Genomic DNA, 115,343 nt, shown 5'->3' with positions numbered 1-115,343 from the left:
TTTTTTAGAGTATAGCATAATTTTATTTGTTTATCCATTGGACAAACAAAGATTTCTTTGGTAGTCTTTGGTTAAACATGGATGAAAAATAGAATATTAAGTCCCTTTCTAGGAGGAGGTTGTACAGTAAAGAAAGCGGTTTCGTAGATTCAATTCTCGTTTCGATCCATTTTTAATCTAAACGTAACGATCAGGAGGTTTTTTTAATGACTTATTTTAATAATATAGACAAAATCAAGTATGAAGGTCCTCAATCGACGAATCCATTTGCATTCAAATTCTATAATCCTGACGAAAAAGTAGGCGGACGTACGATGGAAGAATATCTCCGGTTTGGGGTAGCTTACTGGCACACATTCACAGAAGATTTATCTGACCCTTTCGGTACAGGTACCGCTCTTCGATCATGGGATAAATATGATGGCATGGATTTAGCGAAAGCTAGAGTGGAAGCGGCTTTTGAATTTTTTGAAAAACTGAATGTTCCTTATTTCTGTTTCCATGATGTGGACATCGCCCCGGAGGGAAGCAATTTAAGAGAGTCGAACCAAAACTTGGATACAATTGTAGCAATGATCAAAGAGTATATGAAAGACAGTAAGACGAAATTGCTTTGGAATACGGTAAATAACTTCACTCATCCTCGATTCGTCCATGGGGCCGCATCATCGAACAATGCAGATGTCTTCGCCTATGCGGCGGCTAAAGTGAAGAAAGGTTTAGAAGTTGGGAAAGAGTTAGGTTCCGAAAACTATGTGTTCTGGGGAGGCCGTGAAGGTTACGAAACTCTGTTGAATACAGATATGAAGCTGGAACTTGATAACCTGGGACGCTTCTTCCGTATGGGAGTTGATTATGCGAAGGAAATTGGTTATGATGGTCAATTTCTCATTGAACCGAAGCCGAAAGAGCCAACCACACATCAATATGATTTTGACGTAGCCTCAGGATATGCCTTCTTACAAAAGTACGATCTGGCTGATCGTTTCAAATTCAATATAGAAGCAAACCATGCGACACTAGCTGGTCATACATTTGAACATGAACTTCGTTACGCTCGAGTCAATAATATGTTAGGGTCGGTTGATGCTAACCAGGGTCACCCACTATTAGGTTGGGATACAGATGAATTTCCTTCCGATCTCTATTCTACAACTCTAGCTATGTATGAGATTATTAAAAATGGCGGACTAGGTTCCGGTGGATTGAATTTCGATGCCAAAGTGCGCCGTGGATCCTTTGCGCCGGAAGATTTATTCCATGCCCACATTGCTGGAATGGATAGTTTTGCTGTTGGCTTAAAGGTCGCTCAGAAGTTGCTGGATGATGGTATCCTTGATGACTTTATAGCTGAAAGATACAGCAGTTTCCGTGAAGGAATTGGAAAGGAAATCGTGGAAGGAAAAGCAGATTTCCATAAGCTGGAGGAACATGCGTTAGGATTGGATAGGATCGAGAATCAATCAGGAGGTTTAGAAAAAATTAAAGCTAAGATTAATCAATACCTGCTGACGTTGTATGCAGAGGAGAAGTAATTTATGAACTATGTAATCGGGATTGATTTAGGGACAAGTGCAGTAAAACTGTTACTTGTTGACCAAAATGGTGAGATTGCATCAGAAGTGTCGAAGTCCTATCCTCTTATTCAAGAAAAAAATGGATATAGTGAACAGGACCCGGATGTATGGGTAGAAGAGACACTTGCTGGATTGAAAGAGCTTGTCCAGCAAGCACCTTGTTCCTCTTCTGAGATTGAAGCCATTAGTTTTTCAGGGCAGATGCATGGGCTTGTTCTGTTGGATAAGGAGGGCAAACCATTAAGGAATGCCATTCTTTGGAATGACACACGCACAACGAAACAGTGCCGGGATATTATTCAACAAGTAGGAGAAAAGCGTCTGCTTGAGATTACGAAAAATCCTGCTTTGGAGGGGTTCACACTTCCGAAGGTTTTATGGGTGAAAGAAAACGAACCAGAACTTTATAAAGAAGCCTCTGTGTTCGTCTTGCCGAAGGACTATTTACGGTATCGACTGACGGATGAATTAGCCATGGATTATTCGGACGCCGCTGGTACCCTTTTGCTTGATTTATCGGGTAATAAATGGAGTCAGGAAGTTTGTGATGCGGTGGGGATCGATGTTGGCATCTGTCCTCCTTTAGTCGACTCCAGTGAGCAGACAGGCTTTTTAGGAAATAAGGCGGCAGATCAAACGGGGCTTCGTACACAAACGAAAGTTTTTGCTGGTGGTGCCGATAATGCCTGTGGTGCAATTGGTTCGGGGATTTTGACGGATGGAAAGACGCTGTGCAGTATTGGAACTTCGGGTGTCCTTCTTTCCTATGAGGCCAGCAGAGATAAGGATTTTGAGGGCAAAGTCCATTATTTCAACCATGGGGCACCTGAGGCCTATTATACGATGGGCGTTACACTTGCGGCTGGAGACAGCCTGCGTTGGTTTAAAGATGTCTATGCACCACAAGAGAGCTTTGCCGATTTTGCCCAAGGAGTGGAAGAAGTTCCTGTCGGGTCCAGAGGATTATTGTTCACTCCCTATATTTCAGGAGAAAGAACGCCCCACGCCGATGCCAATATACGTGGGAGTTTTATCGGAATGAATCACTCTCATACAAGGAAAGATTTCGTCCATGCTATCATGGAAGGGATCACTTTTTCGTTAAATGAATCGCTAGAAATTTTTCGAGAGAATGGCAAAACGATTGATACGATTGTTTCGACAGGCGGAGGAACGAAGAATGAATATTGGCTGCAAATGCAGGCGGATATCTTTAATGCAGAAGTCGTCAAACTTTCGAGTGAACAAGGCCCAGGAGTAGGAGCCGCTATGCTTGCTGCATACGGCTGTGGCTGGTTTGATACCTTAGAAGATTGTGCGGATGCTTTTTTGACGGTTGAAAAGACTTTCTCGCCAGACGGGGAAAAAGTCGAGCAATATCAAGCGTTATTCAAAATTTATCAGGATGTATATGGACAAACAAAAACGTTGAATGAACGTCTTCAATCCTTCAGGTAACTCAATAAAAAGAACGCCTCATTATTTGGATGAAGGCGTTCTTTTTATTAGGCAGCTGATCCACTTTGAAAAGTGAAGACGGTTTGCTGTGAATAGATCGTATCCGCTGCTAATGTGATGGAAGGAAGCCCTTGATGATGAAGAGAGGCTGGCGATCCTTGCGTTTCAAAACAAACGCCTAAATATTTATCAGATGGTCGGTTTTCTCCTGGAATGTTTTTGTCTCCCATAGCTGTGTGTGAAACTCCTTCGAACCACAGTGAATATGACTTTCGCCATCATTTGCATCGAGCGTGTACGTCTTTCTTTTGATAGCAAAGGTAGACCCAGGCAATGCGGCCAGCTACTCTTCCGATCAGGGCACCGAAAAAATTCATGTCCGTTCGGTCATCCTCGTCTTTCTGATAATGAAGGACGACATTCTCGATGTTCCCTTTGTTATCAGGAACGTTAATCTCCTTGATGATTCCTCCGTCATTCAAAACTTTTACCGACATTTCTTTATCGTCCAAAAGGGTGTATTGCGTCCACCCATTTGTTCCCTTTTCCTCTCTGATCTTCATATCCATCTTCCCTTTACTGGTTTCTTTCATTGGATCATTTGGTAATGGCGATGGCGATTTCTTGTTTTGAAAATTGGATATGAGCTATTCATCTTTAATCATTTCTTCATTATTTTTTATCATCTTCGTTACCACTTCAGTTGGGTCCCACGTTTTTTCCCCTTTTAATAAGTCGAGATGTTCTTTGTGTGTCGCAAGTGTTCGGTTGATAGCCCCAGGGTCTTTAAAATGGACCATTTTTGGACGAATCAATTCATAAATAGTTCGCCCGATTTCGATGGTAAAGGGGTTCTTGGTTTCTTCCAAAATCGCATAGTGGAATTCTAAATCAATGTCGACGAGTTCCTCTGGAGTAAGTTCGGGTTTCATCCGTTCTACCTGGGAGAGGTATACAGATTCGATGGGATCTAAATTCTTTTCTTCTTTGGAAATAATCATATTCATGAGCAGCATTTCAAAGTGCTGGCGGAATTCGATCAGTTGTTCCACATTGTGACTGTGCATAATCAAACTGAAAATGAGTGGATTCATTGTTAACTTAGATGAATGATTTGTGATGAACATTCCTTCCCCACGTTTGATTTGGATAACACCAATGGATTCGAGGATTTTAATGGCCTCACGAACGGGGGTTCGGCTTACCCCAAGCTGCTCGATCAATTCCATTTCTGTTGGTAATTTATCTCCTGGTTTTAATTTCCCTTCTATCAAATGATCTTTGATAATAGATACAATCCCCATGGTTTTCGTTTGATTGGAGTGGATTCTGTTAAATGAGATATTCAATGTGATCATCCTTGCCTGAATAAATATTTTATAAATCAGAATTTTCTTTAAAATATATTTACTTTTTTGAAAAATTCAGATAATATACTATACATAATACATCATATGTATGATGTACGCATCGATTTTTTCTTCTACTTTGTGATGATCCAGCCTTATTACTCCTGCCTAGTTTGGTTCCTTCTTTTTTTACGGAATATCTGATTACATAACGTTTGGAGGAGGGTTCAATGAAAACCTATCATCTAGCCGTATTGCCTGGTGATGGCATCGGCCCGGAAGTGGTAAACGAAGGGATGAAAGTTGTACAAGCGCTTTCAGAAGCTGACTCTTCCTTTCAATTTGAGAGCACAACCTTAGAATGGAACTCCGAGTATTACTTAAAGCATAACCGTATGATGCCGGAAAATGGTTTATCTATTTTAGAGAACTATGATGCGATTTACTTTGGAGCCGTTGGGGATCCACGTGTACCTGAACATATTCCCATATGGGAGTTGATCATGCCGATAAGAAAGAACTTCCATCAATATGTGAACTTACGTCCAATCAAGCAATTGCCCGGGGTGAAAAGTCCGATTCATGCTAAAGGGCTGATTGATTTTTATGTGTATCGTGAAAATGCGGAAGGAGAATATTCGAACAGTGGCGGCCGTTTATATCAAGGAACCTCTGATGAACTAGCTATCCAGAATACAGTTATTACGAAAAAGGGTGTAGAGCGACTGGCCAGATATGCCTTTGAATATGCAGAGAAGACTGGTGTCAAAAAAGTAGTGAATGCGACGAAATCCAACGCCATCATTCATTCAATGAACTTGTGGGATGAATCCGTGAAAAGTGTAGCCGCTTCCTTTCCTGAAATCGAAGTGGAAGATACCTACATTGATGCCCTTGCTGCGCACTTGGTTCAGCGTCCGGAAACGTTTGATGTCATTGTTGCCTCCAATTTATTTGGAGATATCCTGAGTGATCTTGGAGCGGCCCTAGTTGGGGGGCTTGGTCTTTCACCGTCAGCTAACCTTAATCCTGAACGGAATTATCCTTCGATGTTTGAACCGATTCATGGGTCGGCCCCTGATATTAGTGGGAAGCAGACAGCTAATCCTATCGCTCAAATATGGTCTGCTGCTCTAATGCTTGAGCATTTGGGTCGAGAAGATTTAGCTTCTATAGTTATGAAGGCCATAGAAAATGTAGTGAATGAAAAGACGGCTTTAACCCCTGATTTAGGAGGCACAGCTCGCACGTTTGAGACAGGAGATGCAATCGTGCAACACATTCATAAGCAAACGTAGGAGGGAATGTATGAACTTTAAGAATAAAACGGTTGTTGTTACGGGTGCTAATGGAGGAATGGGCAAAGTCATTACGGAGCGTTTCCTAAAGGAAGGAGCTAAAGTAGCGGCGCTTGATCTGCATGTGGATGAACTTGAGGTGGGGAAAGAAGACTATCTATCTCAATTGTTAGCTATTCCTGCAAATTTGACAGATGAAAAGCAAGTGACCAATGCGATACAGCAGGCAGCCGATTTTCTAGGAGGCAGAATTTCAATTTTAGTCAATACATTGGGAATAGCTCAATCCGCTACCCCAATTGAAGAAGTTACCTTAGATGAGTGGGACAAGTTGATGGCTGTCAATATGACATCGCTTTTTCTGGTTAATAAAGAAGTGGTGAAAGTGATGAAAACGAAAGGATCAGGTGCGATTACAAATATCGCTTCGATTGCAGCTGAGCGCCCACGCCCTGGTCTGAATGCTTATGTAACTTCGAAAGGTGGTGCGATTTCTTTTACAAAGGCATTAGCCATTGAATTAGCGGAGTTCAACATCCGTGTAAATGCCATTAATCCAGGGCCCTCAGATACGAATATGCTTGGGAAATTCAGTCCTCTAGGAGGAGATGTCAATAAAGTAAAGGAGGAAACGTTTAAGCAGAGTGTCCCTCTCGGTCAGTTGGTCATGCCGGAAGATATTGCAGAAGCGGTCCTTTATTTGAGTTCTGATCAAGCGAAAATGGTGACTGGAAGCGTATTGAATGTGGATGGAGGCCGTGGACTTTAATGAAAGCAGGTGAAGGTATGAAGCGGATGTATATCGGTGGCGAGTGGAGAGAAAGTGAAACGAATGAGGGGCTTCCAATCAGGAACCCTGCGAATCAAGAAGTAATTGCTGAAGTACCACGTGGAAGGAAAGAAGATGTGGAACAGGCAGTTGGAATGGCACGGGATACCTTTGAGTCAGAAGAATGGCAGGCATTCCCTCCTGATGAGAGGGGGAGGGTCCTGAATGAAGTGGCTTCAAAGATAAGAAGGGATGCTGAAGAAATAGCAAAACTCGAAACAATGGATACAGGAAAGCCGATTTCTCAAGGAAGAAACGATGCCGAAGCAGCAGCAAGATATTTTGAATACTACGCAGGAATGGCTGACAAAATTTTGGGTGAAACGATTCCTATCCAAGCGAATATTTTGGATTATACTGTCAGAGAACCTGTAGGTGTAACCGCTCATATTATCCCATGGAATTATCCCATTCAAATTACCTCAAGAAGTACTGCGGCGGCTATTGCGACAGGGAATACGGTGGTAGTGAAACCTGCGGAAGATACCCCCTTAACGGGTCTGAAATTAGCTGAACTCATGGAAGAAACATCACTTCCTAAAGGCGTATTCAACGTTGTGACAGGTTATGGAAGAGAAGCAGGTGATGCGTTGGTTCACCATCCAGATGTGAATCACATCACATTCACTGGGTCCGTTCAGACTGGTATGGCGGTAATGGAAGCTGCTTCAAAGAATGTTATTCCCATCACATTGGAGCTTGGGGGTAAGTCTCCAAACATTGTATTCAAGGACAGCATCTTGGATCATGCTGCCGATTGGGTGGTTAAATCTGTGATTCAAAATGCGGGACAAACGTGTTCGGCAGGTTCCAGGCTGCTTGTAGAAGAGGATGTAAAAGAAATATTTATAGATAAAGTGAAGAGTCGCATGCTTTCATTGAAGATCGGTCATGGATTAGAGGACCCAGATCTTGGACCTGTCTTATCGCGTAAGCAGTTTGAAAGGATTGAGACATTTTTGAATGTAGCCCGGAAAGAACAGGCCATCTTTTTAACGGGTGGAGAACGCGCTCTAGTGGAGGGCTGTGAAGCAGGTTATTTCCTCCAACCCACGATGATTGATCAGCTTGATCCACACAGCCAGGTAGCTCAAGAAGAAATTTTCGGACCAGTTCTTAGTGTATTTTCCTTCCAGAATGAAGAGGAAGCGATTAAGTTAGCCAATGATACGCCTTATGGATTAGTCACAGGAGTCTGGACAGAGAATGTTGGACGCGCTCATCGTGTAGCGAAAAAAATCAGGTCTGGCCAAGTATTTATTAACAATTATGGAGCTGGGGGCGGCATTCAAATGCCTTTTGGCGGCTACAAAAAAAGTGGTTTTGGAAGGGAAAAAGGTCTTGAAGCGCTAAGAAATTACACCACATTGAAGAATGTTGCCTTAAAAATGTGAGCTCTGTTTTTTCATTTACCCAGAGATGAGAGAGTCTTGATTTCAAATCGTCCAAAACTCTGAATTGCTCAGAGCTTATTAAAAAGGAGATGGGGAGTTGAAAAAAGAACAAAAGAGTAAACAGGATGATCGGTTTAAAATTGCCAACCGGGAAGCATTAATAGGCCTAGCTCTCGCTATTTTTAACTTTGTTTGGTGGTTTGCTTTCGCTTACGGACTTGGTGGTCAATCCCCTGAAACTTATACGTATGTCTTTGGTTTGCCAGCATGGTTCTTTTACAGCAGTGTCATAGGATTTATCGTGATGGCTTTACTTGTCATCATTGTGGTGAAAGTATGGTTTGTGGAAGTTCCGCTTGATGATGAGGAGGGAGAGAAGTCATGAATACCGCTGTTGTTATATCCTTACTCATTTTCCTTGTCATCATCTTCGTCATTGGCTTTTGGTCGAGCCGATCATTGAAAAATACAGCAGAAGAGTCCTTTCTCCAAGAATATTTCCTTGGAGGGCGTCAGCTGGGGGGATTTATTCTCGCGATGACGATGATTGCTACTTATGGAAGTGCAAGTAGTTTTATCGGTGGACCAGGAGTGGCTTATACAGAAGGATTCGGTTGGGTGCTTCTTTCGATGTCCCAAGTGGCCACGGGATATTTTGTACTGATGATTCTTGGTAAGAAGTTTGCGATAATGGCACGAAGATATAAGGCTGTTACACTTATTGATTATTTGAAAGGTCGTTACCAAAGCAAATGGGTAGTGCTGACTGCTGCTTTCAGCATTATTATTTTCCTTTTTGCTGCGATGGCAGCTCAATGGGTGGGCGGAGCAAGATTGATCGAATCACTGACAGGACTTAATTATACGACTGCCCTATTTATCTTTGCTGTGTCTGTCCTCGTCTATGTCATTATTGGTGGATTCAGAGCTGTTGCGCTGACCGATACGGTACAAGGTGTGGTTATGTTTGGCGGGACGCTTATTTTGTTAATTGCTACGATTGCTGCCGGTGGGGGAATCGGAAACATCATGGCGGATCTAACAGCCGAGAACCCTAATTTAGTCACTCCATATGGTGCGGAAGGAAGTTTGAGCCCTACTTATGTATCTTCATTCTGGATTCTAGTCGGTGTGGCCGTCGTTGGTCTGCCTCAAGTAACTGTCCGGGCTATGTCCTATAAAAGCTCACGTTCTATGCACAGGGCTCTCATTATCGGGACGGTTGTTGTCGGATTTATTATGTTGAATATGCACTTGATTGGTGTATTCGCACGGCCGATTCTTCCAGGAATTGAGGTCGGAGATAAAGTTATGCCGCTAATTGCTCAAGAAGTACTGCCTCCATGGCTGGCAGGGATTGTACTGGCTGCCCCGATGGCTGCGATTATGTCCACGGTTGACTCCTTGCTTTTGATTGTAAGTTCCGCTGTCGTTAAAGATGTCTATTTAAATTATATCAAACCGGATGCATCCAATACCAGGGTGAAGCAGATGAGCTTCGGTGTAACCGCGATTCTGGGAATTCTTGTTTTCTTAATGGCGTTGAGTCCCCCTGATTTATTGATCTGGCTCAACTTGTTTGCATTTGGAGGGCTTGAAGCGACATTTATATGGCCCGTCGTTCTTGGATTGTATTGGGAGGCAGGTAACAAATATGGAGCGTTATCCTCAATGGTCGTAGGGATTGCTTCTTACATCATTGTGGATCAATTTTTCCCCAACTTATTCGGCCTGCATAACGTTGTTCTTCCTATCCTTCTATCGCTTATCGCTTTTGTAATCGTAAGTCTCTTAACGAAATCTTTCGTCATTCAAAGTTCTATGAACCAAGAGAAAATAGAAAGGAGCGTTTAACCAAATGCACACAAGAATAGAAACAAGGTCTACCCGAGATCGAGAAAGAGTTATAGCACTGACTCAATCGTTAGTACGCATCCCAAGTGTTTACCGTCCAGGTGAAGAAGGCGGGAATGAAAAAAAATGTGCAGCCTTTGTGGCTGAACATTTAAGTAAGCTTGGTATTGAGGTCCATATTGAAGAGGTGGAAGCTGGCCGCCCTAATGTCATTGGAGTTATTGATTCTGGAAAACCAGGGAAGACCCTTATATTTGAAGGTCATACGGATGTAGTGACAGAAGGAGATTCTCATTCGTGGAAGTATGACCCTTTTGGGGCAGAAATCGTTGATGGGCTGATGTATGGCCGGGGAACCAATGATACCAAAGGCAATTTAGCCTGTATGATTACGGCGGTCCAATCTCTTTTAGAGGATAAAGAAGAATGGAGTGGGAAAATTATCCTCTGCATTCCATGTGATGAAGAAGGCATGATGATCGGTATCAAACATTTTATTAAACAAGGGTGGGCGGATCAAGCCGATGGAGCCATCATCTGCGAACCCGAAGAAAACCAGGTATGTATAGCCCAACGCGGAGCCATGCGTCTCGTTTTGAAGACTTACGGGAAGATGGCTCACGGGGCTATTTCATGGAGTGGAATCAACCCGAATCTCAGGATGGCTAAAGTTATTGTCGAATTGGAGAAGCTAGAGAAACGGGAACAAGAACGGTTAGGAAAACATCCGACTCTCGGTTGGCCGAGCATCACTCCTACTATATTACAGGCACCTGCGAAAGGGGATGCACAAATCAATGTGATTCCTGAGCAATGTATGACAACACTTGATATTCGTACAGTTCCAGGTCAGGATCATGATAGATTACAAGAAGAGATCCATCATATTTTTGCCCGACTTGCCCAAGATGATCCGGAATTTAAGGCTGACTTTGATGTAATCGAAGATCGCCCATGGACATCAACGGATAAAGAGGAACCCGTTGTGGAAGCTGTGGCAGAAGCGGTTCAAAGTGTTTTAGTTAAAGATCCGATATACAACGGCGTGCCAGGGGCTACGGATGGAACTTTTCTTCATGTAGCCGGTGTGCCGATCGTAACCATTGGTGCGGGAGACCGAGAAGTTCCTCACCAGATTGATGAGTATGTGGATATAGAGGAACTAGCAGAAACAACGGAGATTTATAGACAGGCAGCTTTGAACTTCTTAAATTAAGCCAAGTAAAGGACCATGCTCCCCTCTGGTAAGCTTAAGGTGAGGATATCCAATAAGAAAGTCGGATGCTCCCTTAAAAGGACATCCGACTTTTTGGATCCACCTTGGATGATAGAAAAATGAGGCTGATCATCTTGGTGCTTTCCGTTACTTCGCTTTCGAAGCGATATATTTTTTCACGACTTCATAAACATATTCCTGATTTGTCTCAGCCGTATCAGGGTTATATTCTCCATCATTCGTTTTGTTGTTAGATAAAATGCGGATCCCTAGATAAGGAACCTCATAGGCTTTCGCGATTTGTGCCCCCGCAGCTCCTTCCATCTCTTCCACAGATGTTCCGAAGTTCTCATGGAACCATTGGATGCGGTCAACTTCGTTATTCCATACATCGGCGGAACCAATCGTACCTTCCACAACTTTTCCTTTCTCATGGGTATTCTTAACGGACTTCGCTGCAGCCAGCAACTCTTTATCCCCTTCAAAATAACGGATATTCTCAGCGTCCAGGTCCTCGCCAGCACTTCCTTCGGATGCCATCAAGTCCATCGGAATCCATTCTTTTGGAGCGATCCCTTCGCCATCTTCTAGGCTCCCTGTTTTCAGTGATCCGATGTTGACGGTTCTTTTTCCAAGAACGATATCAAAAACATGTAAATCAGGGTCGTGCCCACCAGAGGTTCCTTGATTAATAATAGCAAGAGGATCGAATTTTTCAATGGCAAGGGCTGTTGCCGCTGCTGTGTTTTCCATACCTTTGCCTGTTTTCATTACGATGACCGGATAATCGTTCACCGTTCCTTTATAAAAGACGAAATTCCCGGATTTCTCTTCTTCCACATTCTCTAGTTTTTCTGCAAAGTTTTGAGCTTCAATTGGCATGGGTCCTTGAACGAGGATGGGTTGTGCATCCTTTTCGTCTGCAGTGAGGGCCCCACTTTTCGTAGAGGTTTGACACCCGGCAAGCAGGAACAAGAAAAGAATAGATAAGAGTGCAAGTGCAAGTGTAAGGGTGCGTGCTGTAAAGATGTCTTTCATGCGTGACTCTCCTTCGTGTTTGTTTGGCCATCGCATCCCTTCTCATCATTCAGAAATAAAAGAGGTCTGGAAAGTAGAGTTTCTACCTTCCAGACCTAAAGTTAAAGCATGGTTTGCATAAATGGGTATGCTTAAGAATACTGCAGCTGCGTACAGCGATATGCTTTAACTCGTAGTCTAGTTCTTTCAATGGGAACCAGGTAGAAACGCTCAGACCTTATTACTGAGAATATACGAGTAGGATGTAATTGGATGACATGATTACTATAGCAGAGGATAGTGGACAATGACAACCTTTTTTTCGAACATTTATCTTATTTTTTGTGTTATTGTTCGTTTTTAGTGTTTATTTTCACTGATGTTAGGGTTTTTTTGAATGAATATTAAAGAATTTTCTTTATTTCTGTTCACATAGCTTAAAATTCTATAAAATGATAAAATGAGACAAAATTCTGACTATAGATATCTATCAAATTAAGTCATGTGTTACGATAGAGGAAGATAACGTTTTCATAGGTGGAGATGAAAGTGAAGGTTTCGCTGCGCACGAAAATCATGGGACTGATTCTTTCTTTATTAATCATAGTCATCGGGCTGTTGGCCGGGGTTTTTGCCTATATGGAGAAAAGGGATGTAGAAGACCAGGTAGGGCAGCTGGCGCTCCAGGTCGCGAGTACGGTCTCTTTTATGCCGACAATAAAAGAAGCTTTTGACAGAGAGAATCCCTCTGAAATCATTCAACCGATTGCATTAAGTGTACAACGGGAATCAGGGGCGGAGTTCATTGTGGTCGGGAATAAACATAGTATTCGTTATGCCCACCCTGATGAGTGGAAAATAGGCAGGCGAATGGTCGGGGGAGATAATGAGCGTGCCTTGAATAATGGGGAATATTACATATCAAAAGCCGAAGGAACTCTTGGTCCTTCGTTAAGAGGAAAAGCCCCGATCATCGGTGAGGATGGAGAAATAATTGGTATCGTTTCCGTCGGATTCCTTTTGGAGGATGTCCGAACGATCGTATGGAATAAGCTTGAGAATGTTTTTGGTGTGGCTGTCCTCGTGTTAGTCGTAGGCGCAATCGGAAGCCTTTTATTGGCCCGAAGTATTCGTAAAGATACGCTTGGTCTTGAGCCACACGAAATCACATCTTTTTATCAGACACGAGAGGCGATTCTTTCTTCCATTAAGGAAGGGATCATCTCCATAGATGCACAGGGGAAGGTGACGATGATCAATCAGTCGGCGATAGACCTTCTGAATTTATCGGGTGGAGCTGTCGGGCGTCTTATTACAGAGGTGTTTCCGAATACGGAAATGTTGAAGGTGCTGAAGACAGGTGTGCCGACAAGAGATGATGAGATGATCTTACGCGATAAAGTGGTCATTGTTAATCGTACGCCTATCACCCATGACGGGAAGGTAGCTGGGGTTGTATCCAGTTTCCGTGATAAGACGGAAGTAAGGGATATGGTCCAGGCCTTGTCTGAAGTGAAACGACACTCGGAAGGACTGCGCTCCCAGACGCATGAACATGCAAATAAAATGTACGTCCTGCTCGGACTCCTCCAGCTGGGAAAGCAAGAGGAAGCAGTGGCGATGATTGAGGAAGAATATCATATGTCACAGAAATATCAGACGGTCATTTTTGATCAAATCCAGGATGAAACTGTCCAGGCTATCCTTACTGGAAAAATGAGCCGGGCTTCGGAAAAGAAAATTAACTTTTCGATACATGAAGAATCCGAATTGGAGCGTATGCCGGATCACATCAACCGTGCTGACATTGTGACGATGTTAGGAAATATCATAGACAATGCTTTTGAAGCTGTTTCTCAGCAGAATGTGAAAAAGGTTGATTTCTTTGTTACAGATATGGGAGAGGATATCGTTTTTGAAGTGACAGATAATGGCCCTGGAATCCCGGATGATGTTTACCAAAGGCTGTTTATGAGAGGCTTCTCAACGAAAAAGGGTGAGTTGAGGGGCTACGGGTTAGCAAACGTTAGAGAAGTTATTGAACGTCGATCCGGTATGATGGAAGTGACCAATGGAGAGAAAGGCGGTGCCGTCTTCTCTATCTTTTTACCAAAAAACACAAGGGGGGGAAGCCGATGAAGGTGATGATCAGCGAGGATGATTTCAGAGTAGCCGAGCTGCACGCACAGTTTTTGCGAATGATGGAAGGTGTGGACATGGTCGGAAAAGCATTAAATGCAGAAGAGACAATGAGGCTTCTGGAAGAAACGCAGCCCGACCTGCTCCTTCTGGATGTGTATATGCCAGATCAGCTAGGTGTCAATCTTCTCCATCAAGTTCGTGAAAAAGTTCCCCATGTGGACGTCATTATGATTACGGCAGCCAAAGAAAAAGAAGTCGTCGAAAAGGCAATGAAATATGGGGTCCTTGACTATATTATTAAGCCAATTACGTTGGATCGATTTCAGGAGACGATCCAAAGGTATATGGAGAGAAAAGAGAAGATGGCCAACATCGAGACCTTTGACCAAGCGGCTATTGATCAATTGATCAAACCGTCGGTAAAATCTGGATCGACTCCGGTGGCTGTTCCAAAAGGGATTGATCCGCTCACACTTGAAAAGGTCGAAGCGATGTTGGATGAAGCCAAAGATGATGGATTGACTGCCGACCAAGCGAGTACACAGATGGGGGCATCGAAAACAACCGCCCGCCGCTATTTGGAATATTTGATCAGTATTCAAAAAGGTAAGGCAGAAATGAACTACGGAAAAGTCGGCCGTCCACAGCGGAAATACTACAAAAAATCATAGAAGAGCAAGGAGAAAACTCGTCGTGCGGACGAGTTTTTTTGGTTAAAGGGGGAGTTGTTCCTTTCTTGGGAATTATCGAAATTCCTCTGTACTAGGTATGACAGATTTTGGTGTACCTGGTCATACATATTTTCCCATATAACATGACATAGAAATGCGAGATTGGCTGTGAATTTTATTTGGTTAATTGTTTTTATGTATTTAATACAGAATATTTTGAAAACGGTTACAAAGGTTTGTTTATCTTATAAACTATCCAATAACAACAATTAGTTGAAGAGAGAGGGGATTTATTATATGAAGCGTTTATTGATGTTTGGTAGTTTATTTTTTGTTTTAATTTTAGCTGCTTGTGGCGGTGACTCTTCGGAAACAAGTGGAGACAGTGGAGAGGGGGGCGACGGTGAATGGACACCGGATCAAAATATTGAAATTGTCGCTCCTGCAGGTGCTGGCGGTGGCTGGGATACGACAGCACGCTCTGTCGGTAAAGTGCTTGAAGAAGAAGGTATCACAGAACAGAATGTTGGGGTTGTGAATAAAGAAGGTGGCGGGGGAGCCGTCGGCTGGTCTTACATAAACAGCACAAATGATCCTCACAACATCTTTGTATCTTCACCTCCATTGATTTTCGTTCCATTGAACGGTCAGTCTGATTTGTCTCATGATGATTTTACACCTCTTGCCAACATGATTGCAGATTATGCAGCGTTTGCCGTAGCAGATGACGCGAAATGGGAGAATTTGAACGAGCTGTTTGAAGACATGAAAGAGGACCCATCCAGCGTGACGGTTGTCGGAACGTCTTCCCCTGGGTCGATGGACCATATGCAATTTGTCAAAATAGCTAAGGAGGCAGGCGTCGACATCCAGAAAATTAAGTATGTTTCTGCCCAAGATGGTGGCGGTATGACACAAATCCTGAACGGAAGTGCGGATGTTTTCTCAACAGGTGTAGCGGAAACGGTTGAACAGGTCAAAGCAGGGAAAATCCGTGTTCTTGGAATTACAGCGGAAGAACGCCTTGAAGGAGAGGTACTGGAAGATTTCCCAACTGCAACAGAGCAGGGAATTGACGCAACATTTGTAAACTGGAGAGGGTTCTTTGGTCCAGGAGATATGACAGAGGGACAAGTCGCTTATTACGAAGAAAAATTGAAAGAAGTAAGTGAATCTGAAGCTTTTGCTGATATCCGTAATAACTATGGATGGGACGAGTCCTACATGGACAGTGAAGAATATAGCAAGTTCCTTGATGAACAAAGAGAAGAACTAGGAAGCTTGATGGAAGAACTCGGGTTGAATCAATAATTAAGTGAAAAGGGTCTGCCAACAGGCCCTTTCCTTATTAATAGAAGGTGATTTTTTGTTGAAAACATTGAACCAGAAGTTAAGCGTCTTCTTAATTTTATTGTCTGCTGGTTATCTTTATTTAAGTTACAACTTAAAGGAATACCCTTATGTTCCCGTGGATTCTGACTTTCTTCCTAAGGTGTTAGGTTATGTATTAATCGTTCTTGCGGTCTTTTTGTTTTTTGATAAATCCTCGGAGACGGAAGAAGAGAAAGAAAAACGGCAAGTCCCAAAGAAGGAGATCTTTGTCTTGCTAGCCGTTGGCGGGATGATTTTCCTTTATATTTTCCTATTGGAAATCATTGGTTTCGTGTTGAGCTCAAGTTTATTTATCTTTGCGTGTTCCTGGTTCTTAGGATACCGCAAGCTTAAAACAACTCTTCTCGTTGCCATTCTTTTTCCATTGATTATGTACCTATCATTCAACTACTTATTACAAATCCGTTTACCGCAAGGATTACTACCATTTTAAAGGGAGGTGAGTCATTATGGGTGCTATGGAAGGTTTAATGCAGGGAATCCAGGTTGCTTTCAGCTGGCAGGGAATCTTATTCGTTTTAATCGGAGTCGTGGCCGGTACGCTAATCGGAATGATGCCGGGACTCGGGCCTATCAGTGCAATTGCGATCATGATTCCGATTACGTATGGAATGGATCCATCAACCGCGTTAGTGATGATGGCAGGAGTCTACTACGGAGCTGTTTTTGGAGGTTCTACGTCATCGATTTTACTAAATGCCCCGGGGATTTCCGGGACGGTAGCGACATCATTTGATGGCTATCCGATGGCCCAACGGGGGGAAGCAGGAAAAGCGCTGGCCATCGCTGCAATATCCTCCTTCGTAGGGGGAACGGTTTCGGTGGTCCTTTTAATGCTTTTCGCACCGGCATTATCGGCAGTCGCTGTTTCTTTTGGACCGCCGCAATATTTCGCATTAATGTTCTTAGGATTGACCGCTATTGCGAGCTTGTCTGATGGCTCGACAATTAAAGCACTTATTACAGCAACGCTCGGATTCATGGTAGCAACCATTGGAATTGATGGACAGACTGGAACGACCCGGTTTACATTTGGGAATCCGAACCTGCTTGAAGGAATCGACTTTCTCGTCATTGCACTCGGCCTCTTTGCACTTGCCGAAATCTGTTTTCTTGTTATTAAGAGAAAAGATACTTCTTTGCAAAACCAAGGGGATATCGGCAGTCTCAAACTTAGCAAAAAAGATTTCAAAGAAATGCGAGGTCCAATGGGAAGGCAGTCTTTCCTTGGTTTTATTCTTGGTGTCTTGCCAGGTGCCGGTGCGACAATTGCATCCTTCATTGGCTATATAACCGAAAAGAAAATCTCTAAAAATCCTAAAGAATTTGGCAAAGGGTCTGTCAAAGGATTGTCCGCTCCAGAAACAGCCAATAATGCTGCTACAAGCGGAGCCTTCGTACCATTGCTGAGTCTTGGTATACCAGGTTCAGGAACAACAGCTGTCATGCTGGGTGCTTTTCTTGTTTTAGGTATCCAGCCTGGGCCGCTTCTTATGGCAGATCGTCCTGAAGTATTCTGGGGCATTATAGCAAGTATGTACATCGGGAACATTTTCTTGTTGGTTTTAAACTTGCCTTTAATCCCTTATATAGCAAAAATTTTAAAAATCGCACGACCGATGCTGATTTCACTGGTGGCTATCTTCAGTTTGATCGGTGTTTATGCAATCAGTTTCAGTACGTTTGATTTGTACTTACTTCTGATTTTCGGGGTTCTGGGTTACTTAATGAGGCTATTCAGCTTTCCTGCTGCACCATTTATCTTAGCTTTCATTCTTGGTGGGATGATGGAACAGTCGCTAAGACAGTCATTAACATCGGCAGGAGGAGATATGATGATACTTATTTCTGATCCTGTATCCATTGGACTCTATATTGTCAGCATTTTATCATTCATTGTTCCGATCATCCGGAACCGTAAGGAAAAACAATCCGATCAGGAAGAAAAGTCGGACGCCTCTTAAAAAAGAGGGTCCGGCTTATTTTGTTGAACGAATGATAATTGTGCAAAAGGAAGAAACCCCCCTTACCCCCCTTAATCCTTCACTCATTCATGAAAAATTTTTTCTTTTTGTTGCAATTGGAAGGGAAAACGCTCACACTAAGAGTATAGTCGACATACAAAGCGTCACGTCTCCCACAATGCTGAAATTAGACCTGACGCCTGCTGTTTGCCTCCTGTAGTCTCTTTAAAAACCATTGAATTTTCAGTAAAATAATTTTCATAGTACCATACACATTTTCGACACATTTGATAAATTGTAACAATGAGGCTAACAATAAATAGGACCTGGTTGGATATAAGCCTGTTTACTTACATATTTATTGTTCATGTTTTATACTGAAAAAAGCGTAAATGTACAGGAGGTTGACATAATCATGGATCAGCACAACACGAAACGTCATGGAATCGATACCGTAGAAATGATGGACGATATGACGTTTGTTTTATTCGGAGCCAGTGGGGACTTAGCGAAACGTAAAATTTACCCGGCTCTCTATAACCTATATATTGAAGGGAAAATGCCACATGCCCTTTCGGTCGTAGGGCTTGGACGCAGACCTTATACAAAAGAAGACTTCCATGCCATCATTCGGGAGTCACTCGAAACGTTTTCCAGAAGAGACGTAAAGGAAGAGAATCTCGATGAATTTTTAGAGGCCTTCCGCTACTTCATTTTTGATGCAATGAAGACGGAATCTTATCAGGATTTGAAAGCATTCATCGAAGAGCGGGAAAGTGAACGCTCCGTTCCTGAAAATCGTTTGTTCTATTTATCTGTCGCACCGAAGCTTGTCGAGCCGATTACTGAATCACTGCACGAAAGCGGCATAACCAATACGGCGGGGTGGAAGCGGCTGATTGTTGAGAAGCCATTTGGCAGTGACTTGCATTCCGCTCGTCACCTGAATGATGAATTAACAAAAGTTTTCCAGGAGGAAGAAATCTTCCGAATTGACCATTACCTTGGAAAACCGATGGTCCAGAACCTTGAATCATTGATTCGTCCGAACCCGATTTTGAGTTCGCTGTGGAATCATGAACAGATTGCAAACGTGCAGATAACGGCAAGTGAAACCGTCGGTGTAGGAACGAGAGCGGGGTATTACGATAAAGCCGGAGCGATTCGCGATATGGTCCAAAATCATCTGTTACAATTAGTGATGATGACGGCGCTTCACCACCCTGAGAAACTGACGCCAAAACAGATTGAAGAGAAGAAGAAAGCGATCATGGAATCTCTACGCCCGATTGATGAAAATGAGATGCCTCAACATGTCGTCCGCGGACAGTACGAAGCAGGCGAAATGAACGCAGAACCGATTCCAGGCTATTTAGAGGAAGACGGAGTAGCTGAAAATTCCAATAATGATACGTACTTTGCGGCTCGATTATATATCGATAACAACTATTGGAAAGGGATTCCATTCTATATTCGGACAGGAAAGCGTTTGGAGAAGAAGTCAACACGAATCATCATTGAATTTAAGAACGAAGTCGAAGAAGATGAAGATGCTCAAGGTGCAGTATCCAACCTTCTGATGATTGAGATTAACCCGAACGAAAGCGTCGGATTAAGAATCAACTTGAAAGATGATGGTAACGAGAAATTCGAACCTGCCTACATCAACTTCTCGAAAAATCTCGACGCACAGCCAGAAGCTTATGAGAATCTCTTAAATGATGCAATGCTTGGAAACTCTACGTATTTCGCTCACTGGAGTGAAGTGGAGCTCTCCTGGAAATGGGTACAGCCAATTCTTGAAGCATTCGAAAATGATACCCTTCCCCTTCATGGTTACAAAGCAGGTACTGATGGACCGGAAGCGGCTGAGAAGCTGTTAAACGAAGATGGCTTTACATGGTGGTAAATAATTTTTATAGATAGAATGGAAAGGATTGATCGGAACATGGACAAGCAGAATATTGGAGTTATCGGTTTAGGGGTTATGGGTGCAAACTTAGCCCTTAACATCCATGATAATGGCTACACCGTGTCTGTCTACGATTACTGGACAGACCGTGTAGACGAATTGGTTGGGAACAATGAAAACACAGGTAACATCTCAGGTGCTTATAGTGCAGAGGAGTTTGTATCCTCTCTTGAAAAGCCACGCAAAATCTTGATGATGGTGAAAGCTGGAGAAACAACGGATAAAGTCATCGAAAGTCTTGTGCCACATTTGGAAGAAGGCGACATGTTGATTGATGGTGGAAACACGTATTATGAAGATACCGAACGTCGTGGCAAGTACTTAGAAGAAAAAGGCATACACTTCATTGGAACAGGATTCTCTGGCGGGGAAGAAGGGGCTCGAAAAGGACCTTCCATAATGCCAGGCGGCCCGAGTGAAGCATATGCGGAAGTAAAACCGATTTTTGATGCGATTGCAGCTAATGTAGAAGGCACTGCATGTGCAGCGTATATGGGTCGAGGTGGAGCGGGCCACTATGTAAAAATGGTCCACAACGGTATTGAGTATGGGGACATGCAGCTGATTTGTGAAGCGTACTTCATCATGAAGAACATTCTTGGCCTTTCTGCTCAAGAACTTCACGAAGTGTTCAAAGAGTGGAACGAAGGCGAACTTGACAGCTATTTGATTGAAATTACAGCAGATATCTTCACAAAAGTGGATGAAGAAACAGGCAAACCGCTTGTCGAAGTTATTCTTGATACGGCAGGTCAAAAAGGAACAGGGAAATGGACAAGTAAGAGTGCCCTTGACCTTGGCGTCCCACTTCCAATTATCACAGAATCTGTATTCTCACGTTTTATCTCTGCGATGAAAGAAGAGCGCCAGAAAGCAAGCCAATACCTGACAGGTCCTGAAATCACGTTTAACGGCAGTAAAGAAGAAGTGATCGAATCCCTTCGTAAAGCGTTGTACATGAGTAAAATCTGTTCCTACGCTCAAGGCTTTGCTCAAATGCGTGCCCAATCGGAAGAAAAAGGCTGGGATCTTCAATATGGGGATATCGCCATGAACTTCCGTGGTGGCTGCATCATCCGTGCTCAGTTCCTGCAGAAGATTAAAGATGCCTATGACAAAGACGAGAGCTTGACGAACCTGCTTCTGGATCCATACTTCCAGGATATCGCAACATCCTATCAAAAAGAGCTGCGCGAAACGCTTGCTCTTGCCATCCAACATGGTGTTCCAGTACCAGCGTTTTCAAGCGCACTCGCTTATTATGACAGCTATCGTACGGCCAAGCTTCCAGCTAACCTGCTGCAAGCCCAGCGCGACTATTTTGGTGCCCACACCTATCAGCGTATTGATAAAGAAGGTACTTTCCACACGGACTGGATCAATGGCTAATAACAACAAAGCGCAACCCTCTTCAAGGGTGCGCTTTTTGTTTTTCCATAAAAAAAGAGCACGATTTAAAAAAGGACGTGGAAGCTTTATGATTGATCCGCTCCCACCTCATTCAAGTGAAGTCCCTTCTGTCCCGTATCCTGGTGGAGAAAAGAGAATAGGGTGGTTTATTGTCCTTTTAACGATGATTCAGAGTAATCAAGAAATTATATAAATAGATTATACTATTGGCTGTAAAATTTTGTTGAAATTAATCATTCGTAATAGAATTTTATCCTTATATAATTGTAAGTAGAGGATGTTGACTATATAATAGAGATAGATTTTCTTAAAAGATGGAGTGAAACGGAAGATGAGTCGTTCTCAAAAGCATAAGAAAAAGAAGGGAAGATGGTGGAAAGTCTCGCTTGTTTTATTGATCTTATTATTGGTTCCGGCAGGAGTTTACGCGTACTCTCTTTATAGTGGGGCAAAGAGTACTGTAGACTCGAAGATGCATAAACAAGTAGCCTCGATCGATCATAAAGTGACGGAGAAAAAGAGGAAAGAACGGGAGCCTCTTAATATTTTATTAATGGGTGTCGACGAGAGGGCAGGGGATTCAGGACGATCCGATGCATTAATGGTTTTGTCTCTTGATCCCAACAATAACCGCAGCCAAATGATTAGTATCCCTCGTGACACACGTACTGAAATGGTGGGAGATTCTGCGCACGCAGGAACTCTTGATAAAATCAATCATGCTTACGCCTTTGGTGGAGCTGATATGGCCATTCTGACAGTCGAGAACTTTCTTGATATAGACCTTGATTACTATGTACAGGTAAACATGGAAGGTCTGGAAGAAATGGTTGATGCCGTTGGAGGCATAACAATCCAGAATGAAATTGAATGGTATGGAAAAGACAATTTCCATTATAAAAAAGGTGAACTGACCATGAATGGTAAAGAAGCCCTTGGTTATGTTCGTATGCGTTATGATGATCCAAAAGGAGATATGGGGCGTAATGAACGTCAACGCAAAGTCATCCAGGGGATCGTAGATAAAGGGATGAACGTCGGATCGATTAACAAAATCGATGATGTCATGGATGTCCTTGGCAAGAATGTTTCCACTAATATGAACTTCAGCACAATGCAGGATTTGATGAAGAACTATAGTGATGCAAGAGAAAATCTATCTACTTACCAGATGACAGGTACAGGAACTAAGATTGGTGGAATCTACTACTTGGAAGTTCCTGATCAGGAAGTGCAAGAGGTACGTGAGATGATACTAGATTATAATTCCTAAGCCGCTCTTTTTGGAGTGGCTTTTTCTATTGATATCGTATTATGAATGGGCTTTTAAATCTTGTCTTCTTCTGTAAGCGAATGATTTAGCCTGTGGGGATAGTGGCTATAGAGCTCTAACTCGAGGGAGGCTTTCACTCTTCTGTCAGAAAGGCGCCCTTCATTCGTTACTAGCATGTTGACTGCTTCAGGTTATGGATAATCCCTGATTTTGTAGGGAAATAGCGAAATGATTATTACCTGGGAAATACATGTCTGTTTTTGTGAAATATTCTTGATCGAGTAACGTTTGCTTCTATAATGGCCATCCTGTCACCAAGAAGGGTGATAGGAAGAAAATAGGATGTGCGCTTTTTTCAAGGACTCACTTGGGTGCTCATTTTTCCTTTGCCAGTTTGGGTATAACTTCGTTTATTGATATTTTGGGTTATGTAATCATACTAAGGTAAGGGAAAGAGACGACCTTTCGAGAGGTCGTCCCTTTTTAGTCAAACTAGAATGAACCAGAGAATCGATGTTACAACAATAGCAGTTAATCCCTGCAGGAGTGTACCCATCGTTTGGGCTTTGTAGGCTTGTGTAATGGACATCCCGCTGAATTCTTTTACTACCCAAAAGTAACTATCGTTTACATGAGAAACAACCATAGCGCCTGCTCCGACCGCCATAACAACAAGGGAGAGCGGGACTGCTCCTTCGATTCCAATCTGAGGCAGCAATGGTGCAATTAAGGTAGATGTAATGACGATGGCTGCTGTCGATGAGCCTTGAGCACTCTTAAGAGCGGCTGCGATGATAAATGGTATGAATATAAATACGGCTCCAATAGCGACTTCATTCCCAGCTATTCCTTTAATTAAATCCGCAATACTTGTAGAGCTGATGACAGAACCGAATGCGCCACCCGCTCCAGTAATAAGAAGGATGGGAGCGGACTCCTTAATGCCTATTCCTACCCATTTGGTTAACGTTTCTTCATCATATTTTGGAAGAAGGGTGAATGCAATCAGGACACCAACAAGCAATGCTACAACGGGAGAACCTAAGAAGAGGAAAAAAGAAAAAATCGCCCCTTCCCAACCTGCAAATGTAATGATTGAACTAAAAGCGATCAATAGAATAGGCACTAAAATCGGGGCAAAGGATTTAGTAGCGGACGGCATATCACCAAAGCTGCTGACGACTTCATCATAATCATACAAGTGATCATCTTCTTTATTACTTATATGAATATTTTGACCTGCTTTGATTGCCCATATGTAACCCATCAGGATGGCTGGAACAGCAACAATGATCCCGAATAAAATAACGGTTCCTAAATAATTTTGTGCTCCTATGTTACCTGCAGCTGCAATAGGTCCTGGGGTCGGCGGGACTAAGGTGTGCGTAGCAAATAAACCCGTGGAAAGAGCAATAGCCATCGAGGCGACCGTTACTTTCGTTTTATTTGCAAGCGCTTTCTTTAAAGAGGATAAAATAACATAACCTGAATCACAGAATACAGGTATACTGACGATACTACCGATGGCACTCATCGCGAGCTGGGGACGTTTTTCACCAACGATTCGTAAGACGACTTCTGCCATACGTAAGGCTGCTCCAGAATTTTCCAAAATAACACCAATAATGGTACCAAAGACGATTACGAGTCCGATTCCCCCCATTAATCCTCCGAAACCGCCGTTGACAGCTTCGACTACTTCATTAAGGGGCATGCCGGATAAAATTCCTATGGCAAAAGCGGAGATTAATAAAGACAAGAAAGGGTGCAGGTTGAATTTAGCTGTTGCAAAAATGACAAATAAAACGCCTAAAACGATGATAAGAACAAGTCCGAAACCTTCCATGATTCCACTCCTTTTATATGGATAATAATCTTGCAATCTGTACAGTGGTTTGAAATAGGTAATCTTCCGCGTTTTTTAAGCTATCTTCCAATAGTGTCGGTGCAGGGGTGATTGAGAAACAACTTGTAAAAACAGTGTTTAACTGTGTGTATTCCTCTCCTAATCCACCGGAGATTAGAATGACAGGCTTTTTGTATTTGTTTGCAAGATCGGCTACATAACCGGGCGCTTTTCCAAACAATGTCTGTGCATCACTTTGCCCTTCTCCAGTTATGACGTAATCAGCTTGTTGGATGTCTTCGTCCAGGTGAATAGCTTCTGCAACGAGTTTCGCTCCCGATTGGAGTGTGGCACCAATGGATAAAAAGGCAAAACCCAGTCCTCCAGCAGCTCCTGCTCCAGGGACCTCCATAATACTTTTCCCACATGCAATTTCAACCAATTTTCCGTAGTTTTCTAGCGCATGGTCATATGTAACCACCTGTGCTTCCGTAGCCCCTTTCTGGGGACCATATACATAACTCGCCCCATTCTTTCCGGTGAGCGGGTTATCGACATCTGAAGCCACTCGTATGGTGACTTCTTCGAGACGATGATCGAGTGTAGAAAAGTCAATGGCTTTAATACTGTGTACATCTCGCCCGTAGATATCGGCTTCCTTCCCGTCCTGACTATAAGCTTTCATCCCAAGCGCTTGGAGCATCCCAAGCCCGCCATCATTCGTCGAACTTCCACCAATGGCCACAAGTATATCGGTACAGCCATGATCGAGTGCATGCTTAATGGCCTCACCTATCCCATAACTTGTCGTATTGTCTGGGTTACGTTTCTCCTCAGCGACCAGTGGTAACCCGGCAATCACAGCTCCTTCGATCACAGCACGGTTACGATCTAATATTAAGTACCAGCTGTCTCTACTTTCTCCCATCGGACCGGTACAGGAAAAGTGAACTTTCTCATGAGATACCGCTTTTGAAAAAGCTCCTAATGTGCCTTCACCGCCGTCTGCCATCGGTTTTAATATGGTTTCCACTTGAGGGTTGACGGATTGAAAGGCTTTGTCCATGGTTTCAGCCACTTCCATGGAAGATAAGCTCCCTTTATACGAATCAGGTGCAAAAACGACCTTCATGTTGATCCCTCCCTACTTTCTGCTTACTTTTATTCAATCGTAAATGGCAAAAGAAAACAATTGATAAAATCAACAAAGAATCTGAAAAATGTAAGCGTAAACTTGTGCAAATGCACAAATTACAGGTTGATTAAAATGCTTTGGAGTAAAACAGCATCCTTAAATTTTCGCGCATCTAATCCAACTTTTTTATAGATTTGATCCAGGCGATAGTTGAGTGTATTTCGGTGGATGTGCAGGTGCTCAGCTGTTCGGTTTATTTTTAAGTCATGGTTAAAATATGCTTGTAATGTTCGTAAATAAGCCCTCTCTAACCGATTCAAACGATTAGTGTATGGGTCTGTCACATCGTGATATGTTTCGTCTGCAATGTTTGCAAGAAGGCGTTCCATTTTTAGGGAAGCACTGTAAGCAACGGTCCCTTTTTTCCCTGCTATGTCTATTGATTGTTTGGCCTGTTCAAAAGAGGTCCGGATCCCTTTAGCATTATACCCAGGTTCGCCGATAGCTGCAGGTGCCTCTACCTTCAAATTGGGATGGCTTTTGCCGAAGGGAAGGGGCATAACCACCAAATTTTCTTGGTAAGGGAGGATAAATAGTGGGTCCAGTTCTTTTGGTCCAGTTTGCAGTCGAAGGTTTTCCGTTAGGTCATAAGGGGCGTCCGTTTGAAAAACCATCACTTGCCATGTTTTCTTTACGTCTGTCCGTAAAGCATAGAGAGCTTCTTTTTCTAACTTATCTGTATCTTCAAAGCTCATCAGGCGGTGGAACCAGTGGTTCCATTGTCTTTCCTGATAAAAGCTCTGCTTTTGGATATAGAGCTGGTCTAATGCAATTTCTACGGAACCTTGTGTCATGCCTGCTGCTTGAAAGACCTCATTAGGGTCACCTGTTAAGCCCACTACCCCTGCAAGTTCACCTCGATGGAAAATAGGTAAATTCATACCGGGCTTTGTATTGGGAAAATGGCGGCAATCTTCTGGTCTGATTTTTTGTGCCTCTAATGTGTGAATAACTGATTGGGCACCCCCATGAATTTGGTTGACCCGAGAACGATCGGTGCTGGCGACGATTTTGCCGGTTGGATCCATAAGGTTAATGGATACATCGATGTATCTGGATAGGCGATGAATAATTTCTTGCCCTAACTGAGCAGTAAGCTCCATATAAGACCCTCCTTTTTTCTATTATTCTAACATCCCCTTCCCCTAGGAATTACAATTGATGCCATTTGATGTCGTCTCGAGAACAGGGAGCGTGGAAGCCGTGTAAATAGCTGCATCGACAGCGTTTCCTCCTTGTTGCATAATCGTTAATCCCGCTTGCGGAACCATAAGCTGGGAAGCCGCAGCCAATTTAGCGCTATTTTGTGGCAAACGATTTTTCTAATCATTGGAAGTTTTATATTTTTGGAGAAAGTGAAACTTCATCCTGCCTTTGTTATATTAGCCGCATTAGTACGTGGAGCAATCTTCCTATGATCAATCTTTTAGAAGTGTTAAAAGTCTAACGCTTCCTTTTTAAGCATCATTACCAATTTCTGTATGACCTGGTACGTAAGTAATTGTAAATAAACTTAACTGATCGTTAATAAATTGGGAATGGTAGGTGGTTCTTTACCGGGGATGCTTGGTCATATACATAGGGTATTGCTTTTATTTGCGTGGAGGTGTGAAGTGTGAAAAAGGTGAAAAGGTTTTGTACACATTGCGGAAAGCCTCGAGATGATGAACTGCAGTTTTGTACTTATTGTGGAAAGGCTTATGCAGAAAACCAACCACTTAATCGTCCACCAAGAAAGAAAAAGGCGATGGGGATCGGGGTGATCGTTTTCCTTGTGATCGTGGCCCATATATCGATTCAAAAGAGTATCGATCCGGCTGATAAATTCGAAGCGATGACGGATGCGATCCATAAAGAAGATGTTTATGCCTTCTTTGATCACGTGAATCTTGAGGATGGTGTTCTAATAAATGAAGAGGACTACTTCCAGTTTATTCAGGAAGGGGATTGGGATTTTATTTCAGCACAATTAGAAGAAGTTACATCCTCAGAAAAAGCTGGCGACGATATTCTTATCAAAGGACGGGACAATCGAAAAGTATTCCAAGTGGAGGAAAAAGCGTGGCTGTTCGGCTTATATAAAACGTACAAGGTCGAGGGCATCATTCAGGAAATTATCGCTTCGACGACACGTGTCCCCATGACAGTAACAATAAATGGCGACCCTTTGATTGAAATGAAGGAAGCAGATAAGGAAATGGAAATCGCTCAAGCTTACCCGGGCGTTTATAGGATTGAGGGGTATGGAGAAGAGAATGAGTTCGGAGACATTCGGCATGAGGAAGAGGTTAATGTTTTTCCTATGATGGGTCATTCCAGGAAAATATATGTGAATTTTCCTCTGGAAACTTATAATTTGAATAGTAATAATATGGATACAGCCCTTTTTTATAATGAAAACAGTAGAAATAAAAAGTGGAGTGACTTTGAGAAGATAGGATCCTTTCCAGAGGCTGAGGATGCTTTCTTGGATGCGGAATGGAGGGATGAAAACGGAAAGATCTTGAGGACGGAAGAAGTGAGTCTGGAACCCGCCCTTCCCGGGCCGTTATCTTTCATGTTTGAATTAGAGACTTCTTTGGCAGAAGAGGCACCTGTAGAGGACGCTATAGATGAACAAATGATGAATATCTATGAAATTCCAAAGGAAGAACTACTTCCACAGATCGAAGAGTTTGTGCTTAAATTCAGGGATGACTATGAACAAGCTTTAAATGAGGATGATTTTTCGATAGCTGCTCGTTATTTAGAGCAGGGAAGTGATGCAGCTATTGATCTGGAAAAATATATTGGAGATGTGGCTGGGAATGGTTTTATTTTTGATTTCCATGAGAACTTTGTAGAGGGTGCTGAAAAAATCAGTCAGGAATTTTTTGAAGTACAGACAAAAGAAAAGTTTACTTTTACAGATGCTGATGGTGTTCAAACCCATTATGAACGCTATAAAGTATATACGGTTTATTTTAGTTCCCATGGATTTAAGATCGTGGATATAAAAATCAATGACACCAAAAGGGAGAAAGTATAACCGTGTAGGGGAGGAATGAAGGATGTTGGTTTGCTCAGCATGTGGATCAAAGATGCATGGAGAAGCCTTATTTTGTGGAGTGTGCGGGGCTGAACTGGATGATCAGAACAACAAGGATATAGCTTATAAGGAGAATATATTGCCCCAACAACAGCAAAGAGCTCTACGGTCTCCAATGGCTGCTTCTCCTTCCATTCAACCGAGGAAGTATGCAGCTAAAGTAGCTCATACCGGAAAGCAGTTTTATTCTTTCGCTTTTGAAATCCTCAAGAACCCTTATCATGTGTCACGAAATATAGATGAGAAACAGAAAACGAATGGGATCTTTTCGCATCTCTTACTTGCTTTTCTTTTATCATTCTATTTCTATTCCGCTTCCAAAAGTATAAGTTATGGAATAGTCGAAACGCCGTTGTTTCAGCTTTTTATTTATTTGCTTACTTTTCTCGCTGTATCAGCAGCATTTAATTTCATCATCGCCCGTCTTATGAGGGTGAATATCAGTTATATGTCCGTTGTGGCTAAATTTGGAGCGTTGAATATCCTTCCAATAACAGGTTTGATTTTAGCTGATCTCTGTATCCTTTTATCGATGAACATCTTCAGTACCTTTTTCTCTTTTCTGTCTTTATGTTTGTTGGTGATTTCTAGTATGGCTTTGTTGTTTTTGATTAATGAAGAGCGTGAGGAAAGAGGGGGGCTTGACCTTTATTACGGAGTGTTGATTTTACAAGTATTAGTGATTGTGTGCTATTCTATTTTCTTAGTGACAGTGGTGAGTGATTGGATGACTCGTTTAAGGTATGACTTCTTTGGTATTTTTTAATGTATCATGTCGGTTTGGAAATGACGCTTTTCGAGGTGCTAACAATCACTTTTCCCGTGCTTATTTGGTACAAAAAGTGGATAGGACTCGCTACGTTATATCCTGGCGAGTGATTTAGTAAAGCCTTTTTCAATCCCACTCTTCATTTGAAGTTGTTTTTTTCATTCCTCACATCTTAAAAGAAAAAAAAGAGCGAGAGACCATTTTCAGTCCCTCGCTCTTTTTTTATAAACTTGGCCGATACGACGTTTCAGGAATGTCTTCATAATCTTCCGGATTTAATTCTTCAATTGTATCTTCGGCGACTCCATCAATAATACCTCTCAACCCAGTTTCTACAGCTTTGACGAGCATCCCTTTTTTCTTTTGGCCCATACTTTGTGTTTGGCCTGTGACTTCAAAGAGGACTGTGCCGCTGCCATTGAGTGCAAAGGAGCCTAAAGCTGTACCCGGGAGATCTAGCCCCTGGCTGTATAGCGTAATATTATCAAATGGAGAGTTGCCCATTTCCTGCAGTGCATCGTAGGCAGCGAGATTCAACTGTCTTGAGAAATCATAGTCGTAGTTGTCCGCGTATTGGGAATATTTGGAACCTTCCTCTGTTTCCGGGTGTGGTACAAACTGGCCGGATAAGGATAGTGTCACAGGTTCACTTGTTCCATCTACATAATAAAGTCCCTGGTGGTGTAAGTCTACAAAAACATCCACGGTGCCAAATTCATCCTGAAGGTTTTTATATACATCACGAACAGTTTGAGCTTCTGGAGTAACGTACCATCCAGGCTCAGAAGAAGACCCTGGTACATCCTCTGCTTGTGGAACATAATTCAAATCCGGGTTGAAGTCGCGGTTCACATCAAATCCTGGTTTAGATGTATAATCGTCACCCTGGAGTGTGCGGTTGAAGTAATGGTTCCAAGTCGGCCCTTCTGCCGAAGCCAGTTGCGGGAAGTTCTCAACGACTTCCTCCCATGACATATCATTACCACGACGGTCCAATTCCGAAGCATCCGGGTTTATTTTCGGCAAGGCCACCAGCGTGATTTCCTCCCTGAGTTTTTTGGCGTGAGGAGAATTGCTTGAACCGAGATAGTTTAACAGATTCAGAATTGCCTCTGTTCCTGTTTTTTCATTTCCATGGATCTCACTTTCTATGAGAATAACTTTGTCGCCATTTCCTACCCGCGCCTGATAGATATCAAGGTCATTATTCGATTGGCCGACAACGTCAACTTCAATAACTCCCTGGCTGGATTCTTCAAGCTGTTTTAATTTCTTTGTCAGCTGGGTGTGATCTGTCCACCCTGAGCTGTTGTATGTTTGTTGTTCCGGTGTCCCTGGATGGTTACCTGCCGCATACGTAGGAACTGCGATACTTGTGGCAAGTACGAGTGAACTGGCAACAGCTAATGCTTGTTTTTTCAATATGTTCTCCTCCTTATTCTGTTATTCCGACTTGGTTGAAACCATCTTCTGTGGCCAAAACTTCTTCACTGCCTTCCCCGTAAAGATCGATGGCTGATTGAATTAATGACTCTCTGGCATGACTAAAATCAGATTCTGGATGCAAATAAACGGTCAAGGCACGGTAATAGATTTGGCCAAGTTTTTCTTTACCAATCTGCTCACCTGTGATGTAGGCGGCGTGGTTGATGATGGAAGAGTTAATATGGACACCGCCATTATCCAATTGAAGAGGAAGGTCATAATATTCATCCATATGGGAAGGGTACATGCCGCTTCCATCACCGTATGGGACATAGTCTTCCCCAACTGGATATTTACTAGGGTTGCTTAAGCTTCTAAGTGAAGTTCTGCCTGATGTAATCGCATCTTCCGCCATGATATCTTCCCCGATTTCCCAGTCTTCTTCATCGACAAGAGCCCCAAAGATATCTGAAAAGGCTTCGTTCAAGGCACCGGATTGGAAGCGGTATTTAAGACCGGCAGAATGGGTGGTTACCCCGTGGGCCATTTCGTGTGCCGCTACATCAAGACCGGCAGAAAGCGGGATGAAGAATTCTCCGTCGCCGTCTCCATAGGTCATTTGCTCCCCGTTCCAAAACGCGTTTGCGTAGTCTTCACCGAAGTGGACGGTTGACTTAATGGCCATTCCTTCTCCATCAATCGAATTTCTGTCATGCTCTTCTAGGTAATACTCATACACTTTTTCAGAATTATAGTGGGCATCTACCGCAGGTCTTTCATACTCATCTTTGAATGAAGCATCACGTGATGAGAAAAGATGGTTTTGTAAATCAGCATAGTCCCAGCTGTTTTTTGCATCATAGGTGTAAATCCCATCTATATTCTCATGAGACTTATCATATAAAAAGAAGTTTGTCCCCTTTGAACCCGAACCTTTCTCGTTCTTGTGGGAAATGTGAAGGTTGCGGTTTTCTCCGAGGACACCGGTACCTGCTCCTTTAGACGCCTTGTATCCATCACCATCAGCATGCATGAGGGCATTGTATTGATCAATCACTTCACCCGTATGGGCGTCTACATATACGAACCAGTTTCCTGGATTCTCACCAAGGAAGTTCACATTTACTTTATAAGCCAGATGATTTTTATCATTAAAAGGATAGATGACTAGATTGGATGAAGGTGGTTCTACAAGATCGTCTGGAGCCTCGACCGATTGTTTAGCGACCGCCAGGCTTTCTGTCTTGCTTACAGAAGCTTTGGTGGAGAAGTTCTCTTTTTCAACCGCCTCATTAAAATGTCCGTTTACGCTTTGGACTTGGTTTTCCTTATCATAGTGTACGATTACTTGATGGCCTTCGACAGGAACGCCATTCTTTTCTTGTTGAAGTTTGACGTGAGTCATACCAAGGTCATCTTTTGTGACCTCTGCGTTTCCTAAACTTTGGTCAGGTGCATGTACTTTGAATTTAGCTTTATTCTTTTTGAGGTGTGCCTTAGCAGAGTTCTCATTTGCTTTCGTGTATTTGACTTTCTGCTTTTCCTGTACAAAAAACGGACGGGGATCCTTGTCTTTATGTACATTTTGCTGAATTTGCTCATGGGCCTTGGGGCTAGCCTCTTGGCTGATAGCATAGGATGGTGTGGGAGCTACAGTACCTATAAATAATGCGGACGACAATACGGCCATAGGAATGACATGGTTCTTTTTCATTAAACAACCTCCTTGTAAGAATGTATCCAATTATAGGGAAGAAAGGATGAATTATACAGAGTATATCGAACTGTTTGTATATTCTGAAAATGGATCCGGGAAGTATATAGAACCATGACTATAATCACAGTTTAGTCCGATAAATTCCGCTCCGCTAACATTTCGATAAACGAAATAAATTAAGTCTTTAGTACTAGGTGTGAGAGGGACAAGAAGTGACGGAGTGTAGTGGTGTGAGTATTTTGGGTGTCTTTATGGAATAATTTGGATGACCTGGTACACCAGATTTTGACAGCACCGAAGAACCTGAATCTAAACAAAAGGTCACCCTTGTAAAATACTGGGTGACCAGGTGTTGCATTATTTTCCATAGTAACTGTGCAGCTTAGATGTAGTATCTGGGGATGCGCTTTCCGATTTGGCATGTGATTTCGTAGTGGATGGTGTCGAGTTGATCGGCTACTTCCTGGAGGGAGATGTGTCCCTTGTGTGGATCTCCGAAGAAAGTGAAGGCGGTTCTTTCATCGACTTCTTCGATAGATGTAATATCGATCATTGTCTGATCCATACAAACCCTTCCGACGATAGGCGCACGCTTTTCATTTATAATCACAGCTCCCTTATTAGACAGGGCGCGGGGAAGACCATCGCCATAACCGATGGGAACGGTTGCAATGATGGATGGAGTAGCAGGGGCATAAGATCTTCCATAACTGATCGGCTCACCCGGTAAAACGTCCTTAATCATAACCGGCATTGTTTTCAAACTCATCACTTGCTGCAGTTGTATCATTTCCTTCATATGCTCTCCTGGATAGAGCCCGTATAAGCTTACTCCGACTCTCACCATATCCATATGCATGTGGGGAAAAGCGATGGTGGCGGCACTATTACAGCAGTGTTTCACAGGAATAGGGCCATAAGATTTCTCCACCTCTTCAACTACATGTAAAAAGTGGCTAAACTGTTGATTCGTATACGCTATGTCTTCATTATCTGCGTCCGAAAAATGGGTGAAAATACCTTCGACATAAACATACGAAGAAGTGTTCTTTTCCAGAAGAGAGTGAAGCGCTTCCGTCTGTTTAAGACCGATGCGATGCATCCCACTATCTACCTTGATATGAATATTCACCTGTTTTTCCATTCTCTCTGCTACTTGCACAACTTCCGTTAAAACGTCCTCTGTAAACACGGTTAACGTAAGATCGTAAGCAGCCGCTTCCTGAACCGCATCCTTCGGTGTGAAACCAAAGATAAGGATCGGGACATCAAAACCGGCCTGTCTTAGTTGAATGGCTTCTTCTACAATAGCGACACCCAAACGGTCGGCTCCTGCTTCAAGCATCGTTTGAGCAGAATCAATAAGACCGTGTCCGTAAGCATCGGCTTTAACGACAGCCATCAGCTGACAATCTTCGTCTATGTATTTTTTGAATGTCCTTACATTATGAGCGAGGGCGCTTCTTGAAATTTCAGTCCATGTTGGACGGTAATGGGGCATGGTAGTACTCTCTCCTTTCTAGAAAAAAAGCCCCTCCAACATAGTGGAGGAGCTGCTAAATTATGCGTGGGCCAAAGATTGGAGCGCTTCATGGACGGGTTTATAATCATAACCAAGGTCACGGGCAACAGCTTCATATGTCAGATGGCCATTCGCTGTATTGACTCCTTCTTCAATGGCTTTATTTTCTTCGACTGCTTTTGTTACCCCTTTAGAGGCAATCTGCACGGCATAAGGGATCGTAACGTTTGTAAGCGCGATCGTTGAAGTGCGTGGAACAGCCCCAGGAATGTTAGCGACAGCATAGTGTAAGACTCCATGTTTTTCATAAATCGGATTGTCGTGAGTGGTAATGTGATCAACTGTTTCGAAGTTTCCACCCTGGTCAATAGCCACGTCTACGATGACAGAACCTGCTTTCATTTCTTTAACCATATCTTCCGTCACTAGTTTGGGTGCTTTCGCGCCAGGAATAAGGACAGCACCAACAACGAGGTCAGCGTCTTTCACGGATTCTGCAATGTTGTACGGGTTGGACATCAGTGTTTGAATATCAGACCCAAACTGATCATCCAGTTCACGAAGACGGTTCGGGTTCAGGTCCAACACTGTTACATGGGCACCAAGTCCGATTGCAATTTTAGCGGCGTTTGTTCCTACGATTCCCCCGCCGATGATAACGACTTTACCGCGGGAAACGCCTGGTACACCGCTGAGCAGAATGCCTTTTCCACCGAAAGATTTCTCAAGGTACTGCGCTCCTACTTGTGTGGCCATACGTCCGGCAACCTCACTCATTGGAGTGAGAAGAGGGAGTTTTTGATCAACGGTGACCGTTTCATAAGCAATCGCTGTTACTTCGTTTTCTACCAATGCTTTCGTCAATTCAGGTTCTGCAGCAAGGTGCAGGTACGTGAATAAAATGAGACCTTTGCGGAAATAGCCGTATTCTGATGGCAGTGGTTCTTTTACTTTCATCACCATTTCAGAATCTGACCAGACCTCGGAAGCGTTTTCAACAATTTCAGCACCAGCCGCTAGATATTCTTCGTCGGTAAAATTACTGCCCAAGCCTGCTTGTGTCTCGATGCGGATAGTATGACCAGCTTTGATGAGATTGACAACACCAGAAGGCGTGATCGCTACGCGGTTTTCATTGTTTTTTATTTCTTTTGGAATTCCGATAATCATGGGGAACGTCCACCTTTCAAAATTGAATGTAAGAAAAGTATAGCCCGCTTTGTAGGATTTTTGTTTAGGTGAAAATGAAAAAATAAACAGGAGGATTTGTGGAAAATCACAAATCCTCCTGTTCGCTTTCATAAATGAGTAAATCTAGGTAAAGCATCGTTTTCTGATTCACATCTTTAAAATCGATATTTCCAATTTCTTTGATCCGCTTCAAACGGTAATTCAAGGTATTGGTATGGATGTGCATATGAGCTGCTGCTTGGTGAACATTGCTGTTTTTTTCCAAAAAGACCTTCAATGTTTCAAGCAGCATCGATTTATTTCGATCATCATAGGCCTTGATGTGCCTCAACGCGTCATTTTTGTAGTTTTCTTTTTTTTGTAAGGCGGCCAGCTCGTTGATGAATTGGTAGACCCCGAGATCCTGATAGTTGTCGACATGGTGAAGACCATCAGGGTATTGCTCTTTCAATTCTAATACTTTTAACGCCTGTTTATAGCTATCGCCGATTAAAGTCGGAGAATCATAGATGAGTCCGAAAGCCCCTTTTAAATCTTCAAAGTGAAGGCGTTCTTTCATTTTTTGGGTGAACTCACGAATAAACGCCTGGTTCATTTCATTTGCGTCTTCCTGATCATCTGTCCGCACAAGCAGAATGAGCTGCTGGTCATCGAAAATACGATTGACAATACGTGTTTGATGGAGCGTCTCTGTTAGATAGTATGCATGACGCTCAACGGCTTGGCTCATTTCTTCTTTGAATTCAAAGACAGCCACACAAAGCTGACCCTGAAGATTCATTTGATACTTTTTTGCTAAACGTTTAATCTCTGACTGATTTTCAAGAGAACCTGTCAGCAGCTGCCAGAAAAATTCTTTGCGATTTTCATCAGTCTTCTTCTTTTTAGCTTGTTGACGAAGCAAGTGGTGGCTTACCCACTGGGCTGCTTCTTTGATCTCTTCCAAATGTTCAGACGTTACAGAAAGGTCATTCGTCTGTGCCCAGATAAAGCCAAGGAGTTCCTTGTTTTTATGGACGGAAATGGCTAAACGGTTACCGAGCCCGATCTCTTCGATTTTTTCTACGATCAGCGGTTGATCGCTCTCGAAGAGCTTGGACATGATCCCATGCTTCCATAATCCATTAATGACTTGCTCAGGCACTTTCCGCCTCATGATGGTAGCTGTTCTAGCGTCATCCACATTGGTTTCATGTTTGCTGTAGGAAATAATCCGATGGTTGGCATCTTCGATCGTAACCGGACACCCTAAACTCTCTGCAATCCTGTCAGCCAGCCCTTCAGGGGAATCAATGAAATCTTTATATGAATACGTTAGACGTGATGTATCTCTCATAGCGGTACTCCTTATAGTGGAATATCTTTATAATATCATTGTTTCCTATATATAAGCATCCATTTTCCTATTGAAATATTTGTAGTTTTGAACGAATATAGGGAGTGGTGTTTGTGTATTTAACCAAATGAAGGGGAGCGCATTCACGACACACTTGATTCAATCCTTTCTTATGAAAGCGTTTTGCATTGTGTGGAAGTTAGACATCAGGAGAGGTAGGAGGACGTTTTCATGAAAAAAATCCTTAAAATTGCCAGCGCTTTTATAGGAATTATTGTCGGAGCAGGTTTTGCATCCGGACAGGAAATTTTGCAATACTTTACAAGTTTTGGATATTTAGGGACGATCGGAACCATAATCTCGACGGCTCTATTTGCTTATATGGGAATGATGCTCGTTAAACTTGGGACACGCACACAAGCCACATCGCATAAAGAAGCGGTCTACAAGGTAAGTGGAAACAAATTCCTTGGACTCATTGTCGACTATGTTATTATACTCACCTTATTTGGTGTAGGTGTCGTCATGGTCGCTGGAGCGGGATCGATTCCAAGTCAGCAATTTGGTCTTCCATCGTTAGTTGGTGTCATTTTTATGAGCATTCTTGTTGTAGCTATCATCATGATGAATGTGGATAAAGTGGTTAATGTCATTGGGAGCATCACGCCATTTCTGATCATTACAGTTGTCATGATTTCGGTGTACAGCCTGTTTACGATGGATCAGTCATTTAGTGAATTGAACCCTGTTGCCGTGGATCAACCATCTTCGTTATCAAACTGGTTTATTTCTGCAATCAACTATGTTTCGTTTAACGTGGCTGTAGGGGCTTCGATGTCATTGCTTATGGGTGGAAATGAGAAAGATGAAAAAATATCTGCCCTTGGAGGATTGCTTGGGGGATTAGGGCTTGGAAGCATGATCGTCTTGAGTCACTTGGCAATTTTCTCTAAAGTCGATACGGTTGCGGCTTATGACATGCCGATCCTGGCCCTTGTCGATGGCCTTTCGCCGGTACTGGGTACATTTTATTCCATTGTATTGTTCGGGATGGTCTTTAATACCGCTGTCAGCATGTTCTTTTCTTTTGCCGCCCGTTTTGCCACGGTGGGGACAAGCCAACACAAGAAGTTTGTACTTATTACAGGGCTGGCGGCTTTTGGTCTCAGCTTTGTAGGTTTTACAGATCTTGTTGCCTTCTTCTATCCATTCATTGGCTATATGGGGCTTTTCCTTATCTTTGCCTTAGTGACGGCACCATTCCGACTGAAGAACGGAAAACAAAACGATACCCAACGCTTATCAGCATAAACCAAAAGACATAAAAGACTACCTTAATGAAGGTGGTCTTTTTTCCATTATTTGTATGACCTGGTGTGGTAATTTTTGTAACTTCATTCCTCACCTTTCGCTCATCTGAAATATCATTACAAAAATAAAAAACATACATTGACATAAAAATTCATAAAATTTATAATAAAGCCAATAAAGGTTTAGAGGAAGTGAGGAAGTCCATGAAGTATGTGATTGGTATTGATGGAGGAGGAACGAAGACAACCTGCCTCTTTCTTCAAGAAAACCAAAGCACTTTCCCGGAAAAACCGATGAAGATCACAGGAAACGGGACCAACCCTCATATCATCGGCTTTCATGAGGCAGGAAAGCGTTTGAAAGCTTTACTCTTCGAAGGGATGGAGAAGTTTTCTCTTAAGCCTTCTCAAATTACGGGTGTGGGGTTTGGACTTGCAGGTGTTGGCCGAACGGAAGATGAGTGGGAAATGACTCGGATCGCCCGGGAAATTTTTTTTGACCTTCATTTTTCAGAAAATTCCCATCTTTTTATGGGATCGGATAGTCTTGCGGCATTAAAAGGAGCACTCCCTCCAAAGGTTGACTCAGGAATTCTTGTCATTTCTGGTACAGGTTCAAATGCGGTTGGGATTAACCGAGAAGGGGCAATTCATAAATGTGGAGGCTGGGGACACCTTATTGGCGATGAAGGAAGTGGTTATTACCTTTCTGTGAAAGCGTTATCAAAAGTAGCGATGGAAGCAGATGGACGTGGGAGAAGTACTTTGCTTACCCCATTGATTTTAAGAAAGTTACAGCTTTCAGAACCTGCCCAACTTGTTCGTTACATATATGGTCAGCCCCATGAAAAACAAGAAATGGCCAAATTGGCAGCCTGTGTGATTGAAGCTTCGGAACAAAATGATGAGGTAGCGGTTCACTTATTAAAAGAGGGGGCTGATCAACTTATTGCTCATGTGGAAAGCCTTGCAGGGAGAGGTTTCGCCCGGGACACGATGGTCGCGGTTGCAGGATCGATATTCAAGCATTCAAGCGTTCTGAAACACCATTTCATTGAACAACTGGAACAAAGGGGGCTTGGCCAGTTCAGTGAAGCTTATGCTCCACCAGAATTTGGAGCAGCGCTGCTTGCGGCCCCGATGAGATCAAAGGAAGGTGGTGCTCATAATGACGGATTCATTGACATGTCTGACAACAGAAAAACGGAATGAACGTACGAACCACATGGACCAGATGTCTACTTCAGAAATCCTGTCCGTGATGAATGAAGAGGACCACAAAGTGGCGGAAGCTGTCAAACAGGTGTTGCCGGCGATTACGACAGCTGTCGATCATATTGCTTCCGCTTTGAAAAAAGGGGGCCGTCTTTTTTATGTCGGTGCCGGCACAAGTGGTCGATTAGGCATTTTAGATGCTTCCGAGTGTCCGCCCACATTTATGGCCGATCCGGAAATGGTCCAAGCGGTGATGGCCGGGGGAGGGCAGGCGTTTACAAAAGCGAAGGAAAATTCCGAAGACGATGTCCTCCAGGGTGGACGTGATATTCAAGCGAAAAAGCTAACGAACCAAGATGTAGTCGTAGGGATTACTGCTAGTGGTAGGACTCCTTATCCGATCGGGGCCTTAGAGCATGCCAGCAAGGTCGGTGCTTATACTATTTCGTTATCTTGTAATAGATCTTCAGAGATCAGTGACTATGCTGAGTGTCCGATTGAAGTTGTCGTTGGACCTGAAGTATTAACAGGATCCACAAGACTTAAATCAGCCACTGCTCACAAAATGGTCCTGAATATGATGAGTACAACTGCGATGATTAAGCTTGGAAAAGTGTACGAAAATTTGATGGTGGATGTTCATGCAAGTAACCATAAACTTCGCGAACGAGCTAAAAGCATTTTGATGGAATGTACAACGGCCTCATATGAAGAAGCGGAACAAACATTGAAAGATGCGAAGCTTGAAGTGAAGCCTGCCATCGTTATGTTGAAGAGAAGTGTTTCTTATGAAAAAGCGAAACAACTGCTTCAAGGGGCAGGAGGAAATTTAAGAAAAGCAGTGGAAGAATCATCTTGATTTGAAGACCATTCCATGGTTTCAAATAAATTTTTCAATCAAAAGGGGGAGCTTATGTTGAACATGTGGCGGAAAACATCTGCTTGGTTGATGATGTCGGTTTTGTTCGCTTTCTTGTTGCTGGTCGGTTGTGCGCCAGGAGGAGGAACGGAAGAAACAGATAGTGAAGGGACCGAAGAGGATACCTCCTCTGAAGAAACTTCCGATTCCGGAGAATCCGGGGAGATTTCCGGAGAGCTAGAGATCCAGTATTTTGTTGGAGGTTACGGGGATTCTTGGTGGAAAGAGGTTATTGGTGATTTCCAGGAAGAATACCCGGATGTAACAGTCACGGAACATGCAGGGCCTAATATTAATGAAGAGATGCGCTCCCGTTGGGTTTCCGATGATCCACCTGATGTCGTTTATATCGACGGTGCCGGTTCCAGTGAAACACAGATGGTCGAAGATGGCCAATTGATGAATTTGTCGGACTGGGTAAGCGGAATTGAGCTTGAAGATGGATCTCCTTTAAGTGAAAGTTTCATTGTTGAACCTTCTACGTATAATGGCGATATTTACAGCCTTCCACTTGTTTTTGATACGTGGGGAACATGGTACGACAATGCTTGGTTTGAAGAAAATGGCTGGGAGGTACCAACAGATTTCCCAAGCTTCATGGATACGATGAATCAGATAAAAGAAGATGAAGGTATCGAGCCATTTGTTACAACTGGTCAATATCCATACTACTTCTTGCGTGGGGTTCTTTATCCTGCCTTCGGTGCCGCAGGTGGAGATAAACTGCTTAACGATGTCATCACAGGGAAAGAAGGAGCATGGACGAGCGAGCCTGTGCTTAATGTCATGAAGAAAGTGGAACAAATGCAGCAGGAAGGATTGATTGATTCAGGGTTCGGTGCTTTGAACCATACCCAGTCACAAATGAATTTCTTGCTTCATGACAATGCGTTTATTCCAGTAGGGTTCTGGCTTCCGAATGAGATGGCAAATGATACACCAGAAGACTTCGAGTATGGTTTCGTTCCATCTCCAATGCAGGATGAAGGAGATCCATATGCGATTGTACCGGACCTTCGCCCACTTGCCATCGCTGAAAAAGCGGAAAACCCGGAAGCAGCGAAAGCGTTTGTTGAGTTCGTCTTTACAAGAGAATATGCGAAGAGCTTCTCTGAACATACGGGAGCGATTATGAACTTACAAGGTGTCGATCTTGCTTCGAGTGAGGAAGTTCCTCCATTCTTAATTGAAGCGAATAAAATGATCAATGATCCTGAACAGGTACAGATTTATCAAAAGCCTCACCCAATGAGTTCAGAGCTGGAAACTCCTATCAGCAACTCTCTCGTTTCTCTAATGCTTGGTAACATTACGGCAGAAGAGTTTGTGGAAGAAGCTGAACAAGCGGCCGCAGAATACCGCAGCAGCTTGGAGTAAAAACAGGTGGAATGTGGAGGCGCAATGTCTTCGCATTCCATTTTTTATAGCGGCCTTTTTCAAAATGTTGAGAGGTGTTAGACGAAAGTCTACAAAACTTAAGGGTGCTTCGAGTCATAAGTCAATCAACTGGGGGATAGTCTCCCTCTGTTGCTTGTCTTATGCCGATCGAAGCAGACAGAAGCAGACAAGGATAATACTAAATCATAGAAAAAAAGGGGTGTGTTTATGGTCCAGTCCAGTCGACAACGGAATCTATTTCTAGCATTCTGCCTTGTCCCGACGTTTATCTTATTTGCTGTGTTTACACTTTATCCATTATTTAACGGTCTTTATTACTCTTTTTTTAAATGGTCAGGGGCCTCATCGCTGGCGGAGTTCGTAGGGTTTGATAATTACAGAAGGTTGTTCAGTGACGGGATTATCCCGAAAACGATTTGGCATGACTATTTCCTCGTGATTACAAAAGTGATTGGCATTATGATTCTATCTACTTTTTTTGCGGTCGCTTTAACACAAATGAAAATAAAAGAAGCCCCATTTTATCGGATTGTCTTCTTTTTCCCGAATATCATGTCCGTGGTCGTGATTGGAATCTTGTGGATGTTCATCTATAACCCTAGTCTCGGCCTCGTCAATTCAGGACTTGAATTGATTGGTCTCGAGAGCTGGACACGTCCATGGCTTGGAAGTGAAGATTGGGCACTGACAAGTCTGGTCCTGCCTTCTGTCTGGGCAGGGATTGGCTTATTCATGCTTATGCTAATGGGAGGCATATCGAACATATCGAAGAGTTACTATGAAGCGGCTGAAATTGACGGGGCGACCGAATGGCAGCAGTTTTGGAAAGTAACACTTCCTCTAATCTGGCCGCAAATTAAGATCTCCATTTTGTACATTATCATTACGACATTAAACGGATCTTTTATTATCGTCCAGGTCATGACCAAAGGGGGACCAAACAATTCGACTCATGTAATGGGGTCCTATTTGTATGAGCAGGCTTTCGTCAAATACAACTTTGGTTATGGAGCGACGATTGGCGTGATGATTCTAATTCTGTCCTTGATTACCGTATTGATCATGCAATTCCTCATGAGAAGAGAGAAAGTGGAGTATTAACAGACAGGAGGGAAACGAGTGAATAAAAAATTTTTTTCACGGACGATTGTACGTATTCCATTAATCATCTGGTCTTTAGCCGTCTTATATCCGATTTTTTGGATGATTCTTGGAGCTTTTAAATCAAATGCGGAAATCTATGCAAATCCTTGGGGGCTGCCGGACTCATTCAGTTTCAGTAATTTTGTGAATGCGTGGAGCAATTACAATATTGATTCAAGCGTTTTCAACAGCTTTATTGTCACAGGACTTGGGGCGACTTTAACGCTTGCTATGGCGATTCCAACTTCTTATGCATTAGAGCGGATGCGTTTTCGCGGGAATCGGTTGTTGTTTACCCTTTATATTTCTGCGATGATGATCCCGATGGTTCTTGGATGGATTCCGTTGTTCTTTTTACTCATGCAGTTGAATCTGCTTGATAACATTTTCGGTCTTAGTATTGTTTATGCGGTGAGTCAATTGCCGTTCAGTATTTTCGTTTTAACGAGTTTCATGGCAACGATTCCAAAATCGCTCGAAGAAGCAGCAGCGATAGACGGGATGTCACCCTACGGCATCTTATGGAAGATCATTACTCCGCTATCAACAACGGGGATTATTACCGTCACTATCATGAACATGATTCAGTTTTGGAATGAATATTTCATGGCCTTGATTTTTTTACAAACCGAAGGGAACTATACACTGGCACTGGCGATTGACTATATTAGCAATGAAACACAATATACGAACGCGTGGGGGACGCTGTTTGCTAGTCTAGTCATCGCGATCGTTCCAGTCATCGTCTTGTATGCGATCTTCCAACGACGGATCGTTAAAGGGATGACAGAAGGTGCAATTAAAGGATAAGAGTGGTGGAACTATGAAAAATTCCTTAACAGGCGGGCTTGTTATTTTGAATGAAATGAAGGATAAGCTCCCGCCGTCAGAAAAAAAGATTGCAGAATTCATTATCGCTCAACCGCATGAAGCGATTCATTGTACAGCGACACAGCTCGGCAGACTCAGTTCAACAAGCAGTGCGGCGGTTATCCGCTTATGCAAGTCCTTGGGGCTAAAAGGGCTCCAGGAGTTGAAGTTAAGAATTTCAGGAGATTTGCAAAAGAAACCGGAAGCCAGGTATCGCGACATTCAACCTGGAGAAGCTTCCGATTCCATCGTTGAAAAAGTTACGAATAACAGCCTGCAGGCAATCAGGGAAACGACAGAAATGGTGGATTACAGGACACTGGCAGAAGCGGTGAACGTTTTGAAGGAAGCAGAGAACATTCATTTCTTCGGGGTGGGAGCTTCAGGTATTATTGCCCAAGATGCCCAGCAAAAATTCCTGCGAATAAACAAACCGACATCTGCTTTTACCGACATGCATAATGCGGCAATGAATATAGCAAATGTCAGTGAAAAGGATGTCGTCTTCGGGATTTCTTTTTCAGGGGAAACGTATGAAACGGCTGAAATTATGGAAATTGCCAAGAAGAAGGGGGCGCGTACCATCAGTTTGACTCGGTATGGTCAGTCCCCGGTGACCGCGCATGCGGATGTTTCCTTATTCATTTCTGCGTCGAGGGAAATTCCAGCTCCGTTTCGAAGTGGGGCCACTTCCTCCCGGTTAGCTCAGCTGCATATGATTGATATTCTTTTTGTGAATATTGTGACAGAGCAATGGGATGAGGCCTCGAATTATTTCCATGAAATCACAGATGTGATGGATCTATTGAAAGGGAAAAAAACGAAGAACGGAAAGGGATAAGGAGGAATGATGAGATGGGAAAGTGGCTGAAAGAATTGCAGGAATGGATTCCAGAAAACCAGGTGCTGACAACGCTAGCTGATCGTCACAGTTACAGCTTTGATGCTTCCTTTGGCGAACACCTGCCGGATGCAGTCGTTCAAGCGAAAGAAAAACATGAAGTATTGGAAGTGCTTAAGTTGGCCAACCGCTATAAAGTTCCGGTCCACCCGCGCGGATCTGGTACATGCTTGAGTGGTGGGCCGCTTCCTGTTCATGGGGGGATCGTCCTGGACATGTCTCAATTTCCTGCCGTTATCGATCTTCATCCACGTGACCTTACCGTAAACGTGACACCGAGTGTGTTGACGGGGAACATCAATAAAGCAGCGGAAAAACACGGCCTGATGTATGCCCCGGATCCGAGCAGTGCACATGTGGCCACTATCGGCGGCAATCTCGCAGAAAACTCTGGCGGGCCTCGGGGGTTGAAATACGGGGTAACCAAAGATCATGTGATTGGTCTCGAAGTGGTCACACCTGAAGGGGAATTGATCCGGACAGGAGGACAGACGATTAAGAATGTGACTGGGATTGATTTAACGAAACTCATTGTCGGTTCGGAAGGAACGCTTGGTGTCATCGTTGGGGCAACGTTGAAGCTGATGCCTAAACCGCCGGCAGTCCAGACGATAATGGTCGCTTTTGATGAGGTGAGGAAAGCAGGAGAAGCAATATCCCAGACACTTACATCAGGAATCCTTCCTTCCAAAATGGAATTTATGGATCATGCCTGTATTGTAGCTGTCGAGAAATTCCAGCCTGTCGGATTACCAGTCAGTGCTGCTGCTGTCATTATACTCGAATTGGACGGACACCCAGAAACCCTTCGTATTGAACGGGGGCTTATTGAAAAGATCATGGTGGGTATGGGCGCGAAAGAAATCATTATCCCAAAAAGTGATGATGAAGCAGGTAAACTCTGGCATGCTCGTAAACAGGTATCTCCAGCGATTGCTAAAATCAAACCGACCAAAGTGTCTGAGGATGCCACAGTCCCACGCAGTAAAATACCGGACTTCATGGATCGTTTAGAAAGCATTAAAGAGAAGTACAATGTAGAAGTAGTTGCATTCGGACATGCTGGTGACGGAAATCTGCATCCAAACATTTTATGCGATAAACGCGATGTAGAAGAAATGAAGCGTGTAGAGAAAGCCGTCGAAGAAATGTTCCAGGCTGCGCTAGATCTTGGCGGGACCCTCTCCGGCGAACATGGCATCGGCACGATGAAAGCCCCGTTTATGGAGCTTGAGCTTGGTGAAATCGGCCTTGATATGATGAAGAGAATTAAGGATAGCTGGGATCCCAATGGGATACTAAATCCAGGAAAAGTATTTCCAGAAAGGTCAGAAGTTGGTGCTTCATCAGGAGTAGTCTGCTGAAGGAACGGTTGAGCTATGACAACTGCTATAGATGAAATTGGGTGTTGAACGTGAAGGCTTAAATGGAAAAATTGATTCGGTGTATTTAGTAGATTTATTGATGGAAGCAGACCCTTAATCAAAGTAAGATGTCCCTTTTTGGCAGGGGCGTCTTTTTTTTGATTGAATGAGAGGGAGGGGCTGTTTCGCTATGAGGCAATAGCCAGAGAGAGGGAAGATTTTTAGAAAGCCAGTGTCTTAATTGTCTGTACTTGTGGTGGATGGAAGGACGAGAAAATGCCTTTTTTCCATCGCACCATTTTTCTGAGAGGATCTGCGGGGATGTTTGTTTCGACTTTGTTCAATTCTTTTAATAATGTTCGTTTTGCACAATAACCGTATCCATCCTCTCTCTCTCATAGCTCCTTCCTGTGCTAAAATAAACACAACAAATTAAATGAGGGATGACGAATGCGTACGCCAAATATTTTAGTAGTGGAAGACGAAAAGAAGATTGCCCGTGTATTAGAACTTGAACTTGAATATGAAGGGTACAAAGTGACCAAAGCCCATGATGGTATGGAAGGACTGCGCCTTTTCCGTGAAGAAGAGTGGGACCTGGTTCTGCTTGATGTGATGCTTCCGGAATTAGGTGGTACAGAGCTTCTTAAGAGACTTCGTTCTGGGGAAGATTCAACACCTGTCATCATGCTGACGGCCAAAGATGCGGTGGAAGATAAGGTTACAGGACTGGATCTAGGCGCTAATGATTATGTGACAAAGCCTTTTGATATTGAGGAACTGCTTGCAAGGATCAGGGCCGCTTTACGAACAAAACCAGTTCAACAAGAGGTAGAAGAGATGAGGATTGCGGATCTTACTGTGAATGAGAGAACACATGAAGTGAAGCGTGGGAGAAAGAACATCGAGCTCACCGCAAAGGAGTTTTCTTTGCTTGTGTATTTAATGAAACATAAACGCCAGGTGCTCAATCGTGAACAGCTGTTGGAAGGTGTCTGGGGGTACGATTATTACGGTGACACGAATATTGTAGATGTGTACATCCGTTATTTGCGCAACAAAATGGATAAAGGATACGAGCCGAAGCTGATTCAAACTGTCCGAGGTGTCGGCTATGTAATGAAGGACCCGCGATGAAACTAGGAAATAGAATTCAATTCTATACGACTGGCCTCTTCATCTTTCTTCTTCTCCTGATCAGCAGTGCGGTTTATTTTTCATTCAGTAAAATTGTTTATGATAGTGATCTTCAAGAAACACAGCAGGAAGCCGAGCGGATTGTGACAGAAATCAACGAACGGTCGGAAGATGCCCCTTCGGCTGAACTGTTGAGAGCTTATGTACCAGGAAATGGAATGATAAGAGTCGTTCTCCAGGATGGGACTGCAGATGTCAATTTGACCGGTGGAGGACAGCAGTACTTAACCGACCAGACATATCATTATGAAGAAAGGGAGAAAGCAGACGTTCGAAGTTATCAAGGCGTTCCACATGCTTTTGTTTCCATTCCCATCATTTGGACAAATGGAAACATTGCAGCTCTACAGTTAACTCAAAGCCTTGAAACGACGGAGGACAATTTAAGCATTTTACAGATCGTTCTGGTAATTGTCACCATTTTAGCAATCGTCCCCCTTTTTCTTTCTGCCCATTTTTTAAGTAAACTGATAGCGAATCCGATTCGCTCTTTAATTGTAACGATGCAGGAGATCCGCGGAAGTGGTCAATTCAAACAGATTACTTATGAAGGAAATTCGAAAGATGAATTATCCCAAATGGCAGATACATTCAATAAAATGATCGTCCAGCTAGAAGATAATTATCAAAAACAGGAACAATTTGTATCCAATGCTTCCCATGAGCTGAAGACACCTTTGACGGTAATTGAGTCTTACGCAAGCCTTTTAAAAAGGAGAGGAACTCAGGATGAAGAACTTTTTCAAGAATCTGTAGAAGCAATTCATTCTGAGGCAAAACGGATGCGGGAGCTGACCCAGCAACTTCTTCTCCTTGCAAAACAGGAAGAGAAGTGGAATGTGTACTTAGAGAGTATCGCATTATCCCCTTTTCTCAATACAACGGTTGCTTCTTTTGAACATGCTTATCACCGTCAAGTAGACTGGGAAGGTATAAAGGAAATACAAGTCCAAACGGATGAGCAGAAGTTAAAGCAGCTGCTTTACATTTTTATGGATAACGCCCGCAAATATAGTGAAGGACCGATTATAATAAAGGTCGATGAGACAGAGGATAAGGCACGCATTCATATCACCGATAAGGGAATGGGGATGACAGAAGAGGAGCTCGATAAAGTATTCGATCGTTTTTACCAAGTGGATCAGTCAAGAACGGAAGGATCAGGGCTCGGTCTTTCTCTGGCGAAAGAATTGGCACAAGCGATCGGAGCAGAAATCACATTATCCAGCCAAAAAGGGAAAGGAACCACAGCAAGCATTCTCTTGCCTCTCTCAGGGAATTCACATTTTTGGAAGGTATGATTATGACAAGGAGGAAGCGTATGTCTACATTTACAAAAGTAGTGATTTCCATACTTGGGTTGGCCGTTTTGCTGCTTATTGGATGGCAGATTGTAAACCAGCGCCTTAGCGCTGAACCTTTGTCAGAGACCGATATTCGTGAGAAAGTACAGTCTCAATACAATGGACAAATTACAGATATGACTTCAATGGATGACCATTACCTGGCTTCCTTAGAGCTCAAAGAAGGTCTTTATGAAGTAGTGATAGCGAAAGAAGATGGTCGTGTCGCAAGAATCCGGCAGCTTGAAGATTTTCAAAATGAAAAAGACACACCACTATCTGAACCAAGTCCTCCCGATCAAGAAGCTGAAGCTCAGCCGATTACAGAAGAGAAAGCGAAAGAAGCCGCGCTCAAGGAAGTCGACGGGAAAGTTGATGATATCGATTTTGAAAACGAAAAAGACCCTGCCTACTTTCTTGTTGAAATAGAACGGGAAGACGAACTTGAAGCAACCGTACAAATCCATGCCATTACTGGGGAGATCCTATCCATTACATGGGATGATTAATTTCTCATCAAATTCTCATTTTCTTCTCCATTTGTTCTCATGCACGCTGGATATAGTAAAAGTAGAACAATAAAAGGAGGAAACAAAATGAAGAAAACATGGTTAATTAGTGGGATTATAGGTGCCGTTCTTCTCGGGGGTGCTTACGGTGTTAGTGCTATGTCAGATGATTCTAGCTGGTCAGAGAAGGATGTCAAATTCACACAAAAAGAAGCTGAATCAGCAGCAAAAAAAGAAATCAATGGTCTTACAATTGATAAAGTAGAAAAAGATAAAGAGGATGGTGTCCTCCTATATGAAATAGATGGGCATACGGAAGAAGGAAAAGAAATGAATGTTGATCTTGATGCGAACACCGGAGAAATAGTCAAAATAGATCGTGATGGTGACGAGGATGAGTCCGAAGAAAAAGCAGCCGCTGGGATAAAAGTGAAGAAAGAAGACGCGGAGAAAACGGCGAAAGAAAAAGCGGCTGGCAGTGAAGTCAAAGAAATGGGAATCGATGATGGACATTATGAATTTGAACTGCACGATGGAGAATACGAATATGAAGTAACGATCCATGGGCAAACCGGTGAAGTTATCGAGTTTGAAAAAGATAAAGAGGACTAACTAATAAGAGCCCCCATATCCGGGGGCTCTTATTAGATTATATGATTTTCTACTAAATGAAATCCTATGGATGATCGAGAAGCCTCTAATACGAAGCGATTCTCTGTTGATAGTCTCCAATATTCATGATGGCCATTCTCGTGTGACGACCTCTGAGGTAACACCAGTTATTATTTGTATTTATCTCCATTCCTGTATGTAAAGATCTTTCTTTAACCACAATCCACTTTAAATGTACCTATGATTCCCTAGTAATGGGTATCGAAGGTACATTTCACCCAAACCCATCATAGGCTTCATAGTTCTAAATCCCTCTAAGGCCATTAGATATATGAAAGAAGCATAGCAATGTTCTCCTTACACGATATCCATCTTTTTCATTTTTAGGGATATAAACCTATTACCTGAAACCTTTTGAATCCGAGATTATCTAAGGGATTTTATTATATTTACTTGTAATACCTAGAAAAATAAATGAAATCATAGTAAATATGAGCATTTCTTACCTCAGTTTAACAGAATAGTATTTTTCGTTCGAAAAGACAGCTAAATAAATTATTCAGAAAATTTGCATTAGTAGTAAAATTTGAGATAATAGAGATCCACATAATAAAAGGGGGAAAATGGATGAAATCGAAATGGTACTTATTTATTATGGTTTTAGTTCTCAGTACGATTCTTGTCGCTTGTGGTAGTGATAGTGAAGAAGCATCAGGAGACTCCGGTGACTCTGGGGAAACGTACACAGTCGCAACCGATAACAATTTCGTTCCATTTGAGTTTATGAACGAGGAAACTGGAGAAATGGAAGGCTTCGACATCGATTTGATTAAAGCGATTGCTGAAGAAGCAGGATTCAATGTTGAGATTGAATCGATGAAATTTGATGGGGTTGTCGCCGGAATGCAGTCCGGACGTTATGATATCGGGATTGCAGGGATGACGATTACGGAAGAGCGGAAAGAAACCATCGATTTTTCCGATCCTTATTATGATGCAGGACTGATGCTTGCGGTAAGCGCCGATAATGAAGAAATCAAGTCTGCAGATGACCTGACAGGTAAAAAAGTAGGCACCCGTTCCGGAACAACAAGTGAAGCGTATATTAAGGAAAATCACCCGGACGCTGAATTAATCACATTCCCGGGGATTGTCGAGGCTTACATGGACCTTGAAGCCGGCCGCCTGGATGCCGTCATGTATGACGTACCAAACGTACAATACTATGTGGCGAATGACTCTGAAGGCTTGAAAACAGCTGGAGACATTTTACAAGGAGAGCAATATGGAATCGCGTTTCCAAAAGATTCTGAGCTCGTGGAAGATGTAAATGAAGCGCTGCAGACATTAATAGATAACGGGACATACGATGACATCTATGAAAAATGGTTCGGTGAGCGTAAATACGGCACAGAATCTTCCGAGTAATAGTGGGGAGCTGATCGGAAAAAGCGTAGCAAGGGATTGGCTTGTTACGCTTTTCTATTAAATTAAATAACTGACATGTACTCACCACCTAATACGGAACACAAGGAGCGTATACATATAATGGAATTCATTACAGAATCGCACTATTTTCGTGTCATGCCTTTTTTGCTCGAGGGTTTGGTATGGACACTGCTTATTACCTTTGTCGGACTAATCTTAGGATTTATCCTCGGTGCTATTTTTGGTTTTGCCCGCTTGTCGAAAAGTAAGCTTATATATGGAATTGCGACGGTTTATGTGGAAGTTGTCCGTGGTACCCCGATCCTGGCTCAAATCTTGTTCATCTACTTTGGTCTCTCAGATTTAACAGGAATCAATATTGACAAAATTACTGCTTCTATTATCGCCATTGCTGTGAACGCCGGTGCCTACATAGCAGAAATTGTACGAGGAGCGGTGTACTCGATTGATACAGGGCAGGAAGAAGCCGGTCGTTCCATCGGACTCACCCGGAATCAGACGATGCGTTATATTATCTGGCCACAAGCCTTCAGGCGTATGATTCCGCCACTTGGAAACCAATTCGTCATCAGCTTGAAGGATACGTCTCTATTTTCTGTAATTGCAGTAGGGGAATTGCTGTATATGGGACAGCAATATTATGGAATGACGTTTCAGGCATTCCAGGCCCTGACCATGGTTTGTGTCATGTATTTAGTTATTACCGTACCAACGGCTGTATATTTGAGACGTGTTGAAAGGAGACTGGATGTGTAATGATTACCGTTAAAGATTTGCACAAATCATTCGGTTCCAATGAAGTTTTAAAAGGAATTAATGCAGAGATTAAAGAAAAAGAGGTGGTCTGTGTCATCGGACCATCTGGTTCAGGGAAGAGTACATTCTTACGATGTTTGAATCTATTAGAAGAAGTCACTTCTGGAGATGTCCTCATTCAAGGGGAGAATTTGACAGATCCTAAAATCAATATCAATGATGTCCGTTCCCGAGTGGGGATGGTGTTTCAGCACTTCAACCTCTTCCCACACATGACCGTTATGGATAACATTACAATTGGTCCAATAAAGGTGAAAGGCATGAAAAAAACAGAAGCAGAAAAAATCGCACACCCTTTATTGGAGAAAGTCGGTCTGAGTGATAAAGCGGTTGCTTATCCGGAAAGTCTGTCCGGTGGTCAAAAGCAACGGGTAGCCATCGCCCGGTCATTGGCAATGGAACCGAGTATTATGCTGTTTGATGAACCGACCTCAGCCCTGGATCCAGAACTTGTCGGAGATGTGCTCGCGGTTATGAAAGATCTTGCCCAAGAAGGGATGACGATGGTCGTCGTTACACACGAAATGGGATTTGCTCGAGAAGTGGGGGATCGCGTGTTGTTTATGGATGAAGGAATTATTATGGAGGAAGATGTTCCGGAACGCCTTTTCGGTAATCCGCAAAACCCCCGTACACAAGAGTTTTTAAGTAAAGTCTTATAATAAAAATAGAACATTTTCCCATAAGAGGCTGTTGTTACCCATTCACACCAAAAATACCTCTAAACTGTGTTCTGAATAAGAAGGCTTTTGGGAAAACAATACCGAATAGGATGGAAAGCTACTCGCTTTCCGCGGGGAAGATGGAAAGCCTCCGCGGGCTGCGCCCTGTGGGGTCCCGCTGGAGTCTCGTATTTTCCTATTGCCCCTTAACCATCAAAGATCTCCCACTATCCTGCCATTTAGTTGAATTAGTTATTAATGGATCATCGCTCTATGAATAAGAACTTTCAAAAAGAAAAAGGAACATCTATTTCTTTGACGTTTCTTTAAGAATTCGCTATATTGATTATATCAAGGGGAGTAGCGACCGTATCATACGGTTGATGGATCGTCATTTCAGTGTGCACACACTCGGTTCATCAAACTATAACCATAGTACGCAAGACCTTGGCCACTCTAGATGGTCAAGGTCTTTTTTTATTGTCTGGGAAATTATAGAATTCAATGATTGTGAACTCTTATGGAGCAGAGCTGTAACGGGCACATCTGTTCTTGCTGATTCAAGATGAGGAGGGAAATGATGACATTTCTAATATTCACCCTGTCTGCCGTTATTGTCGTCCTAGCGTCTATTCAACTTAACCGTTTCGGTGACGTCATTAGCCAAAAATCTAAATTAAGTGGAGCTGTTGTAGGCACATTCCTAATCGCAGGAGCTACTTCATTGCCGGAACTAACCACAAGTCTTACTGCCGTTTACATCGATAATCCAGATATTGCTGTAGGAAATATGTTAGGGAGCAATATTTTTAACGTCTTAATATTAGCTTTTATAGATCTCATTTACCGCAGAAAACGGATGTTTAACATGATTGAACCAAAACAGCACCTGCCTTCTGCATTTGCTGCAATGGTTTTTACAGGGGTAGTAGTTCTTTCCTTGGTGTTAAATTCTAGTATCACCATCTTTAATATCGGTATTGAAATGTTTATCTTAGTAGGGCTTTATGTGTTCACCGTCAGATACTTTGATAATAATGAAGAGAAAGAAATGGTCGAGGATGAGGCTGCTGCGACAGGAAAGGACTATTCCTTGAAGGCGGCAAGTGTTGGTTTCGCTGTTAGTGCGGTCATCGTTTTTGCTGCCGGCAGCGCATTGTCTATTTTTGGGGATCAACTGGCACAGCAGACAGGGATGAATTCAAGTTTTGTTGGGAGCTTTTTGATTGCTGCTTCTACCTCTCTGCCCGAGCTTATCACCGTACTTGTCGCCTTAAAGCTGGCAAACTATGATATGGCTGTGGGATCAATCCTGGGGAGTAATTTATTTAATCTTCAGCTGCTTGCAATCACAGATATTTTTTATCAAAAAGGACCGATCTTGAATGCAACGTCCGGAGGAAACCTTCCTATTGCTCTTCTATTTATTGGAATGGTGGGTCTTATTCTATATATGATGAGGAGAAAATCGTATGGAGGTCTCTTGCATTACGCTGCTCCGTCTTTCCTTATTGTTGTCATGTATTTTATTTCTTCTTACTTTTTATTTTAAAAGCAGTTATTTGTCTTTCCTACAATGATGACCTGGACTCTGGAGGCAAACTTTCGCCCCGATGAATACGTATGCCATAAAGACGAATTCCAGAATAGGATTCAAAGAATTTCAGTACAATACGAAAAGAACCCTAAACAACTCCTTCTGGAATCGTTTAGGGTTCTAATCTTTTCATGCAGGATATCCATTTTTACTCAATCTTAGATATCGTCGTATTGTACGGGGGACTAGAGGCGGAGGTTAATCGCCTCCCCTACTCATTAATAGTTTACAGCATTATAAGAATTGATCAGACCGTGCTCAAAGTAGTAGCCTGTGCCGGAGATTGGATCGGCTGTTTGCTCGATTGCTGCACGGATGTTGCTGTTCGAACGTCCTTGGGATGCAAGCAAACCGGCAAGACCTGCTACGTGAGGGGAAGCCATTGACGTACCAGACATGTACGCATATCCGCCGTTAGGAACGGTGGAAGCGATGTCGACACCAGGGGCCGTGACGTCAACCCAAGTCCCGTAGTTGGAGAAGGAAGCCTTGTTGTTGTTGCTATCGACAGCACCTACAGCAATAACATTATCATAAGAAGCAGGTTCAAATGTAGTAGATACGCCATCGTTTCCTGCAGCGGCTATGACGACAGAGCCTTTGTTCCACGCGTAATTAACGGCATTTTCAAGTGTCTGTGTATCACAGTCACAACCAAGAGAAAGGTTAATCACTTCCGCTCCTTCGTCCGCAGAGTAACGGATAGCATCTGCGATATCATACAAAGATCCGCTTCCATTAGCATCAAGGGCACGAACGGCCAGGATACTCGTGTTTGGAGCCATTCCTGCAACACCAGAACCATTATTTGTTATAGCCGCAGCTGTTCCGGCTACGTGTGTACCGTGGTTGTTCAAGTCCATTGGATCATAGTCGTTGTCAACGAAATCATAACCTTTGATTGTTTTTCCTGCTAGGTCTGGATGATTGTAGTCAACACCAGAGTCGACAATGGCAATTTCCTGATTGCTGCTTCCACGAGTGATATCCCACGCTGCTTCTGTGTTTGTATTTTGTGGCCCATACTGATGGGAGCTGTAGTAAGTATCATTTGGTGACCATGTGGCATTGAAAACATAGTTCGGCTCAGCATATTCAACATTTGGGTTCTTATTTAATGCTTTAACCGCTTTTTCTACATTTCCGACCTTAAGTACTTTTACTTCTGAATCTACAACTTTACTATCCTCAAGAGTCTCTGCTCCGAAGGATTCAAGTTGCTTTCCTTTTAATGATTTTCCTTCCTTATATTTAACAACGACTTCACCTTTTACAAATTCCCCTTTGTCTTCTTGCACCTTTACTTTGTTTAAAGATTCCGGTTGTGTTTCCGCGAAGGCTTGTCCTGTTGTCGGTAAGAGGGCCAGTGACGCAGCGAGTGACAGTGTAGCGAGTTTTTTGAACTTCAAATCAATTCCTCCTTTAAAGTTTATAATCTAATAATTCTAACTTTTTCGTCATTTTCCTCCTGAATACGGGTTGGGATAGTTGCATCAAAAAAGGGGGGCTTAAGGGTAGAAAGAAGCAGGGATATTCCCAAGTATTGTTATAGAACGGAGTCTTTTTATCTGAGGTAACCCCCGTGTAGGGGGGAATGAATAGAGAATCAGATAAGCTATAAATAAAATTCTGCTATTTTAATAAGATTGTCAATTTTGTAAAAAGAGGCGGGATACCTATGGGATTCTAGTCTTATAGATTCAGCGCTCTCGTAACAAAGAGCGTCATTCCTACCATTTTTCGGACTTTTTAGCGAGTGGAGGGTTTTATGTCGATGTATGTGGGAAGTAAGGATAGAAACCAGTTAAAAATTTTTATATGAAATATGGAGTGGGGAGGTGAGGATGTTTCCATCAAATAAAAATAACGAGGAAAGTAAATCCGTCTTCGATTATGTGGGAGGAGGGTTGAAGAAATCAGTTGATGTGGTAAAGGATAAATGGCCAACTCCTAATTCGAAAATCAGTCAGAAAGTAAAAGGTCCTAAAGAATTAAAAGACCATGTCGAGGACGAGATCCGTGACCAAGCAGGAGATTTCTTCCAGGATCAGTTCAAAAAACAAATACAGTCCAAAGTTGGCGGCATGAAAGAAGAGCTTCAGGAGAAAACATCTTCGAATGCGGATCAAGTGCATTCAAAGGCAGAAGAAGCGAAAGAGAAAGTACAGGACCGCCTATTAGGATTTAAGGATAAACTGAATTCCGTTAAAGAATCAGGGGAACAGATGCAGCGGTCGCTCCAAAACAATAGGTCTCAGAGTGGAAGAGTGAAAGGGGTCCAGGATATCAAAGGGGTTTCCCATATAAAGAGTTCTTCTTCTATTAAGGGCTCGAAAGACATCAAGGGTCTTTCTAATATTAAAACCTATCATTCGTAACAAAGAGAGGAGAATAAAAAATGGCTATTCAAAAATCAACAGATAGTTCCAGTCTTGCTGAAGTGGTTGACCGTATCTTGGATAAAGGTATTGTGATTGATGCGTTTGCTCGTGTCTCTGTAGTCGGAATTGAATTAATTACAGTAGAAGCAAGGGTTGTTATTGCCAGTGTTGATACATGGCTGCGATATGCAGAGGCTGTTGGGCTTTTACGTGATGAAGTGGAAGAAGAAGGGCTTGGAGGCCGACTAGGTGAAGAGGATTCTGCTCCTTCCCAATCTACAAACGAGCGCGGAGAATTTAGCATTTAAGTCGGGATCCTCCCCAACAGGAAAAGGGAACCTGTAGTGGTTCCCTCCCTTCCTAATCTATGAAGAATGTGCTAATTAGGAAAAGAGAGGGATGCAGTTTTATGAAGATTTTGAACCAGGTGACCGACTTTTTTAATGAAAATATTGCACCGCCACATAAAATTATCTCGGCAAGAAAGAAGGACCAGGAATGGCGGGTGTTGGTTGAAGTAATCGAAGAAAAAGAATATATGAAGAAATATGCGAGAGATCAAATGGTTGGCTTATATGAAGTTTTTCTTGATGAGAACAGCGAAGTGACAGGGTTTTCACGTTTGAGTCTTAGATATCGAAGTGAAATTGAAGACCAAGTCGAGCAATAAGGGAGGGGTGGCGATGACTGTATTGAAACAAAGCAACCTACACACCTCTCAAAAGAAGGGCGTTTATGAGCACCCCTATTATAAAAGCATAATTCGCCGTTCATTAAATTATTTATCCGCCGGTTACCCGGTTCATTATACAGGCCCCTCCGGGGTTGGGAAGACGACGCTTGCTATCCATGTGGCTAAATTAATCAAGCGGCCGGTCACGTTAATTACCGGAAATAAGGATTTAACCAACGAGGATCTAATCGGCGCCTATAGAGGGTATAGTCGTAAGAAGCTGAATGATAATTTTATTAAAACTGTAAGAAAAATCGAAGAAAATGTAACGGAAGACTGGGTGGAGGGCCACCTTTATGAAGCCGTGAAAAATGGTCATACCGTTGTTTACGATGAATTCACAAGGTCCTCCCCGGATACGAACAATTTGTTTCTTTCCGTACTTGAAGAGAGAGTTCTTCCGTTATACGGATCCAAAACAAAGGATTCTCATTTGCGCGTACACCCGGACTTTAGAATGGTATTTACAAGTAATCCTGCGGAGTATATCGGTGTTTATGATACTCAGGATGCATTGATGGACCGAATGATTTCGATCCCGCTGAATTTCATCAGTATGGATGCTGAAATTGCCGTGGTCATGGAACGGACTGGTGTCGACCGGGATAAAGCAGAGGCTGTTGTGCGGTTCATACGAAATGTAAATCAATCGGAATCTGGAAAAGGACCAGATTTAAGTGTACGTTCATCAATTATGATTGCTGATATTGCGGAAAAAACAGGAGTACCCATCGAAGGCAAAAATGAATCCTTTCAAAATTTGTGTATGGACATCACCTATTTTTCGCTTTTATCTAGCACAAACGATGAAAAAGAAGCGAGAAACAGAATTATCGAACAGTGTAAGAAAATTTAGGAGGTCTTGGGATGGTTGAAGAAAACGGTATTTATGTATTTTGTTGTATTCAAACGAAAGAGGAGAAAAATTACGGAATGATCAATTTTGAGGGTGAAGAAAGAGAAATCTTTACTATCCATTATAGGGATGCAGCGATGGTAGCCATAGAAGCTCCTATTAAAATTTATCATCCTAAGAAAAAACCATTAATGACACACCAGCAGGTGATTTCAAGGGTGATGGAACAGGAGAGTTCTGTGATCCCGATTAGTTTTGGAAATGTCTTTAATACAAAAGAAGATACACAAGCGCTCACAGAAAATCTATATCCACAGCTCAAAAAGTTGTTCGTGGAAGTGAAAAATAAAATAGAGATCGGCTTAAAGGTGATTGGAAAAAGGGAATGGCTGGAAGAGCAAATTCAACAAAACACCAAGATTGTGAAGAAAAAAGACACGGTAGCCCAGAAGTCTAAAGCAGCCGGATACTTTGACCGGATTCAACTCGGTGAAATGGCCCGTGATTTTTTCACTAAGATTCAAAGAGATATTGAAGAAACGATTCATGATCCCCTGTCCAAGTTGTCAGAGGCTTCTAAGTTGAACGATCCTCTCGGAGAGAAGATGCTTTTGAACGGAGCCTATTTGATTGATCGTGAATATGAGGAATCTTTTGATGATAAAGTTAACGAATTACATGAACGCTGGAAGGATTACGTTGACTTCAAATATACAGGTCCATGGCCTGCTTATAATTTCATCAACATCAAACTGAAAGTGGAAGCGTCATGATTCACAAATTGTTCACTTCCCCGATCCATCTCATAAAAAAAGTCGGTGAGCATGTGAAAGATGAAGTGGATAAGGAAATGTACGACCTGGAGCATATCCAGAAGAAATTGGTTCAGTTACAAATGATGTATGAATTGGATGAAATTACCAAAGAGCATTATGAACAGCAGGAGGAAGAACTTCTTCTAAGATATGAAATAGCTAAAAAGCTCGAAATAGAACAATGGGAAAACATGACGAAAAGGAAGTAAGGAGTTTTTATGATGGAGAGGCTACTTTATTTGTATGGAATCATACTTCATGAGGAAGCCAATACAAGCGCTTTATCTAAATGGACAGGGATCGACGGTCACACTAACTTTGAGGTTCTGAATTATGGAGAGTGTGCAGCTATTGTAAGTTCCGTGAAGCAGGATGAATTTGGAGAGGAAGCGCTGGAAGAGAAAACGAAAAAAATGGATTGGGTTCAGGAGAAAGCCTATTTGCATCATAAGATTCTAATGGCCTTGACGGACCTTTCTACCTTAATCCCCATGAAGTTTTGTACCATTTTCCAAAGTGAAAAGAGTTTAAAAAAGAAAATGGAAGCGCATGAAAAAGAGTGGAGAGCCATTTTGCATCAACTATCCGGTAAGGAAGAGTGGAATGTCAAAATATACAATCAACCTGAGCGGTTAAAAGAGCAAATAGCCGACCAGCACCCGGTTATTCAAAAAAAGAAAGATCAAATCGCCCAGCTGTCTAAAGGAATGCAGTATTTGCAGCGGAAGAAGCTTGATCAGCAGATCGATGATCAAGTCATTCAGGAACAGCAGAACTATGTGAGACATCTGCACAGAGAATGGCAAGCCTTTTCTGTGGATAGTGCTGAAAAGAAGATTTGGAATAAGAGCGTAACTGGGAAAGAGGAAGATATGTGTTGGAATGGTGCCTTTTTAATTGATTTAGAGAATGTTGAAGGATTTCTAGGCAAAGTAACTGAGGCGAACGAGCAGGGAGAACAAGCGGGTTGGGTGATAGAAGTTACTGGACCTTGGCCTCCATACCATTTTTCAACTCTCTCTAAAAGCGAGGTGGGCTGAGTGTCCATCAGAGAAAATTATGAGAATAGAGAGATCGCACTGATAGATATTTTAGATACCGTACTGGATAAAGGAGTGGCCATCAAAGGCGATATTATCATCTCAATTGCAGGCATTGACCTTGTCTATTTAGATTTGAAATTATTAATTTCTTCTGTTGAAACCCTTATTCAGTCTCAACAAAAGGACCTTGTAGACTCCTTGAGCTCTGCAAAATTGGATAGGGAAAAGGAGGCATTGGAACGTGTCACAGAAAAGTATTGAAGAACAGCCCTTTAAAAGCAGCCGAATCAATCTTGACCCTGACGGAGCAGAGCAAGGACTTGCTCAACTTGTGCTCACTATCATTGAATTGTTGAGGGAGTTAGTAGAACGTCAGGCGATCCGGCGTGTCGATGGTGGAACGTTGACAGAGGAACAGATGGAGCAGTTGGGAGTCGCACTCATGAACCTTGAGGTGAAAATGGACGAACTGAAAGAGATTTTTGAATTGGATGATGATGATCTTAATATTGACTTAGGACCTTTAGGCAACTTGTTATAAAAGGAGGTGTCCTAGATGTCCATTGAGCACCCGACTCAATCAAACAGCATTGTCGACGTATTGGAAACGGTCTTAGATAAAGGAGTTGTGATTGCAGGTGACATTCGAGTAGGCCTGGCTGATGTTGAACTTTTGACGATCAAAATCCGTCTCATAGTCGCTTCTGTAGACAAAGCGAAGGAAATTGGCATGGACTGGTGGGAAACCGATCCCTACTTGAATTCGAAAGCAGCTGAATCGAACACAAAAGCATTGGAAAAGGAAAATGAGCAACTGCAAAAACGTGTGGAACAACTTGAAAAAAGTATGCGAGAAGTTTATGACTACTAATATAAAGGGGCGATGAAAATGAGTGAATCCAAAACACGATTAAACAACCATCAAAATGAACAAAAGAAGCAGGAAGAGGAGCAAAACCAGAAAAACCACCGTGTTACAAAAGCGGTCGTTGGCGGGGTACTTGGAGCTGCCGCAGGATTTTTCGTGGATTCTAATCGTAATAAAAATACAAGAGAGAATGCGAAAGAAAAAGCTAAAAAAGCTGGGAGTCAATGGAAAGGATGGAAAGACCAAACGAAAGACAAGACAGGCAAGATTGTAGCCGATGTAAAAAGTAAAGTGAAAAAAGGTTCAAACGATGAAAGTGAGGAAGAAGAAGCTCATTCTGTAGAAGGAGGGGAACTTTCTCAAAAGCAAATCGAAGCTTTTTCCTCTGAAGATGAAACGGCTGCGACTAAGGATGATGAAAATCGTGCTTCACAGGAAGGATCAAAGGACAAAACAACTGAGAAGGAAAAATCTGACAATCAGGAGAAACAAGTGAGCGATCCAATGGAAGGGAATAGAGAAGACTCTGTAGTGTCTCTCGAAGAAGAATCTGAGGAAGAAGTGGGTCAAACATCTGAGAACCCGGAAGAAGAAGACGAAAAAAATGGGAAAACGACACTGACCATAAATGATGATACAAGAAACTAAGATTTAATAGAGAAGGGAAGAGGGAAAATGGATAATATTTTACAAAACTTTGTAAAAGCAGCTAACCAGGGAGATTTCTCGCTGGATATTACGTTGAATGTAAACGGGACCTTAGTTACAGGAACAACCGTATCTGCCAAGAAATATATGCAGTCTTTAAGCGGGACATTTGATGGTGGAAACGAAATTTCTCAAAAGTTGAGTGAAAAACTTTCCCGTACTAGTGATATCAATTATTCCCAAGAAGAAATTCGTTTTATCCATTTAGAAAATGCTCAAGTATACAATGGGGATGCTCAACCAACTCCTTCTGAAGGCAGTTTCCATTGGCGCGGGAAACTGGAGGAAGTGGATGGATTTTTCTTGGGGAGAATTGATGCGAAATAGAATTTATCTTTTCTAAAGGTAATTAATGGGAGTTTCATTACTTTTGATGATATTTTTATTATAGATTGACTACAAACTTTCCTACTGTAAAGAATCATGGTAAGATAGCCTACAGCTCAATTTATATATAAAAGGAATGATAACTATGGCTAGAGAAAAAATTGAGTCTATCTTTCTATTAAGGCTTTTTGCCATGATGATGGTTGTATTAGTTCACGTAACAGCTGTTTACGCGTCTGTTCTCCCTGCAGGTGGCGATGCCTATGAAAAATATCACTTTATAAATCGAATTGTAAGAATAGAAGCAGGCATCTTCATCATGATCACCGCGATGGTCTTCTTCTATAAATATATTCATGAAAAAATGGATGTGCAGGAGCTCAAAACTTTTTATAAGAAACGTGCCTTATATATAGTTGTGCCATATCTCGTCTGGGCTTTATTCTATGAAGCATTTTCTATTTATATTGGAGCCGTCAGTTTTAATATAAGTGAGATTGGCCTACGGATATTAAAAGGTGAATCGTTTTATCAATTGCACTTCATCTTTTTAATCGTGCAGTTTTATTTGTTCTTTCCAGCGATTCTATTTGTAGCGAAAAAGATTCCTATTTTCAAAAAATATATGTGGCTGTTCGGAATTGTAATAGAGCTTGGTTATTATTTCTTGAATCAAGAATTCCAATTTATTCCATTCACCTTTTTCTTAAGCAGTATGGGCCCTTATTTACTGGGAGCCTGGATTGGCGTATATTTTAAAGAACAAAAAAGGAAAATTTATAATAAGTCCACTTATGTATGGACAGTTCTTGCCATAACGACAGGAATTGGGACAGTTACTCTTCATTACCACCTATACACGGTCCCTTCCATGCATTTGCCAGGGTGGATCTATTTGGTTATCAATCTCATCTATATCATGAGTGGCAGCTATTTGATGTTCCGTTTAATGGAAATAGCTTGTAGAAAATGGCCGCAAGTACTACCTTATATTAAAAACGTTGCTATTTATTCCTTTGGATTTTATTTGCTGCACCCTATTGTTCTGAAGGTAGTGGCCCAGTTTATCCCTATGCCAGGAAATTATTGGTTTCACGCAGCTGTTTTATTAAGATTTGTGGTAACATTGCTCGCTTGTTATACAATAATTTGGTTAACCCATAGATATTTTCCACTGCCGGGGCTTATTTTCGGGAAACTACCAAAAGAAAAGCCAGCATTTCTTGGAATTTCCCGCCATTCAGAGCGTTATGAAAAAGTTAGAACATCTGCTCAATAAGAGTCACCTGTTTCAAACGGCTTGTAGAGAAAATTGTTTCTCTACAAGCTTTTTTGTTGTGTGGAAATAGGTCGGACTTTAGCTCCGTACGGATATTTATCGAGCTTGCCTCTTTGGTGTTTTTAAAACGGAGAATGGCTGTCAAGTAGAACGGGAAAAAGCTAGAGCTATAGTTTCCGGTAGACTCTAATTAAGGTTTAAGAGATATTCTAAGAGAACAACTCTTCTCACTTATTGTTTAATATTTCCGAAAAATCTGTAAATTACATTGAACTAAATGTGGTAAGTAAGATATAATACGTTTAAATGTAAACGCATACATAATATAAGGAATGGAGGAGGGTTTTTGTGAGTGGTATTTGGTTAGCCGTTATCGGAGGTCTCATCTTTTTTCTAGGTTATCGATATTATTCAAAATTTATTGCAGAAAAGATTTATCAACTTGATGCGAATTATGTGACACCTGCCCATAAGTATAAGGATGGTGTCGATTTTGTCCCTACAAATAAATTTGTGTTATGGGGACACCACTTTACTTCCGTGGCCGGAGCAGCCCCGATCGTTGGACCGGCGATTGCTGTGTATTGGGGCTGGCTGCCTGCGGTCATCTGGGTATTGCTCGGCACCGTATTTGCTGCCGGTGTTCATGATTTCGGTACCCTTGTTTTATCAGTAAGAAACAAAGGACAGTCGATTGGGACACTTGCGAGTAAGTTAATCGGTCAAAAAGCCAAAGTTCTTTTTTTATTTATTATTTTACTGCTGGTTCTGATGGTTAATGCTGTATTCGCATGGGTGATTGCCAATCTATTCATCTCATTCCCGGCCAGTGTTTTGTCTGTGTTCATTCAAATCCCGCTTGCGATTTGGATCGGTTATCGTGTGTATAAAAAACAAGGCAACATGCTGCTTCCATCTATTGTAGCTCTTGCAGTTATGTATATAGCTGCCGTAGTAGCCAGCTATGTGCCCGCTTTACAAATTGACCTTGTTCGCTATTTTGGCGGTGAAGGTGCAACCACATTGTTTGGACTTAATGCAACTTCCATGGCCTTCTTCGTCTGGATTGTCGTATTAATGGTTTACGTTTATATTGCCTCCACTTTACCTGTATGGAAGTTATTGCAGCCGAGGGATTATATCAACTCCCACCAACTGATCGTTGGTCTTGGTCTTTTATACTTGGGACTGTTGTTCACAAACCCTGAAATTACAGCACCAGTAACAAATGCTTCGGCAGATACCTCATGGTTCCCGTTATTGTTTATTACCATTGCATGTGGAGCTATTTCCGGTTTCCATGGACTAGTATCCTCTGGAACGTCATCGAAGCAGTTGAATAAAGAGACAGATGCTCGTTTTGTCGGCTATCTAGGGTCTGTTGGAGAAGGGGCACTAGCACTTGTAGCAATTATCGCGGTGATCACCTTTTTCCCTACAGAAGGAGAATTTACGGCGACTTACAGCGGGTTTGCGGCAGCAAGTAACGCAGGGCTTGGTGTATTCATTCAAGGAGCGGGACAGCTGGCTTCCGGTCTGGGGATTCCAGCATCCGTAGCAGCAACGATCGTTTCAGTCATCGTGGTCAGTTTTGCTGCAACTACCCTAGACTCCTCTGTTCGTTTGATGCGCTACATTATCGCTGAACTTGGAATGGAGTATAAAGTAACACCACTGACGAAAATGCATGTCGCAACAACTGTTGCTGTTATTTCCAGCGCAGCCCTTACGTTGATCCCGCAAGGTCCAAAAGGATTTGGTTCCGGTGGGTATCTGCTCTGGCCTTTATTCGGAACATCCAACCAGCTGCTTGCAGGAATAAGTTTGCTGCTTGTATCGATCTGGCTAAAACGACAGGGCCGTAATTATTTGCCGACCATTATCCCGATGGTGTTCTTAATGTTCATGACATTATGGGCAATGATCGACCAAGTGGTGACTGAATGGGCGCCATGGAATGAGGAAAGTGACTGGATGTTGTTCACGTTTGGTGCCATCATCCTGGTTTTCACATTCTGGATTCTCCTAACCGCTTTTTCAGCCATTATGGGTAACCGTGATGGTTCCATTGAAAAAAGCGCTTGATCAAAAAAGAGGAAGCCGGCTTTGCTCGGCTTTCTTTTTCCGTTGTGAAGAAAAGTCGTTTGCATAGTTCGCTAGGTGGATAAGGCTTCTAGGAGGGGGGTATCCCAGTAAAAGCGGTTATGATTATAAAACCGGAATAGGAAATTGGAATGGGATGCTGTGATGGTATCTCCAGGGATTCGGATGGTTTTATAAATACGGAGAATAATTCAAACGTAGTTTGAGAAATGCTTTGGGAATGATACAGAGAGAAGGTCCTGGAACATACGAGCTGGCAAGTGAATGTAGACCCGCGAAATCTTGTGGAGATTTTCGCTTATTTTTCAAGACATGTTAAAAAGGGGAACATCATTTCTATCTTTAGTGCTATATGTTCTCTCTTTTTTGGCGTCATTTATAATCTATTAACAATAGGCAATGGATGAAGGAGGAGAGGTAGATATGGGAAGGAAGTTTTCTCTAAAACGATTATTTGAAATGTATGATGAAATTCTCAGCCTCCCACACAAGCAGGAAATTGCCAGGGAGCTGAGGGATGAGGACGACCTTTTCTTACTCCTCGTTTATTCAGATATGCTCGGTATTCCGAATCCGGCCTTTTATTATACACTTGAATTATATCCACATATTATTGAAAAGTTCCATGAGTGGCATTTGCGGATGGGGATGGAAAAGTCACCGCTCGACGGTATCCGTTGTTGTTAAAGGGGAGATGAAATATGGAAGAACTAATAAATAATAAAGTTATCTTCGTGGGAGGGAAAGGCGGGGTAGGCAAGTCGACTTCTTCAGCTGCTCTTGCCGTCGCTTTTGCCAAGGAAGGGTACCGTACACTCGTTATTTCCACGGATCCTGCACATAATCTAGGTGATATCTTTCATGAAAAAGTCAGTCATGTTAAAACCGTCCTTATGGATCATTTGTGGGGAATTGAAATTGATCCCGTTCATGAATCGAAACAATACATAGCAGGAGTGAAAGATAATTTGGAAGGACTTGTGAAATCGAAGATGATCGAAGAAGTCCATAGACAAATTGATATGGCCAGTGCGTCACCCGGGGCGGATGAAGCCGCGTTGTTCGACCGTCTTATTTCAATTATTCTCGAAGAATCGGAGAACTTTGATAAGATTATATTTGATACTGCGCCTACAGGTCATACCATTCGGCTTCTAACTTTGCCTGAACTTATGACCGTTTGGATCGATGGGATGCTCGAACGTCGGAAGAAAATTAATGACAACTACACCCAGCTTCTCAACGATGGGGATCCCGTTGATGACCCCATTTACGATGTGCTTCAGCACCGAAAGGAAAAGTTTGCTGCTGTAAGAGAAATCATACTGGACCCTGTAAAAACAGGATTTGTATTCGTACTTATTCCAGAACGTCTGCCAATTTTGGAGACCGATCAAGCAGTAACAAAATTGAAACAGCATGGATTGTATGTGAAAACGCTAATTGTTAATAAAGTTCTCCCTGATTATGCGGATGGAGAATTTCTTGCTAAACGGCGTAAACAGGAGAAAATGTACCTGGATGATATTCAACAGAAATTTCATCAACAACAATTAATTCAGGTCCCCTTATACGAAGAAGACGTATCCAATATGAAAAAATTAGTAACGTTCGCCGACAACATCAAGGAAGCCGTCCTCCCTAATTAATCTATTAACAAAATATGGGTGACCTGGTATGCCAATAAATGGGAAAACCCCACCGTCAACTTGTGTTTGGTTGAGAGTGTGGTTTTTCTTTGTCTTTGATAAAGGATTTGTGGGTCCATATTCTTGATTTCCATCTTTGTAACATGAGCAGGCCGCGTAACCATTCATCGACAATAAATCCGAGCCATATTCCGAGTAGTCCATAGGTGAAATGGAGGCCGAAGATCCAGGCAATGGTTACCTGAATGCCCCACATAGACAATATTCCGATAATGACGGGAAATCGGACATCTCCCGCGGCCCTTAGTGAGTTAATGACCACGAGGTTGAACGCGCGCCCTGGCTCCAAGAGAATAGTCATGAGTAATAGAATCCCGCCTGTCGTCAGAATGGCCGGGTCATCTGTGAACAGACCGAATAGCATGTCACTGGAAAAATAGAAGACGACTGCGACGGATAAAGAAATTACAATAGCAAGTTTCAGACTGCGAATACATTGATGGTAAGCCTTCTCTGTTTCTTTTGCTCCAATATGGTGACCGATCAGGATTTGAGTCCCCTGCCCAATGGCTATGGAACATAAAAAGATAAACATCATAAGGTTTTGAGCATAAACCTTTGTAGTAATGGCTGTGGCTCCTAGTTGGGCAACAAAATAGGTGATGGCCATCTGACTGGCATTATAAGAGAGCTGTTCACCAGCAGACGGGATTCCGATATTCAATAAATGTTTGATATGCGCTTTTTCATAGTGGTAGAAGGCTCGCCATGGGAGGTTCCCCGAAGCGCGGCGGATTAAAAGAACAAATAAGACGATAAATCCTAACGCTCTTGAAATAGCGGTCACATAGCCCACTCCCTGTACACCAAAAACAGGAATGCCAAAGGGGCCGAAAATGACAAAATAGTTGCCGATCACATTTAGGACATTCATTCCAATTGTGACATACATTGTATCTTTCGTATGACCGTAACTCCTAAGGATGGCACCAATCGTCATGAGCATCGCCTGAACGAAAATTAGCCCACCAACGATGTTCATATAGGCAACCGCTTCCCCCATAAGAGACGCAGGTAAGTCCATGATGTTTAAGATCTGCTCACTGAATAAAAAAAGTCCAAAGCTTAATAGGATTGAAAACCACAAGTTTACACTGAGCGAAGTAACAGAAATACTGCCGGCTTCTTGATTTTTTTCCGCACCGAGATTCTGAGCAACTAAAATAGCTGCTCCCGTAGCTACAAACCCAAACATGACGATGACAACCGAAAGAATTTGGTTGGAAACACCGACAGCTGCCACAGCATTATCAGAATATTGACTGAGCATGAGGGTATCGGCATTCCCCATCAACATATGAAGTAAAACTTCAATAAAGATCGGCCAAGTCAAGGCAAAGAGTGTCAATTTTTTATTTTGAGTCATGAAACGACTCCTCTACATTTAGCTTCTTTCTATAATGAAGTATCCTGAAGGACTTAAAGTGAATCCTTCCTCATTAGCAAAAGAATTCTCATCTTTATCAAGTACACGTGAATCGGTCGCTTCTCCTACGGAAACTTCATCTGAAGTGAGGTTCATTATGAACAATAAGGACTGCTCGTCCGACTTTTTCTCATAGGCGAGGATGTTCTCCTTTAGATCAGCAAAAGAGAAAAGACCATCATTCCCAAAGGCAGGCTCTCTTTTCCTTAAGCGGATCAATTGCTGAATGAAAGAAAACAGTTCACGGTCTTGGTCTTCTCTTTCCCATATCATGCATTTACGGCATCCAGGGTCCTCTCCTCCAGTCATTCCAATTTCATCACCATAATAAATACATGGCGTTCCTCCATAAGAAAGCTGGAATAAATACATCAATTTGGCTCTTTGTTTATCTTCATCCGCATAGGTCAGCACCCTTGGAGTGTCATGACTTCCAAGCAAGTTAAATGCCACTTCGTTGATCGCTACAGGATACATATTCTGAACGTGTGTCAATTGATTCTTGAATTGCTCAAGGGATATTTTTTTCTTTGCAAAAAAGTCGATCACAGCATTTGTGAATGGATAATTCATTACAGCATCAAACTGATCTCCCTGAAGCCAAGGCATCGAGTCATGCCATATTTCCCCGAGGATATAAGCATCGGGTTTCACTTCTTTTACCGTTTGGCGGAATTCCCGCCAGAAGGCATGATCTACTTCATTAGCCACATCCAGGCGCCAGCCATCAATATCAAATTCTTCCACCCAATAACGCGCAACTTTCAAAAGGTAGTCTTTGACCTCCTGGTTCTCTGTATTAAGCTTTGGCATACTTGGAACAAAAGCGAAGGTATCATAATTCGGGATAGGTTCTGTGACTACCTTTTCTTCTCTTAAGTGGAACCACTGCGCATATTCGGAATCGGTTCCATTTTCCAGAACATCTTGGAAAGGCTCAAAATAATATCCGCTATGGTTGAACACCGCGTCCAACATGACACGTATCCCCCGTTTATGACACTCTTGCACGAGCTTGTGAAACGTTTCCTTATCACCGAACTGCGGATCGATTTCCATATAATCGATAGTATCGTATTTATGATTGGAATAGGCTTTGAAAATCGGCGTAAAGTAAATCCCGTTAACCCCAAGGTCTTCTAAATGGTCCAAATGATCCATTACTCCTTGGAAGTCACCCCCAAAAAAGTTTGTCGGTGTCGGCGCCTCCCTCCCCCATGGCAGGGTCCCTTCTGGGTCGAGGGCAGGTTCCCCATTGGCAAAACGTTCAGGGAAAATCTGATACCATATCGTTTCTTTGACCCATGCGGGCGCTTTGAACACATCTTTGCTATTGAGGAAAGGGAAGCAGAAGTGATAGGCGGTGTCATCTAAAGGTGCGGTTTCATAAAACCCCTTCTCTGTATAGACTGTTTGTTCGTTCCCATTCTGCAGTAAAAAGGAGTAACGAAGCCTCCGGTATGGGGGCTGCAAGGCAACGAACCAATAATCGAAAAGCTCATCAGATCCGGATTTTTCCATTGGCTTTCTGTAAACTTGCCAATGTCCACCCTCCCAGTCGTAAGGATCTCCGTGAATGAGTAAAACCTCAGATACATCCCTTTTTTTAGTACGAAGACGAATGTGAATGGTTTTCTCATCATAAGCGTATGCGTAATTGTTCTTCGGTCTGTGATAGACAGCTTCTTTTAACATGAATCTCCACCCTTTCTGAACAATCGGTTGCACATTATTATTGGAATACTCTTCTACTAAATAAAACTATAGAAGAAGATAGAGGAAGTCAACGAAAATATGGAAACGTTAAAAATACTAAGATATTAGGTGTGAATATATTTTAATATTTTACAAGAAAACGCTTGCAAACGAAAATAGTGTTTGTATAATTATAATCAAGACGTGTGCAATCGGTTTCATTGGGTTGCCTTGCATATCGAATAAGAAAATTATGAGGGGGAGATTAGCGTGAAGAAGTGGTTGAGCTTGTTGTTTATTGGTTTTTTTACCGTTGTGGTGCTTGCTGCATGTGCGCCGGATCGTGAGGAAGAAGCGAGTGCAGGAGATTCTAACAGTGATAGTAATTCTTCTTCTGAATCATCAGAAGGGGACATGCCTGAAAAACCTGAGAAACTAGTGGTTTGGGAAGATAAAGACAAAGGCATCGCTTTAGAGCCTGCAATTGCTAGTTTTGAAGAGAAATATGGGATTAAAGTAGAATATAAAGAATTGGATATGGCAACAAAAATGGGAGAACAACTTCGACTTGACGGCCCGGCTGGTACCGGCCCCGATGTATTGACACTGCCTCATGATCAAATTGGGCAATTTGCCATTGAAGGCTTGCTTTCTCCGCTTGAAGTGGATAGTTCTGTAACAGACCTTTATACAAAAGCTTCCATCCAAGCCCAAACCTACGATGGAAATCTTTATGGTCTTCCAAAATCTACGGAAACACCCGTTTTCATTTATAACAAGGAACATATGACAGAAGTCCCTGAAGACTTTGATGAACTATTTGAGTTCACAAAAGACTTTAATAATGGGGACCAATATGGCTTTTTAGCTCTTTGGGACAACTTTTACTTCGCTAACTCGATCATGTCTGGTTATGGAGGATATGTTTTCGGTGAAGAAGAAGGTTCATTGAATCCACAAGATCTTGGTTTGAATAATGAAGGCGCTGTGGAAGGCGCTGAGTATATCCAGCAATGGTATGAAGAAGTCTTCCCATCCGGAATCGTTGGTGAGAGTGGCGGGTCGGCGAAGGATGGCCTTTTCCAAGAAGGTAATGTAGCCGCCATGATGGATGGTCCTTGGGCTTACCAGGCTTTGAACGAAGCGGGGATTGATTACGGTGTTGCGCCACTTCCGAAATTGCCAAATGGAGAATATCCTCAAACATTTGTCGGTGTAAAAGGCTGGCACTTATCTTCTGCTTCTGAAAATAAGGAGTGGGCGACTGAGTTGATCAAGTGGATCACAAATGAGGAAAACGCAAAAATCCGTTATGAAGAAACAAATGAAATTCCACCGGTTACGGCTTTGATTGAAGATCCAATCATTGCGGATAACGAAAAGGCTCGTGCCGTAGCGGTTCAGTCTGAGCGTGCCGTTCCAATGCCGAATATTCCTGAAATGGCTGAAGTTTGGGAGCCAATGGCTCAAGCACTTCAAGTCGTTGCTACTGGAAAAGAAGAGCCTGAGAGTGCGTTAAATGAAGCTCAAGATACAATTGAAACACAAATAAAGTTGAATCACTCAGGGGACTAATCACTGTGCAGAGCCTTACCCGTCTGTCGGGAATGGCTCTGCTTTTTCAAAAGAACGGCTTATAGAAAGGAGATTGCACATGGGGGAACGTCAACCGAAGATGAACGATGAACAACAAAATCGTCCGTCAAAATATAGGAATAAAAAAGAACCTCAATCAATGACCAATCACCGTAAAATTGCTTTCGTACTTTCGATCATCCCCGGATTTGGACAATTTTATAATAAGCAATGGTTGAAAGGTACGGCTTTTTTTATTTTAACGGCCTCTTTTTTTATAGCTTTTTCTGATTTGTTACAGTTTGGATTTTGGGGACTCTTTACTCTTGGAACCGATCCCAATTACGATCATTCTATCGTTTTGCTCGTTGAGGGAATTTTGACGCTGATCATAACGGTCCTTGGGTTAGGTATTTTTGCGTTCAATTTAAGAGATGCTTTTAAAGTGGGAAAACAAAGGGACTACAACAAGCAACCAAACTCGATCCGCCAGCAATACCAGAACCTTGTCGGCGGAGGGTTTCCTTATTTAATGATGACACCTGGATTCCTGTTGCTTGTATTTGTTGTTATCTTTCCCATTTTGTTCGTTATTCTATTATCCTTTACAAACTATGATTTGTATCACTCGCCACCTGCGAACCTCGTTGAATGGGTAGGGGTCCAGAACTTTATCGATATTTTCCAGATTCCGATCTGGCGGGATACGTTCTTCAGTGTTCTTGCCTGGACGGTCATTTGGACCTTTGGAGCTACAACACTTCAAATTGCCCTAGGGGTTTTCCTTGCGGTCCTGATGAATCAAAAGGGAATTATCTTTCAGAAAACGATCCGTACGATCTTTATTTTGCCGTGGGCTGTGCCCGCTTTCGTATCGATTCTTGTTTTTGCCGGAATGTTTAATGAAACGTTTGGTACGATCAATCGTGATATTTTGGCTGTTTTTGGACTTGGGGATGTCCCGTGGCTGACCAATCCGACATACACGAAAATGGCATTGATTATGATTCAGACATGGCTTGGGTTTCCGTTCATTTTTGCTATGGTGACAGGGGTTCTCCAGTCCATTCCTAATGAATTATATGAAGCAGCTGATGTGGATGGAGCTTCCATCTTCCAGAAATTCAGGAACATTACATTGCCGCTTGTTCTATATGCCACCGCCCCTATCTTAATCACGCAATACACATTCAACTTTAACAACTTTAATGTGATTTTCCTTTTTAATGGGGGAGGTCCGGCCGTTCCTGATCAAAACGCTGGAGGCACCGATATATTGATATCCTGGATTTATAACTTGACGATGACATCTGCACAGTATGGTAAAGCAGCCGCCATCACGATGATCTTGTCCTTGATCGTCATTACAGTTGCTTTATGGCAGTTTAGACGAACCAAATCATTCCAAGAAGAGGATATGATGTAATATGAAAAATAAACAACAAGTTTTACAGCTGACCGTTTCGTACATTGTAATTTTGGCTATGATCACGATAATCCTATATCCGATTCTTTGGATTGTCGGATCATCCTTTAACCCTGGGAACAGTTTGTCCGGGTCTTCGATCATTCCGGAAAATGCAACATTGAAACATTATAAGGAATTATTTGATCGAGAACAGAGTGATTACTTGCTTTGGTATTGGAATACAATCAAGATTTGTATCCTGACGATGTTGTTTTCCGTGTCCCTTGTTAGTATGACCGCCTACTCTTTTTCGAGGTTTCGTTTTATCGGTCGTAAAAACGGGCTGATGACTTTCTTGATTTTACAAATGATTCCGAACTTTGCTGCCTTGATCGCGATTTATGCTTTAGCAAATTTGACAGGATTACTAGATACCCACCTGGCATTGATTCTTGTCTACACAGGTGGAGCCATCCCAATGAATACGTACTTAATGAAAGGGTATCTGGATACCATTCCTAAAGAACTGGATGAGTCCGCACGGATGGATGGTGCAGGGAACTTCCGTATTTTCTGGCAGATCGTAATGCCCCTTGCGAAGCCGATGATCGCGGTTATCTCTTTGTTTACGTTCATTACACCATTTACGGATTTTATTCTAGCACGCATTTTGCTTCGTACGGAAGAAAAGTTCACCCTTGCGGTCGGTCTTTATGAATTGATTGCTGACCAGTTTGGGAATGAATTTACACTGTTCGCTGCTGGTTCTGTATTGATTGCGATTCCGATCTCCCTGCTCTTCTTGTCCTTGCAGAAGTATTTCGTTTCTGGTTTGACAGCAGGGGGCACGAAAGGATAATCTTTAAGACATATGTATGGAAGGAGAAGCGGAGCATCCCTCCGGTTCTCTTTTTTAATAGATTTTTATAATGGAACACCGATTTTTCGGGAAAAATTATGTAAGCCTATACATGATATAATCAACTTAGTATTCAAATAGAAGGTGAAAGTATGGCAGTAACCATTAAGGAAGTGGCAAAGGCAGCCGGTGTAGCCCCTTCAACCGTGTCACGTGTAATTGCGGACCATCCACGGATTAGCCCGGCGACAAAAAAGAAAGTAAAAAAAGCAATGAAAGAAATGGGATATCACCCAAATGCTAATGCACGGAATTTAGCAAACCGCTCCACGCAGTCGTTAGGAGTCGTAATGCCTTCTAGTGCAGATAAAGCCCTTCAAAACCCCTTTTTCCCAGAGGTGTTGCGCGGCATTAGTGCTGTGGCTCATGAGCTTGATTACTCGATGCTTTTATGTACAGGAGAAACAGATGACGAAATGTTGGAAGCTGTCAAACGAATGGTTTACAGCAATAGGACGGACGGCATCATTTTGCTGTATTCACAGGTCAATGATCCGATCATGCATTTTTTATTAGAGCAGAACTTTCCGTTCGTTATTGTTGGGAAGCCCGCAGAGAGAGTCGATGAGATTACCCATGTGGATAATGATAACGTGAGAGCAGGGAAAGAAATTACCCATCACTTGATTGAACTTGGACATGAGAGGATCGCCTTTATCGGTGGTTCCGAGGACAGGATTGTGACGATCGATCGGATGAGAGGATATGAACTGGCCCTGGAGGAAGCTGGACTTCCTTATTTAGAAGATTATCGGATTCATACAGAGTTTCTGAAGTCTGGTGGACGTCAAGCGGTCCATGAGCTATTTTCTCTCCCTAAACCACCTACAGGGATTGTCATCGCTGATGATCTTATGAGCATAGGCGTTGTAAACATGCTGGAAGAGTTTGGAAAACGCGTTCCGGAAGAGGTTTCGATCGTTAGTTTTAATAATGTTTATTTGTCGGAGATTACACGCCCTCCATTGACAACGGTGGATATCCATATTCATGGACTAGGCAGCCAGGCAGCTAAATGTCTGATCGAAAAGATAAAAAATAAAGAGGAACCAGCCAAGCGCATCATCGTACCCTTTGATATCAAATACCGTTCTTCTACGAAAGAAATTAAAACCAAGCAGGAAGGTTAACCCTCCTGCTTGATTTTTTATTTGAGTTCGATAGTTGGAAGGAAATGTAAGACCTGGTCACCCAGAAACTGGGTGACCAGGTCTTACATTTTTATCCATTAAAAACTTTGAAAAAGATGAAATGTTTTTTGTTTTTTTACGTCTTGTATGTAGGAGTAATTTATTAAGGGGGAACCAGAGTGATCAAAGTAGAGAGTTTATCTCATGCCTTTTATGTGGGCAAAAAGAATAATAGACAGGAAGTTCCTGTGTTGAGAGATATTAATCTCCAAATTCAGGAAGGGGAAATAGTTTCGATTGTCGGACGCAGTGGCTCAGGGAAGTCGACCTTGTTAAATCTGATGAGCGGTTATATTAAACCGACGCAGGGAGACCTTTACATCAATGAGGAACGAGTAACCGAATTTAAAGAATCAAAATGGGCCGATTTCCGTTCGGAGCATCTTGGATTTATTTTTCAAAGCTTTCAGTTGATTCCAAGTATGACGGCCTACCAAAACATTGAGCTCCCGCTTGTCATGAAAGGAATTTCAGAGTATGAGAGGAAAAGGCGAGTGGATAAATTGTTGGAAAGAGTGGGGTTAAGTGATTTTCGAGAACATTACCCATCCGAACTTTCCGGCGGTCAGCAGCAGCGTGTATCGGTCGCTCGTGCCCTCATTGTCAATCCGCCGATTATTTTAGCGGATGAACCGACAGGAAGCCTTGATCAGGAAACAGAAATAGAGTTGCTTGATTTCATTCAAAAACTAAATAAGGAAGAGAAGATTACATTTGTCATCATTACCCATGATGAAGAAGTAGCGCAAATCGCGGACCGGACCATTCGACTCGAAGATGGTAGATTAGTGTCTGATCGAGAGGAGGCAGCCAAATGAGGTGGAAAGACCGGTTGAATTTTATTCGGCAAAATATGAAGAAAAACAGGTCACGTGTCTTTATGACGGTTCTAGCGACATCTATTGGATGTGCATTTTTAATCGTACTTGCCTCTGTCGGGTTCGGAGCTCAGAGGTATATCGTCAACGATCTTATGCAGGATCGTGCCATTACAGAAGTGACTATTTATGGTAAACAAACTTCGGAAGACAGCGAGAGTCCAGAGATTACAAAAGAGGATATAGAAACATTTAAAGGCATGGAAAACGTTAAAGCTGTCTCTCATAAAATGAGAGTGCAAAATGAACCGGTCGTGACGAATGGGGAGTATTCAGGGTCTTCCACAGTAAGTGTTGTCGATTTTGAATCCGAGGAAAAAGCAGGGTTGAATCTTTCGTCAGGTCGCATGCCTGAAGCTGAGAATGAAGTGATTATCGGCCACCATCTTGCTCAATTTATGTATAAAGAAAGTGATGAGACAGCGGAGGCTGAGGTTTTTAATGAAGAGGGTCTTGTCAAAGAAGAATACCAGATGGATGAAGATCTTATCGACAAAACCGTCAATATTGAATTGGAGCAGTATAAAAATGGAGAATGGGAAAGGGCATCTTTCCCTGTTAAGGTAGTTGGGGTTATGGAAGAACCAGCAAGGGATTGGCAGAAGAGTAATGATGTTTATATCTCTGAAAAGGTTCTTGAAGATATCGAAGCCTTCACAGGAACGAAGTATGGAGCTGTGATCCATCCGGATATGAAAGAAAATGAAGTTGAATCTTTGCAGAGGAACGGAGAAGAACGCATTTATAACGATGTTCAAGTAATAGCCGGTGATATGGAAAAGGTAGAAAGCATTTCGCAGCACTTAAAGGATGAAGGTTATCACATCTATTCCGTCACCGAAGAACTTGATCAGGTCAATATAGTTTTTGCCGTTGTAAAGATAGGCTTGATCATTGTCGGCACAATCGCCTTATTAATCGCATCGATTGGCATTTACAATACCATGTCCATGGCTGTTACTGAGCGAACACAGGATATTGGGATTATGAAAGCCATCGGGGGACATCCGCGGATGATTCGAAGTATTTTTCTAATGGAAAGTGGCTATATCGGTTTAATGGGAGCCTTAGTTGGAGTCGCTGTTGCCTACATTATTAGTGCAGGGATTAATATGCTCTTGCCGATAGTAATTCAGCAAGTTTTTGATCAGTCCTTGGATAAAGTGATTCAGCTGTCCTACATTCCTCCTTATCTGGCGCTGATTTGTGTTGCACTCAGCATTGGAGTCGCCATGCTCTCCGGATTGAAACCAGCTAAAAAAGCAACTAAAATCGACGTCCTCAGCGCATTAAGAAGAGACGTATAACAACAGTTTCACTTATGGTATGATTTCCATTTATTAACAGACCAGGTCATCCAAATTCTGGATGACCTGGTCTGTTTACTTTTTCCTCCTTCTTTTTTCCTTGTTTTTTTGCATCTTGCCTTAATCTTCGGTACTCTAGTAGAGTTGAATGTTTATGAATTAAGAGAGGGATATATATGAGTAAGGTAAAGAGAAATGACCCATGTCCATGTGGAAGTGGGAAGAAATATAAGAAATGTTGTATGAATAAAGCCGATCAGGGAGTGGGATCTACAAGTCTTCATGAAGAGTTGAAAGCTCATTATAGCCACTTTATGGCTTACGTGAACCGCAACTACCCGAACATATCACCAAACGAAGAACGGGAAACACAGGAAGAAGAAGTAGAAGCGGCGTTCCGGATGGTTCAAAGTGTATTTATCGAACAACAAGAAGACGGAACTACTTTATACGATGAATTTTTCGATAAGAAGAAAGATAAAATTGTACGCCCTGCCACACTAGCTTCTATGGAAGCTTGGAAATCACCGCTTGCGAGTGTCTTTCAAATTAAAGAGTTACAAACAGTACAGACGGTTCTGGTGGAAGACGTCTGGAGCGGTCAGAAATATGAGGTAAAACGTGACGGTATCCCGTTAAAAGAGGATAATTATGAGCATATGCCATATGTGATTGGTGTTGTATTGAAATGGGGGCCGGTCTTCAACTTTGTTCCCCTTGCTATTCCGAACTATAAAGAGACATATGAATCATTTAAACAGAACATGGAAGAAGAGTTTGCTCAGTCATCCCATGATTCGATTCATGCTCTCATGCAAGAAACGCTTATTGAACAACTAAGGAATTGGTTGTATCTGAATGTTTCTGAAACGAAGAAGGACCAAATAGAACAAGAAACAACACCGCCAGTAGAATCTACTCCTACACAAACAGAGGACGAGGTGCTTGATCTTGTGGATGAAGAGTTGAAGTCAGAAAAAGCATTTGAGCAGCTGCGTGAAGCCTGGATGTCTTATAAACAGGAAGAAGCCCCAATGTTACGAAAGCCAAAAGTCGTTTCAGCCGCACTTGAGCACATTTACCGCACGTCCGAACAGTTTCGCGCAGAGCCTGAAAAAGTGACGAAGAAAGCGGTAGCCGAAAAATATGATGTAAGTCCAAGCAGCATGAGTAAACGAATTACGCAAATAAAAGATTATATCGAGAATTAAGATTTTAAAGCCCGGCGTTTATGCGCTGGGTTTTCTATTTATATAACTACCACGCCTTTTTGAAAGCCTTCTGATACTTCTGAAGAGAGAATCAGAAATATCAGCTTGGGCAGCATCTTTTGATTACAATCGTCTGTTTTTAACTTTCATTAAAGCTGTCTTTCAAATTGGGGTCAGGCTTTTCTTTTTTAGGTAGGGAGTGCATATCGTAAGTAAAGGAGGGGGATAAAATGAAGCCAAACCGTTCACCAAAGATGATCTTCTTATTCCTAGCCTTGACACTTATTATGGCCATCGGGGTGACCGTTTTCTTTATGACGCGTCCTGTTCACCGGGCGGAAAATGTAGTGGAAAGGTTTTATCTGCATGAACAGCAAGGGGAATTTTCTGATTCTTGGGAGCTTTTGCACTCGCAGATGAAAGAAAAATTTACTAAGGGACATTACATACAAGACCGTGCTCATGTATTTATGAATCACTTTGGAGTAGACACGTTTGAGTTTTCCATAGGGAACGTGAGCAAACTCGATCAGTGGACAATGGAAAAGGGAGCGAAGTCCTTAGAAGGTGTGTATCATACCAAAGTCGTACAGACCTACAAAGGGAAGTATGGCCATTTTCAACTGCACCAGGATGTTTATGTTACAGAAGAAAAGGGAGAGTGGAGAATCTTATGGGATTACAATAAATAAAAAAAGCAGCTAAGCAGTTATCCCAAATAGCTCCCTACTCGTTAAGTAGGAAGCTGTAAAAGCCTTATAATCTTTTTATAGGATAAGAGACGGATGAGAGTCTTCCCGTGCTTAGTGAATGTTTTAAATCTTTATCCAATTACGTCCATACCTATTTATTTGATGAATAAATAGGTAGTTCTTATTCGTTTACTCAAAAAGTAAACGGAATGAATATCCTATGATTTTTGCGTATTCACTGAAAGTAATCATTTTTTCTTGTTCTGACAATCCATCAGATGAGGCGAAACCTGAATCGGCAAAGGAATAGTAGAGGTCTGCCTCCTCATCATAAATATCGTCAAAGGTCATCTTCGTACGGCGTGAATGATAATCGCTTGTCACTACGATGGCTGATTCAAAGTCTTCTTCTTTTATAACTTCCATTGAGAATTTTGCATTTTCATATGTACTCTGAGCGGAAGGTTCTTCTATAATCGCTTGCCCAGGCACCCCCAGCGATATGGCCTCTTTCTTGGTAGTTCCATTTTCTGTAGAATTAGTCAGAATCATGTGATCAGCCCCGCCATTCCTAAAAAGTTCAGCACCATGTTCCAGTCGCTCTATGTTTCCACTTAATACAATAATGGCATCGGTGGTAGAGGGAGGCGGGGAGTCATCCATGGTTAAATAATCAGTCCCTAATATAAAAATAGTAATCGCTCCTCCGATAATAAACAGGACGAAGGACAGGAAAAAACCGAGAATGACTTTCTTTAATTTATGAATAGGTGGCATCAACATCACTCGCATTTCTTTATGTAATGTAATTACTTAGTATATAACTCCTGGGGAGATTCTGAAACCAAAAAGTGTTTTACTTGTATAATCATGTCGAAAATAGTAACATATATTGTAAAAGTTTTGTTTGAATTGTTTGTTAATTTAGTGTAATGTTTATTCAAAATACGAGGAAGAGAAAGGGTAGAGAGATATGATACAACCTGATGATCGCATTGCCATTCCTGGGCAAATCGTAACATTTGAGAGAAATGACATCATTTTCAAAGGCAGAGTCCTTCCGAGTCAGTGTCAGCAGTCCGTTATTGTGGACTTGACCATTATGGACAACTTAGATGAAATCGATTTTGACTACGATAGGACGGTTGTTGCTCATACCAACTATCGTATTATAGAAGAGTAAAATAGAAGTCCTTTCCTCTGAAAAGGGGAAAGGTTTTTTTATGTCCAGAGTAAAAATTCACGAGTCTAGCGATGGTATCTAGGTGCAGATTAGAGAAGTCTTTACGAAACCGGGAGCTTTCATTATTTTAAATTTTTTTGGTAAAATATTCATCCGTAATCAATAATTACTAGTCCGTTATACTGTTTTCTAAAAAGAGAATGTTCTATATATTAGTAATTGGTGAAAAGTCTTACGTACGATTGAGGAGAGGGTGTAGTTTATTGCCGCAATTGACTAAATTGTTATTAGAGCATAAAGAGTTATCCCTAAGTGCTCGATATAGTGTGCGAATCGATCGGACAATTGTAATTGAACCTTTGAGGCAGTTGACAGAAGATACGTTCAAGCGGGTTTTGGATAATTTAGAAAGCATACATACGATCGGAATAGAAAATGCAGAGGATTCTTCTGTTGAAAAATATGTAGGACCCTTTCACTTCAGTAGAGTGAACGGGATTCTTATTTTCAAACCAGCATCATAACAAAAGGGATTTCCTATTAATAGGAAATCCCTTTTGTTTGTTTTATTGATTTGTATTCTCGTACTCACTTGTTGTATTTTGCTGCGAGACCGGCAAGTCCAAAGATTTTCTTAATTTGTACTTCACGTCTTCCACACTTTCTTCATCTGGTACAAAATAATACAACCCGTCATTCAAACGCTCATTTGCTCCATCGATTTCTACTGTTTCCACAGACGTATTGTTTGAAGAGAACGCTTTTCTCAAGCTGAGCATTTCTCCTGGAGTTAGATTCGTACTTACATTCTTACCAATGACATCTTTCATGTCTCCTATTTTGAGAAGGGTGCCAGGTGACAAAGCTTCGTCAATGCTTGCTTTAATGAATTGTCTTTGTCTTTCATCTCTAGTATAAGATACGGCAGCAGGCCGTTTTCTCATACGTACAAAAGCTAAAGCTTCCTCTCCATTCATTTTCATTGGTCCTTCTTCAAATTCTATCTTCTTATAATAGTCGAGACTGCTTCGTTCCCAGAACCCTTTTTTGACGTCTATCGTTATACCACCGAGAAGGTCGACAATTTCAATAAATCCGTCAAAATTGACCGTCGCATATTTGTCGATTGGGATATCGAGCAAGCTTTCGACTGTTTCTACTGTAAGCTTTTCAGCGCCATACCCTGAGACTTCTCCTATAGAATAAGCGGCATTGATTTTATGGGATCCTGCATATTTTTGGTGGACTTTCGATGCTGGTATATCGACTATGGTATCTCGCGGGATACTTGTCATCGTCATTTTGTTCGTATCCGGGTCCAGCGTTAATACAATTTGTGTATCTGCTCGTCCAGCTTTTCCGTCTGTGGAATAATCCTCTACTCCCATAAGAAGAATAGAAATCGGATCTTCCTGGGCATCTACAGCTTCTTCACGTAAGTCAGATTTCTCGCCTCTGTCTAAACCTTCGTAAGCAGCGGTATATACTTGGGTAACATAGTAAAAGCCTCCACTTACCACTAACGATATCGTAAATAAAAGAGCAGCTAATAAACGTAGTTTTTTCTTCTTCTTACGTCTTCGTACTCTTACAATTCTTTTTGCCAACGATAACACCTCAATTTTCTAACCTCTCGACTATATATTTTACCATAGTTGAAAACATCCAATAGTTACGCATCTTTTGTCATATTATTCGTAAAACTGCTGTAAAAATTAGTCATAATTTCATGCACCATTGGTATCGTTTACATTTTTTTACGATATATAAATATAATCTTTTTTCTGAATCTTATATACTAGGGATGAATAACCAAGGAGAAAGGGAGGAGAGTAAAATGAAGAAGCTGTTTCATTTGTTATTAATGGCTTTATTGGGTTTAAGTTATATAGTGGTACCCACTTCTTCGGCTAAGGCTGAAGGAATGGATGACCTTATCATTTCGGAATATGTGGAAGGTTCCAGTTATAATAAAGCGTTGGAAATTTATAATGGAACAGGGGAGAGTGTAGACCTGTCCGATTACACGATGGAGTTGTACACAAACGGTAATACTAACCCGCAATATACCTTTCCAATGTCAGGTGAATTATCGGATGGAGAGGTTTATGTTCTTACACATTCCAGCGCGGGGGATGAACTCCAAGCGATCGCTGACGTGAACAGTACAGTCACGAATTTTAATGGTGATGACGTGGTTGTATTAAAAAATGATAATGGGGCTGTAGACAGTATTGGCCAAATCGGTGCTACAGAAGAGTTTGGCAAGGACCTCACACTTGTTCGGAAAGCAGAAGTGATAACTGGTGACAGAGACCCTGAGAATGCTTTTCAAGTAAGGGAAGAATGGGATACGTATAATAAAGATACATTTGAGTATCTTGGAAGCTACGAAATGCCAGAAGAAGAGGAAGCTGATCTTCAAACGGTAGTAGATGCACGCCAAACAGAAGAGGGGACAACAGTACGAGTAGAGGGTGTGGTTACAGCTGCATTTGAAGCAGGCGGACAAACAAATCTATACATACAAGACGAAACAGCCGGCATTATTGTTCGTGCTCCAGGATTAAATATTCATCCAGGTGACCGTGTTCAAGCCCAGGGCGAAACTAGCGATTATTACGGAATGGCACAACTTTTGACCTCTTCAGCAAGTGTGGAGGTTATTGAGAGTGATGCAGGGATCCCACAGCCAGAAGTAGTGGATAGTTCCCAGTTTTCACCTTCTAATGGGGAAGAAGTAGAAGGTGAATTTGTGCAAGTGAACCATGTGGAAATTACGGACAAAAATCAACATGGGGAATTTACAGCAAAAGATGAAAAAGGCACATTTCTCATCCAGCCACAAAATGAGGAAATGTTGAATGTAGGAGATACCTTTGAACAAGTCAAAGGTGTAGTGGATTACAGCTTTAATGAGTATAAACTGATTCCACGAACGGAATCCGATTTGATTGAAGAAGTATTTGCCGTGACAGCTGATCCTGAAGCTGGAGCAGTGGTACAAGGGACGGAAGTGGCATTGGATACGGCAGAGCCTGATGCAACCATTCATTATACGACTGACGGCTCCGAACCGACAGCAGAAAGTCGTAAGTATGAATTTCCGATTGTGATTACAAAAGATACGACGGTGAAGGCAGTGGTTGTGCGCGCGAATGGCGATACAAGTAAGGTAGCTGTGTTTAGTTATACCGCATTGAAAGCTTTAGATGACGTGGAGATTCATGACATCCAGGGCGCAAGCCATACGTCACCTTATGAAGGGGAACAAGTCAAAGGTGTGGAAGGAATTGTGACGAAATTGGATGGAAATAACGGTTTCTATATCCAGTCCTTGACTCCCGATGATGATATAGCTACATCGGAAGGAATCTATGTGTACAAACGTTCTTCTGGTTTAGAAACAGGGGATGTAGTGTCTGTTACAGGTAAAGTTACGGAATGGCGTGAAGAAGGATACTACGATGCAGCGGACCTTTTAACAACACAAATCAGTGCCTCGGAAGTTAGCGTGGTATCTTCCAATCATCCATTACCTGATCCTGTCGTTATAGGTGTAGATAGGGAACAGCCAACGGAAGTGGTTGAAGATGACCAAATGGAATCATTTGATCCGACCACAGATGGCCTTGATTTTTATGAAAGTCTGGAAGGGATGTTGATTGAACTTCCGGAACCTAAAGTTACAGGTCCTGTTAAATATGACGAGCTTCCTGTTTATGTAGAAACAAAGGAGGATCAGGGTTTCACAAGAGCAGGAGGATTGTTAATCTCTCCAGAGGACTATAACCCTGAACGGATGCTTATTGATGTCGATGGTTTTGATGTAAAGGCTAAGACGGGCGATTATTTTGATGATTCGATTACGGGTGTCGTCAGTTATGATTATAGCAATTATAAAATTCGCGTTGCAGGCGATTTGCCAGAACTTCAGGACGGCAATACGAAAAGGGAGTCCGCTAAACTTAAAGGTTTGAAACCGAAAATGACAGTAGCTACTTATAATATGGAGAATTTCCATGCTGGCACGGATCCGGAAAAAGTACAAAGAATTGCTGAGTCCATGGTTGAAAACTTGAACACGCCGGACGTGGTAGGCCTTGTGGAAGTTCAGGATAATAATGGACCGACAGATGATGGGACAGTCCAAGCCAATGAGAGCTATCAGACATTGATTGATGCTATCGTTGAAGCGGGCGGCCCAGAATATGAATACACCGATATAGCCCCATTAGATAAAGCAGATGGCGGACAACCGGGAGGAAACATTCGTGTCGGCTTCATTTACAATCCAGAACGTGTGGCGCTGACAGATAAACCAAGTGGTGATGCGGTAACAGCTGTAGATGTAGACGAAGACGGATTAACCTTAAACCCGGGTCGAATTGATCCATTGAATGAAGCCTTTGAGGATTCCAGAAAATCGGTGGCTGCTGAATTTGAATTTAATGGGGAGAAGGTTGTGGTGGTTGCGAACCACTTTAATTCGAAAGGCGGCGATGGTGCGCTCTTTGGATCCGAGCATCCTATCGTGCTTGGCAGTGAAGTCCAACGTCAGAAGCAAGCGAAGGTATTGAACGACTTTGTTGAAAAAGTGGAAGATCGTATGGACAACTCCAATGTAGTTGTGCTTGGTGATTTGAATGACTTTGAATTCTCTGCACCTGTTCAAACATTGAAGGGTGATGTGTTAACGAATATGATGGAAGAGCTTCCTGAAGAAGAGCGTTATACTTACATTTATCAAGGAAACTCTCAAGTACTGGATCATATTCTAGTCAGTAACCATATGGCTAAACGTACGAAAGTGGAAACGATTAACATTAACTCAGACTTCTCCGAAGCAGACGGCCGAGCCAGCGATCATGATCCAGTTTTGGCTCAGATTCATTTGAAGTAATTCAAGCCCCCAGGGTATGGGGAAGAAATATAAGAAAAATAAACTACATTTAATAACGAAAGTCCCTGGCTGGTTAAGCGGGGACTTTTTATATCTCTTCTTTTTCCAATATTAAATAATTCATTTCTTTCTCATCTATACTGTTATACCTCTTCGCATTGAAGCCATAAAAGATGACGCCAAGCACCACCCAGATCAATAAGGCAATGTAAGATTCTTTCCCAAGGGCCGCAGGTGAAAATGGGAGCAAAAGTAAAGCGAGAAACCCTATAGCACTGATCATGCCTATTAACGAACATAATTTCCTCCATGGAGCGACCGTTCTGGACTTGCCCTCTGATTCTGTCCCTTTTCTCCAGCGGAAGAATTTGTAGGCCGTAGCGGTACAAAAAAAGTAAGCAATCGCTACTCCCGTTGAAGACATATCCACGACCCATAATAAAGCTTCTCTTCCAAACCATGGAGCAATTAAGCAAATAGCTAAGGTAAACCATATGCCCATATACGGAGTTTTGTAGGTTGGATGTAATCTCCGGAATAGATCGGGAAGTATTCTTGCCCGTCCCATTGAAAATGTTAATCGGCTTGCTGATATAAAAAAACCATTCAGTCCAGTGAAGATGCCCATACAAACCGTTGCAGCTATGATCCATACTCCCGCTTTTCCGAGATAACTCTCGATAGCATCGCCCGTCCCCCATACAGATTGAGATACTGAAATTTTAAACAGAAGTTCCTGCCAAGGCATGGTGCTCGCAGTAATTAAGATCATTGCACTATACGCAATCCCTGCGGCAAGTAGAGACCAAATTATAAGTTTGAACGCTTTTTTTGCCTCGAACTTAAACTCTTCAGCTGCCTGAGGAATATTGTCGAACCCAACATAAGCGAACGGCGCAATGGCTAATATCGTTAGGATAGAAACTAGTGCTGTTTGTTCAGGGTGGAAGGCAGGGGGGATATTCGAGAGACTTGGTCCCTTTGTAAATACAGTACCTGCTGCCAGTAATATAATGCCAAGAATTAAAATTAAACTGAAAACAAATTGCGTTTGTCCTGAGAAACTGGCCCCACGGATATTCAATAGTGCGAAAATAATCAAAACAAGACTGGCAATTCCAATTTGAATCATTGACACTTCATAACCGGCAACCGTGTATAAATAACCGGTTCGGACAAAGTCAGGAAAAAGAAACTTTGTAAGCAAAGCTAAAGCAGAAGCGTTCAAAGCAACGATACAACTATATCCAAGTGTAAGAAACCATCCGGCAAAAAAAGCGATGGTTCTGCCAAAACCAATGTAAGCGTAAGCAAATTCACCCCCAGTAACCGGAAACTTTTCAATGAGGAAACCGTAACTGACTCCAATGATCATCATTAAACCGGCTCCTAGTAATAACCCAATGACGACCCCGATAGGTCCTGCTTGTCCAATCCAGTCTGTCGGTAATACAAAAGCTCCCCACCCGATCGCTGATCCAAAAGCAATCGCCCAGACCCAATGGGGCTTCAATGATCTCTCCAGTTTTCTTCGTTCTCGATTAGCCATTATTGAACCCCCTGATATAAGTGAAAGATAAATTTTGAATCGTGTGTAAAAAATTTCAAATGATTTGTTATGATAAAGGAAGTTACACATGCCTTGCCGAAAAATACATATGAATCGAGTCATAGATTTGTATCCGATGGCTGGTTGTTGGGGGAATTGTTTGATGATGGCAATCCTTAATGGGAATGTTTCAAAAAAGAGGGATGGGCTAAAGAAAAGTAATGAAATCGTTACATTCAAAATGGCTTTCATGTGATATAATTTTTCACGGTTAATATGGAATAAAGAGAACGTAATTATACAGACAAATATGGAAATTTTATATCAGCTTATGACTTTTGGGAGAGGACATAATAAACCTGAGGAGGGTCTTTATGGAGTACAAGGCCTTGCTATTTTGCTTGATCGCTTCAATCTTGATCACACCGCTCGTCAAGAAAATAGCATTAAAAATCGGTGCCACCGATCAACCAAACCATCGTAAAGTTCATAAAAATGTGATGCCGCGATTAGGCGGATTGGCGATATACCTTAGTTTTGCATTGGGGATTTTATTTTTCTTTCCAAATAGTGACTATACATGGCCAGTTTTAATTGGGGCAACGATCATTATTATTACGGGGGTGCTCGATGACTTAATGGAGTTGTCAGCAAAAGTAAAACTTGGTGGACAGCTGCTTGCCACTTTGGTCGTCGTCTTTGGCGGAGTTCAAGTTGACTTCATCAACCTTCCTTTTGGCGGGCAAATCGAATTTGGTTATTTAAGCATCCCGATTACGATATTATGGATAGTCGGAATTACGAATGCTATTAATTTGATTGACGGCCTGGATGGACTTGCTGCTGGTGTCTCTGCGATCGCTTTATTGACGATATCAGGGATGGCCATCACAATGGGCAATGTTTTTGTAGTCTTTGCCGGTTTAATGATGTTAGGAAGTACGTTAGGATTTCTTGTTTATAATTTTTACCCAGCAAAAATCTTCATGGGAGATACAGGGGCCTTATTTTTAGGATTTATGATCAGTGTGCTTGCCTTGCTTGGCTTTAAGAATGTCACCTTATTCTCCTTTATTATTCCTATTATCATCTTGGGTGTCCCTATATCTGATACTTTGTTTGCCATTGTAAGAAGGGTTATTCACCGTAAACCATTGTCAGCACCGGATAAATCCCATTTGCACCATTGTCTGCTTAATTTGGGTTACAGTCATCCTGAGTCTGTCCTTATGATCTATGCTGTCAGTTCTTTATTCAGCCTTGCAGCCGTAATTTTTTCGCAGGCGACCATGTACGGAGCGGTTATTGTGATCGCCATGGTGTTGTTAATGATTGAAATGATTGTAGAAATGACTGGATTGATTGGCAAAAATTACAAACCGATCTTGAACATGATCAAAGGTCCAAAACAGAAATAATAATGAACGGCTCCCTTAGGAAGGGAGCCGTTTTTGTGTGGGGACTGGTTTAATCTTTATTACTAATAAAAATACGGGAAGGGCTAGAAGTTACATGAGTTCACCTTTCCTCTTGGGTGGAAGGGATGGTCTTCTGCAGCAAATGGGTTCTGTAGGTCTAGGTGGGCTTTTCATTCATCACTTGTATCCTTACCCCCGGCTATAAATGAAACCGTTTTAACTGCATTTAGAATAATGATAGTGACTGTCCATTAGGAATATGTTCAGCTTTGCCGTGCTTCATGCAGATATGAGCCCTTTACTCGGGTTCGACGTCAAATTCTACGTAGGAAGCTTCTCCTTTTTCAATCATGGCCTGACCACTGGTTAAATCCGTCATCCATTTTTCAAATTCATCTTCCAAGCCGCTTTCTACATATACTATTAATTCCACATGATCCAAGTAGTTTACGGTCTCTAATGTGTACTTTGAGTTTCTTACTTCATTTTCGACTTTTCCGAGCAGGTGATAGTCTATTTTCACCTTCATCTCCTGCATCAATTGTCTTTTCACCACACCTGTCGTATTAATAGCCGCTGATGTCGTTGACCCATAGGCGCGGATGAGACCGCCTGCTCCCAGTTTGATTCCTCCGAAGTATCTGGTGACGACTACGGCTGTGTCCTTCAGCCCTCTTTTTTTCAAGACCTCAAGCATAGGTACGCCAGCGGTACCGCTTGGCTCTCCATCATCATTCGCTTTCTGAATAAGGTCTTGTTCCCCAATCATGTAGGCGGAGCAATTATGTGTCGCGTCATGGTGTTTCTTTTTTATTTGAGCGATGAAGTCCTGCGCTTCTTCTTCTGTTTCACAACGTTTGACGTAACCGATGAAGCGGGATTTTTGTATGGTCACTTCTTCTGATCCTTCTGGTTTTACGGTATAATAGCTTTCTAACATTATCTCACAACCTCCTAAAGCTTCATTATATCGAGGGGCTAATAAAACGGCAAACGAATGAAACCTGTTCATGATTCTACATAAAAATGCATTTTCACTATAAATCACCCCCACAAATGGACATGGGACTTACGAATGATTATGTGAATATTGATGGAGGGACTAATGATGAGTGTACAAAAGACTGGGGATATTGCCCTTGACCAAATCATTAATGAAATGGTTGAGACAGTCACCAACAGCAAAGATGAAATTTTTCAAATTGGTGAAGAATCCCGGAATGAATTTGAAAAGCTGAACAAAGAACTGACAGAAACGAAAAAGCAGGTTCTTTCTCTTATTGATGAGGGGGACAAGCTTGACCAGAAAGTCCGTTTTTCAAGGATGCGCTTATCAGAAGTCAGCAAACAGTTCCAGAAGTATTCTGAAGATGAAATCCGCAAAGTGTATGAAAAAACACATGAATTGCAGATGGATTTATCTATGAAACGCGAAAAAGAAAAGCAGTTGCGTGAGCGAAGGGATGATTTGGAGATCCGATTACGGAATTTAGAAGAAACCATCGGTCGGGCTGAAGCCCTTGGTGGGAAAATTTCTGTTGTCCTGAATTACTTGACTGAGGACTTCAAGCATGTGAGTGACGCGCTGGAGGATGCCAAGGAAAAACAGGAATTCGGGTTACAAATCATCGAAGCTCAGGAAGAAGAGCGGCGTCGTTTATCGAGGGAAATCCACGATGGCCCCGCTCAGATGCTTGCGAACGTCATGCTTCGATCGGACCTCGTGGACCGGACTTACCGTGAGCGGGGTGTCGAAGAGGCTATGCAGGAAGTCAAAAGTGTACGCGCGCTTGTAAGGTCAGCTTTGTATGAAGTGAGAAGAATCATTTATGATTTACGGCCCATGGCGCTTGATGACCTTGGACTTGTTCCTACATTAAAGAAGTACTTAGCGACCATAGAAGATTACAACAAAGCGATCACCATCTCTTTTGCTTCCTTCGGTAAAGAGCGGCGTCTTGAGACGAAATATGAAGTTGCATTGTTCCGTCTTGTTCAGGAGGCCGTTCAGAACTCGGTTAAGCATGCAAAGCCAACTGAAATTAAAGTGAAAGTTGAAATGAAGCCAGCTGCAGCTACAATCATCGTCAAAGATGACGGCAAAGGCTTCGACACATCCAAAAAGAAAGAGAAATCCTTTGGCTTAGTCGGAATGAGAGAGCGAGTCGACATGTTAGAGGGCGAACTTAACATTGATTCAAGCCTAGGAGAAGGGACGATTGTCACGATTCATTTGCCAATAAATTGATATTTTGTCGAATAACTATGTAAATGGACGTGAATCGTTTATAATACAGGATAGGATTAGGGTAGATTCATATTTCTCAAAAAAACAGATAAAAACAGCGAATAGAGAGAGAAAGAATAGGTTAGGGGATTAAAAAAACCCATTCTATGTATGAGAAACAGGAGGAAATGACCATGACGACCAGAATAGTCCTAGTTGATGATCATAAATTATTCCGTGAAGGCGTAAAAAGAATTTTGGATTTTGAATCCAGTTTTGAAGTTGTAGCCGAAGGGGACGACGGTGATGCAGCGATTCATCTTATCGAAGAGCATATGCCGGATGTTGTTCTGATGGATATCAATATGCCGAGCATGAACGGAGTAGAGGCGACAGCTGAAATCACGAAACGTTATCCGGAAATGAAAGTGATTATTCTATCGATTCACGATGATGAAAATTATGTCACTCATGCATTGAAAACGGGAGCACAGGGCTACCTTCTTAAAGAGATGGATTCTGATGCCTTAATCGATGCGATTAAAGTTGTAGGTGCAGGAGGATCTTACCTGCATCCGAAAGTGACACACAACCTGGTGGCAGAATATCGCCGCCTTGCTGATAGCAATGGAAGCAGTGCTTATCGTACGATTGAATATCGGAAACCACTGCATCTGCTTACACGCCGTGAATGTGAAGTGCTGCAACTGTTGGCGGACGGGAACAGCAACCGAGGTGTAGCGGAAGCATTGTATATTAGTGAAAAAACGGTAAAGAACCATGTGAGTAATATCCTCCAAAAAATGAATGTCAACGACCGTACACAGGCTGTTGTTACAGCTATCAAGAATGGCTGGGTCGAAGTCATTTAAATAAATTAGTAGAGGCTGCTTTCCCAGGTATCAACGGATACCTGAGAAGCAGTCTTTTTTTGTCCTAAGCGGGCATAGACGAGTTATTGAGGTGGATGACCTGGTCCCCCACTTTCTTCCAAATGCCCGTTTGATTTTTAGAGTTTGTTGGTGCATTGTAAGGAGGGTTCATGTAAAATAGAAGGTGAGAGAATAATAGAGATGAGAGTGTACATATATCCACATAAAGTCAAAAGAGATAAGGAGTTGGGTCGATGAAAACAGCGGTAATCACCGATAGCACGGCTTACCTTCCAAGAGATGTACGAAGAGCCAACCATATACATATGGTTCCGTTGAATGTCATTTTTGGTCATGAATCCTACCAGGAAGAAGTCGATATAAGTGCGGATGATTTTTACGATATGGTGAAAGAGGGCAGGGAACTTCCTAAAACTTCACAGCCTTCGATCGGTATCATGACAGAAAAACTTGAAGAATTGGCGCGGGAGTATGATTCGGTCGTATCGATTCATTTATCCAGTGGAATAAGCGGGACGTATCAGGCAATGGTTACAGCAGGTGAAATGGTCGAGGAAATCGATGTCCGTGTTTTTGATTCTGAAATCAGCTGTCATATGCAGGGGTTCTACGCCCTTGAAGCGGCGGAGCTTGCCAAAAACGGAGCCACACCTGATGAAATCATCAGCCGACTAAACGAAATGAAACAATCGATGAACGCATATTTCATGGTCGATGACCTCAGCCACCTGCAAAGAGGCGGTCGCTTGAATGGAGCCCAGGCTTTTGTCGGAAGCCTTTTACAAGTGAAGCCAGTGCTTCATTTCGTGGACACGAAAATTGTCCCCTTCGAAAAGATCCGGACCAGAAAAAAAGCCATCAAGAAAATCCTCTCCCTGCTTGAGGAGGAAGTGGAAGAAGATGGAACTTATAAAGCCTGTCTCATCCACGCTAATCGTCTGGAAGAAGCGGAAGAACTCAAAAAAGAATTGGAGCAAAAACATAGCAATGTAGAAGTCGTTCTCAGCTATTTCGGTCCAGTCATCGGTACGCACCTAGGTGAAGGAGCTATGGGTCTTGGATGGTATCGTCAATCCTGACGAGATAGAGCCTGTTTGTGAGACTCAAGCAGGCTCTACTCTTATCTAGGATGGTGTGATCATGATCAAAATCTTCAAAAATTATCTTCACAATGATTTCTCCTGGGTCCCTCAACAAAATCCTCCACACAATCATCCGGCTATTGCCGGAAAGCTCCTGCTGCCTCAGGAAATTCCTTTCAGTAACCAACAAATCGAACAGCTTCTGCAACAATCTATTTTAACTAAAATAGAAAGTATGGAATCCTTCGCCTGGGGACATCGCTGTCGTCGGTGTGGTAACACAAAAACCTATCTATTTGCAAAAATGCCTCACGCTTCCTGTCAAAAGGAATGCCTCTATTGTCGTGCCTGCATTCAAATGGGGAGAGTTATGGCGTGTGAACCTTTTTTGTACGGAAGTTCGTCGGTTCAATGGCCTGCTTATGAATCCCCTTGCAGCTGGTCTGGTGACCTGACCGTCCATCAGCAAAAAGCAGCCGATGAACTGACCGGTCTTGTTAAGACGGGTCATGGAGAAAAATTGATCTGGGCTGTATGTGGCGCCGGCAAGACAGAAATCCTTTTTCCGGCGATCACTGCGGCACTGCACAAAGGGAAACGCGTCTGCCTCGCTACGCCAAGAACAGACGTGGTCCGAGAGTTACTGCCTCGATTTCAAAAATCATTTCCAGACGTGAACATTCAGGCACTTTATGGAGATAGTCCAGAAAAGGATGGGAATGCCTCCTTTATCATAGCTACAACTCATCAGCTGCTTCGTTTTGCCCGTGCGTTTGATGTGATGATCATTGATGAAGTGGATGCTTTTCTTTTTCACAACGACCCTTCGCTCCACTATGCCAGTGAAAGGGCTGCGAAGCCTGTATCTGCGATTATTTATCTCACAGCAACACCAAGGAAAAAACAAAAGAAGCGAGTACGGTCAAAGGATCTGCCAGCTGTATTTATCCCGAAACGTTTCCATGGTCACCCCCTCCCTGTGCCGAAACTGAAGCTTGCGCCTACGCTCCACCGCTGCTTGAAGAATAACCAGCTGCCTCCAAAGCTCCTTCACCACATATCTACACAACAATCTACACCAAGACAACTGCTCCTATTTCTCCCTTCCATCAAGCGGGCTGAAGAAATAGCGGCATCTCTTAAAAAGCTCAACTATGAAGTACAGGCGGTTCATGCAGAGGACTCTCAACGTGCGGAGAAGATTGCTGCCTTCCGCAATAAAGAATATCGGGTGCTCGTCACAACAACGATATTGGAACGGGGGGTTACCTTTCCGTCTGTTGATGTTTTCGTCATTGATGCGGGACATGTTGTTTTTGATGAAGCTGCGCTTGTCCAAATTGCCGGAAGAGCCGGCCGGAGTCCGGATGACCCAACAGGAGAAGTCGTTTTCTATCATATCGGGAAAACAGATGAGATGCTCGATGCTATATCATCCATTCAATATATGAACAGGCTGGGAAGAAAGTTGTGAGGTGTATCATTTGTCAGCAGGAAGTCATCCGGGATGTCACTTGGCAGACCTTTTTAAAACCACCAGAGAGAAAAAAGATTTGCAACCATTGCTCCCACCTGTTGGAACCGATTTACTCCCCCTGCTGCCCGTCCTGCCACCGGCCCGACCAGGAACTCACGTGTAAGGATTGTCTTCAATGGTTCGAAAGTCACCCGGGTCTATTGGATAGGAATGTATCCGTTTTTAAGTACAATGAATTTAATAAAGAACTCGTCGCCCGCTGGAAATACCGAGGGGACTACGTACTTGTGGAAGCTTTTAAAGAAGAAATACAAAAAAAGTGGCTCAGCGCTGGATACCAAGGAAGGAAAGTGGTCCAAGTTCCTCTCAGCGTACAGCGCCTTATGGAAAGAGGGTTTAATCAATCGGACGCCATCATTAAGGTATTAGAAGAAGAACCTTTGGCGATCTTTGATCGTACCCATGGTGAAAAACAGTCGAAACGCGGCAAAAAGGATCGGATGCATGCGTTGAATCCTTTTACATTACAACTCTCTATTTCAGAACCTGTGGTCATCATTGACGATATTTATACAACGGGAAGGACCGTCCGTCACATGGCTGATTTGTTAAAAAAACAAGGCTGCTCATCGGTTTCTTCATTCACTATTTTTCGATGAATTTGTTCTGGGACTTTTGAGTCCCCTTCATCCTGCCGATATAATAGATAAATAGAGATTATGGAGGAAGAAACCTATGGAGGAATTAGCGAACTGTTCACGATGTAAGGGACTTTTTGTAAAAGGCTCCAGTGCGGTCTGTACGGCTTGCCTAAAACAGGAGGAACAGGATTTTCAGACCGTCTATACTTTTTTAAGAAAAAAGCAAAATCGTACAGCAACTGTCGAACAAATCGAGGAAAGGACCGGCGTTTCTGAATGGCAGGTCCGCCAGTTTTTGAAGCAAAAACGGCTCCATCCTGCCCATTTCCCCAATATAAGGTACGGTTGTGAGAAATGTGGTTCACCGATCAAGGAAAATCGCTTATGTCCCGAGTGTAAACATTCGATCCAAAAAGGGATGGAGGCTCAGGAGAGAAAGAAATCCATCGAATCTAGGAAAGAAGAAAGGGAGCGCGAGAAAGGAATAAGGACTTATTATTCATGGTGAAATGAATCTTAAGCATGATTTATATCTCAATCCTCACTGCCGATATAATGGGTAATAGACAGACGGCATAAAAAATGAGGTGATGGCAATGAAAATCAACGGACCCAATCAATCGAATCTCAATCCCTACCAGAAACAAATCCATAAGCAGGCAGAAGCGGGACTAAAAAAACAACCGGAGGATAAGGTTGAGATTTCGGAGACAGCTAAGCAAATGCAGCAATCCGGGAAAAGCGAATCCGCCAGGGCAAAACTTATTGAACAAGTGAAGGAAGATGTTGTTACAGGCAATTATAGGGTTGATTCAAAAGCGGCAGCGAAGAAAATGCTCGACTTTTGGTCTAAGTAAAAGTCTAGAGGAGAATCATTATGACGATTGAACCGGTCATCCAGCGTATGAAACAGCTTCAGCACTTGCACGAGAGTCTTCTGTTCTTATCTAAGAAAAAAACAGAGACGCTTAAGACAAATGACCTATCAGAGATTCAGCAATTGTTGACACAAGAACGGAAGCACGTTCAGGCGATCGAAAAAATCGAAAAACAAAGAGTCCAGTCTGTTACCCAGTGGGCTCAAGAGAGAGACTTGAAAGCAAGAGAATGGACGGTCTCTGAAATGATTGACAGGCTGGAGGGGAAAGAAAAAGAAAACCTTATGAACATCTATGAAAAGTTGATTCTCGTGTTATCAGATTTGAAACAGCAGGAAAAGCTGAACACCGAGTTGACCCAGCATTCACTAAAGTTCATCAACATGTCCCTTGATTTGTTCCAGCCATCGATTCAGTCTGTGAATTATGGAAGGAAGCAAGGTTATTCAAATAAGCGTTCCGTTTTCGATTCAAAAGCTTAATGCAGAGGAGGAACAATGATGTCATCTACTTTTCATGGACTGGAAGTGGCCAAGCGCGGTCTTTTTACCCAGCAGTCCGCTTTATATACGACAGGGCATAACATATCGAATGCCAATACGGAAGGTTATACGAGACAGCGGGTCAATTTTGAACAGACCGGTCCATATCCTCCGGCTTCCAGAAATCGTCCGCAAATCCCAGGACAAGTGGGAAGCGGTGTTCGAGCAGGATCTATTGAACGCGTGCGTGTAGAGTATCTGGATCATCAATTCCGCGGAGAAAGCAGTAAGTCAGGGTATTACGATACTCGTGCAGATGCATTAGGGCGTCTGGAAACCGTGATGAATGAGCCTTCGGATGATGGCCTTGCCAAAACGATCGACCGGTTTTGGGAGTCGCTTCAAGATTTGTCTGTAAATCCAGAAGACTCGGGAGCCCGTTCGGTTGTTCGTCAGCGGGGAGAAGCGGTGGCGGAAACCTTTAATTATTTGTCTCATACATTGAAAACCCAGCAGAAAGATATCAAAGGAGAGACAAATGTCACGGTAAAGGAGATTAATTCGTTAGCCGGGCAAATGAAGCGGCTCAATCAACAGATCGCAGAGGTGGAGCCCCACGGCATGGTGCCTAACGATTTGTATGATGAACGAGACCGTTTAATCGATCAATTGTCAGAGCATATCCAGGTGGAGGTCAACTATGAAGACACGCCTTCGTCTGCAGACGCATTGGCTATGGGGAAAGCGTCGATTTCCATTGTAGGTAAGGACGGGAAACCTCTAGAACCTGTGGCTCTTCTTGTGGACGGGGCAGCCAATGTGGTAAACAAAATGAGTGTCCATTATGAAAAGGAAGGTCCGCTCGCAAACAGCATCCAACTCGGGGAGGATGCCTCTTATTCGATCGAAGAATTTTCTTCTCAAGGAAAATTGAAGGGCCTAATCGAATCAGGAGGTTATGTGGAGGGGGACGAACAAAAAGGGACCTACCAGCAGATGCTTTTGGACCTTGATCGGATGGCTACAGGCTTTGCGACATCTTTTAACGAGGTCCACAAACAAGGGGAATCATTGAATACGATCAGTGGAAAAAGGGATGGTGTTCCTAACTTTTTTGATCTCGGTACAAATGATATGGAGAGAGGGGAAGTCGTAGTTGGTCTAGCAGGTTCTCTTAAACTATCTGATGATATTAAGACAGATGGAGATAACATTGCCGCAGCCGTATTGGACCAGGTGGGAAATGGTGAAAACGCACAGAAGTTATCAGAAGTACAAAACAATTCCAATGGAGACTATTTCGGCGAACAAACATCGTTAACCAGCTTCTATGAATCGATGATCGGAACAATGGCTGTAGAAACACAGGAAGCCGAACGAATGTCCAGGAATGCCGGAACACTTAAAGGTTCTGTTGACGAACAGCGCCAATCTGTCAGTTCGGTCTCTCTGGATGAAGAAATGGCGAACATGATCAAATACCAGCATGCGTATAATGCAGCGGCGCGGAATATAACGGCCGTGGATGAAATGCTTGATAAAATCATTAATCAAATGGGCCGAGTGGGAAGGTAGGTAGAGAGAGTAATGCGAGTGACACAATCGATGTTATCCAATCATATGCTCCGCAATTTGAGCAATAGTTATGCGGAAATGGGGAAATACCAGGATCAACTGTCAACAGGAAAAAAGATCACCAGACCTTCCCAAGACCCAGTCGTAGCGATGAAGGGAATCAATTATCGTCAGCAAGTAACAGAAGTGGAGCAGTTCCAGCGCAATATCGGAGAAGTTCACAACTGGATGGACAACAGTGACGCCGCTCTCGATAAAGCCACTCAGGCTATGCAGCGTGTCCGCGAACTAACGGTACAAGCGAGTAATGATACGTATGATGAAGGACAGCGGGAGAACGTCGCGAAAGAAATTCGACAGTTGAAAGAACATATCGGAACCATCGCCAACACGAAAGTGAACGACAAGCACCTATTCAATGGCGGTGATACGACAAATCCTCCATTTGAAGATATCCTTGCGTTAGAGGAGACAGACCTTGGACCAGCCACAGAGGCGGATGAAGTCCGGATCGAAGTATCTTCAGGAGTGAAATTGCAGGCGAACGTTTTACCAGGCCGCGTGTTCAATCAGGACCTGTTCAAAGATTTAGAAGCATTCGCCCAAGCTTTGGAAGGGGATGCTTCTAAAGGTAAGCTTGGTGATTATCTTGGAAAATTCGATGATCACATCGGGAATATCGTCAATGAACGGGCAGACCTTGGCGCACGAATGAACCGTGTAGAGTTGATAGAGGATCGTCTGGAAACTCAAAAGGTGAGTGCAACGAAAATGATGTCGGATAACGAAGATGCGGATATTGAAAAAGTGATCACAAATTTAAAAACACAGGAAAGTGTCCACAGAGCGGCCATGGGCGTCGGTGCCCGGATTATTCAGCCGACCCTGATGGATTTCTTGAGGTAAGGGCTGTCTCGTAATGAGGCAGTTTTTTTATTGAGACTTCTTTTGATACGTAGCCTTTGCTGTGGCTTACATCCCTTTACTCTATATGGACTTCCGTTACTGAGAATGTCCGGGGAAATGGGTGAGGCACTCTTTCAAAAGCAGATCATCAGCGAGCATAACCTGACCATAAAGGGAGCGGTGAAAAGTGAGCATACCAAAGCTTCAGGTTCAGTTAACGCCAGGGAAAATTGGGATAACGATTCAAAAACCCGAACAAATAATTAAACAGTATAAAGCTGAGCAGTCGATTCAACAGCCGAAAGCGAAAATAAACATCCAACAAAACAAGGGAAAGCTTACAATCGATCAGACGAAAGCCTGGCACAACCTCGATTTAAAAAATGCGATTGTTCGAACAGAAGAGCTTGTCGGGATAGCGAAGAATAAATGGATGGAGGGGCTTGCCCGCGTTTCCCGTGAAGGAGATGAACTGATGCGGATTGAAAATGGGGGGAACCCGATAGCTGCGCAAGCGGAGCGTAATGGAGGGTTTGGCTTTACCTATCAATCAGGCGGAAGACCTACCCGTGATCTCGTCGATATCCAATACCAGCCCGGGGATACGCAAATTGATATTCAACCCCATGAACCGGTGATCGATACGAAGAAACACGCTCCTGAACATCACTACCGACCGGGGAACGTTGATTTGAAAATGGAACTAATGCCAGATTTGAAGATTGATTGGAAGGTGTAATCATGAAGATTGAAACGAAATATTTTGGGGAAATGGAAGTAGAAGAGAAGGATTGTATTGATTTTCCGACCGGACTCCCGGGGTTTGAGAGCTATCATTCTTTTGTTCTCTTGCCTGTAGATAAATTAGGTACATATTATGCGTTACAGTCTGTTGAGGAAGCAGGTCTTTCACTCATCGTCACGAACCCTTATCTTTTTTATAAAGATTATGAGTTTGACATTGATGAAGAAGACTTGAAATTTGAGCATCCAGAAGATATAGCCGTTTATAATGTCGTAACATTAAGAGATCCTTTTGAGGATTCTACTTTGAACCTGCAGGGTCCGATTGTTTTGAATACGGCTCAAGGTATAGCGAATCAGTTGATTTTAAATCACCCAGACTATCAAACAAAGCATCCACTCATCCAGCCTGTGAAAGGCGGTGAATCTTATGCTCGTTCTTAACCGAAAAGAAGGAGAGACCGTAAGAGTAGGAGATGACATCACCATAACTGTTGTAGGGGTAGAAGGTGGACAAGTGAAACTCGGAATTGAAGCACCGAAAAATGTGGGAATTCACAGGCAGGAAGTGTATGTAGCGATAGAAAAAGAAAATGCGGAAGCGGCACAAGTGAACGAGGAATTGCTTCACCTATTAAAAAATACATAAAAAGGTTAAAAACATTGGGAAGTCGGTCGATATAAGTAATGTAAAACATTACATAAGTCGGCCGGCTTTGTTTTGTCATTAGAGGATTCCACAAGGATGTGGGGTCACTGATTCAAGGAGGAATTTTTAAATGAGAATTAATCACAATATTGCAGCACTTAACACGCACCGTCAACTAGGTCAAGCGAACCAAGCGAACCAGAATACAATGGAAAAACTTTCTTCAGGACTCCGTATTAACAATGCTTCGGATGACGCGGCAGGTCTTGCGATTTCTGAGAAAATGCGTGGTCAGATTCGTGGACTTGAGCAAGCACAAACAAATGCTCAGGATGGTATTTCTATGATTCAAACGGCTGAAGGGGCTTTGAATGAGACACACGATATTCTTCAACGTATGCGTGAACTAGCAGTACAATCCTCGAATGATACGAATACTGATACAGACCGTGCAGAACTTCAAAAAGAAGTTGACCAATTATCCCAAGAACTTTCTCGTATTGGTGATAATACAGAATTCAACACGCAAAACCTTTTAGATGGTTCTTTTGAAGGTACCTTCCAAATTGGTGCCAACGAAGGGCAAAACCTTTCTCTTGAAGTTAATGATATGCGTGGCTTTAAACTTGGAATGGCAGGAGATGCACAGGTTGAAATTACGGATAATGGTACTAATAGCTTATCTTCAGGAACATTCAATGTTCAAGGGAATGATACAGATGGTTACGAGTTAGTAGACACAGATGGTGAAGTAGTAGCTAAATCTAGTGATGGAGGGAAAACTTTTATAGATCCAACTGACGATACTACTGTTGTATCTTTTGATGCTCCTGTTACGTCTGGAACAGTGAAATCTGATAGCTCCACTGCAACTACAATTACTTCTTTAGAGAATAAAGGTCTAGAAGCTGGGAATTATAATGTATCTGGTAATACAACTGATGGTTTTGAATTGTCTGATTCAAATGGAAATGTTGTAGGTACATCTGATGATGGAATTTCATTTAAAAACTCTGATAGTGAAGAGGTTCTTGCTACTACTGCTACGGTTCTTGGAGATGGTGCTTCAGTTGCAGTTGGCGGCATTGATATTTCTAATCAAGAAGCATCGGATGAAGCTGTAACAAAAATTAACGATGCGATAGAATCCGTATCTGCTGAACGTTCTAAAATGGGTGCATATCAAAATCGTTTAGAACACACAATTAACAACCTTGGTACATCATCTGAAAACCTTACTGCTGCAGAATCTCGTATCCGTGACGTGGATATGGCGAAGGAAATGATGAACCAAATGAAACAAAGTATTCTTTCTCAAGCTTCTCAAGCAATGCTTGCAAAAGCGAATCAACAGCCACAAGGAGTACTTCAACTTTTACGTTAATAAAGTTACAAAGGCCCTCAAATTTGAGGGTCTTTTTCTATATCTAGATATAACGTTGCGAATTATTTGATAGCTGTGCCTTTTAGAGTTTTTTCTAACTTAATCCAGGCAATAAAGTTAGGGATGAGGATTTATAGAACTTACCAGAATTAGAGGTCGCTCATTATAAATAATAAGATATGTAATTTGTTTGGTTTAATAATTATCCCATTTAACCGATATAAAAGAAAACTACATACAGATAAGGAGTTGTTGAAGGTATAGGTAGGAAATCGAATAACCGAATCGCAACTTCTCAAGAGGAATGTTTTATAACTTCATGTTCGTTAACTGGCCAGAAGAATGAAACATTGAAAAGTACTCTGTAACGGTTGTAAACAATGAGAAAGAGGAAGTAGCGTAGGGAGACTCCTCCGAAGAAGATTGCTAGATATGTGGGCATCGATTGTCGAGAGACTTAGATATATTGTTGATGAAAAAATATAAGTGGGTGATATAGTGAGTGATATGAGGATCGGTGGGCTCGCTTCTGGTATAAATACAGACCAAATTATTAAGGATTTGATGAATGCAGAAAAGCAGCCGCTTAATAAAATGGAGCAGGAGCGTGAATGGCTTACATATAAAAGAGATGCTTATCGTGATGTGAATAAAAAACTTTCAGAATTGGATACGATGACTTTTGACATGAAACTAAATCGTTCTTATAACTCCAAAGAAGTGCGCTCTTCTGATTCAGCCGTATCTGCGACAGCCGTGTCTAATGCAGAGGAAGGTAGTTACAAGATGGAAGTGTTAGAACTAGCTGAGGCTGCTTACAATTACAGTGAAAATGGCATTAGCAATGGTGAGTTCGATCCAGATGATACATTAGAGAATCAGCAAGGTAATCTTATCAATGGAATTAGTCTTGATGATACTTTTTCCATCACGACCTATGGTGAAGGAGGAGAAGAAACAACAGTCTCTTTCAATGTGACTGGTGAAAAATCTCTTCATGATATTCTGGATGAGATTAGTGACTCTGAGTTAGGAGTCCGTGCTTTCTATGATAAAGGGGCAGATAAAGTGATGCTCGAGCGTACGGAAACAGGTGATTTTAATACAGATGAGAGTAATTTTCTCGGAGCGGAGATCGGTTTCAATGGCACGTCAGCCTCTTTCTTAGCTGATACACTCGATATCAAAAATGGTAAGAATAACGGAACTGGGTGGGAATTGAATGAAAGGGGTGGGACTGACGCCCGTTTCACTTATAACAATTCATTCGAGATGACTTCCCATACAAATGACTATTCACTGAATGGTATGAATTTCACGTTCAATAAAGTCGGTACTTCTACTGTCAGCGTTTCTAACAATGTGGATGATTCCTTCGAAAAAGTGATGAACTTTGTTGAAAAATACAATGAAATCATCGACGATTTGAATGGGAAAACGGAAGAGAAACGCTACCGTGACTTCTCACCTTTGACTGCTGAACAGAAAAAGGAAATGGAAAAGGAAGAAATCGAGCTTTGGGAAGAAAAGTCTAAAAGCGGAATGCTTAAAGGGGATTCAGTTGTTAGTGGTGTATTGAGCAGCATGCGTCAAAATTGGTATGCACCTGTGGAGACAGATGGGGAATATAGTATGGCCTCCCAAATCGGCATTACAACCACATCCAATTATCGTGAAGGCGGAAAGTTGGAAGTGGATGAAGATCAACTGCGTTCAGCATTGAGGGATAGCCCTGATTCTGTGGCCAAGCTTTTTTCTGGCACGGACACTAATCCAGGTATAGCTCGCCGTCTGGAAACATCAATAGAAGAAGCGACTAAGTTTATCGAACGGAAAGCAGGAAAGCCGACCAGTTTAGATAATAACTTCATGTTGGGCCGACAAATTAAAAGTATTAATGATGACATGAGTTCCTTTCAAGATCGTTTGACAGCTATTGAAAATCGCTACTGGCGTGAATTCGGTGCTATGGAAAAAGCGATACAAAAAATGAACTCACAATCCGCTTATTTGATGCAAAACTTCGGCGGAGGAATGTAATAGTAAAAAGGAGTGCAGGATAGATGTCCATCCAAGCCTATCAAAATAACTCAGTAGAGACAGCGTCACCTGGCGAGTTGACCTTAATGCTTTATAATGGGTGTATCAAGTTCATCAAGGTGGCCGGAAAAGCGATGGAGAATAATGAGATTGAGAAAAAGAATACCCATATCCAAAAAGCGCAGAAGATCATTCAGGAGCTAATGGTGACAATGGATCAGCAATATTCCTTAACACAGGAAATTATGCCATTATATGATTATATGAATCGCCGTTTGATGGAGGCCAATACGAAGAACGACAACGAAATTTTGGATGAGGTTCTGGGACTAGTGGAAGAGTTTCGTAATACCTGGAAACAAGTGATCTTGGAAGCACGGAAAGCTCAATATGGTCAAGGTGGCAACGCCTGATGGGGGCGTGGCAGGAATTTTTAAGGATAACCGCAGCACTTGACGAAGTGGTTCATCAATCGGTGTCCGATCATAATCGAGCCAGTGTCATTGAAAATATTGACAAATTGTTGGAAACCCGTGCAAACCTCCTGCCGAAGTTAAAAACCCCTTCTAAAGAAGAAGAGACGCTCGTAAAAGAAGTTAAGCAGCGGGATTTGAAAATAAACCAAAAGCTTGAACTTCTTTTTGATAGGTTAAAACGGGACATGCGCAATAACAAAAAACAGAAATCCAGTAAACAGCGCTATGTAAATCCTTATCAGAGTGTTTCTAGTTACGACGGCATCTATGTAGACCATAAAAAATAGGGGAGGTGATTTTTTGGCAGAACTTACAGTAGAACAGCACACTATGTTAGAGCAGTATGATCAGTTGTTAGGTACCCTTAGTGATGGCCTGGAATACTTGGAGAACAACATTACGGAAGAGGATCCTCCTCAGATACAGCGGGCTTTCCAGGATGTACTTCTAGGGTTGGAACAAGTGAGCCGCAGTCATGATCAGATGACAGTGTTATTTGAGGAACTTCAACCGCTCATCCTTGATTTTCATCAAGTGATTCAATTGCTTCAAGACTGGTTTAAGCTTGGAACAAATGAAGAAAAACGTCAGCTGTTGGTTGAAAAGGTGGTCCCTTCATATGAAGAATGGCGGACACGTATGCAGGCGTTCGTAAAACCGTACATTGCTCATTAAAGGAAAAGCGTCTACATGAGGTAGGCGTTTTTTTGAGTTTGGTTAGAAAAACTTCTGGACGGGACAGAGGATGGTGGGGTTGGACCAAGGTCCGCTTTCTTCGATAGAACGTCTTCCATATGGCTCGATTCTACTTATTTATGTCCGAAGGGATTGGTTCATTGATAGTCTTTTTTTCGATTTGGTAGAAGGAAGTTATAGTTTGCTTAATAGTTTTGAACTGGTCGAGGGTGAATCGATACGCAGAATACTCTACGACTAATTCGGAATCCAAAAGTGGAATCCTGCCGAAAATAGAGGTGTTCTGTCCAATCAAGAGATCATTAGCCTGAAAATGGGCATTTTTTCACGATGAAAAGCACTCAGTAAAATTTGTCATCTCCTTCGATGATCTGTCCCAATCGGCTCTAATATCGACATAAACCTATCATAATCTTCCCTCCATATCCCTTCTCATCCCAATAATTCATCACTTCCCAACAATTACCGACGCGAATTAGACGAAATATTTCGAAAGTTTATGCAGGAATGGGCGGGGGTATGGTAGAATATATATCACATAAGGATGAAAGGAGGACACTTCTAATGCTACAATACAATATTCGTGGTGAAAACTTGGAAGTGACGGATTCTATTAAAGAATATGTGGAGAAAAAGGTGAGCAAGCTTGAACGCTACTTTGATACTCCCCCGTCTTCTGAGGTACACGTTAATTTAAGTGTCTATAATGATGAGCAGACGATCGAGGTCACAATCCCGATGAAAAATCTACTTCTTCGTGCTGAAGAACACCATACAGATTTATACGCTGCCATCGACCTTGTGGTAGATAAATTGGAACGACAAATTCGCAAGCATAAAACGAAAGTGAATCGTAAGTTCCGCCAAGAGGGTGCTCCGAAATACGTCTTTGCCGAGCTTGAACGCGAGGCGCAGCAACAACAAACACAAACAATCGATGATGAATTTGATGTGGAAATCGTAAAAACGAAGCGTTTTGACTTGAAACCGATGGATAGTGAAGAAGCAGCATTGCAAATGGATATGCTTGGCCACAACTTTTTCGTCTTTACAAATGCAAATACGGATGAAACGAACATTGTTTATAAACGTCGTGACGGCCGTTACGGTTTGATCGAAACTTAATAGGTTGATAGATGAACACCCCTGCTTTGGCAGGGGTGTTTTTGCAATGGAAAAGATTTAAAATCAATGTTCTGCCCTAATGGTGCCTCTGTTTTTCATGTTTCCTTTACAAAAAAACAAATTTTCCACCATTCCAGCTATCCAAAAAGCGTTTTTCTTCATTGGCTTACGGCAGAGTTTTGGAGTATAAAGAATGTATCAGGAGGTGGATCTATGAAATGTAAAGAATGCCCATACATAATTGAGCGATTAAAACAGCAGGAAGAAACGATTGCTCAGCTTGTTGATATTATCGGTTCCACTAACCGGCGGCTGATGGAACTTGACCAGCGGCAGCCTGGTGTGGAGCATCAGGTGATCCGTGAACGCTCCTCTCTTTTTATTCCCTCTAAATAAATTCCTGCACGGGGCCCTCAGCCCTATGCGCTTTATTGTCAGTCTGCTTCTCTTAGTGTTATGATAATAAATGGATTACACTATTCAACCGAAGATCGGAAATCAATAGAGGAGCGGTTGCAATGCTTGGTACTTTAAAGAAGATTTTTGGCGATGGTAATACACGTCAATTAAAGCGATTAGAAAAAATCGCAGATGAAATCGAAGCGATGGAATCGCAAATCGAGAAATTATCTGATGATGAATTAAAAAATAAGACAGAAGAATTTAAAGAACGCTATCAAAATGGCGAAAAATTAGATGATATGCTAGTAGAAGCGTTCGCGGTCGTCCGTGAAGGTTCTAAACGTGTTCTTGAGATGCGTCCGTTCAAAGTGCAGCTTCTTGGCGCGATCGCCCTGCATGAAGGGAATATTGCCGAGATGAAAACAGGTGAAGGGAAAACCCTTGCCTCCACAATGCCTGCCTATTTAAATGCAATAACGGGAAAAGGAGTTCACATCATCACAGTCAACGACTATTTGGCGAGTCGTGACGCCACGGAGATGGGCGAACTCTTTCAATTCTTAGGACTGACGGTTGGCTTGAACTCCAATGGAATGTCCAAAGATGAAAAACGGGAAGCGTATGAAGCAGACATCACGTATGGGACGAACAACGAATTTGGATTCGATTACCTGCGTGACAACATGGTGCTTTATAAAGAACAAATGGTACAGCGTCCACTTCACTTTGCAATCATTGATGAGGTCGACTCGATTTTAATAGATGAAGCACGTACCCCATTGATCATCAGTGGGTCTGCATCAAAATCACCTGATCTCTATCGAGGTGCCAACTCTTTCGTCCGCCTGCTTGCGAATGAAGAGGATTATACGTATGACGAAAAAACTAAAAATGTCCAGTTGACTGAAGAAGGCATTAACAAAGCGGAACGCTTTTTCAAAATTGAGAACTTATTCGATCTTTCTAATGTATCCTTGATTCACCACATTAACCAGGCGCTTAAAGCGCACACATCAATGCAGAAGGATACGGACTATGTTGTGGAAGACGGAGAAGTTGTGATCGTTGACCAGTTTACAGGTCGTTTGATGAAAGGCCGTCGTTATAGTGATGGCTTACACCAGGCGATTGAGGCAAAAGAGGGGCTTGAGATTCAAAATGAGAGTCAGACACTTGCTTCTATTACATTCCAGAACCTTTTCCGTATGTATGATAAGCTTTCCGGGATGACTGGTACAGCGAAGACAGAGGAAGAGGAATTCCTTAATATCTATAACATGCGCGTGATTGTCATCCCGACGAACCGTGACATTGTCCGTGATGATAAGCCAGACCTTGTCTACAAGACGATGGATGGTAAATTCAGGGCTGTTGTCGAAGATATTAAGGAACGTCACGAAAAAGGCCAGCCGGTCCTTGTCGGTACAGTGGCGGTTGAAACATCTGAAATTATTTCCCGTTACTTGACTAAAGCCGGTGTTCCACATAATGTACTCAACGCGAAGAATCATTTCCGTGAAGCAGAAATCATTGAAAATGCTGGCCAAAAAGGCGCGGTGACGATCGCAACAAACATGGCCGGTCGTGGAACAGACATTAAACTTGGTGATGGGGTCCGAGAAGTTGGCGGCCTGGCAGTTATCGGAACAGAGCGTCATGAATCCCGTCGGATCGATAACCAGCTTCGTGGTCGTGCTGGTCGTCAAGGGGACCCAGGTATGTCTCAGTTTTATTTGGCGACAGATGATGAACTGATGCGCCGTTTTGCGTCAGATAACATCCGCAGCATGATGGACCGTCTCGGGATGGATGACTCTCAGCCGATTGAAAGTAAAATGATTTCCCGTGCTGTGGAATCAGCCCAAAAACGTGTGGAAGGAAACAACTTCGATGCGCGTAAGACGATCCTTTCTTACGACGACGTCCTGCGTCAGCAGCGTGAGGTCATTTATACGCAGCGTTATGAAGTACTGACATCTGAGAACTTACGTGAAATCATTGAACAGATGATCGAACGTACCGTATCACAAACGGTCGCCACTCATACGAGTGATGAGGAAGAGGAAAACTGGGAACTTGAGAGCCTTGTAGAATACTTGCGGGCGAACTTGCTGCCAGAAGGCGATGTAACTACTGCCGACTTGAAAGGAAAGGATCCTCAGGAAATGGAGGAGCTAATCCTTGAAAAAGTGAAGCAGCGGTATGATGAAAAAGAGGAAGAGCTTTCTCCAGAACAGATGCGCGAGTTCGAAAAAGTGATTTTGCTGCGTACGGTCGATCAGAAGTGGATGGACCATATTGATCAGATGGACCAACTGCGTCAGGGTATTCACTTGCGCGCTTATGGTCAGAACGATCCGCTTCGTGAATATAATTTTGAAGGCTTCCGTATGTTTGAACAGATGGTTGCTAATATTGATGAAGAGGTCTCCCGCTATGTTATGAAGGCCCAAATCCGCAACAACCTGCAGCGTGAGGAAGTTGCTCAGGGAGCCAAAGCCGTGTCAGGCGGTAGCGAGAATAAAGAACCGAAGAAGAAAACCCCTTTCGTGAAAAAGGATAGCGTTGGTCGTAACGATCCATGTCCTTGCGGAAGCGGGAAGAAATATAAAAATTGCCACGGGAAATAAGATGTGGGGACACTCTCTTTTTTAGAGGGTGTCTTCCCTTGTGTTAAGAATGATAGAGGAGTGATCACTATGGATATGGCAGAAATTCGTCATGCATTGGATAATACAGCTAAGCGATTAGCGGACTTCAGGGGGTCTCTTTGACGTCGATCAAAGGAAAACCCGTATCGCAGAACTCGAAGAACAAATGACTGAACCAGGCTTCTGGGATGACCAGAATACCGCGCAAAAGGTTATTGACGAGGTTAATGGGCTAAAAGGGCTTGTTCATACTCTTGAGGAACATGAAGAAACCCATGATAACCTTGAAGTTTCCTATGAACTTGTGAAAGAAGAAGACGATGAGGAATTACGTGAGGATCTCGTTCAGGATGTTCAACAGCTGAAGAAGGACTTGGACCAATTTGAGTTGAACATTTTGTTGAGCGAGCCTTATGACAAAAATAACGCTATCCTTGAACTGCACCCTGGTGCGGGTGGTACAGAGTCCCAGGACTGGGCGAGCATGCTTCTTCGTATGTATACCCGCTGGGCAGAGAAAAAAGGTTTTTCTGTACAGACGATGGACTACTTACCAGGCGATGAAGCCGGTGTGAAGAGTGTGACACTGTTAATCAAAGGTCACAATGCTTATGGCTATTTGAAAGCTGAAAAAGGCGTGCATCGTCTTGTAAGGATCTCCCCATTTGATTCATCCGGCCGTCGTCACACTTCGTTCGTATCGTGTGAAGTGATGCCGGAATTCAATGATGAAATCGAAATCGATATCCGGACAGAAGACTTAAAAATCGATACGTATCGTTCCAGTGGTGCCGGTGGGCAGCACGTCAACACGACAGACTCCGCCGTTCGTATTACCCACTTGCCAACAAACACGGTCGTAACGTGTCAGTCCGAGCGTTCTCAGATTAAAAACCGTGAACAAGCGATGAAAATGTTGAAAGCGAAGCTCTACCAGCTTGAAATTGAGCGTCAGCAGCAACAGCTTGATGACATTCGCGGCGAACAAAAAGAAATCGGCTGGGGAAGTCAGATTCGTTCCTATGTGTTCCACCCTTATTCCATGGTTAAAGACCACCGTACGAATGAAGAGGTCGGAAACACGCAAGGGGTCATGGATGGTGACCTGGATAAATTTATTAACTCTTACCTCCGTTCTAAAATGGACGGATAAGTAGAAAGCCCCTCGCTAATGTGAGGGGCTTTTTACATTTTCTGTTCATACAGGCATATATTTTTGGTACTATGAAACTACATACATAGGAGGAGGCGACTTGAAAATGAAGGTGAAAAAAGCGATTATTCCAGCCGCTGGACTTGGGACGAGATTTTTACCTGCTACCAAAGCGATGCCTAAAGAGATGCTCCCTGTAGTGGATAAACCGACCATCCAATATATTGTGGAAGAGGCTATCCAATCAGGAATTGAAGATATTATTATCGTTACAGGTAAGGGGAAGCGTGCAATTGAGGATCACTTTGATCATGCTTTTGAATTAGAAGATAACCTCTATAAAAAAGGAAAACTTGACCTCTTAGAGGAAGTTCAACAATCAGCAGAAGTAGATATTCATTATATTCGGCAAAAAGAACCCAAAGGGCTCGGACATGCGATCTGGTGCGCGCGTAAGTTTATCGGGGACGAACCTTTTGCAGTACTGCTCGGGGATGATATCGTCCGATCCGATGAACCTTGTCTCAAGCAGCTCATTAACCAATATGAAGAAACAAAATCATCTATAATTGGTGTAAAGCAGGTGCCGAAAGAAGAAACAGATCGTTATGGTATAATTGCACCAAAACACCAGGAAGGCAGACGGTATGAAGTGGAACATTTTATTGAAAAGCCAGCCGTTAATGAGGCGCCTTCCAACTTGGCAATCATTGGCCGGTACGTGTTCACGCCTGAAATTATGGATTTATTAGCGACTCAAGAAACAGGAAGAGGCGGCGAAATACAATTGACCGATGCGATCGAACGTTTGAATACCGAACAGCCAGTATTTGGTTATGAATTTGAAGGTGAACGCTTTGATGTCGGAGATCAAATGGGATTCATTAAAACTACACTTGCGATTGCCATGGAGCGAGAGGAAATGCGGGAAGACGTTCTAGCACTTATGAGAGAAGTAATCGAAAAGCAAAAATCGGTCAATATCTAAGATGGGAAGCGATGAGCCTGAGTGCTTATCGCTTTTTGAATAGAAGTAATCGAAGAACAAAAACTAAGCTTACTTAGATATCGTCCCCTTTACCGAGTTAACACGTTATTTCGCTCTTATTTACAGGCGAGAACCCTAGTGTTATACTCCTTACGGTTTATGGAGAACGATACATAGGGAGAGTCGAACAGCATGATGATGGCCAAAAAATACCGTCGGGAACCGATGCCCCCGGCACTTAGACATACGCTGGATTATGGATTAGTTATCCTTGGGTCTTTTTTTGTAGCCCTTGCGTTTAATTTATTTTTGCTACCGAATAACATTGCCTCCGGAGGAGTCGCCGGTATTAGTACGATTACGAAAGGGGTTTTCGGCTGGGAACCAGGATTAGTTCAATGGTTGTTAAACATCCCATTATTTATCATGGGGGTAGTCATCCTCGGAAAAAACTTCGGTTTGAAGTCTTTTGTAGGAACTGTTACCTTGCCGCTGTTTGTTTTGCTGACGAGTGAAATGGCACCAGCCACTCCAAATCCGCTTCTTGGTGCGATTTTTGGTGGTATGGGCGTCGGGCTTGGGCTTGGAATTGTTTTTAGAGGACGAGCGTCTACAGGCGGGATCGATCTCGCCGCCCAGGTACTTCATAAGTTCACGCATTTGCCGCTCGGCATTAGTGTGGCTCTGTTGGATGGAATGATTGTCCTTACGTCTGCTATTGTTTTTTCTTTAGAGGAAGGTTTATATGCACTTATTGGGCTGTTTGCGACAAGTCGTACGATCGACTTTGTCCAGGTTGGATTGAACACGTCGAAAAACGTGATGATCATTACCGAGGAAGTCGATGAAGTACGAACCGCTATTTTTGACCAAATTGATCGTGGTGTTACCGTCTTGAGTGGTGCTGGCGGCTATACAGACAGAGAGCGTCGTGTCGTTATGTGTGTTGTTCAGCAGAATGAATTCATTAAATTGACACAAACAGTAAAAACGGTTGATCCAGGGGCGTTCGTTGTTGCGATGAACGCCACAGAGGTACTGGGAGAAGGTTTTAAAATGACGTAAGTAGGATATAATATCTCTACATTCTCATCAAATTACGAGAGGGGATACTAAAATGAAAAAACTTATGTTCGCTCTATTTTTAGGGCTGGTCCTTGTCTTAGCTGCCTGTGGTGGCGGTGATGAAGGAGCTAATGATGACAACACGAATGATGAAACGACAGAAGAACAACAAGGCGATGGTTCCGGAGAAGGAACAGACGAAGGAACTTCAGACGCTGGTGAAGGTGATACCGTGGACACTGCAGGGGCAGAAGAAGTTTATCAGAAAAACTGTGCAAGCTGTCATGGCGGGGACCTCGGTGGCGGCATGGGGCCGGCATTGAGTGAAGTAGGGTCTAAATATTCAGCTGAAGAAATCGTTGATATTATTAAAAACGGTAAAGGAGATATGCCTGAACAAGGGCAGGTTTCTGATGAAGATGCCCAGCTTGTAGCCAACTGGTTGTCTAAAAAGGAATAAAACAGGAAAAAGAGCCTGGTGTGGTGCCAGGCTTTTTTTTATGAAAAAGAAATGTAATAATTTCGTGTCTAAATAGATTGAATTTTAATGTTATAATAAAAGTTGTTTGTAAAAGAGAGTAGACATAGGGAATAACAAAATGAGAGATACAGGTGATTTTACATGATTAATATGGAAGGCGTATATAAAACATATCCCAATGGGGTAACAGCATTAAATGGCGTCGACATCCAGATTGACCAGGGCGAATTTGTTTATGTTGTCGGTCCTAGTGGGGCTGGTAAATCCACTTTCACAAAGCTTATTTATCGTGAGGAAAAACCGACAACGGGTACGGTTCTAGTAAATGATATGGATACATCGACAATGAAACAGCGGCGTATCCCAGCGCTCAGGCGTCAAATTGGTGTCGTTTATCAAGATTTTCGTCTATTACCGACGTTATCCGTTTATGAAAACGTAGCCTTTGCGTTAGAAGTGATTGAAGAAAACCCACAAAACATCCGCAGACGGGTGATGGATGTTCTTGACCAAGTTCGTTTGAAAAACAAAGCACGTTTTCTTCCTGACGAACTTTCCGGTGGGGAACAGCAGCGTGTATCGATCGCCCGTGCCATCGTTAACCATCCGAAAGTAGTGATTGCAGATGAGCCGACAGGAAACTTGGACCCAGATACTTCCTGGGAAATCATGCATATTCTTGAAGAGATTAACTCATCAGGTACAACCGTGTTAATGGCGACACACAGCCAGGAAATTGTTAACACAATTCGTAAACGTGTAATTGCCATTGAAGACGGCATGGTTGTTCGTGACCAGGCCCACGGTGAATACGGCTACGAAATGTAATCAAGCAAAGACTGTCTCCATGAGAGGCAGTCTTTTGATTTTTGGCAGTGAAAAGAAAAATGCCACCTGGATTGTGTGGTTGTCCCTGGTATCATGATGACAGCTCTCCCCCTCGGTCCTAACTTCCAAAAAAATGCGGTCAGATTTCAGTTGACATTCTAGCATTTTTGCGTCTAATCCAAATACAGGTAGATAGATATGTAGGGATGTCCTATAATGAAATGGACATGCTATAAAGGTTTGTTGCATAGAGTTAACTCAAGAACATCATTGATTTACGGTGAAGACGCTTTTTTGCTAGTATAAAGGCAACATGAAATCCATTTTAGAAGGGTGAATGCGATGAAAATAAAACCGCACTATGTTGCGCTATTGTTGGCGCTAGCGGTCCTGTTTGGAGCGGCAGGTGCTTACATAGGCATTGAATATTTTGCTGATGGCACGAACAAACAGACACAGTCCGAACAGTATGCAGATAAGGACGCAGAAAACTTTGGAAACTTGTCCGAAGAGGAACAAAAGGCTTTCTTGGAAAGTATGTCTGGAAACACGGATTTGAAAAAAGTCGAGCAGGCTTATAACACCATTAAAGAAAATTATGTAGAAGAAGTGGATAAAAAGAGCCTGGTGGAAGGGGCAATCCAAGGAATGCTGGACACACTGGAAGATCCCTATAGTGTGTACATGGACCCTGAAACGATGGAGCAGTTCAACCAGTCCATTGAATCCTCTTTCCAGGGGATTGGTGCTGAGGTGAGCATGGTCAATGACAAGGTTACGATTGTGGCTCCTATTAAAGGTTCCCCCGCTGAGGAAGCAGGTCTAAAACCGAATGACCAGATTCTGAAGGTTGATGGAGATAGCGTGGAAGGACTTGACCTTTACGAAGCAGTTCTGAAAATCCGTGGGGAAAAAGGAACAGAAGTAACACTCCAAGTCGATCGTCCTGGTGTAAGTGAACCATTGAATATTAATATTACCCGTGACGATATTCCACTGGAGACCGTTTATACAGATACGAAGGAAGTGGATGGGAAAAAAGCTGGCATTATCGAAATCACTTCTTTTTCTGAAAAAACATCAGACGAATTCCACAAAGCGTTAGAGAAACTTGAGAACGATGGAATGGACGGGCTCGTCATTGATGTACGTGGAAACCCTGGCGGCCTGTTCACAGATGTACAGGAAATTTTGAAAGAGTTTATCCCGAAAGACAAACCGATTGTTCAAGTAGAAGATCGAAAAGGTGAGAAAACCCGTTACTTCTCTGAAAACAAAGAGAAAAAGCCGTATCCGATTACAGTTTTGATGGATGAAGGAAGTGCTTCAGCTTCTGAGATTCTTGCTGCAACAATGCAGGAAGCTGGCGGATATGAGCTGGTCGGGACGAAAAGTTTTGGAAAAGGCACTGTCCAGCAGGCACTTCCAATGGGAGATGGCAGTACTATTAAATTGACATTATTCAAATGGTTGACCCCTGATGGCAATTGGATTCATGAAAAAGGGGTCAAGCCGACAGTAGAAGTAAAACAGCCGGAATACTTTTACACGAATCCTGTTGAGGTGGAAGAATCGCTTCAATACAATGATAATCATGAAAAAGTGAAAAACATTCAAATCATGTTAAAAGGCCTCGGACATGATCCAGGCCGTACGGATGGATACTTCAGCAAAGAAACAGAAGAGGCAGTCAAAGCTTTCCAAAGCGATGTTGGTCTTGAAACAACGGGCATTGTTGACGAGAAAACCGGAGGTAAGCTTGAAGAAGCCATCATTTCGGAAGTGAGAGATGAGAAGAATGACAAACAAATGCAAAAAGCGGTTGAGGTCCTGTTCCAATAAGCAGGAATTTGCCGCTGGATGACGAATTGTATCCGTAGTCTGCGACTGCGGATTTTTTCGTGATCGTAGTTGAACAACAAGAGAATCACGACTTGAAAGGAGAATCACGTTGGATGTTTGGTTGACGGAGCTTTTGAAGGGGCTTGGGATGATGTTCACCTTGCCCTTTCTATATATAGCGATAGGGATGTTTTTATTAATATCAAGTAAACGAATAAAAAAAGAACGAGCGACATTCGGTACAACTGTCTTTGATCGATTTTCAGAATGTA

General features: G+C 42.5%; 110 protein-coding genes and 1 riboswitch (1 of these 111 only partly in view). Of the genes, 90 read left to right on the top strand and 20 right to left on the bottom strand.

Translation table 11 applies throughout. The features are described 5' to 3' along the window. The first annotated feature begins 206 nt into the window (after positions 1-206). Positions 207-1,535 carry a xylose isomerase gene (gene xylA / locus BLW54_RS01125; protein WP_074733016.1) on the top strand — a complete coding sequence of 443 codons (1,329 nt, stop codon included), beginning with the start codon at positions 207-209 and terminating at the stop codon, positions 1,533-1,535. A 3-nt stretch (positions 1,536-1,538) separates the two neighbouring features. After that, positions 1,539-3,035 (top strand): xylulokinase, encoded by a 1,497-nt coding sequence (gene xylB / locus BLW54_RS01120; RefSeq protein ID WP_035506267.1) that lies wholly within the window; start codon positions 1,539-1,541, stop codon positions 3,033-3,035. A gap of 47 nt (positions 3,036-3,082) precedes the next feature. Here xylB and BLW54_RS01115 read toward each other — a convergent pair whose 3' ends face one another. The 3 genes from BLW54_RS01115 to BLW54_RS01105 form a co-directional block, all read right to left on the bottom strand. Beyond that, on the bottom strand, positions 3,083-3,265 hold the full coding sequence (locus BLW54_RS01115) for a hypothetical protein (protein WP_051744020.1): 183 nt from the start codon (positions 3,263-3,265) through the stop codon (positions 3,083-3,085). Between the two features lie 48 nt (positions 3,266-3,313). Further along, positions 3,314-3,598, bottom strand: a complete 285-nt coding sequence (locus tag BLW54_RS01110; RefSeq protein WP_074733015.1) for an aldose epimerase family protein — start codon at positions 3,596-3,598, stop codon at positions 3,314-3,316. Between the two features lie 84 nt (positions 3,599-3,682). Next, entirely contained in the window at positions 3,683-4,384 is a 702-nt protein-coding gene (locus tag BLW54_RS01105; RefSeq protein ID WP_035506266.1) for a FadR/GntR family transcriptional regulator, read from the bottom strand. A 230-nt stretch (positions 4,385-4,614) separates the two neighbouring features. Between BLW54_RS01105 and BLW54_RS01100 the strand changes: the two genes are divergently transcribed. The 6 genes from BLW54_RS01100 to BLW54_RS01075 all read left to right on the top strand — a co-directional run bounded on the left by BLW54_RS01100 (position 4,615) and on the right by BLW54_RS01075 (position 10,975). Further along, the gene (locus BLW54_RS01100) at positions 4,615-5,682 is read left to right on the top strand and encodes a tartrate dehydrogenase (RefSeq protein ID WP_035506264.1); all 1,068 of its coding nucleotides are present in this window, start codon (positions 4,615-4,617) and stop codon (positions 5,680-5,682) included. Between the two features lie 10 nt (positions 5,683-5,692). Beyond that, positions 5,693-6,451 carry an SDR family NAD(P)-dependent oxidoreductase gene (locus tag BLW54_RS01095; protein ID WP_074733014.1) on the top strand — a complete coding sequence of 253 codons (759 nt, stop codon included), beginning with the start codon at positions 5,693-5,695 and terminating at the stop codon, positions 6,449-6,451. Then, complete coding sequence (locus BLW54_RS01090; protein WP_392387184.1) at positions 6,451-7,905, top strand: aldehyde dehydrogenase family protein; 1,455 nt, start codon at positions 6,451-6,453, stop codon at positions 7,903-7,905. The genes BLW54_RS01095 and BLW54_RS01090 overlap by 1 nt, the downstream gene beginning before the upstream one ends. Before the next feature lie 97 nt (positions 7,906-8,002). Then, complete coding sequence (locus tag BLW54_RS01085; protein WP_035506261.1) at positions 8,003-8,290, top strand: YhdT family protein; 288 nt, start codon at positions 8,003-8,005, stop codon at positions 8,288-8,290. Continuing rightward, complete coding sequence (panF, locus tag BLW54_RS01080) at positions 8,287-9,759, top strand: sodium/pantothenate symporter (protein WP_035506259.1); 1,473 nt, start codon at positions 8,287-8,289, stop codon at positions 9,757-9,759. The genes BLW54_RS01085 and panF overlap by 4 nt, the downstream gene beginning before the upstream one ends. Before the next feature lie 4 nt (positions 9,760-9,763). Then, positions 9,764-10,975: a M20 family metallopeptidase gene (locus BLW54_RS01075; protein ID WP_074733013.1), complete on the top strand. Its 1,212-nt coding sequence runs from the start codon at positions 9,764-9,766 to the stop codon at positions 10,973-10,975. A gap of 147 nt (positions 10,976-11,122) precedes the next feature. On the opposite strand, the gene BLW54_RS01070 is transcribed toward BLW54_RS01075, so the two are convergent. Next, the gene (locus tag BLW54_RS01070) at positions 11,123-12,013 is read right to left on the bottom strand and encodes a 5'-methylthioadenosine/S-adenosylhomocysteine nucleosidase (RefSeq protein ID WP_074733012.1); all 891 of its coding nucleotides are present in this window, start codon (positions 12,011-12,013) and stop codon (positions 11,123-11,125) included. Positions 12,014-12,166: 153 nt separating this feature from the next. Continuing rightward, positions 12,167-12,270, bottom strand: a riboswitch (purine riboswitch). 265 nt (positions 12,271-12,535) lie between these two features. Here BLW54_RS01070 and BLW54_RS01065 point away from each other — a divergent pair. From BLW54_RS01065 to BLW54_RS01025, 8 genes are all read left to right on the top strand, one after another. Then, positions 12,536-14,131, top strand: a complete 1,596-nt coding sequence (locus BLW54_RS01065; protein WP_074733011.1) for an ATP-binding protein — start codon at positions 12,536-12,538, stop codon at positions 14,129-14,131. Beyond that, entirely contained in the window at positions 14,128-14,805 is a 678-nt protein-coding gene (locus BLW54_RS01060) for a response regulator (protein ID WP_035506254.1), read from the top strand. The genes BLW54_RS01065 and BLW54_RS01060 overlap by 4 nt, the downstream gene beginning before the upstream one ends. 297 nt (positions 14,806-15,102) lie before the next feature. Next, positions 15,103-16,116: a tripartite tricarboxylate transporter substrate binding protein gene (locus BLW54_RS01055; protein WP_035506252.1), complete on the top strand. Its 1,014-nt coding sequence runs from the start codon at positions 15,103-15,105 to the stop codon at positions 16,114-16,116. Positions 16,117-16,174: 58 nt separating this feature from the next. Then, positions 16,175-16,630 (top strand): tripartite tricarboxylate transporter TctB family protein, encoded by a 456-nt coding sequence (locus BLW54_RS01050; protein ID WP_316245369.1) that lies wholly within the window; start codon positions 16,175-16,177, stop codon positions 16,628-16,630. A gap of 16 nt (positions 16,631-16,646) precedes the next feature. Further along, the gene (locus BLW54_RS01045) at positions 16,647-18,161 is read left to right on the top strand and encodes a tripartite tricarboxylate transporter permease (RefSeq protein ID WP_074733010.1); all 1,515 of its coding nucleotides are present in this window, start codon (positions 16,647-16,649) and stop codon (positions 18,159-18,161) included. A gap of 463 nt (positions 18,162-18,624) precedes the next feature. After that, positions 18,625-20,070 carry a glucose-6-phosphate dehydrogenase gene (zwf, locus tag BLW54_RS01035; RefSeq protein WP_035507615.1) on the top strand — a complete coding sequence of 482 codons (1,446 nt, stop codon included), beginning with the start codon at positions 18,625-18,627 and terminating at the stop codon, positions 20,068-20,070. A 39-nt stretch (positions 20,071-20,109) separates the two neighbouring features. After that, complete coding sequence (gene gnd, locus BLW54_RS01030) at positions 20,110-21,522, top strand: NADP-dependent phosphogluconate dehydrogenase (RefSeq protein ID WP_074733009.1); 1,413 nt, start codon at positions 20,110-20,112, stop codon at positions 21,520-21,522. A 352-nt stretch (positions 21,523-21,874) separates the two neighbouring features. Next, positions 21,875-22,816 carry an LCP family glycopolymer transferase gene (locus tag BLW54_RS01025; protein ID WP_035506243.1) on the top strand — a complete coding sequence of 314 codons (942 nt, stop codon included), beginning with the start codon at positions 21,875-21,877 and terminating at the stop codon, positions 22,814-22,816. Between the two features lie 487 nt (positions 22,817-23,303). Here the strand turns inward: BLW54_RS01025 and BLW54_RS01020 are convergent, their stop codons facing one another. From BLW54_RS01020 to BLW54_RS20330, 4 genes are all read right to left on the bottom strand, one after another. After that, positions 23,304-24,662, bottom strand: a complete 1,359-nt coding sequence (locus BLW54_RS01020; protein ID WP_035506241.1) for a GntP family permease — start codon at positions 24,660-24,662, stop codon at positions 23,304-23,306. 13 nt (positions 24,663-24,675) lie between these two features. Continuing rightward, entirely contained in the window at positions 24,676-25,794 is a 1,119-nt protein-coding gene (locus BLW54_RS01015; RefSeq protein ID WP_074733008.1) for a glycerate kinase, read from the bottom strand. Positions 25,795-25,913: 119 nt separating this feature from the next. Then, complete coding sequence (locus BLW54_RS01010; protein ID WP_074733007.1) at positions 25,914-26,960, bottom strand: CdaR family transcriptional regulator; 1,047 nt, start codon at positions 26,958-26,960, stop codon at positions 25,914-25,916. 42 nt (positions 26,961-27,002) lie between these two features. Continuing rightward, positions 27,003-27,170 carry a gamma-glutamyltransferase gene (locus tag BLW54_RS20330; protein WP_231622336.1) on the bottom strand — a complete coding sequence of 56 codons (168 nt, stop codon included), beginning with the start codon at positions 27,168-27,170 and terminating at the stop codon, positions 27,003-27,005. 302 nt (positions 27,171-27,472) lie between these two features. Here BLW54_RS20330 and BLW54_RS01005 point away from each other — a divergent pair, with 302 nt between their 5' ends. Then, positions 27,473-28,885 carry a TcaA NTF2-like domain-containing protein gene (locus tag BLW54_RS01005; protein ID WP_074733006.1) on the top strand — a complete coding sequence of 471 codons (1,413 nt, stop codon included), beginning with the start codon at positions 27,473-27,475 and terminating at the stop codon, positions 28,883-28,885. Positions 28,886-28,907: 22 nt separating this feature from the next. Further along, a complete protein-coding gene (locus BLW54_RS01000; RefSeq protein WP_035506235.1) occupies positions 28,908-29,711 on the top strand; it encodes a zinc ribbon domain-containing protein in 804 nt (267 codons plus the stop codon). 225 nt (positions 29,712-29,936) lie between these two features. Here the strand turns inward: BLW54_RS01000 and BLW54_RS00995 are convergent, their stop codons facing one another. From BLW54_RS00995 to BLW54_RS00975, 5 genes are all read right to left on the bottom strand, one after another. After that, entirely contained in the window at positions 29,937-31,136 is a 1,200-nt protein-coding gene (locus tag BLW54_RS00995; protein WP_074733005.1) for a M14 family zinc carboxypeptidase, read from the bottom strand. 13 nt (positions 31,137-31,149) lie between these two features. Further along, a complete protein-coding gene (locus BLW54_RS00990) occupies positions 31,150-32,853 on the bottom strand; it encodes a M4 family metallopeptidase (protein ID WP_035506231.1) in 1,704 nt (567 codons plus the stop codon). Positions 32,854-33,238: 385 nt separating this feature from the next. Next, the gene (gene alr / locus BLW54_RS00985; protein ID WP_074733004.1) at positions 33,239-34,357 is read right to left on the bottom strand and encodes an alanine racemase; all 1,119 of its coding nucleotides are present in this window, start codon (positions 34,355-34,357) and stop codon (positions 33,239-33,241) included. A gap of 60 nt (positions 34,358-34,417) precedes the next feature. Further along, positions 34,418-35,548: an alanine dehydrogenase gene (gene ald, locus BLW54_RS00980; RefSeq protein WP_074733003.1), complete on the bottom strand. Its 1,131-nt coding sequence runs from the start codon at positions 35,546-35,548 to the stop codon at positions 34,418-34,420. Between the two features lie 106 nt (positions 35,549-35,654). Continuing rightward, the gene (locus tag BLW54_RS00975) at positions 35,655-36,905 is read right to left on the bottom strand and encodes a PucR family transcriptional regulator (RefSeq protein WP_035506225.1); all 1,251 of its coding nucleotides are present in this window, start codon (positions 36,903-36,905) and stop codon (positions 35,655-35,657) included. Between the two features lie 231 nt (positions 36,906-37,136). Between BLW54_RS00975 and BLW54_RS00970 the strand changes: the two genes are divergently transcribed. The 16 genes from BLW54_RS00970 (at position 37,137) to BLW54_RS00895 (ending at position 54,165) form a co-directional block, all read left to right on the top strand. After that, entirely contained in the window at positions 37,137-38,216 is a 1,080-nt protein-coding gene (locus BLW54_RS00970; RefSeq protein WP_074733002.1) for a YkvI family membrane protein, read from the top strand. Positions 38,217-38,419: 203 nt separating this feature from the next. Beyond that, on the top strand, positions 38,420-39,427 hold the full coding sequence (locus tag BLW54_RS00965; RefSeq protein WP_074733001.1) for an N-acetylglucosamine kinase: 1,008 nt from the start codon (positions 38,420-38,422) through the stop codon (positions 39,425-39,427). Continuing rightward, the gene (gene murQ / locus BLW54_RS00960) at positions 39,384-40,289 is read left to right on the top strand and encodes an N-acetylmuramic acid 6-phosphate etherase (protein WP_074733000.1); all 906 of its coding nucleotides are present in this window, start codon (positions 39,384-39,386) and stop codon (positions 40,287-40,289) included. The genes BLW54_RS00965 and murQ overlap by 44 nt, the downstream gene beginning before the upstream one ends. Positions 40,290-40,343: 54 nt before the next feature. Continuing rightward, entirely contained in the window at positions 40,344-41,726 is a 1,383-nt protein-coding gene (locus BLW54_RS00955; protein WP_074732999.1) for an extracellular solute-binding protein, read from the top strand. Positions 41,727-41,954: 228 nt separating this feature from the next. After that, positions 41,955-42,848 carry a carbohydrate ABC transporter permease gene (locus tag BLW54_RS00950; protein WP_035506219.1) on the top strand — a complete coding sequence of 298 codons (894 nt, stop codon included), beginning with the start codon at positions 41,955-41,957 and terminating at the stop codon, positions 42,846-42,848. Between the two features lie 18 nt (positions 42,849-42,866). Beyond that, positions 42,867-43,700, top strand: coding sequence for a carbohydrate ABC transporter permease (locus BLW54_RS00945; protein ID WP_035506217.1), 834 nt, complete (start codon positions 42,867-42,869; stop codon positions 43,698-43,700). 13 nt (positions 43,701-43,713) lie between these two features. Beyond that, positions 43,714-44,601, top strand: a complete 888-nt coding sequence (locus tag BLW54_RS00940; RefSeq protein WP_035507611.1) for a MurR/RpiR family transcriptional regulator — start codon at positions 43,714-43,716, stop codon at positions 44,599-44,601. Positions 44,602-44,615: 14 nt separating this feature from the next. Further along, the gene (locus BLW54_RS00935) at positions 44,616-46,025 is read left to right on the top strand and encodes an FAD-binding oxidoreductase (RefSeq protein WP_074732998.1); all 1,410 of its coding nucleotides are present in this window, start codon (positions 44,616-44,618) and stop codon (positions 46,023-46,025) included. Between the two features lie 450 nt (positions 46,026-46,475). After that, entirely contained in the window at positions 46,476-47,162 is a 687-nt protein-coding gene (locus tag BLW54_RS00930) for a response regulator transcription factor (protein ID WP_035506211.1), read from the top strand. Beyond that, positions 47,159-48,523: a sensor histidine kinase gene (locus BLW54_RS00925; protein ID WP_074732997.1), complete on the top strand. Its 1,365-nt coding sequence runs from the start codon at positions 47,159-47,161 to the stop codon at positions 48,521-48,523. Before BLW54_RS00930 ends, BLW54_RS00925 begins: the two co-directional genes overlap by 4 nt. 20 nt (positions 48,524-48,543) lie before the next feature. Next, the gene (locus BLW54_RS00920; RefSeq protein ID WP_051744016.1) at positions 48,544-49,074 is read left to right on the top strand and encodes a PepSY domain-containing protein; all 531 of its coding nucleotides are present in this window, start codon (positions 48,544-48,546) and stop codon (positions 49,072-49,074) included. Positions 49,075-49,161: 87 nt separating this feature from the next. After that, positions 49,162-49,686 carry a PepSY domain-containing protein gene (locus tag BLW54_RS00915; RefSeq protein ID WP_074732996.1) on the top strand — a complete coding sequence of 175 codons (525 nt, stop codon included), beginning with the start codon at positions 49,162-49,164 and terminating at the stop codon, positions 49,684-49,686. Positions 49,687-50,313: 627 nt separating this feature from the next. Next, on the top strand, positions 50,314-51,114 hold the full coding sequence (locus tag BLW54_RS00910; protein ID WP_074732995.1) for a glutamine ABC transporter substrate-binding protein: 801 nt from the start codon (positions 50,314-50,316) through the stop codon (positions 51,112-51,114). Between the two features lie 120 nt (positions 51,115-51,234). Continuing rightward, complete coding sequence (locus BLW54_RS00905; protein ID WP_074732994.1) at positions 51,235-51,891, top strand: amino acid ABC transporter permease; 657 nt, start codon at positions 51,235-51,237, stop codon at positions 51,889-51,891. Beyond that, the gene (locus BLW54_RS00900) at positions 51,891-52,613 is read left to right on the top strand and encodes an amino acid ABC transporter ATP-binding protein (RefSeq protein WP_035506205.1); all 723 of its coding nucleotides are present in this window, start codon (positions 51,891-51,893) and stop codon (positions 52,611-52,613) included. Before BLW54_RS00905 ends, BLW54_RS00900 begins: the two co-directional genes overlap by 1 nt. A gap of 577 nt (positions 52,614-53,190) precedes the next feature. Continuing rightward, positions 53,191-54,165, top strand: coding sequence for a sodium:calcium antiporter (locus BLW54_RS00895; protein ID WP_341853303.1), 975 nt, complete (start codon positions 53,191-53,193; stop codon positions 54,163-54,165). Positions 54,166-54,428: 263 nt separating this feature from the next. Here the strand turns inward: BLW54_RS00895 and BLW54_RS00890 are convergent, their stop codons facing one another. After that, positions 54,429-55,619 (bottom strand): S8 family peptidase, encoded by a 1,191-nt coding sequence (locus tag BLW54_RS00890; protein ID WP_035506201.1) that lies wholly within the window; start codon positions 55,617-55,619, stop codon positions 54,429-54,431. A 435-nt stretch (positions 55,620-56,054) separates the two neighbouring features. Here BLW54_RS00890 and gvpQ point away from each other — a divergent pair, with 435 nt between their 5' ends. The 16 genes from gvpQ (at position 56,055) to BLW54_RS00810 (ending at position 66,972) form a co-directional block, all read left to right on the top strand. Then, on the top strand, positions 56,055-56,588 hold the full coding sequence (gvpQ, locus tag BLW54_RS00885; protein WP_074732992.1) for a gas vesicle protein GvpQ: 534 nt from the start codon (positions 56,055-56,057) through the stop codon (positions 56,586-56,588). A gap of 20 nt (positions 56,589-56,608) precedes the next feature. Continuing rightward, positions 56,609-56,899, top strand: a complete 291-nt coding sequence (gvpA, locus tag BLW54_RS00880; protein ID WP_035506199.1) for a gas vesicle structural protein GvpA — start codon at positions 56,609-56,611, stop codon at positions 56,897-56,899. A 101-nt stretch (positions 56,900-57,000) separates the two neighbouring features. After that, positions 57,001-57,261, top strand: coding sequence for a gas vesicle protein GvpO (gene gvpO, locus BLW54_RS00875; RefSeq protein ID WP_035506197.1), 261 nt, complete (start codon positions 57,001-57,003; stop codon positions 57,259-57,261). 13 nt (positions 57,262-57,274) lie between these two features. Beyond that, positions 57,275-58,180, top strand: a complete 906-nt coding sequence (gvpN, locus tag BLW54_RS00870; RefSeq protein WP_074732991.1) for a gas vesicle protein GvpN — start codon at positions 57,275-57,277, stop codon at positions 58,178-58,180. Between the two features lie 11 nt (positions 58,181-58,191). Next, positions 58,192-58,953: a GvpL/GvpF family gas vesicle protein gene (locus BLW54_RS00865; RefSeq protein WP_074732990.1), complete on the top strand. Its 762-nt coding sequence runs from the start codon at positions 58,192-58,194 to the stop codon at positions 58,951-58,953. Then, positions 58,950-59,204, top strand: a complete 255-nt coding sequence (locus tag BLW54_RS00860) for a gas vesicle protein GvpG (RefSeq protein WP_035506185.1) — start codon at positions 58,950-58,952, stop codon at positions 59,202-59,204. The genes BLW54_RS00865 and BLW54_RS00860 overlap by 4 nt, the downstream gene beginning before the upstream one ends. A 9-nt stretch (positions 59,205-59,213) precedes the next feature. After that, entirely contained in the window at positions 59,214-60,035 is an 822-nt protein-coding gene (locus BLW54_RS00855) for a GvpL/GvpF family gas vesicle protein (protein WP_081866985.1), read from the top strand. Then, entirely contained in the window at positions 60,036-60,299 is a 264-nt protein-coding gene (locus tag BLW54_RS00850; RefSeq protein WP_035506183.1) for a gas vesicle protein, read from the top strand. It abuts the gene before it with no gap. Next, positions 60,280-60,579, top strand: coding sequence for a gas vesicle protein K (locus BLW54_RS00845; RefSeq protein WP_181949638.1), 300 nt, complete (start codon positions 60,280-60,282; stop codon positions 60,577-60,579). The genes BLW54_RS00850 and BLW54_RS00845 overlap by 20 nt, the downstream gene beginning before the upstream one ends. A gap of 15 nt (positions 60,580-60,594) precedes the next feature. Beyond that, positions 60,595-60,909 (top strand): gas vesicle protein, encoded by a 315-nt coding sequence (locus tag BLW54_RS00840; RefSeq protein ID WP_035506182.1) that lies wholly within the window; start codon positions 60,595-60,597, stop codon positions 60,907-60,909. 18 nt (positions 60,910-60,927) lie between these two features. Then, positions 60,928-61,554, top strand: coding sequence for a YtxH domain-containing protein (locus tag BLW54_RS00835; protein WP_035506180.1), 627 nt, complete (start codon positions 60,928-60,930; stop codon positions 61,552-61,554). 27 nt (positions 61,555-61,581) lie between these two features. After that, positions 61,582-61,941, top strand: a complete 360-nt coding sequence (gene gvpU / locus BLW54_RS00830; RefSeq protein WP_035506177.1) for a gas vesicle accessory protein GvpU — start codon at positions 61,582-61,584, stop codon at positions 61,939-61,941. Between the two features lie 145 nt (positions 61,942-62,086). Next, positions 62,087-63,220 carry an acyltransferase gene (locus tag BLW54_RS00825; RefSeq protein ID WP_071414066.1) on the top strand — a complete coding sequence of 378 codons (1,134 nt, stop codon included), beginning with the start codon at positions 62,087-62,089 and terminating at the stop codon, positions 63,218-63,220. 348 nt (positions 63,221-63,568) lie between these two features. Next, positions 63,569-65,305, top strand: a complete 1,737-nt coding sequence (locus BLW54_RS00820) for a carbon starvation CstA family protein (protein WP_074732989.1) — start codon at positions 63,569-63,571, stop codon at positions 65,303-65,305. Positions 65,306-65,746: 441 nt separating this feature from the next. Further along, positions 65,747-66,010, top strand: a complete 264-nt coding sequence (locus BLW54_RS00815; protein ID WP_035506172.1) for a cory-CC-star protein — start codon at positions 65,747-65,749, stop codon at positions 66,008-66,010. A gap of 14 nt (positions 66,011-66,024) precedes the next feature. Then, complete coding sequence (locus BLW54_RS00810; RefSeq protein ID WP_074732988.1) at positions 66,025-66,972, top strand: ArsA family ATPase; 948 nt, start codon at positions 66,025-66,027, stop codon at positions 66,970-66,972. 55 nt (positions 66,973-67,027) lie between these two features. Here the strand turns inward: BLW54_RS00810 and BLW54_RS00805 are convergent, their stop codons facing one another. Both BLW54_RS00805 and BLW54_RS00800 read right to left on the bottom strand, forming a co-directional pair. Then, positions 67,028-68,398, bottom strand: a complete 1,371-nt coding sequence (locus tag BLW54_RS00805; protein ID WP_074732987.1) for an MATE family efflux transporter — start codon at positions 68,396-68,398, stop codon at positions 67,028-67,030. An 18-nt stretch (positions 68,399-68,416) separates the two neighbouring features. Then, on the bottom strand, positions 68,417-70,153 hold the full coding sequence (locus BLW54_RS00800) for a glycoside hydrolase family 13 protein (RefSeq protein WP_074732986.1): 1,737 nt from the start codon (positions 70,151-70,153) through the stop codon (positions 68,417-68,419). 270 nt (positions 70,154-70,423) lie between these two features. Between BLW54_RS00800 and BLW54_RS00795 the strand changes: the two genes are divergently transcribed. From BLW54_RS00795 to BLW54_RS00760, 8 genes are all read left to right on the top strand, one after another. Next, entirely contained in the window at positions 70,424-71,728 is a 1,305-nt protein-coding gene (locus tag BLW54_RS00795; protein WP_074732985.1) for an extracellular solute-binding protein, read from the top strand. A 160-nt stretch (positions 71,729-71,888) separates the two neighbouring features. Continuing rightward, the gene (locus BLW54_RS00790; RefSeq protein ID WP_035507600.1) at positions 71,889-73,154 is read left to right on the top strand and encodes a carbohydrate ABC transporter permease; all 1,266 of its coding nucleotides are present in this window, start codon (positions 71,889-71,891) and stop codon (positions 73,152-73,154) included. Position 73,155: 1 nt separating this feature from the next. After that, a complete protein-coding gene (locus tag BLW54_RS00785; RefSeq protein WP_074732984.1) occupies positions 73,156-73,995 on the top strand; it encodes a sugar ABC transporter permease in 840 nt (279 codons plus the stop codon). Positions 73,996-74,147: 152 nt separating this feature from the next. Next, positions 74,148-75,185, top strand: coding sequence for a LacI family DNA-binding transcriptional regulator (locus BLW54_RS00780; RefSeq protein WP_035506160.1), 1,038 nt, complete (start codon positions 74,148-74,150; stop codon positions 75,183-75,185). Between the two features lie 179 nt (positions 75,186-75,364). Then, positions 75,365-76,063 carry an ABC transporter ATP-binding protein gene (locus BLW54_RS00775; protein WP_074732983.1) on the top strand — a complete coding sequence of 233 codons (699 nt, stop codon included), beginning with the start codon at positions 75,365-75,367 and terminating at the stop codon, positions 76,061-76,063. Further along, positions 76,060-77,430, top strand: a complete 1,371-nt coding sequence (locus tag BLW54_RS00770; RefSeq protein WP_074732982.1) for an ABC transporter permease — start codon at positions 76,060-76,062, stop codon at positions 77,428-77,430. Before BLW54_RS00775 ends, BLW54_RS00770 begins: the two co-directional genes overlap by 4 nt. 176 nt (positions 77,431-77,606) lie before the next feature. Further along, on the top strand, positions 77,607-78,641 hold the full coding sequence (locus BLW54_RS20320; protein ID WP_139254044.1) for an SEC-C metal-binding domain-containing protein: 1,035 nt from the start codon (positions 77,607-77,609) through the stop codon (positions 78,639-78,641). A 230-nt stretch (positions 78,642-78,871) separates the two neighbouring features. Continuing rightward, positions 78,872-79,333 (top strand): hypothetical protein, encoded by a 462-nt coding sequence (locus tag BLW54_RS00760; RefSeq protein WP_074732981.1) that lies wholly within the window; start codon positions 78,872-78,874, stop codon positions 79,331-79,333. Between the two features lie 189 nt (positions 79,334-79,522). Here BLW54_RS00760 and BLW54_RS00755 read toward each other — a convergent pair whose 3' ends face one another. Then, entirely contained in the window at positions 79,523-80,110 is a 588-nt protein-coding gene (locus tag BLW54_RS00755) for a YdcF family protein (RefSeq protein ID WP_074733352.1), read from the bottom strand. A gap of 196 nt (positions 80,111-80,306) precedes the next feature. Between BLW54_RS00755 and BLW54_RS00750 the strand changes: the two genes are divergently transcribed. Next, positions 80,307-80,516 (top strand): YkvS family protein, encoded by a 210-nt coding sequence (locus BLW54_RS00750; protein WP_074732980.1) that lies wholly within the window; start codon positions 80,307-80,309, stop codon positions 80,514-80,516. A gap of 263 nt (positions 80,517-80,779) precedes the next feature. Then, the gene (locus BLW54_RS00745; protein WP_035506151.1) at positions 80,780-81,040 is read left to right on the top strand and encodes a hypothetical protein; all 261 of its coding nucleotides are present in this window, start codon (positions 80,780-80,782) and stop codon (positions 81,038-81,040) included. A gap of 42 nt (positions 81,041-81,082) precedes the next feature. On the opposite strand, the gene BLW54_RS00740 is transcribed toward BLW54_RS00745, so the two are convergent. Continuing rightward, positions 81,083-82,123 (bottom strand): LCP family protein, encoded by a 1,041-nt coding sequence (locus BLW54_RS00740; RefSeq protein ID WP_074732979.1) that lies wholly within the window; start codon positions 82,121-82,123, stop codon positions 81,083-81,085. Between the two features lie 230 nt (positions 82,124-82,353). On the opposite strand from BLW54_RS00740, the gene BLW54_RS00735 reads away from it, so the two are divergent. Continuing rightward, positions 82,354-85,419 carry a DUF8508 domain-containing protein gene (locus BLW54_RS00735; protein ID WP_074732978.1) on the top strand — a complete coding sequence of 1,022 codons (3,066 nt, stop codon included), beginning with the start codon at positions 82,354-82,356 and terminating at the stop codon, positions 85,417-85,419. A gap of 88 nt (positions 85,420-85,507) precedes the next feature. Here BLW54_RS00735 and BLW54_RS00730 read toward each other — a convergent pair whose 3' ends face one another. Further along, the gene (locus BLW54_RS00730) at positions 85,508-86,968 is read right to left on the bottom strand and encodes an APC family permease (RefSeq protein WP_074732977.1); all 1,461 of its coding nucleotides are present in this window, start codon (positions 86,966-86,968) and stop codon (positions 85,508-85,510) included. A 374-nt stretch (positions 86,969-87,342) separates the two neighbouring features. On the opposite strand from BLW54_RS00730, the gene BLW54_RS00725 reads away from it, so the two are divergent. Beyond that, entirely contained in the window at positions 87,343-88,386 is a 1,044-nt protein-coding gene (locus BLW54_RS00725) for a glycosyltransferase family 4 protein (RefSeq protein ID WP_035506148.1), read from the top strand. A 298-nt stretch (positions 88,387-88,684) separates the two neighbouring features. Here the strand turns inward: BLW54_RS00725 and BLW54_RS00720 are convergent, their stop codons facing one another. Then, positions 88,685-89,326, bottom strand: a complete 642-nt coding sequence (locus BLW54_RS00720; RefSeq protein WP_074732976.1) for a YigZ family protein — start codon at positions 89,324-89,326, stop codon at positions 88,685-88,687. A 168-nt stretch (positions 89,327-89,494) separates the two neighbouring features. On the opposite strand from BLW54_RS00720, the gene BLW54_RS00715 reads away from it, so the two are divergent. From BLW54_RS00715 to BLW54_RS00580, 28 genes are all read left to right on the top strand, one after another. After that, positions 89,495-90,634, top strand: coding sequence for a sensor histidine kinase (locus BLW54_RS00715; RefSeq protein WP_074732975.1), 1,140 nt, complete (start codon positions 89,495-89,497; stop codon positions 90,632-90,634). 173 nt (positions 90,635-90,807) lie between these two features. After that, positions 90,808-91,485, top strand: coding sequence for a response regulator (locus BLW54_RS00710; RefSeq protein WP_035506143.1), 678 nt, complete (start codon positions 90,808-90,810; stop codon positions 91,483-91,485). 254 nt (positions 91,486-91,739) lie between these two features. Beyond that, the gene (locus BLW54_RS00705; protein WP_035506141.1) at positions 91,740-92,585 is read left to right on the top strand and encodes a DegV family protein; all 846 of its coding nucleotides are present in this window, start codon (positions 91,740-91,742) and stop codon (positions 92,583-92,585) included. A 61-nt stretch (positions 92,586-92,646) separates the two neighbouring features. Further along, positions 92,647-94,062 (top strand): ATP-dependent helicase ComFA, encoded by a 1,416-nt coding sequence (locus BLW54_RS00700; RefSeq protein WP_083391445.1) that lies wholly within the window; start codon positions 92,647-92,649, stop codon positions 94,060-94,062. Continuing rightward, the gene (locus tag BLW54_RS00695) at positions 94,059-94,724 is read left to right on the top strand and encodes a ComF family protein (protein ID WP_074732974.1); all 666 of its coding nucleotides are present in this window, start codon (positions 94,059-94,061) and stop codon (positions 94,722-94,724) included. The genes BLW54_RS00700 and BLW54_RS00695 overlap by 4 nt, the downstream gene beginning before the upstream one ends. A gap of 76 nt (positions 94,725-94,800) precedes the next feature. Next, positions 94,801-95,214, top strand: a complete 414-nt coding sequence (locus BLW54_RS00690; protein ID WP_074732973.1) for a TIGR03826 family flagellar region protein — start codon at positions 94,801-94,803, stop codon at positions 95,212-95,214. A gap of 88 nt (positions 95,215-95,302) precedes the next feature. Continuing rightward, positions 95,303-95,563 (top strand): flagellar biosynthesis anti-sigma factor FlgM, encoded by a 261-nt coding sequence (gene flgM / locus BLW54_RS00685; RefSeq protein WP_074732972.1) that lies wholly within the window; start codon positions 95,303-95,305, stop codon positions 95,561-95,563. A gap of 20 nt (positions 95,564-95,583) precedes the next feature. Further along, complete coding sequence (locus tag BLW54_RS00680; protein WP_035506135.1) at positions 95,584-96,066, top strand: flagellar protein FlgN; 483 nt, start codon at positions 95,584-95,586, stop codon at positions 96,064-96,066. A 15-nt stretch (positions 96,067-96,081) separates the two neighbouring features. Then, positions 96,082-97,641 (top strand): flagellar hook-associated protein FlgK, encoded by a 1,560-nt coding sequence (gene flgK, locus BLW54_RS00675; RefSeq protein WP_341853302.1) that lies wholly within the window; start codon positions 96,082-96,084, stop codon positions 97,639-97,641. A gap of 12 nt (positions 97,642-97,653) precedes the next feature. Continuing rightward, positions 97,654-98,547, top strand: a complete 894-nt coding sequence (flgL, locus tag BLW54_RS00670; protein WP_035506132.1) for a flagellar hook-associated protein FlgL — start codon at positions 97,654-97,656, stop codon at positions 98,545-98,547. Between the two features lie 187 nt (positions 98,548-98,734). Then, positions 98,735-99,286, top strand: coding sequence for a DUF6470 family protein (locus BLW54_RS00665; RefSeq protein WP_035506130.1), 552 nt, complete (start codon positions 98,735-98,737; stop codon positions 99,284-99,286). Positions 99,287-99,288: 2 nt separating this feature from the next. Beyond that, a complete protein-coding gene (gene fliW, locus BLW54_RS00660; RefSeq protein ID WP_051744008.1) occupies positions 99,289-99,735 on the top strand; it encodes a flagellar assembly protein FliW in 447 nt (148 codons plus the stop codon). Continuing rightward, on the top strand, positions 99,722-99,940 hold the full coding sequence (gene csrA, locus BLW54_RS00655; protein ID WP_035506129.1) for a carbon storage regulator CsrA: 219 nt from the start codon (positions 99,722-99,724) through the stop codon (positions 99,938-99,940). Before fliW ends, csrA begins: the two co-directional genes overlap by 14 nt. A 130-nt stretch (positions 99,941-100,070) precedes the next feature. Then, positions 100,071-101,324 (top strand): flagellin N-terminal helical domain-containing protein, encoded by a 1,254-nt coding sequence (locus BLW54_RS00650; protein ID WP_074732970.1) that lies wholly within the window; start codon positions 100,071-100,073, stop codon positions 101,322-101,324. Positions 101,325-101,831: 507 nt separating this feature from the next. Further along, positions 101,832-103,364 carry a flagellar hook-associated protein 2 gene (locus BLW54_RS00645; protein ID WP_074733350.1) on the top strand — a complete coding sequence of 511 codons (1,533 nt, stop codon included), beginning with the start codon at positions 101,832-101,834 and terminating at the stop codon, positions 103,362-103,364. Positions 103,365-103,387: 23 nt separating this feature from the next. Continuing rightward, positions 103,388-103,777, top strand: coding sequence for a flagellar export chaperone FliS (fliS, locus tag BLW54_RS00640; RefSeq protein ID WP_035506124.1), 390 nt, complete (start codon positions 103,388-103,390; stop codon positions 103,775-103,777). Continuing rightward, the gene (fliT, locus tag BLW54_RS00635) at positions 103,777-104,127 is read left to right on the top strand and encodes a flagellar protein FliT (RefSeq protein ID WP_074732969.1); all 351 of its coding nucleotides are present in this window, start codon (positions 103,777-103,779) and stop codon (positions 104,125-104,127) included. Before fliS ends, fliT begins: the two co-directional genes overlap by 1 nt. Positions 104,128-104,140: 13 nt before the next feature. After that, positions 104,141-104,515, top strand: a complete 375-nt coding sequence (locus BLW54_RS00630) for a DUF8042 domain-containing protein (RefSeq protein ID WP_035506121.1) — start codon at positions 104,141-104,143, stop codon at positions 104,513-104,515. A 585-nt stretch (positions 104,516-105,100) separates the two neighbouring features. Continuing rightward, positions 105,101-105,661, top strand: a complete 561-nt coding sequence (gene hpf / locus BLW54_RS00625) for a ribosome hibernation-promoting factor, HPF/YfiA family (RefSeq protein WP_035506119.1) — start codon at positions 105,101-105,103, stop codon at positions 105,659-105,661. 213 nt (positions 105,662-105,874) lie between these two features. After that, complete coding sequence (locus BLW54_RS00620) at positions 105,875-106,057, top strand: hypothetical protein (protein ID WP_074732968.1); 183 nt, start codon at positions 105,875-105,877, stop codon at positions 106,055-106,057. A gap of 122 nt (positions 106,058-106,179) precedes the next feature. Further along, complete coding sequence (gene secA / locus BLW54_RS00615; RefSeq protein WP_035506116.1) at positions 106,180-108,693, top strand: preprotein translocase subunit SecA; 2,514 nt, start codon at positions 106,180-106,182, stop codon at positions 108,691-108,693. A gap of 69 nt (positions 108,694-108,762) precedes the next feature. Continuing rightward, a protein-coding gene (gene prfB / locus BLW54_RS00610) for a peptide chain release factor 2 (protein ID WP_139254042.1) occupies positions 108,763-109,867 on the top strand; the annotation gives its coding sequence in 2 pieces (ribosomal slippage) (positions 108,763-108,834 and positions 108,836-109,867; 1,104 coding nt in all). 106 nt (positions 109,868-109,973) lie between these two features. Then, a complete protein-coding gene (gene galU, locus BLW54_RS00605) occupies positions 109,974-110,855 on the top strand; it encodes a UTP--glucose-1-phosphate uridylyltransferase GalU (protein ID WP_074733349.1) in 882 nt (293 codons plus the stop codon). 225 nt (positions 110,856-111,080) lie between these two features. After that, on the top strand, positions 111,081-111,920 hold the full coding sequence (locus BLW54_RS00600; protein ID WP_139254088.1) for a YitT family protein: 840 nt from the start codon (positions 111,081-111,083) through the stop codon (positions 111,918-111,920). A gap of 52 nt (positions 111,921-111,972) precedes the next feature. Beyond that, on the top strand, positions 111,973-112,380 hold the full coding sequence (locus BLW54_RS00595; protein ID WP_035506112.1) for a c-type cytochrome: 408 nt from the start codon (positions 111,973-111,975) through the stop codon (positions 112,378-112,380). A 162-nt stretch (positions 112,381-112,542) separates the two neighbouring features. Further along, on the top strand, positions 112,543-113,229 hold the full coding sequence (gene ftsE, locus BLW54_RS00590) for a cell division ATP-binding protein FtsE (RefSeq protein WP_035506111.1): 687 nt from the start codon (positions 112,543-112,545) through the stop codon (positions 113,227-113,229). Positions 113,230-113,571: 342 nt separating this feature from the next. Continuing rightward, entirely contained in the window at positions 113,572-115,071 is a 1,500-nt protein-coding gene (locus BLW54_RS00585; protein WP_074732967.1) for a S41 family peptidase, read from the top strand. Between the two features lie 109 nt (positions 115,072-115,180). Then, a protein-coding gene (locus tag BLW54_RS00580; RefSeq protein ID WP_035506108.1) for a PDZ domain-containing protein crosses the window boundary here: on the top strand, positions 115,181-115,343 show its start. 1,025 nt of this gene lie beyond the right edge of the window; only the first 163 of its 1,188 coding nucleotides appear in the window; it begins with the start codon at positions 115,181-115,183; the stop codon falls past the right edge of the window.

Source organism: Halobacillus karajensis, assembly GCF_900108515.1.
Lineage (GTDB): Bacteria > Bacillota > Bacilli > Bacillales > Halobacillaceae > Halobacillus > Halobacillus karajensis.
Note: the sequence above shows the minus strand (reverse complement) of the source record. Positions and strands in the feature narration are given on the sequence as shown.

What these genes read in the sequence shown, in the direction of transcription:
- BLW54_RS00965 (WP_074733001.1), top strand. Translation starts at nt 38,420, where the DNA reads ATGAAGTATGTGATTGGTATTGATGGAGGAGGAACGAAGACAACCTGC.
- BLW54_RS01010 (WP_074733007.1), bottom strand. Translation starts at nt 26,960, where the DNA reads ATGGAGCTTACTGCTCAGTTAGGGCAAGAAATTATTCATCGCCTATCC.
- BLW54_RS00720 (WP_074732976.1), bottom strand. Translation starts at nt 89,326, where the DNA reads ATGTTAGAAAGCTATTATACCGTAAAACCAGAAGGATCAGAAGAAGTG.
- BLW54_RS00935 (WP_074732998.1), top strand. Translation starts at nt 44,616, where the DNA reads ATGGGAAAGTGGCTGAAAGAATTGCAGGAATGGATTCCAGAAAACCAG.
- BLW54_RS01100 (WP_035506264.1), top strand. Translation starts at nt 4,615, where the DNA reads ATGAAAACCTATCATCTAGCCGTATTGCCTGGTGATGGCATCGGCCCG.
- BLW54_RS00990 (WP_035506231.1), bottom strand. Translation starts at nt 32,853, where the DNA reads ATGAAAAAGAACCATGTCATTCCTATGGCCGTATTGTCGTCCGCATTA.
- BLW54_RS00810 (WP_074732988.1), top strand. Translation starts at nt 66,025, where the DNA reads ATGGAAGAACTAATAAATAATAAAGTTATCTTCGTGGGAGGGAAAGGC.
- gvpA (WP_035506199.1), top strand. Translation starts at nt 56,609, where the DNA reads ATGGCTATTCAAAAATCAACAGATAGTTCCAGTCTTGCTGAAGTGGTT.
- BLW54_RS01075 (WP_074733013.1), top strand. Translation starts at nt 9,764, where the DNA reads ATGCACACAAGAATAGAAACAAGGTCTACCCGAGATCGAGAAAGAGTT.
- zwf (WP_035507615.1), top strand. Translation starts at nt 18,625, where the DNA reads ATGGACGATATGACGTTTGTTTTATTCGGAGCCAGTGGGGACTTAGCG.
- flgM (WP_074732972.1), top strand. Translation starts at nt 95,303, where the DNA reads ATGAAAATCAACGGACCCAATCAATCGAATCTCAATCCCTACCAGAAA.
- BLW54_RS00800 (WP_074732986.1), bottom strand. Translation starts at nt 70,153, where the DNA reads ATGTTAAAAGAAGCTGTCTATCACAGACCGAAGAACAATTACGCATAC.
- BLW54_RS00860 (WP_035506185.1), top strand. Translation starts at nt 58,950, where the DNA reads ATGATTCACAAATTGTTCACTTCCCCGATCCATCTCATAAAAAAAGTC.
- flgL (WP_035506132.1), top strand. Translation starts at nt 97,654, where the DNA reads ATGCGAGTGACACAATCGATGTTATCCAATCATATGCTCCGCAATTTG.
- BLW54_RS00750 (WP_074732980.1), top strand. Translation starts at nt 80,307, where the DNA reads ATGATACAACCTGATGATCGCATTGCCATTCCTGGGCAAATCGTAACA.
- BLW54_RS00840 (WP_035506182.1), top strand. Translation starts at nt 60,595, where the DNA reads ATGTCCATTGAGCACCCGACTCAATCAAACAGCATTGTCGACGTATTG.
- gnd (WP_074733009.1), top strand. Translation starts at nt 20,110, where the DNA reads ATGGACAAGCAGAATATTGGAGTTATCGGTTTAGGGGTTATGGGTGCA.
- BLW54_RS00770 (WP_074732982.1), top strand. Translation starts at nt 76,060, where the DNA reads ATGAGGTGGAAAGACCGGTTGAATTTTATTCGGCAAAATATGAAGAAA.
- BLW54_RS00700 (WP_083391445.1), top strand. Translation starts at nt 92,647, where the DNA reads ATGATCAAAATCTTCAAAAATTATCTTCACAATGATTTCTCCTGGGTC.
- murQ (WP_074733000.1), top strand. Translation starts at nt 39,384, where the DNA reads ATGACGGATTCATTGACATGTCTGACAACAGAAAAACGGAATGAACGT.
- BLW54_RS00955 (WP_074732999.1), top strand. Translation starts at nt 40,344, where the DNA reads ATGTTGAACATGTGGCGGAAAACATCTGCTTGGTTGATGATGTCGGTT.
- ald (WP_074733003.1), bottom strand. Translation starts at nt 35,548, where the DNA reads ATGATTATCGGAATTCCAAAAGAAATAAAAAACAATGAAAACCGCGTA.
- BLW54_RS01065 (WP_074733011.1), top strand. Translation starts at nt 12,536, where the DNA reads ATGAAAGTGAAGGTTTCGCTGCGCACGAAAATCATGGGACTGATTCTT.
- BLW54_RS01045 (WP_074733010.1), top strand. Translation starts at nt 16,647, where the DNA reads ATGGGTGCTATGGAAGGTTTAATGCAGGGAATCCAGGTTGCTTTCAGC.
- BLW54_RS20320 (WP_139254044.1), top strand. Translation starts at nt 77,607, where the DNA reads ATGAGTAAGGTAAAGAGAAATGACCCATGTCCATGTGGAAGTGGGAAG.
- fliS (WP_035506124.1), top strand. Translation starts at nt 103,388, where the DNA reads ATGTCCATCCAAGCCTATCAAAATAACTCAGTAGAGACAGCGTCACCT.
- BLW54_RS01000 (WP_035506235.1), top strand. Translation starts at nt 28,908, where the DNA reads ATGTTGGTTTGCTCAGCATGTGGATCAAAGATGCATGGAGAAGCCTTA.
- hpf (WP_035506119.1), top strand. Translation starts at nt 105,101, where the DNA reads ATGCTACAATACAATATTCGTGGTGAAAACTTGGAAGTGACGGATTCT.
- BLW54_RS00815 (WP_035506172.1), top strand. Translation starts at nt 65,747, where the DNA reads ATGGGAAGGAAGTTTTCTCTAAAACGATTATTTGAAATGTATGATGAA.
- BLW54_RS00835 (WP_035506180.1), top strand. Translation starts at nt 60,928, where the DNA reads ATGAGTGAATCCAAAACACGATTAAACAACCATCAAAATGAACAAAAG.
- BLW54_RS00730 (WP_074732977.1), bottom strand. Translation starts at nt 86,968, where the DNA reads ATGGCTAATCGAGAACGAAGAAAACTGGAGAGATCATTGAAGCCCCAT.
- BLW54_RS00595 (WP_035506112.1), top strand. Translation starts at nt 111,973, where the DNA reads ATGAAAAAACTTATGTTCGCTCTATTTTTAGGGCTGGTCCTTGTCTTA.
- BLW54_RS00805 (WP_074732987.1), bottom strand. Translation starts at nt 68,398, where the DNA reads ATGACTCAAAATAAAAAATTGACACTCTTTGCCTTGACTTGGCCGATC.
- BLW54_RS00715 (WP_074732975.1), top strand. Translation starts at nt 89,495, where the DNA reads ATGAGTGTACAAAAGACTGGGGATATTGCCCTTGACCAAATCATTAAT.
- BLW54_RS00865 (WP_074732990.1), top strand. Translation starts at nt 58,192, where the DNA reads ATGGTTGAAGAAAACGGTATTTATGTATTTTGTTGTATTCAAACGAAA.
- BLW54_RS00735 (WP_074732978.1), top strand. Translation starts at nt 82,354, where the DNA reads ATGAAGAAGCTGTTTCATTTGTTATTAATGGCTTTATTGGGTTTAAGT.
- BLW54_RS00975 (WP_035506225.1), bottom strand. Translation starts at nt 36,905, where the DNA reads ATGAGAGATACATCACGTCTAACGTATTCATATAAAGATTTCATTGAT.
- BLW54_RS00785 (WP_074732984.1), top strand. Translation starts at nt 73,156, where the DNA reads ATGAAAAATAAACAACAAGTTTTACAGCTGACCGTTTCGTACATTGTA.
- BLW54_RS00910 (WP_074732995.1), top strand. Translation starts at nt 50,314, where the DNA reads ATGAAATCGAAATGGTACTTATTTATTATGGTTTTAGTTCTCAGTACG.
- BLW54_RS00950 (WP_035506219.1), top strand. Translation starts at nt 41,955, where the DNA reads ATGGTCCAGTCCAGTCGACAACGGAATCTATTTCTAGCATTCTGCCTT.
- BLW54_RS00915 (WP_074732996.1), top strand. Translation starts at nt 49,162, where the DNA reads ATGAAGAAAACATGGTTAATTAGTGGGATTATAGGTGCCGTTCTTCTC.
- BLW54_RS00705 (WP_035506141.1), top strand. Translation starts at nt 91,740, where the DNA reads ATGAAAACAGCGGTAATCACCGATAGCACGGCTTACCTTCCAAGAGAT.
- secA (WP_035506116.1), top strand. Translation starts at nt 106,180, where the DNA reads ATGCTTGGTACTTTAAAGAAGATTTTTGGCGATGGTAATACACGTCAA.
- BLW54_RS00900 (WP_035506205.1), top strand. Translation starts at nt 51,891, where the DNA reads ATGATTACCGTTAAAGATTTGCACAAATCATTCGGTTCCAATGAAGTT.
- BLW54_RS00920 (WP_051744016.1), top strand. Translation starts at nt 48,544, where the DNA reads ATGTCTACATTTACAAAAGTAGTGATTTCCATACTTGGGTTGGCCGTT.
- fliW (WP_051744008.1), top strand. Translation starts at nt 99,289, where the DNA reads ATGAAGATTGAAACGAAATATTTTGGGGAAATGGAAGTAGAAGAGAAG.
- xylB (WP_035506267.1), top strand. Translation starts at nt 1,539, where the DNA reads ATGAACTATGTAATCGGGATTGATTTAGGGACAAGTGCAGTAAAACTG.
- BLW54_RS00905 (WP_074732994.1), top strand. Translation starts at nt 51,235, where the DNA reads ATGGAATTCATTACAGAATCGCACTATTTTCGTGTCATGCCTTTTTTG.
- gvpN (WP_074732991.1), top strand. Translation starts at nt 57,275, where the DNA reads ATGACTGTATTGAAACAAAGCAACCTACACACCTCTCAAAAGAAGGGC.
- gvpU (WP_035506177.1), top strand. Translation starts at nt 61,582, where the DNA reads ATGGATAATATTTTACAAAACTTTGTAAAAGCAGCTAACCAGGGAGAT.
- BLW54_RS01115 (WP_051744020.1), bottom strand. Translation starts at nt 3,265, where the DNA reads ATGGGAGACAAAAACATTCCAGGAGAAAACCGACCATCTGATAAATAT.
- BLW54_RS00790 (WP_035507600.1), top strand. Translation starts at nt 71,889, where the DNA reads ATGACCAATCACCGTAAAATTGCTTTCGTACTTTCGATCATCCCCGGA.
- BLW54_RS00725 (WP_035506148.1), top strand. Translation starts at nt 87,343, where the DNA reads ATGGAGTACAAGGCCTTGCTATTTTGCTTGATCGCTTCAATCTTGATC.
- BLW54_RS00645 (WP_074733350.1), top strand. Translation starts at nt 101,832, where the DNA reads ATGAGGATCGGTGGGCTCGCTTCTGGTATAAATACAGACCAAATTATT.
- BLW54_RS01015 (WP_074733008.1), bottom strand. Translation starts at nt 25,794, where the DNA reads ATGAAGGTCGTTTTTGCACCTGATTCGTATAAAGGGAGCTTATCTTCC.
- gvpO (WP_035506197.1), top strand. Translation starts at nt 57,001, where the DNA reads ATGAAGATTTTGAACCAGGTGACCGACTTTTTTAATGAAAATATTGCA.
- BLW54_RS00755 (WP_074733352.1), bottom strand. Translation starts at nt 80,110, where the DNA reads ATGCCACCTATTCATAAATTAAAGAAAGTCATTCTCGGTTTTTTCCTG.
- alr (WP_074733004.1), bottom strand. Translation starts at nt 34,357, where the DNA reads ATGCCCCATTACCGTCCAACATGGACTGAAATTTCAAGAAGCGCCCTC.
- BLW54_RS00710 (WP_035506143.1), top strand. Translation starts at nt 90,808, where the DNA reads ATGACGACCAGAATAGTCCTAGTTGATGATCATAAATTATTCCGTGAA.
- BLW54_RS00930 (WP_035506211.1), top strand. Translation starts at nt 46,476, where the DNA reads ATGCGTACGCCAAATATTTTAGTAGTGGAAGACGAAAAGAAGATTGCC.
- fliT (WP_074732969.1), top strand. Translation starts at nt 103,777, where the DNA reads ATGGGGGCGTGGCAGGAATTTTTAAGGATAACCGCAGCACTTGACGAA.
- BLW54_RS00760 (WP_074732981.1), top strand. Translation starts at nt 78,872, where the DNA reads ATGAAGCCAAACCGTTCACCAAAGATGATCTTCTTATTCCTAGCCTTG.
- BLW54_RS00585 (WP_074732967.1), top strand. Translation starts at nt 113,572, where the DNA reads ATGAAAATAAAACCGCACTATGTTGCGCTATTGTTGGCGCTAGCGGTC.
- BLW54_RS00925 (WP_074732997.1), top strand. Translation starts at nt 47,159, where the DNA reads ATGAAACTAGGAAATAGAATTCAATTCTATACGACTGGCCTCTTCATC.
- BLW54_RS01020 (WP_035506241.1), bottom strand. Translation starts at nt 24,662, where the DNA reads ATGGAAGGTTTCGGACTTGTTCTTATCATCGTTTTAGGCGTTTTATTT.
- BLW54_RS00680 (WP_035506135.1), top strand. Translation starts at nt 95,584, where the DNA reads ATGACGATTGAACCGGTCATCCAGCGTATGAAACAGCTTCAGCACTTG.
- flgK (WP_341853302.1), top strand. Translation starts at nt 96,082, where the DNA reads ATGATGTCATCTACTTTTCATGGACTGGAAGTGGCCAAGCGCGGTCTT.
- BLW54_RS00970 (WP_074733002.1), top strand. Translation starts at nt 37,137, where the DNA reads ATGAAAAAAATCCTTAAAATTGCCAGCGCTTTTATAGGAATTATTGTC.
- BLW54_RS00620 (WP_074732968.1), top strand. Translation starts at nt 105,875, where the DNA reads ATGAAATGTAAAGAATGCCCATACATAATTGAGCGATTAAAACAGCAG.
- BLW54_RS00940 (WP_035507611.1), top strand. Translation starts at nt 43,714, where the DNA reads ATGAAAAATTCCTTAACAGGCGGGCTTGTTATTTTGAATGAAATGAAG.
- BLW54_RS00895 (WP_341853303.1), top strand. Translation starts at nt 53,191, where the DNA reads ATGATGACATTTCTAATATTCACCCTGTCTGCCGTTATTGTCGTCCTA.
- BLW54_RS01090 (WP_392387184.1), top strand. Translation starts at nt 6,451, where the DNA reads ATGAAAGCAGGTGAAGGTATGAAGCGGATGTATATCGGTGGCGAGTGG.
- BLW54_RS00825 (WP_071414066.1), top strand. Translation starts at nt 62,087, where the DNA reads ATGGCTAGAGAAAAAATTGAGTCTATCTTTCTATTAAGGCTTTTTGCC.
- ftsE (WP_035506111.1), top strand. Translation starts at nt 112,543, where the DNA reads ATGATTAATATGGAAGGCGTATATAAAACATATCCCAATGGGGTAACA.
- BLW54_RS00650 (WP_074732970.1), top strand. Translation starts at nt 100,071, where the DNA reads ATGAGAATTAATCACAATATTGCAGCACTTAACACGCACCGTCAACTA.
- BLW54_RS01025 (WP_035506243.1), top strand. Translation starts at nt 21,875, where the DNA reads ATGAGTCGTTCTCAAAAGCATAAGAAAAAGAAGGGAAGATGGTGGAAA.
- galU (WP_074733349.1), top strand. Translation starts at nt 109,974, where the DNA reads ATGAAGGTGAAAAAAGCGATTATTCCAGCCGCTGGACTTGGGACGAGA.
- gvpQ (WP_074732992.1), top strand. Translation starts at nt 56,055, where the DNA reads ATGTTTCCATCAAATAAAAATAACGAGGAAAGTAAATCCGTCTTCGAT.
- xylA (WP_074733016.1), top strand. Translation starts at nt 207, where the DNA reads ATGACTTATTTTAATAATATAGACAAAATCAAGTATGAAGGTCCTCAA.
- panF (WP_035506259.1), top strand. Translation starts at nt 8,287, where the DNA reads ATGAATACCGCTGTTGTTATATCCTTACTCATTTTCCTTGTCATCATC.
- BLW54_RS00780 (WP_035506160.1), top strand. Translation starts at nt 74,148, where the DNA reads ATGGCAGTAACCATTAAGGAAGTGGCAAAGGCAGCCGGTGTAGCCCCT.
- BLW54_RS00600 (WP_139254088.1), top strand. Translation starts at nt 111,081, where the DNA reads ATGCCCCCGGCACTTAGACATACGCTGGATTATGGATTAGTTATCCTT.
- BLW54_RS01070 (WP_074733012.1), bottom strand. Translation starts at nt 12,013, where the DNA reads ATGAAAGACATCTTTACAGCACGCACCCTTACACTTGCACTTGCACTC.
- BLW54_RS01060 (WP_035506254.1), top strand. Translation starts at nt 14,128, where the DNA reads ATGAAGGTGATGATCAGCGAGGATGATTTCAGAGTAGCCGAGCTGCAC.
- BLW54_RS01110 (WP_074733015.1), bottom strand. Translation starts at nt 3,598, where the DNA reads ATGAAGATCAGAGAGGAAAAGGGAACAAATGGGTGGACGCAATACACC.
- csrA (WP_035506129.1), top strand. Translation starts at nt 99,722, where the DNA reads ATGCTCGTTCTTAACCGAAAAGAAGGAGAGACCGTAAGAGTAGGAGAT.
- BLW54_RS00855 (WP_081866985.1), top strand. Translation starts at nt 59,214, where the DNA reads ATGATGGAGAGGCTACTTTATTTGTATGGAATCATACTTCATGAGGAA.
- BLW54_RS01055 (WP_035506252.1), top strand. Translation starts at nt 15,103, where the DNA reads ATGAAGCGTTTATTGATGTTTGGTAGTTTATTTTTTGTTTTAATTTTA.
- BLW54_RS01095 (WP_074733014.1), top strand. Translation starts at nt 5,693, where the DNA reads ATGAACTTTAAGAATAAAACGGTTGTTGTTACGGGTGCTAATGGAGGA.
- BLW54_RS00690 (WP_074732973.1), top strand. Translation starts at nt 94,801, where the DNA reads ATGGAGGAATTAGCGAACTGTTCACGATGTAAGGGACTTTTTGTAAAA.